The organism is Streptomyces sp. NPDC046465, assembly GCF_040646035.1.
Classification (GTDB): domain Bacteria; phylum Actinomycetota; class Actinomycetes; order Streptomycetales; family Streptomycetaceae; genus Streptomyces.
On sequence record NZ_JBEYZK010000014.1, the window covers coordinates 1 to 115343 of the forward strand.

Genomic DNA, 115343 nt, shown 5'->3' on the forward strand with positions numbered 1-115343 from the left:
ACGATCGTCAGACCCGGAACCAGGAACGCGGTCTGGCGGGCCCGCTGATGCAGGTTCTCCAGCGAGAGCCTCGCGTCCTTGAGGAAGATCTGCCGGTCCGCCCAGTACCGCACCCGCGTACCGGACCGGCTCTTCGGTGTTTTGGCGGTCTGACGCAGGCCACTGGCAGGGGTGAAGTCCGCCGTGGGACCGGCGCCGTCGTACGCGCCCGGTGTGCCGCGCCGGAAGCTGATCGCGTGGGTGCGCCCGCCGCGGTCCACCTCGATGTCGAGACGTGCGGAGAGAGCGTTCACCACGGACGCGCCCACACCGTGCAGGCCGCCGGAGGCCGCGTACGAGCCACCGCCGAACTTCCCGCCCGCGTGCAGCTTGGTGTAGGCGACCTCGACCCCCGCGAGCCCGGAGCGCGGCTCGATGTCGACGGGGATGCCGCGGCCGTTGTCCCGGACCTCGACCGAACCGTCGTCGTGGAGGATGACCTCGATGTGGTCGCAGTGCCCGCCGAGAGCCTCGTCGACGGAGTTGTCGATGATCTCCCACAGGCAGTGCGTCAGGCCCCGACTGTCCGTCGACCCGATGTACATGCCGGGCCGTTTACGGACGGCCTCCAGGCCCTCAAGGACCATCAAGTGCCGTGCGGTGTAGTCGGATCCGTCGGTGCCGGGCCCGGCCGGTGCGGTTGCGGATGCTGAGGTGGGGGACGCGCTCACGCGGTGGTTCCTCCGGGGTCTGCGAGCAGGGTGCGGGGTGGGTGGCCTGGTGGCCGAAGCCAGATGTCGAGGAAGTCGAGGAAGTCGAGGAAGTCGAGGAAACGGACGTCCTTGGTGTTGTGCTGGATGAACGAGCGGCGGGCCGCCACGTCTTCACCCATGGGGGCGGCGAACAGATCGTCGGCGACGGCCGCGTCAGCCGCGTCGGCCGATCAAGGGTCGCATGAACCGGATCAGGGACGCCTGCAGGCGGCGAGCGCGGCCCGCAGCGCCGCGTTGAAGCGGTCGGGGAATTCCTGGTGCGGCATGTGGCCGGAGCCGGTGATCGCGCCGAGCGTGGCGCCCGGAGTGAGCGCGGCGCAGGCGCGGGCCACCTCAACGGGGATCGCGGGGTCCAGCTCGCCGTGGATGTAGTGGACCGGCACCCGCAGTCCCGGCAGCGCGGGGCGCGGGTCGTACAGGTGGGCTGAGACCTGGTGCTCGTCGATGTGGACGCCGGATGCCAGGATCTGGCGGACGGTCCGGTCGACGAGGGCGGGCGCGGTGCCCGGCGCGAACCAGGTGGGCACCCAGTCGGCGACCGTACCGGCCCGGTCGCGACGGAGTGCGGCCACGAGCTCCGCCTGCGCCCGCGCCGACGGCCAGTACCCGGGTGCGCCCACCGGGACCACGCCCGCGACCAGGTCGGGCCGCCGCGCCCCCAGTTCGACGGCGAAGGTCCCCCCGATCGACGAGCCGACGACCACGGGCCGCTCAAGACGCAGCGCCCCGATCAGCGCCACCAGATCGTCGACCACGTCCGCGACGGTGTTACCCCGCGCGGGGTGGGCCGACCGCCCGCAGCCCCGCCAGTCGACGGTGACCACCCGGTGGCCCCGGGCGAACGCGGGCAGCTGAGCGTCCCAGGCCCGCCCGCTGGTGCCCCACCCGTGCAGGAACAGCAGCGCGGGTCCTGTCCCCTCGTCCTCGTAGTGCAGGGTCGTGTCATTGACGTCCAGACTGGGCACGGTTCTCCTCGGCCTCGTGGGCCCCGGCGGGCCGCTCGGTTGGTGATTTCTCCAGCCAACCGCGGCCGCTTCCACCCGCCAATGAGCACTCCGCGCGCGCAGCGATCACGCATGATGATCGTCGGTGTGGCTGAGCACGTCAGCCGACGCCGCACCAAATCCCTGACAGTCGGCCGCCCGCCGTGGGATCGTCCTCGGGTGACCGACGCTGCTGGTGGGGAAACGACGACCGGACGACCGGACGACCGCGCCGCGTCCGCCCTGCGCTTCACGACGGAACTCGTCGCGTGGGTGGCCACCCCCTGGGCCCTGGCCGGCCACTCATGGCTGCTCGCCGCCCTGTCCGTGGTGGTCCTGATCGGCCTTCCGACGGTCTTCTCCACCGTGGGCGACAAGGCCAACGTGATCATCCCCGTGCCGGGCTCGGTCACGATCCTGCTGGTGCTGCTCCAGCTTGCCGCGGCCGTGGTCTCCTCGTGGCTGGCCTGGCCCGTGTGGGCGGCGGTCCCCGTGACCCTGCTTGCCGCGGCCGCCCTTGTCACGGAGCGCCCGCGCTGGCGTTGGCTGATGTCCGCGGCCGCGAACCGACTCGCCGCCTGAAGCGCCCCGCGCCCCGCGCCCCCCCCGGACGACCAAGACCGAAGCACTCGGCCACAGCGGGCCTCGGCCCCCGCGAGGCAGCACATTGCATAAAACTGCGGCGAAACGTATAGTCATGCCATCCAAGAGGAGGGTTCCATGAGGGTACGCGCAGCAGTGGCAGGGGCGAGTGGGTACGCGGGCGGCGAGCTGCTGCGTCTGCTGCTCGGGCACCCCGGGATCGAGATCGGCGCCCTCACCGGCAACTCCAACGCGGGGCAGCGCCTCGGCGCGCTGCAGCCGCACCTGCTTCCGCTCGCCGACCGGACCCTCGAGCCGACCACCGGTGAAGTCCTCGCCGGGCACGACGTCGTCTTTCTCGCGCTGCCCCATGGACAGTCCGCCGCCGTCGCCGAGCAGCTCGGGCCCGACGTCCTCGTCGTCGACATGGGCGCCGACTTCCGGCTGACGGACGCGGGGGAGTGGGAGAAGTTCTACGGGAGCCCGCACGCCGGCACCTGGCCCTACGGCCTCCCCGAACTGCCGGGCGGCCGCGCCGCCCTTGACGGGACCAAGCGCATCGCCGTGCCCGGCTGCTACCCCACCGCGGTCTCCCTCGCCCTCTTTCCCGCGTACGCGGCGGACCTCGTCGAGCCCGAAGCGGTCATCGTCGCGGCGTCCGGCACCTCCGGCGCGGGCAAGGCGGCCAAGCCGCACCTCCTCGGCTCGGAGGTCATGGGGAGCATGTCCCCGTACGGCGTCGGGGGAGGGCACCGGCACACGCCCGAGATGATCCAGAACCTCTCCGCCGCCGCGGGCGCCCCCGTCACCGTCTCCTTCACGCCGACCCTGGCCCCGATGCCCCGCGGCATCCTCGCCACCTGCACCGCCAAGGCCAGGGCGGGCGTCACCGCGGAGTCCGTGCGGGCCGTGTACGCGAAGGCGTTCGCCGACGAGCCGTTTGTGCGGCTGCTCCCCGAGGGGCAGTGGCCCGCCACCGCGGCCGTGTACGGCTCGAACGCCGTGCAGATCCAGGTCGCGTACGACGAGGCGGCCGGGCGCGTGATCGTGATCTGCGCCATCGACAACCTGACCAAGGGCACCGCGGGCGGCGCCCTGCAGAGCATGAACATCGCCCTCGGCCTCGACGAGGCCACCGGGCTCACAACGATCGGAGTCGCGCCGTGAGTGTGACGGCAGCTAAGGGATTCACGGCCGCGGGCATCGCCGCCGGGATCAAGGAGAACGGCAACCCGGACCTGGCCCTCGTGGTCAACACCGGGCCCCGCCTGGCCGCCGCGGGCGTCTTCACCTCCAATCGCGTCAAGGCCGCCCCCGTCCTCTGGTCGGAGCAGGTCCTCAAGGGCGGCCTGGTCTCCGCCGTCGTCCTCAACTCCGGTGGCGCCAACTCCTGTACGGGTCCGCAGGGCTTCCAGGACACGCACGCCACCGCCGAGAAGGTGGCCGAGGCGCTCTCCGTGAACGCGGGCGAGGTCGCCGTCGCCTCGACCGGACTCATCGGCGTGACCCTCCCCATGGACAAGCTCCTGCCGGGCGTCGACAAGGCCGCCGGTGAACTCTCCGCGCACGGCGGCGAGAAGGCCGCCATCGCCATCAAGACCACCGACAGCGTGCACAAGACGTCCGTCGTCGCGAAGGACGGATGGACCGTCGGCGGCATGGCCAAGGGAGCGGGCATGCTCGCCCCCGGCCTCGCCACCATGCTGGTCGTCCTCACCACCGACGCCGACCTCGAAGCCGACGTCCTGGACCGGGCGCTGCGCGACGCCACCCGGCTCACCTTCGACCGCGTCGACTCCGACGGCTGCATGTCCACCAACGACACGGTCCTGCTGCTCGCCTCGGGCGCGTCCGAAGTCGCCCCGGAGTACGCCGAGTTCGCCGCCGCCGTACGTGAGGTCTGCGACGACCTCGGACGGCAGCTCATCGGTGACGCCGAGGGTGCGAGCAAGGACATCAAGGTCGAGGTCGTGAACGCCGCGAGCGAGGCCGACGCCGTCGAGGTCGGCCGCTCCATCGCCCGCAACAACCTCCTCAAGTGCGCCCTGCACGGCGAGGACCCCAACTGGGGCCGCGTGCTCTCCGCGATCGGCACGACGTCCGCCGCCTTCGACCCGGACCGGCTGAACGTGGCCATCAACGGCGTCTGGGTCTGCAGGAACGGCTGCGTGGGCGAGGACCGCGAGCTCGTCGACATGCGCTACCGGGAGATCGTCATCACCGCCGACCTGGCGGCGGGCGCCGAGACCGCGACGATCTGGACGAACGACCTCACCGCCGACTACGTCCACGAGAACAGCGCGTACTCCTCATGAGCGGCAATACGAGCAGCAATACGAGCGGCAATCCGACCGCGCGTAAGCACACCGCGCTCCCCAAGGCGCAGATCCTCATCGAGGCGCTGCCCTGGCTGACCCGGCACCGCGGCAAGACCGTCGTCATCAAGTTCGGTGGCAACGCCATGGTCGACGAGGAGCTGAAGGCCGCCTTCGCCCAGGACGTCGTCTTCCTGCACCACGCGGGCGTCAAACCCGTCGTCGTGCACGGTGGCGGCCCGCAGATCAACAGGGCTCTGGACCGGCACGGCATCGTCAGCGAGTTCAAGGCGGGCCTGCGGGTCACCACCGAGGACGCCATGGACGTCGTACGCATGGTGCTCGCCGGACAGGTGCAGCGCGAACTCGTCGGCCTGCTCAACCAGCACGGCCCGCTCGCCGTCGGCCTGACCGGCGAGGACGCGCACACCATCACCGCCACCAAGCATCAGCCCCGCATCGAGGGCGAACTGGTCGACATCGGCCGCGTCGGCGAGATCACCGAGATCGACACGGGCGCCATCGAAGCGCTGCTCGCCGACGGCCGCATCCCCGTCGTCTCCTCGATCGCCCGCTCCCAGGACGAAGGTGATTCGGGGCATGTCTACAACGTCAATGCTGATACGGCGGCTGCGGCACTCGCTGCGGCGCTTGATGCCGAGACCCTGATGGTCCTGACCGACGTCGAGGGCCTGTACGAGGACTGGCCCCACTCCGACGAGGTCATCAGCAGGCTCACCGCCACCGAGCTGGAGAAACTCCTGCCCGAGCTGGCCAGCGGGATGGTCCCGAAGATGGAGGGCTGCCTGCACGCCGTGCGCAACGGCGTCGAGACCGCCCGCGTGATCGACGGACGCGTCCAGCACTCGATCCTGCTGGAAATTTTCACGGATGAAGGAATCGGCACGATGGTCGTGCCCGACCAGGAGCCCGACCAAGAGCCCGACCAGGAGGGGGAGTCATGAGCAACCAGGAGCTGACCGCGCGCTGGCAGGGCGCGCTCATGGACAACTACGGCACGCCCAGGCTGCCTCTCGTGCGCGGCGCGGGCACCAAGGTGTGGGACGCGGACGGCAAGGAGTACCTCGACTTCGTCGGCGGCATCGCCGTCAACGCCCTCGGGCACGCGCATCCGGCGGTCGTCGAGGCCGTGAGCGCGCAGATCGGCGCGCTCGGCCACGTCTCGAACCTCTTCGTCGCCGAACCGCCCGTGGCGCTCGCCGAGAAGCTGCTGCAGCTCTTCGGGCGCGAGGGCCGCGTGTACTTCTGCAACTCCGGTGCCGAGGCGAACGAAGGCGCGTTCAAGATCGGTCGGCTGACCGGCCGTCCGCACATGGTCGCCACCGAGGGCGGCTTCCACGGCAGGACCATGGGCGCGCTCGCCCTCACCGGTCAGCCCGGCAAACAGGAGCCGTTCCAGCCGATGCCGGGCGACGTCACGCACGTACCGTACGGCGATGTCGAGGCGCTGCGCGCGGCGGTCACCACCGAGACCGCCCTCGTGATCATCGAGCCGATCCAGGGCGAGAACGGTGTCGTCGTGCCGCCCGCGGGTTATCTCAAGGCGGCCCGGGAGATCACGAAGGCCACCGGCACGCTCCTCGTCCTGGACGAGGTGCAGACCGGAATCGGCCGCACCGGGCACTGGTTCGAGTACTTCGCGCACGACGGCGTGGAGCCGGACGTCGTCACGCTCGCGAAGGGTCTGGGCGGCGGTCTTCCGCTCGGCGCCACCATCGCGTTCGGCGCCGCCGCCGAGCTCTTCAAGCCCGGTCACCACGGCACGACGTTCGGCGGCAATCCCGTCGCGTGCGCCGCTGGCCGCGCCGTCATCGACGCCGTCGAGGCCGAGGGGCTCCTTCAGAACACCAAGCGGGCGGGCGAGAAACTGCGCGACGCAATCGAGTCACCGGGGCACCCGCTCGTAGGTCATGTAAGGGGCTCGGGGCTGCTGCTGGGTATCGTGCTCACCGAGCCGCTCGCGCCGCGGGTGCAGCAGGCGGCTCAGGACGCCGGCTACCTCGTGAACGCGCCCGCCCCCGATGTCGTACGGCTGATGCCGCCGCTGAACGTGCGCGACGACGAGGTGGACGCGTTCCTCGGGGCCCTGCCCGCGATCCTGGACAAGGCCTTCGAGGCCCACGGGGACGGACGATCCGGAGAATGAGACAACGATGAGCCAGGCGCAAGGCAACGAGCACGGCGACCACGCGGGCCCCGCCGTGCCGCAGACCCGCACCGCACGCCACCGCCGGATCGTGGACATCCTCAACCGGCAGCCGGTGCGCTCACAGAGCCAGCTGGCGAAGCTGCTCGCCGACGACGGACTGACCGTCACGCAGGCGACGCTCTCCCGCGACCTCGACGAGCTGAACGCGGTGAAGATCCGCAACGCCGAGGGCGACCTCATCTACGCGGTGCCGAGCGAGGGCGGATTCCGCACCCCGCGCGCGCCGTTGGGGGAGTCGGCCAAGGAGGAGCGGATGCGGCGCCTCTCCGCGGAGCTGCTGATCTCCGCGGAGGCCTCGGCCAACCTCGTCGTCCTGCGCACCCCGCCGGGCGCCGCCCAGTTCCTGGCATCGGCCATCGACCAGGCCGAACTCCACGACATCCTCGGCACGATCGCGGGCGACGACACCTTGATGCTGATCAGCAGGGAACCGACGGGAGGCCAGGCGCTGGCGGACCATCTGCTGCGGCTGGCTTCGAACGAGCACTGAATTCTGGCCCCGGGGCCTTGGGCGCCGCTGATCACCGGCTCCGCCGGGTTCGTCCTCAATCGCCGGACGGGCTTGAATTCCGCCGCGCCAGCCACGCCGCCACCAACGCCCCCGACACGTTGTGCCACACGGAGAACACCGCCGAAGGCAGCGCAGCGAGAGGGCTGAAGTGGGCCGTGGCCAGTGATGCCGCGAGGCCCGAGTTCTGCATGCCGACCTCGAAGGCCATCGCCCGGGATGCGGGCGGGCCGAGCCGGGCCAGTCTGCCCGCGCCGTAACCGAGCGCGAGACCGAGCCCGTTGTGCAGGATCACCGCGAGGAACACCAGTGCCGCGGCCGACTTGATGGCCGCGGCGCTGCCCGCGACGACGATCGCCACGATGGCGGCGATGGTCAGCGCCGACAGCCACGGCAGCGCGCCGAGCACCCGGTCGACGTACCGCCCGAAGAGCAGCCGCACGGTGAGCCCGGCGAGGACCGGAAGCAGCACGGTCTTGAGGATGTCGGTGACCATCGAGCCCGCGTCCACCGGCAGGTACTCGCCCGCGAGCAGCAGCGTCAGCGGCGGCGTGACCAGCGGCGCGAGGACGGTCGAGACGGTGGCGACGGAGACGGAGAGCGCCACGTCACCGCGCGCGAGGTACGTGACCACGTTCGACGCCGTACCGCTCGGCGCGCAGCCCACCAGGATCACGCCGGCCGCGAGCTGCGGCGACAGGCCGAGCGCGTGGGCGATCAGCCAGCCGAGCCCCGGCATGATGACGTAGTGCGCGACCAGGCCCAACGCGACGGCCCAGGGCCGCTTGACCACGCCCTGGAAGTCGAGCGGGGTCATGGTCAGGCCCATGCAGAACATCACCACACCCAGGAGGTACGGGACGTTCGTGCCCCAGCCCTCGAAGGCGTCCGGCAGGGCGAGACCGAGCGCGCCCGCCGCGAGGACGAGCACGGGAAAGACGGTGACGGCGCGGCGGGCGGCCTTGTCGGCAGGGGGCTGTTCGGATTTCACGGCGTGATGCAACGCCCCGGCCGGGCGCACACGCAACCCCGTCTCGGTATGTGGTCGCTACACGGAGGTCTGCGGCCCGGGGACGCCGGGCGGCAGCGGCAAGGGCAGCCCCGGCAACCCGTCCATGCTCTGCGCGATGTGGTCCTTCTTGGCGAAGTATGCGCTGAGCGACTCGTCGTCCTCCCGAGAGAAGCGCCTGCCGTGCAGGTCGCGGTCCTTGTCGTAGGTCATGAAAGGCACCGCGTAACCGCAGCTGTCGCGGATGAGGTCGGCCGTCACGACGACGATGGCACGCAGGCCGTGCAGCGTCGGGTCGATGCCGGGAAAGTGGCCGAGAAGTTCCGGGAAGCGCGGGTCGTCACGGAAGACGGGCTCGCCCGCCCCGTGCACCCGCACGATGTTGGGCGGCCCCTGGAACGCGCACCACATGAGCGTGATGCGGCCGTTCTCCCGCAGGTGGGCGATGGTCTCGGCGGTGCTGCCCGCGAAGTCGAGGTACGCGACGCGCAGTTCGTCGAGGACCGCGAAGGAGCCCTGGAGGCCCTTGGGGGAGAGGTTGACGGTGCCGTCGCCGGCGAGCGGCGCGGTCGCCGTGAAGAACATCGGCTGTTCCTCGATGAAGGTGCGGAGCCTGCCGTCGATGCGTTCATAGGTCTTTCCCATGGGCAGTGATTATTGGCCATAAGTTCTTTGTTTGTCTAACGAAATGGGCCACCGCCTTACGGGTCGACTGGATTGACGAAACATACGGTGTACTGCATACTCATGCAGGACGGATGACGGTGCAAGCAGGGAACGGCCTTGAGGAGCACGTGCAGTGAGCAGCAACAACGGCGGTGACGTCCGGCTCTGGGGCGGAAGGTTCGCCGACGGGCCCGCGGAGGCCCTGGCGAAGCTTTCGGCATCGGTCCACTTCGACTGGCGCCTGGCGCCGTACGACATCGCCGGTTCCCGCGCCCACGCCCGCGTGCTCCACAAGGCGGGCCTGCTCACCGAGGACGAGCTGACCGGCATGCTGGACGGCCTCACCCGGCTGGAGGCCGACGTGGCCGACGGCTCCTTCGTCGGCACCATCGCCGACGAGGACGTCCACACCGCCCTGGAGCGGGGCCTGCTCGAGCGGCTCGGCCCCGACCTCGGCGGCAAGCTGCGGGCCGGCCGGTCCCGCAACGACCAGGTGGCGACGCTCTTCCGGATGTACCTGCGCGACCACGCCCGGATCATCGGCGGCCTGCTCGCCGAACTCCAGGGCGCGCTCGTCGGCCTCGCCGAGGCGCACCCCGACGTCGCCATGCCCGGACGGACGCATCTGCAACACGCCCAGCCGGTGCTCTTCGCCCACCACGTCCTCGCGCACGTCCAGTCGCTGTCCCGGGACGCGGAGCGGCTGCGGCAGTGGGACACCCGCACGGCCGTGTCGCCGTACGGCTCGGGCGCGCTGGCCGGCTCCTCGCTCGGCCTCGACCCCGAGGCCGTCGCGAGGGACCTCGGTTTCGAGCACGGCTCGTCCGCCAACTCCATCGACGGGACGGCATCGAGGGACTTCGTCGCGGAGTTCACGTTCATCACCGCGATGATCGGCGTGAACCTCTCCCGGATCGCCGAGGAAGTCATCATCTGGAACACGAAGGAGTTCTCCTTCGTCACCCTCCACGACGCCTTCTCGACCGGCTCCTCGATCATGCCGCAGAAGAAGAACCCGGACATCGCCGAGCTGGCGCGGGGCAAGTCCGGCCGCCTCATCGGCAACCTGACGGGCCTGATGGCGACGCTCAAGGCGCTCCCGCTCGCGTACAACCGCGACCTCCAGGAGGACAAGGAGCCGGTCTTCGACTCCTGCGACCAGCTGGAGGTCCTGCTCCCCGCCTTCACCGGCATGATGGCGACGCTCACCGTGCATCGCGAGCGCATGGAGGAGCTGGCCCCCGCCGGTTTCTCGCTCGCCACCGACATCGCCGAGTGGCTGGTCAAGCAGGGCGTGCCGTTCCGTGTCGCGCACGATGTCGCGGGCGCGTGCGTGAAGGTCGCCGAGGCCGAGGGCAAGGAGCTCGACGGCCTCACCGACGAGCAGTTCGCCGAGATCTCCGACCACCTCACCCCCGAGGTGCGGACCGTCCTGAACGTGCCCGGCGCCCTGGCCTCCCGCGACGGCCGCGGCGGCACCGCCCCCTCCGCCGTCGCCGTGCAACTCGCCGAGGTCAAGGCGGATCTGGCGGTGCAGCAGGAGTGGGCGGTAGCCCGTACCCGTAAGTGACGACGCTTGTGCGTGCGTGACGACGCTTGTGCGTGCGTGACGACGCTTGTACGTGCGTGACCCCGCGTGCACGTGAGTGACGACGGGGGTGCTTAGGTGACAAAAGGGCGTCGCGGGTTACGTTGACGGGGAACCCCCTACGACGAGGAGCCCGCGATGCCCTTCGCACGGCTGGCCGCAGCCACGACCCCGACCGCGCACCTGGGACTCGGCCTCGCCGCCGTCGGCAGGCCCGGCTACATCACGCTGGGCCGGGAGACCGACCTGCCGGCTTCCCGCAGCGTCGAGGACCTGCGCGAGCGCGCCCTCGAACTCCTCGACGCCGCTTACGCGTCGGGGGTCCGCTATGTCGACGTGGCACGGTCGTACGGCCGGTCCGAGGAGTTCCTCGGCGACTGGCTGCGCGCCAGGCCCGACATCGATGACGTCGTCATCGGCAGCAAGTGGGGCTATACGTACACGGCGGACTGGCGCACCGAGGTCGAGGGCCCGCACGAGGTCAAGGACCACAGCCTCGCCGCGTACACCCGTCAGCGCGCCGAGACCGCCGAACTGCTCGGCGACCGGCTCGACCTCTACCAGATCCACTCCGTGACCCCCGACAGCCCGGCGCTCACGGACAAGGAACTCCAGGGCCACCTGGCCGGGCTCGCCGCCGAGGGCGTCACGGTCGGCCTCTCCGTGAGCGGTCCCCACCAGGCGGCCGCGATCCGCGCCGCCCTCGCCGTGACCGTCGACGGGGAGCCGCTCTTCCGCACCGTCCAGGCCACGTACAACATCCTGGAGACCTCGGCGGGACCCGCGCTCGCCGAGGCGCACGACGCGGGCCTCACCGTGATCGTCAAGGAGGGCATGGCCAACGGCAGGCTGGCGGGGCCGTACGCGCCGCCCGCGCTGCGCGAGGTCGCCGAGGAGACGGGGCTCGGCTGCGACGCGGTCGCGCTCGCCGTCCTGCTGGCCGAACCGTGGACGGGCGTCGTGCTCTCCGGAGCGGCCACGCCGGTCCAGCTCGTCTCCAACCTGCACGCCGCCGCCGTCGATCTGGTTGCCGGGCAGCTGGAGCGGCTCGTGGGGCTGGTGCAGGACCCCGCCGCGTACTGGGAGGGCCGGGCGCGGCTGCCCTGGAACTGAGAGCCTGTGTCATTCCCGTGAGACATTAATGTCTCACGCGGCTTATGGTTGTTTCATGTCAGTCGATCGCGACCAGGTCCTGCGCAGCGCCGCGGCCCTGCTCACCCGCAAAGCCACTTCCACCATGGACGAGGTCGCCCGCGCCGCGGGCATCAGCAGGGCGACCCTCCACCGCCACTTCGCGGGCCGCGACGCGCTCGTACGCGCCCTCGAAGACCTCGGCCTGCAGGAGTGCGAGGCCGCCCTCGACCGGGCCCGCCTGCGCGAGGACAGCGCGAGCGACGCGCTGCGGCGCCTGGTGAAGGAGATCGAGCCGGCCGCCGGCCTGCTCGCCTTCCTCTACACGGAGAACCAGCTCTTCGAGGGCGACACGCAGAACGACGGCTGGTCCCGCATCGACGACCGGCTCGCCGCGCTCTTCCGGCGCGGCCAGGAGAGCGGTGAGTTCCGCATCGACATCACCCCCATCTGGCTGACCGAGGCGCTGTACGGCCTCATCGGCTCCGGCGCCTGGGCCGTGCAGGACGGCCGGGTGGCCGCAAACGACTTCTCGTACATGATCGCCGAGCTGCTGATCGGCGGCGCACAGCGGAGAGTGGACTCATGACCAGCACCCACCAGCAGACCGAGGCGCCCGAGGCGGAGCGCAGCCCCGGCCGCTGGCTCGCCCTCGCCGTGCTCGCCCTCGCGGTGCTCCTCGTCGCCGTCGACGCGACCGTGCTCGGCCTTGCGACGCCGTACATCAGCGAGGACCTCGCGCCGTCCGGCACCCAGCTGCTGTGGATCGGCGACGTCTACTCCTTCGTCATCGCAGGCCTGCTCGTCTCCATGGGCAGCCTCGGCGACCGCATCGGCCGCAAGAAGCTGCTGCTCACCGGAGCGGTGGCCTTCGGCGCGGTGTCGGTCCTGAACTCCTACGCGACCAGCCCCGAGCTGATGATCCTGGCCCGCGCGCTGCTCGGTGTCGCGGGCGCGACACTGATGCCGTCGACCCTGGCCCTGATCCGCAACATCTTCCACGACCCGCGCGAGCGCAGCCTCGCGGTCGGCATCTGGGGCGCCATGGCGTCCGCGGGCGCGGCCGTCGGGCCCGTCGTCGGCGGCTTCCTGCTCGAACACTTCTGGTGGGGCTCGGTCTTCCTCATCAACCTGCCCGTGATGGCCGTGCTCGTCCTGGTCGGCATCAAGTTCCTGCCCGAGTCGAAGAACCCGGCGCCGGGCCCCTGGGACCTGGTGAGCGTCGTACTCTCCCTCATCGGCATGATCGCCGTCGTGTACGCCATCAAGGAGGCGGCCGCGCACGGTCTGCGCTGGGACGCCGTCGCGGCCGCGGTCGTGGGTGTCGCCGCGCTCACCTGGTTCGTACGCCGCCAACTGACGCTCAGCGCGCCGCTCCTGGACATGCGGCTGTTCCGCAACCGCGGCTTCTCCGGAGCGGTCCTCGCCGACCTGCTCACCGTCCTCGGCCTCTCCGGCCTGGTCTTCTTCCTCTCCCAGTTCCTGCAACTCGTCCAGGGCCGACGGCCGTTCGAGGCGGGCCTCGCCGAACTGCCCGCGGCGGTCGGCGCGGTGGCGGCCGGGCTCATCGCGGGCATGGTGGCGCGGCGCTTCTCCGTACGGATCGTGGTCGCGGGCGGCCTCGCGGCGGTCGGGCTCTCCCTCGCCGCGCTCACGGGGCTCAGTCAGCACACCGGCTATCCGCTACTCGGCGCCTCGCTCCTGGTCGTCGGCATCGGTGCGGGCTTCTCGTTCACCGTGACCGCCGACGTCATCCTCTCCAGCGTCCCCAAGGAACAGGCGGGCGCGGCGTCCGCGGTCTCCGAGACGGCGTACGAACTGGGCGCCGCGCTCGGCATCGCCCTGCTCGGCTCCATCGTCACCGGCGTCTACCGCGACTTCACGGCGCCGCCCGGTACGCCGCCGGATGTCGCCGCTGCCGCGCACGAGTCGCTGGGCGGCGCGGTGGAGTCGACGGCGGGCCTGCCGGCGGGCCAGGCGGACGTTCTGCTCGCCTCCGCCCAGACGGCCTTCGTGGACGGCCTCCGCCTGGCGGCGGGCGTCGGAGCGGCGGTGCTTCTCGCGACGGCGGCGGCGGCGTGGTTCCTCCTGAAGGGTCAGGAGCTGGAGTCGGGCCTCGAACACTAGGCGCTCCCGCGGTGGGGCGGGTCTCTCACGCGCGGGCGACACGTGGTTGCTCGCGCAGTTCCCCGCGCCCCTGAAGCCCCTGCCGGGGCAGTCCCTCGCCGGTGCCGGGTGCGCCCCTAAGGGGCGCGGGGAACGGCGCGACCAGCCGAGGGCGGCCCGCAGACGACGACGAACCGGCATCTTTAAGGGGCGCGGGGAACTGCGCGACCAGCCGAAGGCGGCCCGCGGGTGACGGACTGGGCCCGCCGGGTATTTCTAAGGGGCGCGGGGAACGGCGCGACCAGCCGAAGGCGGCCCGCGGGTGACGGACTGGGCCCGCCGGGTATTTCTAAGGGGCGCGGGGAACGGCGCGAGCAACTGAAGGCGGCCCGCGGGTGACGGACTGGGTTCGCCGGGTATCCCTAGGGGGCGCGGGGAACTGCGCGATCGGCCACGCACAGCCCGCAGAGGGAACGAACCGGCGGCCCCGGCGGCACGGCGCAACGCAGAACGCCCGCCCCGGCGCCGGGGGAAGACCCCGCCCCCGGCGCGGGCGCGCCGATGAGAACCGTTACCCGGGCGGCTAGGCCGCCTTCGCCTTCGTGGCGTACATGTCCACATACTCCTGCCCCGACAGCAACATGACCTCCGTCATCACGGAGTCCGTCACCGCCCGCAGCACATACCGGTCACGGTCCATGCCGTCGTACCGCGAGAACTCCATCGGCTCGCCGAAGCGGACCGTCACCTTGCCGGGACGCGGCAGCCCCTTGCCGCCGGGCTGGAGCTTGTCCGTGCCGATCATCGCGAAGGGGACGACGGGCGCGTTGGTCATCAGGGTGAGGCGAGCGATGCCCGTACGGCCCCGGTAGAGACGCCCGTCGGGCGAACGCGTGCCCTCGGGGTAGATGCCGAAGACCTTGCCGTCGTCGAGAATGCGCCGACCGGTCATCAGCGCGGCCACCCCGCCGCGGCCACCGTCGCGGTCCACCGGGATCATGCCGACGCCCGTGAAGAACCAGGCCATGAGGCGCCCCTTGAGGCCCTTACCGGTGACGTACTCGTCCTTGCCGATGAAGAACACCGGGCGGTTGGCCACCAGCGGCATGATCATCGAGTCGATGAACGTGAGGTGGTTTCCGGCCAGGATGACGGGCCCGGTCCCCGGAATGTTCTCGGCGCCTTCTACCCGTGGGCGGAACATCAGGCGCAAGATCGGTCCGAGCACTGCCTTGATGAGCGCTAGACGGGACAACAGGCCCTCCGGTGTCAACGGGTCGACGACGAGTAAATGCAGGTGAGGACGATACTCGCGGGCAACCGCCCTTTGCACATCGGGTTCATGCACTCGATACGCAGTGTTGACCTGACTTTGCGGGATCTTGCCCTGAGCCGTCGCCTTTGTGACGACCGTATTCCCACGGGATCGTTGTGGCCCGAACCAGTGGTCCTTGTCACGCACACTCGTCGCTCTGCGTGGCGGGCCACCGGGCGCGGGCCGTCACCTCCACAGTGCGCCTCCATAGTCCGCCTCCATCGTCAGTCCGCCTCCATCGTCCGCCTCCATGGTGCGCCCACTCGCCACGCCACGTCATCCCGCCGTTCCGGCGGGGGTCTCCCACACGTCACTCGCGGCCACCTACGATCAGTCCCGCTTTGTCAGGTGCAAGGCGGCAGTACATCGGGAGGAGCGCCAATGGCGACGCAGGGATCGGGTCAGCAGCAGCCGGGGACGAGTCCGGGGCGGCGGGCGGTACTGGGGGCGGCGGTCCTCGGTGCGGGCACGGCCGTGGCAGGAGTGCCCGGCGTGGCAAGAGCCGACGAGCGCCACGGCGGCGGTCACGGGGAGCACGGCGGGCACGGTGGATACCGGAGCCTGCCCGTGCCGACGGTTGTCGCGCACCGGGGGACCAGTGGCTACCGCCCCGAGCACACGCTCGGCTCGTACCAGCTCGCCCTCGACATGGGCGCGCACGTGATCGAGCAGGACGTCGTGCCCACCAAGGACGGCCATCTCGTATGCCGTCACGAGAACGACATCACCGCGACGACGGACGTATCGGCGCACTCCGAGTTCGCGTCCCGCAAGACCACCAAGTCCGTGGACGGCGTCAAGCTCACCGGCTGGTTCACCGAGGACTTCACGCTCGCCGAGCTGAAGACGCTGCGCGCCAAGGAGCGCATCCCGGGCACCCGCCAGCACAACACCCTCTACGACGGCCGCTGGGAAATCCCCACCCTCGAAGAGGTCCTCCGCTGGGCGGAGAAGGAGGGGCGCCGTCGCGGCAGGCCGGTCTGGCTGCACATCGAGACCAAGCACCCCACGTACTTCCGCAAGCTGGGCCTCGGCCTGGAGGAGCCGCTCGCCAAGCTCCTGCGCCGCTACGGCCGGCACAAGAGGAACTCGCCGAACTTCCTGCAGTCCTTCGAGCCCTCCAGCATCCAGCGCCTGGCCAAGCTGGTCTCGGGACCCCGCGTCGTGCTGCTCTCCACCGCGAACTCCCGCCCCTGGGACTTCGTCGAGGCGGGCGACCCGCGCACCGTCGCCGACCTGATCACGCCCAAGGGCCTGCGGTGGATGGCGGGCTTCGCCCAGGGCATCGGCCCGACGCTCGACCTGGTCATCCCGAAGAAGGCGGACGGCAGCCTTGGCACCCCGACCACGCTCGTCGAGGACGCTCACGCGGCGGACCTGATCCTGCACCCGTACACGATGCGCAACGAGAACACCTTCCTGCCCGCGAACTTCAGGAAGGGCACCGACCCGAACGCCTACGGGGACGCCTTCGGCGCCTTCAAGGCCTACTTCGAGACGGGCATCGACGGGATCTTCTCCGACAACTGCGACACCGCGCTGCTCGCCGCCGCGGACTTCGCGCGGGACTGAGAGCCGGTTGACGCCCCCTCGGGCGCCGGGTGACTCGCGTCAACGGCTGACCGCCCGGCCCCGGTTGGGGTGAGAAGCGGCCGCTCCGGAAACCTCGTACCGGACCGGCCGCGTCCCGCCGGGCATGACCCACGACCTCATCCCCACCCTGCGGCCGCTGCTCGCCGCAGAGGTGTCCGCGGAGGCCCTCGCCTCGGGCGCGGACCCCGGCGACCTCGAACAGGCCGTCTGGCTGCGGCTGTTGGAGCGCATGAAGGAAGCGGGGCCGCCCGCCGACCCGGCCCTCTGGCTGCGCGGCGCCGTCCGGTCCGAGGCGCGTCGCACCCGGCACACTGGGCGGCGCGAGGCGGCCTACGCGAAGGAGCCCGCCGACGACGCCGAACACGGCCCCGAACAGCGCGCCCTCGCCGCCGACCGGTACCGCGCCCTGCACGCCGCGGTGCGCAGGCTGCCCGGCCGCTGCCCCCGCCTCATGGCTGCACTGCTGTCCCCCGAGGACCTCACCTACCGGGAAATCGCAGGGGAGTTGGGAATGTCACAGGGCAGTCTGGGGCCGGAACGTTCCCGATGCCTGGGATGCCTGCGCAGAATGCTGACAGCGGAGGTTGCGGCTCCTGCTCCGTGGGGAATGGAGCGGTAGACAACCGGTGGAGCAGGTGAGCGGGAGGCATGCACACATGGGCATGAGCGTGACCATCTCGGTGGCGGCGGCAGAGGACAAGGACGCCGTCGAGCAGATCCTCAAACTGCAGTACCTCTGCTACCAGAGCGAGGCCGAGATCTACGGCGACTACTCGATCGAACCCCTGACGCAGTCCCTCGACTCCATCAGGGCCGAAATGGCCGCGGGCACGGTCCTGGTGGCCCGCCTCGGCGACGAGGTGGTGGCCTCCGTCCGCGGCACGGTCGACGCGGACGGCACGGCACGCATCGGCAAGCTCATCGTCCACCCCCGCATGCAGCGGCACGGCCTGGGCGGCCGCCTGCTCGACGCGATAGAACAGCACCTCGGCGCGACCGGCACCGCCAAGTGCTTCCAGCTCTCCTCCGGCCACCGCAGCGAACAGAACCTCCAGCTGTACCGCAAGCACGGGTACGCGGCGGTGGACACCCAGCGCGTGAACGAGCGGCTCACCCGGGTCACGCTCGCCAAGGACGTACCGGCCGACGCGTTCGTGCCGAGCGCCTAGCGGATACGGCGGCCCCGCTCGGATCGCGGTCCGGCCGCGCGAGGGGCGATGCTGGAGGGGACATACCGCCCAGGGGCTTCACGGATTTCGCCCGGCTTTCACCTCGCGTTCCGTGATGCTCCTGGGCGCGGTACATCTAGGCGTGGCCGATTCTCGCCGCGTGGAGCCCTATCGGTGTTCGGCTGTTTCGGGCGCGAGTTGGCGCGGCAAGGCAGCCTGTGAGTTCGCTGTGAACCTCACATCCGCCCAAAAAGGGCTCTGGTCCCGCGTGTTGTCGGGAATTCGAAGCGTGGCCGGGAGTCGCCACCAGTCGCTACGGACAGTAAACCATCGTGGCCGTATGTTAATTGTGTGTGACGTGCGTCATGTTGACGGTCTATTGGGCCGGAGCATTAACTCGCCCCGCTGTGAACATCCGGTGGATGTTCCGTAACTCTGGGGTGGGGCTGTGGAGTTGATCAACAACCTGCGCGGAGGCGCGCGGGTGACCAAATGGGGAGCCGTGGCGGCCCTCGTGATGGCTGCCGCGGCGTCCTTCTCTCTGGGCGCGCCGCCCGCGAACGCCGTTTCGTGCACCGCCGGAGTGGGATCGGACTTCAACGGCGACGGCATTCGCGACATGGCCGTGGCCGATCCCGAAGCCACCGTCGACGGCAAGGCGAACGCGGGCCTGGTCCGCATCGTGCTCGGTGGCGACAAGGGCGTCACCGAGATCTCCCAAGCGCTGGGAGGCATGACAGCCAACCCGGAGACGGGCGACAAGTTCGGCGCGTCGATCGCCGTGTACGACGCGGACAAGGACGGCTGCGACGACTTGGCGGTGGGAGCGCCGTACGAGGACGTCAACACCACCGAAGGGGCGCAGGCGGACGCCGGGGCGGCCTACGTCATCCACGGTCGGCCCGCGGGCCTGGGCGAGGGGTCGACGGTCGAGAGTTACACCCAGGCGGGCCTCGACGGCGCCACCACCACCGAGTCCGGTGACCTCTTCGGCTACGCCCTCGCGGGCGGCGCCACGTCGGGCGGCAAGCCGTACCTCGCCATCGGCGTACCGGGGGAGGCCATCGGAGACCGCTCGGACGCAGGGTGCATCCACTACGTGCAGGGCACCACCAAGACCACGGTCAACCAGGACGACCCCGACGTGCCGGGTGTGGCCGAGGCCCACGACCGGTTCGGGCATTCTCTTGCCGCCACGAGTCGCTTCATCGCCGTGGGCGCGCCCGGAGAGGCCATCGGCGAGGAGTCGTTCGCCGGGGCCGTGACGCTGTTCAACCACGCTCTGGTGGCCGGACGTCCGACGGCACTGGACGGCGTGGACGAGGATCATCCCGCCCTGGTGTCCGGTGCGTCCGCCAAGGACGACCGATTCGGCACAGCGCTGTCGATGGTCCCGTACCGCCCGTCGGGCGCGGATTCCGAGACGGACGCCCTGCTGGCCGTCGGAACACCCAACGAGAACATCGGCACGGTTGCGGACGCGGGTGCCGTGACCGTCATCCGAGTCAAGCCCTCCGGTGCCGTAACCGAGGTCAACTTCATGGATCGCCTGTCCTCCGGCGGTGACGAGCGGCCGGCGACGGCGGACTTCTTCGGCCAGCGGGTCGCCCTCGCCAACACCGCTCCTGGTGACGTCGGTACCACCCAGACCATCAAGCTGGCCGTCAGTGTTCCCAACCAGGAAGTGGGAGTCGCGGAGAACGCCGGCGCCGTGCACATCCTGTCCGCACTCGACCGCTCCGGCGGAGGCGGCAAGGCGCTTACGCGGGGCAACGGCCTCCCGGGCACCGCGCAGGCGCGTGATTTCGCGGGTCTCGGGCTGTGGTCCTCGTACAGGGAGCTGTACGTCGGGGTGCCCTACAGCAAGACGCCGGCCGACCGTAAGGGCCTGGTGTACGCGATGTCGTGGAAGCACATCGACGACGGCACCGGCTCGGTGCGCACGCTCAAGCCGGGCGCCGACGGCATCCCGGACGAGGGCAAGGCCTTCGGTTCGGATGTGAGGTAGGCGAACACGGGCGTCGTGCAGCCAGCGGCGCCCGTAGCGGCTTCCCGGCCTGCGGCTCACCGCGGGTCCAGACGCAGGGGGATCAGGGGGAATGGTGAAGAGCAGGGCAGAACGGCGTGCGCGAAGAGCGGCCGTCGCGGTCGGCTTGATTACTTCCGTGCTGGTATCCGGAATCGGCGGGCTGCCTGGGGCCAGCGCGGCATCGTCCGAGCCGCCGAGTGAGCCTCAAAAGGCCACGTCGACCGCCGAGCTCACCGAAGACGCGGCAGTTCGGCGCGCGGACGAGGCGGGGAAACGGATCGAAGTCCTCGGGCGGCGCACCGAGCGCGGCCAGACGTTCGCGAACCCGGACGGCACTTTCACCGCCAAGGAGTACGCGCAGCCGGTCCGGACGCTCAAGGGCGACAAGTGGACCGACATCGACACCACACTGGTCAAACAGCCGAACGGCGCCCTCGCCCCCAAGGCCACCCCCACCGCTGTGACCCTCTCCGGCGGTGGTGACGGGCCGTTCGCCACGATGGTGCGCGACGGCAAGACGCTGTCCTTGTCCTGGCCGGGTCGGCTTCCGGCACCTGAGGTAGAGGGCGCAACGGCTACGTACCGCGCGGTCCTGCCGGACGTCGACCTGGTGGTGCGCGCGGAGCCCGAAGGATTCGCGCATCTGCTGGTCGTCAAGACCGCGGAGGCGGCTGCCAACCCGAAGCTGACCGGTATCGAGCTTCCTGTCGCCACTCGTGGCCTCGACGTACGCAAGGCGTCCGGCGGTGGCCTCGTGGCGAAGGACGCGGCTACCGGCGGCACAGTCTTCGAGGCACCGCAGCCCGTCATGTGGGATTCCAGCGGTGACAGCAGAACCACGGTGCGGCGGAAGGGGTCACCGGGGGTGGCGCAGGCCGCGCCCGCCGACGGCGCCCGAGTCTCGGACGTCGACCTTGGCCTGCGGCGTGACGTCATGACCCTGAAGCCCGATCTGCGCCTGCTCAGGGGGGAGAACACCCGCTATCCGGTGATCATCGACCCGGTGGCCAGGACGAAGAGCCGTACCGCATGGACTTGGGTGTCATCCGCGAAGCCGGGCCTGGAGGGCTGGAAGTTCCCCAACTCGGACGACGGCGTCGAGTCCGGCAAGGGTGTCGGCCGCTGTCCGGCGAACTACTCCGTGCGCTGCACCGGAAGCAACGACGTTCAGCGTCAGTACTACGCGCTGCCGACGGGGACTTTCGAGGGCAAGAGGATCCTCAAGGCAGAGTTCGCGATCACGCTGGTGCACACGTACAACAGCGAGGCCCGCTCGGTGCAGCTGCACCGGGTGAACAGTTCCGGCGGCAGCGCGATCAACTCGCGTACCAATTGGTCCAATCGCCCGTCGAGCAAGGACCACATCACTTCCGAGTCGCCGACCAATCCGACGGGGTCATGCTCGGCGACCAACCAGAACGTGCGCTTCGACGTCAAGGGCACCGTGCAGAAGGCATCGTCCAGCGGATGGGACACGACCACGTTCGGGCTACAGGCCGCCACTGAGGATTCGTACGTCTCGTGGAAGCGGTTCTGCAACAACGCGGCACTTGAAGTGACGTACAACCGGCCTCCCTACCAGCCGAAGATGGACGAGCTGTCCATGGACCCCGGAGGCAAGTGCGCCTACGGAGAAGCGTCCAAGCACTACACGAAGAAGGCGCCGACGCTCTCCGCGATCGTGTGGGACCCGGACCACGGCGACGTGAAGGGCAACACGGAGAAGGTCAGGGCGCAGTTCGAGGTCTTCTGGACGGATAAGAACGGCAACGAAAAGAAGTACGTCGTCACGACCGGCTACCAACAGACGAACACCGACCGGAGCCGCGACAGCGGATATGAGGAGTTCACCTACAAGGTGGGCGAAGACATCCGCGGTGACGGTACGGGTTCCTTCGCGCTTCCGCAGAACACCGTGATCGGCTGGTGGGTGCGCGGCGGTGACGACATCGGGGGATCCGGCGAATCCTGGGGGCCTTGGAGTCACGAAGGATCCGGTACCCGCTGCGAGTTCATTCTCGACTCGACCAAGCCCGACGCGCCGGAAGTGAAGTCCGAGAAGTACCCCAACGACGAGAAGTGGCACGCGGGCGTCGGCGAGTACGGCAGCTTCGAGCTGCACTCCGAAGGAACCGACGTGGTCAAGTACCGCTACCAGTTCACAGGTGAGGCGGAGCACACGATCACGCCGGACGCGCCCGGCAGGCCGGCCATCGTGCGCTGGATGCCGCAGCGGGAGCATCCGGTGACCCTGTACGTCGAAGCGGAGGACCGGGCGGGCAATAACCGGGAGATCACCAAGTCCTACCGCTTCCGGGTGGCCAAGGGGCGGTCCGCGAAATCCTCGTGGGCGCTGGCGGATCCCGAGGGTTCCGGGCAGGCAGCGGGGGGTGACGGTACGCAGGCGGCGACGGCGGGCCCCGGCGTGACCTTCGGCGAGGACGGCCCGCACGGCTCCGTGCGTACGGCGGCGACGCTCGACGGCAGCAGTGGCGCCTACCTCAACACAGGCCGGCATGTGGTCGACACGGACAAGACCTTCTCGGTGGCGGGCTGGGTGATGCTTCCCCAGCTGCCGACGAAGTCGATGAGCGTGATCAGCCAGGACGGATCAGCCCAGTCGGGCTTCTCGCTCGGGTACGACGCCGCGTCACACCGATGGTCCTTCCTGGCACCCGACAGTGAGATCGACTCGACGATCTCCTGGGAGGTGCAGGGGCCAAGGGCGGTCCCCGGCGAGTGGACGCATCTGGTCGGCGTCTACGACAAGGACGAGAAGAGGACCGGTTCCTCGGGCACGATGCGCATGTACGTCAACGGCACCCTCGTGCAAGGCGACATCCAGGAGCGCCCGACGACCTGGAACGCCACGGGTTCCCTGCAGATCGGGCGGGCTCTGGAACCCGCCGGCTACACGGCGAACCTGAAGGGGACCGTGGCGGACGTCCAGGTCTTCGACCGTGTCCTTTCCGCCGGTGAGACACAGAGTCTCGGCGGAATTCCTCCGCTGCAGCGTGCCTACTGGGATATGGACGAGTCCGAGGGCGGAGGGGTGCCGGACCGCTCCCAGGGCTCTGGAATGGTGTTGCGCGGTGGTGCTTCCGTCTATCAGGCGGACGACACCTGCGACATTCTCGACCCGAACTGCAAGCCCGCCGAAGAGCCTCTATGGGGCGACGGCCACCTGTCCCTGGACGGCAAGGACGGCTATGCGAGCCGCTCTGCGGGCCTGCTGAAAGCCAAGGCCAGTTTCACGGTCACGGCACGGGCCAGGCTCGGCTCGCCCGACGCGACGGCCACGCAGGCGGTGTTCTCGCTGCCGGGCACCCAGGGTTCGGTGGCCAGTGTCCGGTTCGACAAGGAAAGCAAGCACTGGAAGCTTCGGCTGACTGAGAAGGACATCGCCGACGCGACCGCGACGGAAACGGAAGCAGGCACTGTCCAGCCCAGCAGCGAAGGACGGGGCGACCACCTTGCTCTCTCCTACAACGCGTTGTTCGAGGAAGCCCGCTTGTACGTCAACGGCCAGTGGACGGGCCAGGTCGTGAGGTGGTCCAACGACTGGGACTTCTCCACGGCGGGCCTTCAGGTGGGACGCGCAGGCCTGACCTCGGGATCGCAGTATTTCTCCGGGGCGATCGACGAGGTGCGCGTCTTCGAGGGCGCACTGGACGAGCCGCTGGTGGCAGCCGTGGCGAATCTGAAGTCCGGCGTGAACCTGGACGGCACGGTGACCTAGCCGCCAGGACGTGGGGCGGGCCCCTCGGAGCCCGCCCCGCCCCACACCCCGCTGCCCCCATTTCGAGCCTCCCGGAGACGCAACGTGTCTACGCCACAACGATTCCGCCTGCCCTCAAAGTCCACACGCCCCCAGCTGCGACGCCACGTCGTCATCACCTTGGGCATATCGCTCGCCGTGGGGCTCCTGCCGCAGTACGTCCCGCAGGCGGCGGCCGATGACAAGGGCCGTACCCGCCCGGGTATTCAGAAGGACCTCGGTGCCCCCGTGCCCGGCACTGATCTGAAAGCCGGTAAGGACCGGCCCAACCCGGCGGAGAAGGCGCGGGTGAAGAGGGCAGCCGAGGTCTCCTGGCCCAGGGGCGCGAGCGACATCGTGACCCTCGGTAGTGCGCCGACCCGGTTGGTCAAGGCGAAAGGTTTACCCGTCAGAGTCGGTCCACCCGAGAAACGCACACGACACAGACCGGCGACTCCCGAATCCGTGAAGGTCGTAGTCGCCGGCCGGACCCAGACGGAGGCGGCTGGAGTCGACGGAGTGCTCCTCACGCTCGCTGACGTGGGGAAGGACGTACGGGCGGGCGGCACCACGCAGCGGACGGGGGAGCCAACCAAGCCCAGCACGACGCGTCTCACCCTCGACTACTCGAAGTTCGCCGATGCGTACGGAGCGGGTTACGGCTCACGTCTCCGTCTTGTGGAGCTCCCGCGGTGTGCTCTGAGCACTCCGGACAAGAAGAGCTGCACCACCTCGCGGGAGCTGCCTGCCACCAACGACACTGACGCCTCCACGCTGAGCGCTGATGTCCCGGTAAGGGCCCGTGGCGATCGGTCCTCGGGCCCTGCCACCGTCCTCGCCGCGACCGCCGCCGCCTCCGGTGATCAGGGCAGCTTCGGCTCGACCCCGCTCGCACCCTCCGCCGAGTGGAGCGTCTCCAACTCCTCCGGTGCGTTCAACTGGTCGTATCCGCTGCGCACGCCACCCGCCCCAGGCGGACTCGCGCCGTCGGTCGCGCTCTCCTACAACTCCCAGTCCGTGGACGGCCAGACCGCCGCCACCAACAACCAGGGCTCCTGGGTCGGCCAGGGCTTCGGCTATGAGCCCGGCTTCATCGAGCGGCGGTACAAGCCGTGCGCTGACGACGGTCATGCCAAGACCAACGGTGATCAGTGCTGGGCATACGACAACGCCACGATCCAGCTGGGCGGCGGCAGCTCCGGTGAGCTGATCAAGGATGACGACAGCGGCGAGTGGCGGATCAGCGGCGACGACAACAGCAAAGTCGAGAAGCTGACCGGTGCGAGCAACGGTGACGACAACGGAGAGCACTGGCGCGTCACCACGACCGACGGTACCCAGTATTACTTCGGCCTGGACAACCTCCCCGGCTACACCGCGGGCAAGGAGCAGACCGGCTCCACCTGGACGGTTCCCGTCTACGGCGACGACGCGGGCGAGCCCTGCTACGACGCCACGTTGGCCGATGCCCACTGCAAGCAGGCCTGGCGCTGGAACCTCGACTACGTCGTGGACCCGCACGACAACGCCATGGCGTACTACTACGGCAAGGAGACCAACTACTACACCCAGGGCCTCAAGACCGACGAGAACGGCAAGTCGTACACGCGCGGCGGTTACCTCCAGCGGATCGACTACGGCCAGCAGGACGGCAAGGTGTACAGCACACCCGCCGCGGGCCGCATGCTGTTCGACACCGACGAGCGGTGCCTGGCCACGGCGGCGGACTGCGAGCCCGGCGACCTCACGGACTCGACCGCGGGACGCTGGCCCGACGTCCCCTGGGACCTCAACTGCAAGTCCGGCACCAAGTGCAAGGGGCAGAACAGCCCCACGTTCTGGACCCGCAAGAAGCTGAGCAAGATCACGACACAGATCCGTTACGGCGACGGCTACGCGGATGTCGACTCATGGTCCCTGGGGCACGTCTTCACGGACAACGGCGACAGCTCCAAGTCGCTCTGGCTCAACACCATCAAGCAGACAGGGCATGCAGGGTCCGGCACGGTGAGCACGCCGGCCGTGGAACTCCTGGGCCAGCAGCTGCCCAACCGGGTCGACAAGCCCGGCGACCAGATCCAGGCGATGAATCGCTTTCGTCTCGCCGGCGTCGACAACGGTAGCGGCGGCAGGCTTGACGTCCTGTACCGCGACGCCGAATGCAAGGCAAGCGATCTACCTCCGGCCGACTCACCGAAGACGGCTTGTTATCCGGTCAAGTGGAACCCACCGGGGGCCGAGGAGCCGATCACTGACTGGTTCCACAAGTACCTTGTCGCCCGTGTGGTCGAGGACGATGTGACCACGGACGCGCCCAACAGCGTCAGCGACTACGACTACATGGGCAGCGCAGGCTGGAAGAAGGCCAAGTCCGACGGCATTACGAAGGACGAGTACCGCACGTACAGCGACTGGCGGGGTTACGGAAAGGTCCGCGTCACCAAGTCAGGCGGCACCGTCAGTGCAGCCGACCAGCGCACGGAGCACGTCTTCCTGCGTGGCCTCGGCGGTGAGGTCGAGGACTCGACCGGCGCCAAGCACGCCGATGACGAGGAGCTCTCCGGCCAGGAGCTGGAGACGATCACTTACGACGGCGGCTACTCAGCCGACAAGATCGTGTCGAAGAACGTCAGCACGAGCTGGTCGCGAGCCACGGCGACCCGCACCAAGGACTGGGGCACGCGCAAGGCGTACTACGTGCGACCCCAGACCACGAGGACGTACACGGCCCTGGAGGGCGGCAAGTGGCAGGAGGTCGCCGCGACCACTCGCTACGACTCCACGACCGGCCGCGCGGTGGAGACCGACGACTACGGCAAGATCGGGGACGCCTCCGACAACCAGTGCATCCGCACCGAGTTCGCGGACAGCAAGGCCAAGCACTTCTATGAGCTGGTCTCCCGGGTAGAGAAGGTCGCCGTCACCTGCGAGACCAAGCCGGACCGCAAGACCCAGGTCATCTCCGACGACCTGACGTTCTACGACGGCAAGGGCCTGGGCGAAGCACCGGTCAAGGGTGATGTGACCAAGGCGCAGAGGCTCTCGAAGCACGACGGGACCAAGGCCACATACCAGACGGTCACGGAGTCCGCGACGACAGACTTCGACCGGTTCGGGCGCCCGCTGAAGGTGAAGGACGCCAAGGGCACCGAGACGAAGTTCGCGTACACCGAGACGGACGGGCTGACCACCAAGCAGACAGAGACCAACCCGCTCGGCTGGCAGGTCTCCACCGAGTACGTCCGATCCTGGGGCAGCCCGGTCGCGCAGGTCGACATGAACGGCAAGCGCAGCGAGACCGCTCACGACGCGCTCGGCCGTGTCACTGACGTCTGGCTGCCCGACCGGTCGCGGACCGCGCCCGCATCGATCAGGTACACCTACCTGGTCCGTAAGAGCGCGCCGACCGTGGTCAAGACGGAGAAGAGCGAGAGGCACGGCACCTACGGAGTCGAATACACGCTCTACGACGGCTTGCTGCGGCCACGTCAGCAGCAGTCCGAAGGCCCGAACGGCGGTCGTATCGTCGCTGACACGCACTACGACGGCCTCGGCAATGTAGTGGAAACAGCTTCGGACTACTACGCCACCAAGCCTCCCACCGACGCCGTTTTCAAGCCGACGGGCGAGGTGGACGGCCAGACCGTCACGCGGTACGACGGCGCCGGGCGCAAGACAGCCGAGATCGTTCAGGTTGCCGACGAGGAGAAGTGGCGCACGACCTACTCCTACGGTGGCGATCGCGTCCACGTCGATCCGCCGGCCGGAACGCCGCCCACCACGACGATCACCGACGGACGTGACAGGACGACGGAGATCCGCCGTTACAAGGGCGACAAGCCTCTGCCCAACGGCCCGTCGGCGGAGTACGAGAGCACGTCGTACGGCTACACACCGGCGGGGCAGCTCAAGTCGGTCGAGGACACGGCCGGCAACTCCTGGTCGTACGGCTACGACCAGCGGGGCCGCAAGACCTCGTCCAACGACCCCGACACGGGCAAGTCGACATATACGTACGACACCTTGGACCGCCTCCTCTCCACGACGGACTCGCGGGGCAAGACGGTGGCCACGAAGTACGACGTACTCGGACGGCCGGCCTCCACCTGGGAGGGCGAGCCGGATACGGGCACGCAGCTGACTGCGACGACCTACGACCAGGTGGCCAAGGGGCAGTTGTACGGAACGTATCGGTACGCCGGTGGGAAGGTGCAGGCGGCGACAGTCAACGTCCACTTGGACGAGTTCTACCAACCGGAACTCACCAAGGTCGCGTTGGGCGGCGACGTGGCCGAAGAGCTCCAGGGCACCTACGAGTACAGCACCGAGTACAACTCGGACGGCACCGTGCAGTCGCAACAACTCCCGTCGGGGGGCGGCCTCGGCCCGGAGACCCTCACCTACACCTACGACGACCTGCAGCGTCCCACCCAGCTCTTTTCGAACCTGGACGGAAAGCAGCAAGGAGCTTACGTCGGGCTGGCGTCCTACGCCCCGACGTCCCAGCTCCAGCAGTTGGAACTGGGCACGGTAGGCGGCTCGGACGGTAAGAAGACGTGGCTCACCTATGAGCACGAGCGTGGCACCGACCGTCTGACGAACTCCACGGTGGATGTCTCGGGCGTGGACCCGGTGACATACGACGCCGACTACACCTACGACGCGTCCGGAAACGTCACCTCCGTCGCCGACACCCCGGCAGGCGGCCAGGCGGATGTCCAGTGCTTCCGCTACGACTGGCAGCGGCGCCTGAAGTCGGCCTGGGCCACGGCCAATGCCTCTGACGAGGCCAGGGGCACCGGCAAGCAGAACAAGGCGTGCGCGAACGACCCGAGCCCCTCGACTCTCGGTGGCCCGGGTGCCTACTGGCAGGACTTCGACTTCGATGCGTCAGGCAACCGGAGCAAGCAGGTCCTGCACGGGGTGGGCGGCAAGCCCGATGTGACGCGGACGTACACGTACGGCAAGGACGCCGAGGGTAACGGAGGCCCGCACACCCTCAACCAGGTCGTGACGGACACCCCGGCCAGCGGCAGCGGCCCGGCCGTCAAGTCCCAGGACACCTTCGCCTACGACGCCGCGGGCAACACGAAGCAGCGGGTGCTGAACGGGACCACACAAGACCTGGCCTGGAACGCCGAAGGCAGGCTGACGAGTTCCTCCAAGCCGGACACTGAGGCCACGTCCTTCCTGTACGACACAGCCGGCGAGCGTCTGCTGCGCAAGGAGCCCGGGAAGCAGACGCTGTATCTGCCGGGCATGGAACTCACCCTGAACACCGAGACGCGCGCGGTGGAGGCGACCCGTTACTACAGCTTCGCCGGCCAGACGGTGGCGATGCGTACGCCTAAGGGCGTGCAGTTCCTGGCGGGCGACCACCACGGGACGTCGCTGGCGGCGGTGGACGCGAAGTCGGGCGCGGTCACTCGGCGCCGCATGGACCCGTTCGGCAACGAACGCGGCACCGCTGTGACCGACCCCTGGGTCGACGACAAGGGCTTCCTCGGCAAGCCGGTGGACGCGTCGACCGGCCTGACGCATATGGGGGCCAGGGAGTACGACCCGGCGAATGGCCGCTTCATTTCCGCCGACCCGCTGATCGACTTCACTGATCCCCAGCAGATCAACGGGTACGCGTACGCCAACAACAGTCCGGTGACGTTGGCCGACCCGACGGGACGGATGCCGGACGACTGCAAGCTCATGGGCATGCAGTGCTGGATGAAGAGTAATGGAGGCTGGGAGACCAAGACCTCCAAGACCTATTACACGTACTACCAGTTGGACAAGACTCCAGCCCAGCGGAAGGCCGTGGCCGCACGGTCCAGAGCCAACGTCGAGCAGAGTTTCGCGGTCGCCGCCGCCAAGGAACTCGGCAAGATCATCTCGGATGAGCTTGGCATCACGGACGCCTTGGACTGTTTCAGTACGGGCAGCCTCGGTTCTTGCGGCGCAACGATCCTGAACGTCGTCGTGAGCGCGATCGGCGCGAAGATCGGCCAGCTGGCCAAGAAATACTTGTGGAACTGGAAGAAGGGCGCCGCACTCGCCAAACGAGTGTGGGGGCTGCTCGACAAACTCAAGGGCAGCTACAGCAAGTGGCGCACCCTGGACAAGAAGGCCGGCAAGCTGGAGGACATCGCCGCAAAGTGCGAAACGTCGAACAGCTTCACACCAGGCACCAGAGTCCTGATGGCGGACGGCAGTACGAAGTCCATCAGAGATGTCGACATAGGTGACAAGGTCCTAGCCACCGACCCGAAGACCGGAAAAACGAAGGTTCGCACGGTCACGGCGGAGATCAAGGGCAAGGGCGCCAAAAACCTGGTCAAGGTCACCATCGACGCGGATGGTAAGCGGGGTGGAGGGAAGGCGTCCGTCACGGCGACGGACGGACACCCGTTCTGGGTGCCGGAGCTGGGCGAGTGGATCGACGCGACGGATCTGCGATCGGGCCAGAAGCTGCGAACGAGTGCCGGCACGTATGTTCAGATCACGTCGGTAGAGCGCTGGACGCAGGCGGCGGCTGTGTACAACCTGACGGTTGCGGATCTGCATACGTACTATGTGGTGGCGGGGCAGACTCCGGTACTCGTGCACAACAGCAACTGCTCTCCATTCGCCGACGGAGATATCTGGGACGGTTCATTCGATGTTGGAGGGCAGACGGTTGAGACGATGGCGACCGTCAGAGCGGCCGGAGACACCGTGCATCTGGACGGATTGATGGTTTTCCCGAAGGGGACTCAGGGGCTTAGTCGCGCCCCGATTGGGCCCGACGCAATCCGGCAGATGAAGCGCTCCATCGCCGGGCAGGCGAGATCTCAGGGGTATAGCACCGTCGTGCTGAACTATGAGCGGCATATCCCGAAATCTGACGGAAGTATCTTCAAGCGCCCAGGGTCGATGAGCTTGGACGTTGCGAAGATCCTAGGAGATTAGAGTAATGGATCGATCTCGACTGGATGGGTTGGTATCGAGCATCGCGGGTCGAGGGCAAGTGGAGCGAGAACCGGTATTCCGGGAACTGCGAGAACTGGGCCTGTCGCCGATCGAAGCGATCTACGTAGCTTCTCGTGTACTTGACCTGCCTTTGCCCGAGGCGAAGACCGCGATCTATGTGAGCGCCGCCTGGCGTGATCAGCAGGAGGATTGGCAGCGGCTTCAGTCTGGCCTTGAGGAGTGAAGACGCTCGCCAATCTATAGTCGCAGTAGCAAATTCGAAGCCCCGTCAGGTGTACCCTGGCGGGGCTTCAGCGCGCTCTGACGGCAGTAGTTGACGGCAACATCAACGGACGGGGCCGCACACAATGGCGGGTCGTCGCCGTCGTCGGGCTGGCTGGTGGTCCCTGCGGAGTGACGGAGGGCGTGGCCGAGGAGTTCCTTGATGACGGCGAGTTCGACTCCTTGCTCAAGGAGCAGGGCGACGGCCGAGTGGCGGAGGTCGTGGAAGCGGTGCGGCGAAAGCCGGCCTTGCGCAGGAGTGCGGTGAAGGCACGGGTGAGGTTGGTCGGGTCGATCGGCCTGCCCTGCGGCGTCGTGAACACGTGCCCGTTGTGCTGCCACGTGGCGACTGTGGCTTCACGCTCGGGCTGCTGCTGTTCGTGGTGGTGCTTCAGCGACTGATGGCAGCGGGCGGGGAGGGCGATGCGGCGCTCGGAGGCCCGGGTCTTGGTGGGTAACGTGGTGAGTCCGCCCGTGCTCGTGCGCTGCAATGTGCGGCGGGATAACTGCGGTGCCCCCGGTCGAGATCGATGTCTTTGCAGTGAGGCCGAGGAGTTCGCCCTTGCGGAGTCCAGTGCGCAGGGCGAATTCGAACAGGGCGTGCAACCGGTGTCCGCGCGCGGCGGTGAGGACCTGGCGGGCTTCGTCGGCGGTGAGAGGTTCGAAGCGTCGGGGCCGTGGGGCGCCGGTGCGGACGTTGCGGGCGACGCTGCGCAGGATCTCCTCTCCCCGGACAGCCTGCTCCAAGGCGGACTTGAGTGCGGAATAGGCCGCGCTTCTGGTGCGCGGCGTTCCTTGGCGAAGGCCATCGGCAGCATGGCGTAGACGGCCCTCTGGTTAAGGCTGCGCTGGAACGGCGATCTCTTGGGATGCGACGACGGCGAAGGTGCGGAAGCAGCCCGGGCAGGCACTGCGGTTGCCGCACCGGGTGAGGCAGGCTGCCCAGGGGTACGGCGGAAGCGGTGTAGGAGCGCAGGACCTGGCCAGTCATGGTTCGACGGTGGTCCAGCCGATGGGCGCCTGCCTGCCAAACGGTGTCATGAATTGACGGCGGCGCATATGCCAAGTTCCAGGGCGGTAGGACGTCAGTGTGAGGTTGGCGGATCGCTCGATGGCTATGAGAAGTGACGTGGTCAGCGTGGACGCGGTCACCTCAACAGATTCCACCTGCTGGAGTGGATTTGTTCCTGCCTAAGGAACGGGCCTGCGCTCCGCGGCTGCGTCGACGGGTCGGTGTGCTCGGAAGCGTTCGGCGGCTTCGGCCTGGCCCCCACGTGGCGTGTCGAGCCAGACGAGAGCGTGGTCCCCGCTGTGTCGGGATGGGGGGGGGCGGCCCTCCGTTGGCGGTCAGAAGACATTGACGCCGCTGTGGCTGGACCCCGTTCCTCCAGCGGACAGTGCGTTGGGGGACAGCAGGCTTGTCGACCAGCACGTCCTCAGCGAACTTCGTCGCCCGCATCCGGAAACGACAGATGTTTAAGCTGGTTGTTCTCCCCGGGTGGAGCCACAGCCGGATCGAGGCCGCGGTCACCGTGCCCTGAGAGACAGACTCCCTCTTGGTTCGGGGAAGAGGACCAGGCCCTGCGGAGCATTCCCGCTACCGCGTGCCCCGCCGCGCCCGCCGCAGCCAGAAGATTGCCGTCACCGGCAGGATCACCGGGATGAAGAGGTAGCCCATCCCGAAGTCCGACCACACCGTGGCGTCGGGGAAGGCGGACGGGTCCGTCAGGGTCCAGGTGCCCACCACCAGTACGCCCACCAGCTCGGCGGCGCAGCAGACCAGTGCCGCTGAGCGGGCCGCGGCGCCGCCGCGTACCAGGGAGTACGTGATGAAGCCGTAGACGACGCCCGCCAGCGCGGACAGCGTGTACGCGAGCGGGGCCCTGTCGAAGTCCGTGGAGATCTGCACGGCCGAGCGGGACACGGCGGCGACGACCATCACGCCGTACAGCCACACCAGCAGGATGCCGGGGCCGGAGATCAGCTTCTGGCGCGCGGGGGAGTCGCCCCCGGCGTTCCGGGCGGCCTCTTCGTTCTTGCCGGGTTCGGTCACCGTCACCTCAGCCTCCCCAGATGTCGTAGAGCCGCACTTCGAGCACGGCGAGGACCACGCCGCCCGCGGCGACCGTCAGGGAACCCCAACGGCTGCGTTCGGCGAGGGACATGAAGCCCGCCGCGGGAACGCACGCGAACGCGCCGATCAGATAGGACACGAAGATCGTCGTGCCCTGGTCCGCCTCCTCGCCGCGCGCGAGCTGGACGATGCCGACGATCAGCTGCACCGTGGCCAGGAGGGTCACCACGGCCATTCCGATGAAGTGCCAGTCCTTGGTCGGCTGGTCGCGGTACGCGGCGAAACCGCACCAGGCGGCGAGGGCGAGCGCGGCCACGGAGACCGCGATCGTCAGGGCATCAACCATGCCCGTGACTTTATTACGGGCCCTTCGGCCCCCGGTCCACCGCCCCTCGACCCGATGCGCGTCCCCGGGGCGGGACCCGTACCCTCGGTCACCATGAAGATCCATGCTGACGCGCTCCTGTTCGACAACGACGGCACCCTCATCTCCTCCATGGAGTCGGTGTACCGCTGCTGGTCGCGGTGGGCTCGGGAGTACGGGATCACCGCCGAGGAATTCGGCGAGGTCGAGCTGCACGGGCGGCCCGCCGTCGAGATCGTCGCCGACCTGCTGCCGCCGGAGAAGATCGTCGAGGCCGTCGCCCGCATCGAGGAGCTGGAGGTCTCCGACGTGGCGGGCGGTGTCGTACTGCTGCCCGGCACCCGTGACCTCCTGGAGTCCCTGCCCGTCGACCGCTGGGCCGTGGTGACCTCCGCGACGCGCGCCCTGGGCGAGGCCCGCCTCGCCGAGGTCGGGATCAACCCCGGTCTCGTCATCGCCGCCGACGACATCACGCGCGGCAAGCCCGACCCCGAGCCCTTCCTGCTCGCGGCCGCCAAGCTCGGCGTCGACCCGGCGCGCTGCGTGGTCTTCGAGGACGCGCCCGCGGGGCTCCAGTCGGGCCGGGCCGCGGGCATGACCACCGTGGCGTTGACCACAACCCACCAGGCGTCCGAACTCTCCGCACTCTCCGCCGACGTCGTCGTCAAGGACCTCTCCGCCGTGTCCGCGCAGGTCACGGCCGGTGGCGTGGAGATTCTGCTCGCCGACTGACGCGCAGAATCCGAACGTCCGGCGCCGTCCCATCGCTGTCCGCTATACGGACAGGGATGGTGGACGGCGCCCCTACGCATGTTTTACTTGGGCCCATGACCACGACGAGCAGCCGCACCCTTGCGACCGAGGCGATCACGACGCCCGGTGCTCGTTGTATGTGTCGAATGTGCGCCTTCTGAGGGCCCCCGCACCACCCGAGAGCCTCGCGCCCCGAAGCGAAGCCGCTGTGCCACGCCCCTGCACGACGTACGCGACGAGATCCGTACGGACGCGGGAAGCGAGCCCGCCCCGCGCACACGTCCTCCGGTTCCACCGCCACACCACCGCGAGAACCGTGCCGCGTTCCGAACGAATGCCCCGTGCCCGGCCACACCCGCGCCGCGCACTCGACAGTGACGGAAACCCCTGTGATCACCACTTCCGGCCTCACCAAGGTCTACCGCTCACGCGGTCGTGAAGTAACCGCTCTCGACGGAGTCGACCTGCACGTCCGCGAGGGCGAGGTGTACGGCGTCATCGGCCAGTCCGGCGCCGGCAAGTCCTCCCTGATCCGCTGCGTCAACCTCCTGGAGCGCCCCACCTCTGGCACCGTGACCGTGGCGGGCCAGGACCTCACCGCCCTCGCGGGACGCGGCTCGCGCGCGAGCAGGGAACTGCGCCAGGCCCGCAACCGCATCGGCATGGTCTTCCAGCACTTCAACCTGCTGTCCTCGCGCACCGTGCAGGACAACGTCGAGCTGCCCCTGGAGATCCTCGGCCTGAGCGGCCAGGAGCGCTCCCGCAAGGCCCTCGAACTCCTCGACCTCGTCGGCCTCGCCGACAAGGCCAGGTCCTACCCGGCCCAGCTCTCCGGCGGTCAGAAGCAGCGCGTCGGCATCGCCCGCGCGCTGGCCGGCGACCCGAAGGTGCTGCTCTCCGACGAGGCCACCAGCGCCCTCGACCCCGAGACCACCCGCTCCATCCTGCAGCTCCTGCGCGACCTCAACCGGCAGCTCGGCCTCACCGTCCTGCTCATCACGCACGAGATGGACGTCGTCAAGAGCGTCTGCGACTCCGCGGCCCTCATGGAGCGCGGGCAGATCATCGAGTCCGGCACCGTCACCGAGCTGCTCGCGACGCCCGGCTCCGAGCTCGCCGCCGCGCTCTTCCCGGTCAGCGGCGAGGCCACCGGCGACGACCGCACCGTCGTCGACGTGACCTTCCACGGCGACGCCGCGACCCGGCCGGTCATCTCCCAGCTGTCGCGCACGTACAACATCGACATCTCGATCCTCGGCGCCGCGATGGACACCGTCGCGGGCCGCCAGGTCGGCCGCATGCGCATCGAACTGCCCGGCCGCTTCGAGGAGAACGTCGTCCCGATCGGCTTCCTGCGCGAGCAGGGCCTGCAGGTGGACATCGCGGGCGACGATCCCGCGGCCGCCCCCGGAAACTCCGGTGACTCCGGCAACTCCGGTAACGAGACGCTGCTGGTCAAGGAAGGTGCCAAGTGACCTGGTCGGAGATGCAGCCCCTGCTGGAGCAGGCCTGTTGGGACACCCTCTACATGGTGGGCTGGTCGACGCTGATAGCCGTCGTCGCCGGACTGCCGCTCGGCGTCCTGCTCGTCCTCACCGAGCGCGGCGGGCTGCTGCAGAACGCCTTCCTCAACAAGGTGATCGGGCAGATCGTGAACATCGCGCGGTCGATGCCCTTCATCATCCTCATGGTCGCCCTGATGGGCTTCACGCGCTGGATCACCGGCACCACGATCGGCCGTGAGGCCGCCCTCGTGCCGCTGGCCGTCGGCGCCATCCCGTTCTTCGCGCGCCTGGTGGAGACCTCGATCCGGGAGGTCGACGGCGGACTCGTCGAGGCCGTGCAGTCGATGGGCGGGTCCACCTGGACCGTCGTACGCAAGGTCCTCGTCCCGGAGTCGCTGCCCTCCCTGATCTCGGGCGCCACCACCACCATCGTCGCGCTCATCGGCTACTCCGCGATGGCGGGCACGGTCGGCGGCGGCGGCCTGGGCGACCTCGCCCTGCGCTACGGCTACCAGCGCTTCGAGACCGAACTGATGTGGATCACGGTGGCGATCCTCGCCGTGGTCATCTCGGTCATCCAGTTCGCGGGCGACTACGCGGCCCGCCGACTGCACAAGCGCGGCGGCGGCTCGGCGCCGCTGCTGCGCTTCCGGCCGCTGCGCGGCGTGCTGCCCGGCACCGCCGCCGCCGAGTCGGTCAGCAAGACCGGCTGACCGGAAGGTCAGCAAGACCGGCCGTACCGGAAGGTCAGCAAGACCGGCTGACCGGTACCGGCCGGTCAACGGCGGGACCGCAGCGTTCCGCCCGCACGCTTCCCCGCGCACCACCCCGCGGGGCTGCACCACTCATGGAGAAAGGCACTTTTCGTGCGTAACACCACCAAGATCACCACCGCTGTCCTGGCCGCCGGAGCCCTCACCCTCGGGCTCTCCGGCTGCGGCTCCGACAAGGGCGCAGGCGACAAGGACGGCCCGCTCATCGTCGCCGCGACGCCCACGCCGCAGGCCGAGATCCTGGACTACGTCCAGAAGCACCTGGCCAAGAAGGCCGGTCTCGACCTCCAGGTGAAGGAATTCACCGACTACATCACGCCGAACACCGCCGTCCAGCAGGGCGAGGTTTTCGCGAACTACTTCCAGCACAAGCCGTACCTGGACGACTTCAACAAGAAGCGCGGCACCGACATCGTGCCCGTCCCCGGGGCCACGGTGCACCTGGAGCCGCTCGGCGTGTACTCCAAGAGCGTCAAGAAGCTCGGTGACCTGAAGGACGGCGCCACCGTCGCCATCCCGAACGACACCACGAACGAGGCCCGCGCGCTCAAGCTCCTCGCGGACAACGACATCATCGAGCTCAAGAAGGGCGTGGGCTACGAGGCCACCCCCAAGGACATCGCGAAGAACCCGAAGAACATCAAGTTCAAGGAGCTGGAGGCCCCCACGGTGCCCCGCACCCTGGACGACGTCGACGCCGCGGTGATCAACGGCAACTACGCCCTCGAGGCCAAGCCCGCGCTCAGCCCCGCCAAGGACGCCATCGTCGCCGAGCCCGCCAAGGGCAACCCCTACGGCAACTTCCTCGCCGTGCAGAAGGGCGACGAGAACGACCCGCGCGTGAAGAAGCTCGCCAAGCTGCTCACCTCGCCCGAGGTCAAGAAGTTCATCGACGAGAAGTACGACGGCGCCGTCGTCGCCGCGTTCTGATCATGCGTACGCGCGTCATCACCGCCGTGGCGGGGGCCCTGGCCCTCGCCACCGGCCTCACCGCGTGCGGCGCGGACTCGGCGGGCGCCGACGGCGAGCTCGTCGTCGGCGCCACCCCGACCCCGGCCGGCGAAGTCCTCACGTACATACAGCAGCACCTGGCGAAGAAGGCCGGACTCGACCTCCGGATCACCGAGTTCACCGACTACAACACGCCGAACACCGCGCTCCAGGAAGGCTCGCTCGACGCCAACCTGTACCAGCACACCCCGTACCTCGAGAACTTCAACAAGGCCAAGGACACGGACCTGGTGCCGGTCACCGAGGTGTACCTGCCCCCGATGGGCGTGTACGCGAAGAAGACCGACGACGTCTCCCGGCTCCGCTCCGGTGCGACCGTCGGCGTTCCGAACGACACGACCAACGAGGGCCGGGCGCTCCAACTGCTCGCCTCCCGCGGCGTCATCGGGCTCAAGAAGGGCGTCGGCTCCACCGCGACCCCCGAGGACATCACGTCCAACCCGAAGAAGCTCACCGTCAAGCCGCTCGACCCGGCGCAACTGCCGCGCTCGCTCGACGACCTCGACGCGGCGGTCATCAACAACAACTACGCGCTCGACGCCGGGCTCAGCCCCAAGAAGGACGCCATCCTCCTGGAGTCCCCGAAGGGCAATCCCTACAACAACGTCCTCGCCGTCAAGAAGGGCGACAAGGACGACCCGCGCGTGAAGAAGCTCGCCGAGCTGCTCACCTCGCCCGAGGTGAAGAAGTTCATCGCAGAGAAGTACGAGGGGTCCGTCCTGCCCGTCGAGTCGGGCTGAACAACCTCTCGAGTCAGGCTGAACAACCTCTTGTGCGCGTGACACCCACGGGGTCCTCTTCCACATCGGGAGAGGACCCCGTGGTGCGTCTGGGCCCGTGCATGCTGCATGCTGGGCACCTCAGAAGACCGAAAGGTGAAGGTCCTTCAGGTCTATGAAGGTTTCAGGTCTATGAAGGTTATGGAGCGGCGCATGACTACAGCCTCCTCGGGCACATCGGGCACATCGGGGTTCCCCGACATCTCCATCAGCACGGAGCGGTTGGTGCTGCGCCCCCTCGAAGAGGCGGACGTCCCCGCGTACGCGGAGATGATGAACGACGAGAGCGTCACGGCCTGGACCTCCGTGCCCCAGCCCTACACCGAGGCCGACGCGCGCGACTGGATCACCCGCCTCGCCCCCGCCGAGCGCTCCGCGGGCCAGGGCATCGTCCTCGCCGTCACCGAGTTCCTCACCCAGCGCCTTGTCGGCATCATCCAACTCCGGGACACCGACTGGCGGGTGCGCTCCACCGAACTCAACTACGTCGTCGCCCCCTGGGCCCGCGGCGAGGGCTATGCCTCGGAGGCGGCGCTCGCCACCGCCCAATGGCTCTTCCACGACCAGCAGTTCGAGCGCATCGAACTGCGCACCGCCGCCGACAACACCGCCGCCCAGCAGGTCGCGCAGAAGATCGGCTCCATCAGCGAGGGCGTTCTGCGCGGCGCCTGGATAGCCCGCACGAGAAACGGCGGCGACCCGTTCGGCGGCTGGCTGGACGTGCGCACCGACCTCATCGTGTGGAGCCTGCTCCCCGAAGACCTCGAAGGGGTCTCGGAGAGCCTCGCCGACAGCGGGTTCTCTGCCTACTCCGACTGGAACTGACCCGGCCCCCGTCCCGTCGGCCGTACCCGGCCAGATCCGCCCCCCAGCAGGTACGCTCGCCCCTGGCCGCGTGCACGGTTGCTCCCGCACAGCCACCGCCCCCGCACTGACGACCCGCGAGAACCCAGGAGACACACGACGATGGCGGACCGTGTCACGGTGATCGGCTGGGACGGTACGCCGCTGACCGCCGCGGCACGCTCCGCGCTCGGCGCGGCGACGCTCGTGGCGGGCGCCGCCCACCACCTGGCGCTCGACGAGGTACCCGCCCGCGCCGAACGGATCCGCCTCGGCAGCGTGAGCCTCGCCGCCCGCCGCATCGCCGCCCACCGCGGCACCGCTGTCGTCCTCGCCGACGGCGACCCCGGCTTCTTCGGCGTCGTCCGTACCCTGCGCGTCCCGGAGTTCGGCCTCGAGGTCGAAGTGGTGCCCGCCGTCTCCTCCGTCGCCCAGGCCTTCGCCCGCGCGGGCATGCCCTGGGACGACGCCGAGGTCGTGGTCGCCCACCGCCGCACCCTGCGCCGCGCCGTGAACGTCTGCCGCGCCCACACCAAGGTCGCCGTCCTCACCTCGCCGGGCGCGGGCCCCGCCGAACTCGGCCTGCTGCTCCAGGACGTCCACCGCACCTTCGTGATCTGCGAGGAGCTCGGCACCGAACGCGAGCAGGTCTCCGTCGTCACCTCCGACAAGGCCGCCGACCACGCCTGGCGCGACCCGAACGTCGTCATCGTCATCGGCGGCACCGCGTCGTCCGCCGACACCGGCTGGATCATGGGGCGCGATCCGGGCAGGGGCCCGCGCGGCTGGGCGCTGCCCGCCGCCGAGTACGGCGGTGACATCTGGCTCGGCGAGGGCGAGACCGACCGGCTCCGCTCCGCCCAGCTCGCGCGCCTGGGGCCGCGCCAGGGCGACCTCGTCTGGGACATCGGCTGCGGCAGCGGCGCCTTCACCGCGGAGGCGGCCCGCTTCGGCGCCGCCGTGATCGCCGTCGACCGCGACGCCGACGCCCTCGGCCGCACCACGGCCGCCGTCCGCCGCTTCGGGGTGCAGGCGCAGACCGTGCACGGCGTCGCCCCGCACGTCCTCGAGGACCTGCCCGAACCCGATGTCGTACGGGTCGGGGGCGGGGGAGCCGCGGTGGTCTCCGCCGTCGCCGACCGGCGCCCGGAACGCATCGTGACGCACGCCGCGACACGCGACGAGGCCGAACTCATCGGCAGGGATCTGAGCGAGCACGGGTACGTCGTCGAGTGCGCCCTCCTGCAGTCCGTGGAGCTCGATACACGCGCCTGGCGCGAAGAGAAGCGGACCGTGGTGTTCCTGCTCTCCGGGCGTCTCCCCGACCGCTCCCCGTGACCCTTCGGGCACACAGCGCGGGGTAGGCTGGCCGATCGTTGTACTGCACCCGGGTGCCGAGGAAATCGTTGGCCGATGTCCGGAAAGCCCGCCCGTTTCGGGGGGCTGTGTGGTACGGCATGAACGGAGGACGCGCAACGTGGCGCAGTCCACAGCGGGCCGTGGCCGATCAACCCGCCACGGCGGCGGACGGACAGGGAGAATGCCTGTGGTCCGGTGCGCGGTTCGTGCCGCGGGGCGCGCACGCTCGTTGAGGATGACGGGCGGTCGGTGCGCCGCTCCGGGCGATGGGGCCTCCCCGGCCGAAGGCCGAGGGGCGGTCGAAGAAGCACTAACCGATGGGCGAGGGGTTACGCATGACCGACACCGGCCAGGTCCCGGGTGAGGGAGTGCCGGAGGGCGCAGGCAACGGTGTACCTTCCGGGCCCGCGCAGGGCATGGGGGCGCAGCAGCCGGGCGTTCCCGCACCGGGTGCGTACACCTTCGCCGACCCGACCGACCCGACCGACCCCTCCGAGAACCCCGCCGATGACGACGACCTGCTCCTGATGCCGGGCGCCCAGGGGGCGTGGACCGAGGCGCAGATCGCGACGGCCCGGGCCCAGCAGGCCGCCCAGGCCCAGCAGGCTGCCCAGGCTCATCAGGGTCAGGTCCCGGGTCAGCAGGGTCAGGTCGCGGGCCACGGACAGGTGTCCGGTCAGGGCCGCTTCCCGGGGCACACCGCGGACGGCCAAGCCGTCCAGCCCGCTGTCGGCCAGGCCGTGCACCAGCCGGGACCGCACGAGACCTCCGGCCGTGACAGTGGCTCGATCGACCTGAACGGCATCCGCATGCCCGGTGGCACCCCCGCCCCGTCCCACCCGGGACCCGCCCGCCGCCCGCTCCACCACGGCCCGTCGGGTCCTGCCGTGCCGGACGGCTCGGCGAGCCCCGTGCGGTCGCTCGCCGACCGGGGGCCCGCGGGCGCGGCCCCGGTGGCCCAGCAGCCCGCCGCACCGGCCCGGCACGCGGGTCCGCCCACGATGCCCGAGTACCTCGATATCCCGCGCGATGCGGCGGGGCTGCCCGGACCGCAGCTCGGTGAGATCCCGCCGCAGGGCGCCGCGCCGTGGGGAGCGCCGGAGGGGCAGGAGTTGGAGTCGGCGGCGCGGGAGTCCGCGGCTGCGGCCCTGCCCGCCGAAGCTGCTTACGCCGCACCAGCAGAAACGGTCGTCCCAGGAGTCTCGGACACCCCAGTAGCCTCGGAAACCCCGGAAGTTCCAGAAGCCTCAGGCGTCACATCGGCACCGCAGGTTCCGGAGGCCTTGGCCCCGCACACTCCGGAGGCCACCGCGTTCCCGAACGCCGCGGAGTCCGGCCAGGCGCCCGTGGAGGAGCAGCAGTTCCCGGTCGAGGAGCAGCCGTTCGCGACGGGGGAGTACCAGTTCTGGACGGGGGAGCACCGGTTCCCGCAGCCGAATCAGCCGGATCAGCTGGCGCAGCCGGAGCCGCCGGTTCAACAAGCACCGGCCGCCGAGCAGCCCGCGTTCGCCCACGCCGCGCCCGCCGCCGCTCAGCCCGCCTTCGCCGTCGCCTCCGCCCAGCCGTGGCACGGCGCGCAGGTCCCGCACGCCGAGGCGCGGCACGCCGCGCCAGGACCGCAGCACCAGCTGCAGCACCCCGAGCCGCAGGGCCCGCCCGCGCCCATGGGCCAGTTCGTGCCGGTCGACGGCTCGGTCCCGACCACGCCCCACCTGGCCCCGACGCCGCCGCACCCCGTGATCGTCCCGCAGGAGGACCCGGCCGCCGAGGACGCCCCCGAGGATGTCCCCGAGGCCGTCGCACCGGCCGCGCCCGCGGACCCGGCGAACGGCGCCCCCGTATTCGTACCTCCCACCGAGGCGATGGACCCCGAGGCCGCGGCTCCCGAAGCCGTGCTGCCCGAAGCGGTGCTGCCCGAAGCGGTGACTCCTGTGCCCTCTACGCCGGGGACCGGCATCGAGACAGAGACCGCGAACGGCGCGGGTCCGGCGGCCCCCGAGGCGATGCCGGAAGCGGTGCGGCAGTCCGCCACCGTGCCCGCCCCGCGTGACGGCGCCGAGCCCACGGCGGCACCCGTCGCCGAGCCGACTCCCGCGCCGGACGCGGCGGTTCAGGAGAGCGGTGCGGGCTTCACGGCCGAGGGCTGCGAGCCGGTCACGGCGGCGGAAGAGGCTGCGGCCGAGGCCGGTGAGACCCCCCAGGGCCCGACCGTCTCCGCTGTGCCCCGTATTGTCTCCTCTGTGGCGGCTCCGGCCGAGTTCCCGGCCGCCCCGGAGACGGCCGACCAGGCCGACGACTTGGACGAGGCCGACGAAGTCATCTCGTTCGAACCGATCGAAGCGAACGAAGTGACCGAAGTGGCCGAAGCACCCGAGATGGCCGAAGCGCCTGAAGCCTCCGTACCCGCGCCCGTCGCCGGGCCGACCGAGGCTCCTGAAGCCCCCCTCGCCCTCGCCCCCGCCGCCGCGCCGGAAGCCCCCGTGGCGGCCGAGTTTCTGGTGGCGCCGGAAGCGGGCGCCGAACTCCCCGAGCCCGTGGCGTCCTCAGGGACCGCCGCGCCGGGGTACGCCGACGCCGAGCGCGAGGCCGTCCTGCGCGTCATGCGCGAGCGCCGGGACATCCGCAACGGCTTCCGCTCCGACGCCATCCCGCACGAGGTGCTGCTCCGCGTCCTGGAGGCCGCGCACACCGCCCCGTCGGTCGGCCACTCCCAGCCCTGGGACTTCGTCGTCATCAAGTCCGCCGAGACCCGGCGCACCATGCACGAACTGGCCGTGCGCCAGCGCGACGCGTACGCCAAGTCCCTGCCCAAGGGCCGCGCGAAGCAGTTCAAGGAACTGAAGATCGAGGCCATCCTCGACACCCCGGTGAACATCGTCGTCACCGCCGACCCCACCCGCGGCGGCCGCCACACCCTCGGCCGGCACACCCAGCCGCAGATGGCCCCGTACTCCTCGGCCCTCGCCGTCGAGAACCTCTGGCTCGCCGCGCGCGCCGAGGGCCTCGGCGTCGGCTGGGTCAGCTTCTTCGACGAGCGCGAGATGGTCCGCGCCCTCGGCCTGCCCGAGCACCTCGAAGTCGTCGCCTACCTCTGCGTGGGATACGTCGACGAGTTCCCCGCCGAGCCCGAGCTGATGCAGGCCGGCTGGTCCAAGCGCCGCCCGCTCTCCTGGGTCGTCCACGAGGAGACGTACGGCCGCCGCGCGCTGCCCGGCGAGGACCCGCACGACCTGCTCGCCGAGACCGTCTCCAACATCCGCCCGCTGGACGCCAAGGCGCTCGGCGAGGCGTGGGAGCGGCAGAAGCGCATGACCAAGCCGCCGGGCGCCCTCGGCATGCTGGAGATCATCTCCGCGCAGCTCTCCGGCCTGTCCCGGATGTGCCCGCCGCCGATCCCGGAACCCGCGGCCGTCGCGATCTTCGCGGGCGACCACGGCGTGCACGCCCAGGGCGTCACCGCCTGGCCCCAGGAGGTGACCGCGCAGATGGTCGCCAACTTCCTCGGCGGCGGCGCGGTCTGCAACGCCTTCGCCAACCAGGTGGGCGCCGAGGTCTGCGTCATCGACGTGGGCGTGGCGAGCGAACTCCCGGCCACGCCGGGCCTGCTGCCCCGCAAGGTGCGCGCCGGTACCGCCGACATGACGACCGGCCCCGCCCTGACCAGGGAAGAGGTCAAGGCGGCCATCGAGGTCGGCATCGAGACCGCCCGCGACCTGGTGGCGGCCGGCAACAAGGCGCTGCTCACCGGCGAGATGGGCATCGCCAACACCACCGCGTCCGCGGCCCTCATCTCCGTCTACACGGACGTGGACCCCGCCGAGGTCACCGGCCGCGGCACGGGCATCAACGACGAGATGCACACCCGCAAGGTCGACGTCGTCCGCCGCGCCCTTGACCTCCACCGGCCCGACCCGGCGGACCCGATCGGCGTTCTCGCGGCGATCGGCGGCCTGGAGCACGCGGCCATGGTGGGCCTGCTCCTCGGCGGCGCCTCCCTGCGCACGCCGGTGATCCTGGACGGCGTCAGCGCCGGAGCGGCCGCCCTGGTCGCCCGCGCCATCGCCCCCGAGGTCCTCGCGGCCTGCATCGCCGGGCACCGCAGCGCGGAGCCGGGCCACGTGGCGGCGCTCAACAAGCTGGGCCTGCGCCCCCTGATCGACCTGGACCTCCGCCTCGGCGAGGGCACGGGCGCGCTCCTGGCGCTGCCGGTCGTTCAGAGCGCGGCCCGCGCCATGCACGAGGTGGCCACGTTCGACTCGGCGGGCGTCACCGAGAAGTAGCCGCCGGGGGGCGAAGCCCCCGTTTTCGGCACCGGGGCGGGGCTGGGGGAGACCTCCGGCCCCGCCCCCGCCATACTGAACCCGCACGTCAAGCAGCCGCTCCAGCGCAGCAGCGGTAGCGCACCACGAAGACTCCGCCCGCACGAGGAGCCCGAGAGCCATGGCCGAAAACCCCGCCTACCCCGTAGGTCTCCGCCTCGTAGGACGCCGCGTCGTCGTCCTCGGCGGCGGCCAGGTGGCCCAGCGCCGCCTCCCGGCACTGATCAAGGCAGGCGCCGACGTCCTCCTCGTATCGCCATCGGCGACCCCGTCCGTCGAGGCCATGGCGGACGCGGGCGAGATCACCTGGACCCGGCGCGGGTACGAGGACGGCGACCTCCAGGGCGCCTGGTACGCCCTGATCGCCACCAGCGACGACGAGGCGAACACCCGCGCTTCGGCGGAGGCCGAGGCGCACCGCGTCTGGTGCGTGCGCTCCGACGACGCCGAGGCCGCCACCGCCTGGACCCCGGCCACCGGCCGCTCCGAGGGCGTCACCGTCGCGGTCCTCTCCAGCGACATCCACGACCGTGACCCCCGCCGCACCGCCGCCATCCGCGACGCGGTGGTGGAGGGCCTGCGCGACGGCAGCCTCGTCGCCCCGCACCTGCGCACCCGCACCCCGGGCGTCGCCCTCGTCGGCGGCGGTCCCGGCGACCCCGACCTGATCACGGTCCGCGGCCGACGCCTGCTCGCCGCCGCGGACGTCGTCATCGCCGACCGCCTCGGCCCCCGCGACCTCCTCGACGAGCTCCCGGCACACGTCGAGGTCATCGACGCCGCGAAGATCCCGTACGGCCGGTTCATGGCCCAGGAGGCCATCAACAACGCCCTGATCGAGCACGCCAAGCAGGGCAAGGCCGTCGTCCGCCTGAAGGGCGGCGACCCCTACGTCTACGGCCGCGGCATGGAGGAACTCCAGGCGCTCGCCGATGCGGGCATCGCCTGCACGGTCGTCCCCGGCATCTCCAGCTCGATCTCCGTCCCCTCGGCCGCCGGTATCCCGGTCACCCACCGCGGCGTCGCCCACGAGTTCACGGTGGTCAGCGGCCACGTGGCACCGGACGACGAGCGCTCGCTCGTCGACTGGGCGGCCCTGGCCAAGCTGCGCGGCACCCTCGTGATCCTGATGGGCGTCGACAAGATCGGCAGGATCGCCGAGGCCCTGATCGCCCACGGAAAGGCGGCCGACACCCCGCTCGCCCTGATCCAGGAGGGTACGACGGCTGCCCAGCGCCGCGTCGACGCGACCCTCGGCACGGTCGCCGACGCGGTCCGCACCCACGAGGTGAAGCCCCCGGCCGTCATCGTCATCGGCGACGTGGTGAAGGTGGGCCCCGGGCCCCTCGCGTAACCCGCCCGCCCACCCTCAAGTAACCAGCGGTAACGGAACCAGTCCGGAGCCGTTGGCACCGCACCCAGGACAAGGCAGTATCACCCTGTGGCTGATCTCATCACCGTCGACGACCCCGACGACCCCCGCCTGCGCGACTACACGGGCCTGACCGACGTCGAGCTGCGCCGCAGGCGCGAACCGGCCGAGGGCCTGTTCATCGCGGAGGGCGAGAAGGTCATCAGACGGGCCAAGGACGCCGGTTACGAGATGCGCTCGATGCTGCTCTCGGCCAAGTGGGTCGACGTCATGCGCGACGTCATCGACGAGCTCCCGGCCCCGGTGTACGCGGTCAGCCCCGACCTCGCCGAACGCGTCACCGGCTACCACGTGCACCGCGGCGCCCTCGCGTCCATGCAGCGCAAGCCGCTGCCCACCGCCGACGAACTCCTCGCGACCACCCGCCGCGTGGTCGTCATGGAGGCGGTGAACGACCACACCAACATCGGCGCCATCTTCCGCTCCGCCGCGGCCCTCGGCATGGACGCGGTCCTGCTCTCGCCGGACTGCGCGGATCCGCTGTACCGGCGCTCGGTGAAGGTCTCGATGGGTGCGGTCTTCTCGGTCCCGTACGCCCGTCTGGAATCCTGGCCCAAGGGCCTGGAGGGCGTGCGCGAGGCGGGCTTCAACCTCCTGGCCCTCACCCCGGACGAGAAGGCCAAGTCCCTCGACGAGGCGGCACCGCACCGCATGGACCGCGTCGCGCTGATGCTCGGCGCGGAGGGCGACGGCCTCTCCACCCAGGCGCTTGTCGCCGCCGACGAATGGGTCCGCATCCCGATGGCCCACGGCGTGGACTCGCTCAATGTGGGCGCGGCGGCAGCGGTCGCGTTCTACGCGGTGGCGACGGGGCGCCCGCAGCTCTGAGGCGCGGGCGGGCGCGCCCCGGGGCGCCCCTAGTCGTTTCGCGTGATCTTCGAGTCGTAGTGCACGGCCATGCGCTCTCCGTCCAGCGGGGAGAACGAGGGGTTGGGCCGCGTGTGCTGCTTCGTGTCGCGACCGCGGTCGTCCCCGAGGCCCTGAGCGGGGCCCTGGCACCCCTGCGCCGCCGCGATACCGAGCGCTACGAGCAGCGTCACGACCACGAAGACGAAGAGCCGCTGCCGCAGCAGCCGCGGATTGGCGGGACCGCGCCGGCCCGTGCCCGTGGTGCGCGGCCCCGTACGCCCGGCGCCGCTGCGCGGAGCGGGCCTGCCGCCCGAGCGCGAGGTGTTGCGGGGCCCCGACGGCCGGGAGCCGGAGCGCGATACGCCCGGCCTGGATGAGCCCGTACGGGACGACCCTGTGCGGGACGAACCCGTGCGGGACGACCCCGTGCGGGACGGTCCTGAGCGCGGCGGGGGAGTGGCGCCCGGGGCGGGGCGCCGCTGAGTGCGCTCGTCCACATAGCTCTCGGCGAGGCGACCCGTCGGCCGGTCGAGGTCCTTGCGGGGTGCGGGCGGACGCACGTCGCCGATCCCCTGCGCCTCGCGGGCGGCGATCTCCTTCAGCCTGAGCGAGAGTTGCAGCGTGCTGGGCCGCTCCTCCGGGTCCTTGGCGAGACAGGCCCTGATCAGCGGCGCGAGCGCGTCGGGCACGCCGTGCAGCTGCGCCTCCTCGTGCACCACCCGGTAGAGCATGACCTCGGAACTGCCGTGTCCGAAGGGCGAGTCCGCCATGCCCGCGTACGCGAGGGTGGCGCCCAGCGCGAAGACGTCGGTCGCGGGAGTGACCGTGGCGCCGCGCACCTGCTCGGGGGCGAGGAAGCCGGGCGAACCCACGGCCGTGCCCACGTGCGTCAGCGTCGAGGCGCCGGTGGCCCACGCGATGCCGAAGTCGATGATCCGCGGGCCCTTGGGGGACAGCAGGATGTTCGACGGTTTGAGGTCGCGGTGGACGACTCCCGCCTCGTGCACGGCCACCAGCCCCTCGGCCAGCGCCGATCCGACCACGGCGACGTCGGCCGCGGAGAGCGGGCCCTCGGCGGCGACCTTGTCGTGCAGGGAGGGCCCGGGAACGTACTGAGTGGCGAACCACGGGCGGTCCGCGTCGAGGTCGGCGGCGACGAGCCGCGCCGTGCAGCCGCCCCGGATGCGCCGGGCCGCGGACACCTCACGGGCGAACCGCGACCGGAACTCCTGATCCTCCGCCAGGTCGGGCCGGATCACCTTCAGGGCGACGCGCTGCCCCCTCCGGTCCGACCCCAGATAGACGACCCCCATGCCGCCGGCGCCCAGGCGCCTGTGCAGCCTGAACGAGCCGACGACACGCGGGTCCTCGCGCCGGAGCCGCATCATCGCCATGTCCATCCCCGCTACCCGGTCCGTTTGACGAGCCACAGCTTACGTTTCCGCGGCCGGGCACGTGCAGAGGCCGCGCCCTCGCGGGGCGATCGATTGTCAGTGCCGGGTGGGAAACTTGAAGAGTGGTCAGGGGGCGGGGCACATGGGGGCTTTGACGCCGACCCGATTCCCAACCATCCATCGCTGAAGGGGGATTGATCCCATGAAGGGTGACCGTGTGGAGATAGTCGTGGATGCCGGTGACACGACTCGAACGTACGAAGTGGTGGCGAGCCGGGCGGGTCGCCGGGTGGAGACGGCGGTCCGCAGAGGAGTGGTGGAAGTGAGCGAAGTCACCCGTAGCGGCTCCGTGGTGCGTACGGCGCGGTTCATGGCCACGCGCGTCCTCGCCCTGGTGGAACAGCCGATTCCGAGGGAGGACAGCTCCGAGGCGGCCCGTCCCCTCCGGGAAGACCCCGAGTCCTAGGACCTCTTCTCCACCCACGGGAGTACGTGGGGCCGGGCCGGTCATCCTCCGGGAGGCCAGGCAATCGGTACGAAGGCATGACGCCCGGGTCCGTCCGCACACCTAGATTTGAGGTCAAGCGGCGGGTGTAGCACTCGTCCCCCGAGGTCAGACACTCGCCGCTGCCAACACCACATCGAAGCGGTCAGGAGAGGAATCATGGCGGACACGGCACCGCGGACCATGATCCGCACGCAAGGGCGCAGGTTCTCCGCGTTCGGCGTCCGCCCGTCCGGCACGCGCCATCCTTTGGTGGCGACGGCCATGGTCCTCCCCCTGGCAGCCCTGCTCGTAGTCGTCTTCGGCGGCTGGGAGGCAGTGGTCACACAAGCGTCGTCCGTGGGCGTGATGCTGGGGCGCTGAGCGGCGCCCCAGGCCCGGAAGAGCGGTCCGGGCGGGGACATCCGGCCATGAAACCCCGTGGGGACGGGGGTGCGGCGGACGGCAGAATGCCCGCGCAGCTGGGGAGCTGCGCGGGCATTGCCATGCGCTGCCCCGGAGGCCGCGTTCTGCCCCGGGCGGCGCCGGGGCGCGAAGCCTGCCGGTCAGCTCGGGGGTTCCTCCGGGCGGACCGTCCCGTCACTGGCAGGTCCGCTGCGCGACGGCTCCGGACGCCACGTCACGCTCCGCCACGGTTCGTGCCGCTCGACGCGGTCGAGAATTCCCCCCCGGCATCCAGGGCACCGGCAGGTGCCCCCGCACGGCCGGTCCAAGGCGAGCGGAGCAGGGCAGGCCCGGCCCGGTCGGGGCCGCCCCGTCAAGACCCGGCCAGCAGCCGTACGCTTCGGCGACGCATACGGCCCCCTCGACGTACGGAAGCCCCGTGACCTCCGCGATTCTCCCCGCCCTCACCGCCAAGGTCCGCGCCGCGGTCCACCCGACGTCCGCGGGGCCCTGCGCCTGCGGGGGCGGCGACGCGCTTCTCGCGGACCGGGCCGACGCCACTGTCGTACGCCACGGCGACGTCGTCGCGAAGGCGCACGCCCCCGATACGGACCCCGCGGAGCTGGCGGTCCGCCTCGACGTGGCGGTCCGCCTCCCGGGCACCCTCCTCGGGCCGCTGCACTCCGCCGCCACGGACCTCCACGGCCGCCTCGTCACCCTCTGGCCGCACGGCGTCCCGGTCGACCGGGACGACCCCGACGCCGCCCCCTGGGAGGCCGTCGCCACCCTCCTCGCCCGCCTGCACGCCACACCCCGGGCCGCGCTCCCGCGCACTCTCCCGCCCATGCGCGGCCCGGCGAAGGCCGCCCGCGCCGTCGACCGCCTCCGCGCGACCGGCCCGCACCCCGCTGCGCCCCCCGTCCTGCGGGCCTGGGCGGACCTGCCGCCCTGGGCCCGCGCCGAGGCCCCCTCGCCGGGACCGCGGCGCCTCTGCCACGGAGACCTCCACCTGGGCCAGCTCGTCCGCGCCCCCGAGGGGAACTGGCTGCTCATCGACGTGGACGACCTGGGCGAGGGCGACCCCGCGTGGGACCTCGCGCGCCCCGCCGCCTGGTTCGCGTGCGGCCTGCTCGCCCCCGAGGAGTGGACCCGCTTCCTGGACGCCTACCGGGGAGCGGGCGGCCCGGCGGTGCCGGTGGACGGCGCCGATCCCTGGCCCGCCCTTGACGTGCCCGCCCGCGCCCTGACCGTGCAGACCGCGGCCCTGGCAATCGCCAAGTCGGTCGCCGCGGACCGCCCTCTGGACGAGGTCGAGCAGGCTCTGGTCGAGGCGTGCGCCCGGATGGCCGAAGTGGCGGTCCGACCGGCGGAGTTCACCCCGGACGCCACGAAGTAGGGTGCAACGCACCGAAGCCGGGCAGTGTCCCGGCGAAGCAGTCACCATCGGCGAGGAGTTGAGCCGTCCATGCAGTGCCCCAAGTGTCACGCACCGATGCACACGTACAACCGCAATGGCGTCCAGATCGAGCAGTGCAACAACTGCCGAGGGATATTCCTGGACTACGGCGAGCTGGAGTCCCTGACCCGCCTGGAGGCCCAGTGGGGCGGCCAGCAGCAGGTCCCGCCGCCGCCCGCGCCGCCGGCCCCGCAGGCCTACCCCGCGGCGCCCGCTCCGGCCTGGGGCGCCCCGCACGGCGGCCACGGCGGTCACGGGGGCCACGGCGGTCACTACGGCCACAACCGCCACAAGAGCTTCGGGCACATGCTCTTCTCGTCCTGAGTCACTCCGGGAACGACGAAGCCCCCGGCCGTGGAGACGGCCGGGGGCTTCGTGTGGTGGTGCGCGATACTGGGATTGAACCAGTGACCTCTTCCGTGTCAGGGAAGCGCTCTCCCGCTGAGCTAATCGCGCGGGTGACTGCGTGTGCTGCGTACTGCGTGTGCCGCATACAGCATGTACTGCGTACTGCGTGCGCGATACTGGGATTGAACCAGTGACCTCTTCCGTGTCAGGGAAGCGCTCTCCCGCTGAGCTAATCGCGCGGGATGGATCGAATACGAACCGGAGTCCGAAGATCCAGTGCGCGATACTGGGATTGAACCAGTGACCTCTTCCGTGTCAGGGAAGCGCTCTCCCGCTGAGCTAATCGCGCATGGAGGTGGAGACGGGATTTGAACCCGTGTAGACGGCTTTGCAGGCCGTTGCCTCGCCTCTCGGCCACTCCACCAGGAGTGCGGGGGTTCGGGAAGATCCCCCACTTCCTGCGAGCGGACGACCAGGTTCGAACTGGCGACCTCAACCTTGGCAAGGTTGCGCTCTACCAACTGAGCTACGTCCGCTTGTCTTTCCCGGCCCGCTTGCGCGTCCCGGCGACGTGTTGAACTCTAGCGGATTCCTGGGCCAGTACAAAAACGCGTTTGCGCAGCGTGCTGCGCTGTCGCTGGCCAGGGCACCGCCGATACACCGGTCATAGACTCACAGCCGTGCACAACCCCCCTCTGACACCACCTGCCGCGCTCCCTCCCATGGCGCGCTTCGGCCGTCGCGTGGCCACCGGTCTGCGCGATGTGACCAGCGATCCCGCGGCCCTGGACTCCACCGGCTTCTGGGCGGTGTCCGCGGACTTCGAGGGGGGTCTGGTCTGCGCCCGCTTCGACGACGTGCGGGAGGAGGCCGTGCCCGCCCCCGTCCCGGGCCGGTGGCGCGGTCCGGCCGTCGACGTCTGGACGTCCTCCCTCGACCGCGCCGCGTACATGGAGGGCGTGCGGCGGGTACGGGCGTACATAGCCACCGGCGAGGTCTACCAGGCCAACCTCTGCCGCGTACTGTCCGCGCCCGTGCCCGCCGACGCCGACGTGGACGCCCTGACCGCTCTGCTCGCGCGCGGGAACCCCGCCCCCTACGCCGGGACGATCCGGCTCCCCGGGCACGGCGTGGAGATCGCCACCGCGTCCCCCGAGCTCTTCCTGCGCCGCGTCGGGCGCACGGTGGAGTCGGGCCCCATCAAGGGCACCGGGCGCACCGAGGCGGACCTCCTGGAGAAGGACTACGCCGAGAACGTCATGATCGTGGACCTCGTCCGCAACGACCTCGGCCGCGTCTGCGCCACCGGCACGGTGACCGTCCCCGACCTCTGTGTGGTCGAGAAGCACCCCGGCCTCGTCCACCTCGTCTCCACCGTCGGCGGCGAGCTGAGCCCCGGAGCGGGCTGGCCCGAGCTGTTCGGCGCCGCCTTCCCGCCCGGCTCCGTCACCGGCGCCCCGAAGTCCAGCGCACTGCGGATCATCGACGAACTGGAGACCGCGCCCCGCGGCCCGTACTGCGGCGGCATCGGCTGGGTGGACGCCGACCGGGGCACCGGAGAGCTCGCCGTCGGCATCCGCACCTTCTGGATCGACCGGGCCGATGGCATGCTGCGCTTCGGCACCGGAGCGGGCATCACCTGGGGCTCGGACCCGGCGGGGGAGTGGCGGGAGACCGAGCTGAAGGCCGCGCGGCTGCTGGCGGTAGCGTCGGGGGCGTACGCAGCGAGTGGAGGAACCCCAACGTGAAGATATGGCTCAATGGCGGGCTGCAGGACCTCGATTCTGCCCGCGTCTCCGTGCTCGACCACGGGCTTACGGTGGGCGACGGCATCTTCGAGACGGTGAAATCGGTCGAGGGCAGGCCGTTCGCCCTGACCCGCCACCTGGCCCGGCTCGCGCGCTCGGCGCGCGGCCTCGGCCTGCCCGAGCCGGACCTGGACGAGGTGCGCCGCGCCTGCGAGGCCGTCCTGGAGGCCAACCCCCTCCCGCTCGGCCGGCTGCGGATCACCTACACCGGAGGCCTCTCGCCGCTCGGCTCGGACCGCGGAGACCAGGGCACCACGCTCGTCGTCGCGCTCGGCGAGGCCCCGCGGCGCCCCGACGCCACCGCGGTGATCACGGTGCCGTGGACGCGCAACGAACGCGGCGCGCTGACCGGCCTGAAGACCACCTCGTACGCGGAGAACGTCGTCGCCCTGGCCCGCGCCCACGAACAGGGCGCTTCGGAGGCGCTGTTCGCGAACACCGTCGGACAGCTCTGCGAGGGGACAGGATCCAACGTCTTCGTCGTGCTCGACGGCGAGATCCACACTCCGCCGGTCGCCTCCGGCTGCCTCGCGGGCATCACGCGCGAGCTGGCCGTGGAGTGGACGGGCGCCCGCGAGAGCGACCTGCCCCTGGACGTCCTCGACCGGGCTGACGAGATCTTCCTGACGTCGACGCTGCGGGACGTCCAGGCCGTGCACCGCGTCGACGGACGCCAACTCCCGGACGCACCGGGCCCGGTGACCAGCAAGGCGATGCGGGTGTTCGACGAGCGGGTCGCGGACGACCTGGATCCGTAATGCCGCCGATCCGGTCTGGCGGTCCGCCGAAACCCCAAGTCCCCGTTCTCCGGTGACGATGCGGGGCCGGGGCGGGTAGAACGTCAGTGATGACCACGACCCTGCGGCCGACCGGGCCGCTTCAGCAGGGCGCCGACGGCGCCAAGGCGCGCACGTACGACGTCTGCGTGAACAGCCGCCCTGTGGGGGCGATAGGCCTCGCCACGCATGACGTGTTCGGGCCCGAGGTGTGCCGCGTGACCGACCTGCGGATCGCCGGACCCGACCGCAGGCGCGGGCGCGGCACCGTGGCCGCGCTGGCCGCCGAGGAGGTGGCGCGCGGCTGGGGCTGCCGCCGCATCGAGGCCGAGGTCCCGGCCGCCGCGGGGGCGGCCCTGCACCTGGCCACGGCTCTCGGGTACGTCGAGCGGAACCGCCGGATGGCGAAGCCGCTCGCCGAGGTGCCCCCGCTGCTCGACGGCATCGAGTGGCGGGCGATGACGGAGGACGACTATGGGCCGTGGCAGGCGCACGCGTGGGAGGAGTACGCGCGCTCCTGGACCGAGCGCGGCGTGCCCGAGGCGCAGGCCTATGAGATGGCCCGGACCGACCGGGAGCGCCTTCTCCCGCAGGGCCTGGGGACGCCGGACGCCCGGCTGAGCGTCCTGACGTGGCGGGGCGACAAGGTCGGCATCCTGTGGATCGCCCTCGAGGCCGACGCGGCGCTCATCCACAAGGTCGAGGTCGACGCGGAGCACCGCGGGCAGGGGCACGGCCGCTCCCTGATGCTCGTCGCGGAGGCACAGGGCATCGCGGCGGGCCGAGGCCGTATCGGCCTCAACGTCTTCGCGGGCAACACCCCAGCCCTGCGTCTGTACGAGTCCCTCGGCTACGAACCGACCTCGTTCTGCCTCTACAAGCCGCTGCTCTAGCGCACGCGCGCGTGTCGTCGCCGACGTCCCGCCGGAGACGGTGGCGTGCTCGCAGGGGTCGTACAACTCGCAGGGGTTGTGCAAGGAGCCGTCCCCGTGGGCCATGCGGGAGTACCTTGGGGACCGTTCGGGTGGAGAGCGGGTGCTGCCCCGTTACCCGGCCCCGCTGCCGCGGCAGGTGACAGAGCGACAGTATCTGTGTATTCCAGGAGGAATATTCTCATGCGCGTTCGCTCGACCATCCTCGCCGCCGCTCTCACCGTCTCCGTCCTGGCCGTGGGGGCAGGCGCGGCCGTCGCCGACGACGACTACAACGGCCCGCACCACGAGACGGGCTACCACCACAAGGGGTTCGCCGGTACGTACGACAGCGTGGGCGGCCCGCTCGGCATCGTCTGGTCCCAGGCCGCGGGCTACAGCCACGAGGGTTCGGGTTACCAGCCCGACGACCGTCACTGACGCACGCGCTCGGTACCCACGGACGGCGCGGTGGTGAGGAGGGCCTCAGCCCTTGTCGCCACCGCGCCGTCTTGCGCCGGTCGGGCATGACGGCGAACGGTCCGAAGGAAACGGCCTAACCGGCGTCCGCCGCCAGCAGGCGGTCGGCGATCTCCTCGACGCGCTCGCGCAGCCCTTCCTGGCTCTTGCCGCCGTCCAGTCGTTGGCCGTCGATGACGTACGTCGGCGTGCCGGTGACACCGATCGCCTTGCCCTCGGCCTGGTCGGCGTCGACGATCAGGATGTGCCGTCCGTCGATCAGGGCGGTGTCGAACTCCTCGGCGTCGAGGCCGAGTTCGCGGGCGGTGTCCACCAGGTGCCGCTCGCCCTTGCGGTCGAGCTCCTCGACCCCGGCGAGCACCGCCTCGACGTACGCCCAGCCCTTGCCCTGCTCGAAGGCCTCCTCGGCGGCCTGGGCGGCGGCGAAGGAGTGCTTGTGCTTTTCGAGGGGGAAGTGCCGCAGGCGCAGCTCGACGCGGTCGCCGTAGCGGGCGCGCAGGGCGCGCACGTCGTCGAGGGCGGTACGGCAGTCGGGGCACTGCAGCTCGCACCAGACGTCGAGCTCGGGGCGGCCGGCGGGGCGGGCGGGGGTGGAGTCGCTCATGGGCACAGTCTTCCAGCCCGCCCGGCCGCTTCCCAACCGGGCCGGAGCGCCGCGGACCGGCACCTGGGGAGGAGGCCGGACCCCGAGATGACCCGGAAATGTCCCTGAGGTCCGACCGGGACATGGCTCCTCGGCGCCCACCCGGTGCAGGATGGAAGGGACGACAGCGTCATATTCCGACGCAAGCCTGTATGCCTGGAGGACCGGATGATTGCCGAGACCGTCTGTTCCGCCGTATCAGCGGCCGGGCTGGGCATCGCCGCGGTCACGGCCTACCGCAAGCGTTTCCTCTCCGCGGCCCGCCTCGCCGCGTACTCCCTCGTGCCGGTGGGCCTGGTGATGACCGGCATCGTGGGCTGGGCCGCCGACACGGCGTTCAGCCTCAAGGCGTGGGTCGGCTTCGGTGTGCTGGGCGTGGCCTGGCTCGTGTTCCTGGGCACGCGTGCGGTCGAGCGCCGCACGGGCGGCACCCGCAAGGAGCGCAAGGCCGCCAGGGCCGCCCAGCGCGAGGCGGTGGCCCCCGCGGCGTCGGCGCCCTCGCTCGGTGCGAGCGCCCGGCCGGCTGCGGGGCGGCCCGCGGCCAAGCCGCAGAAGTCCGCCGCGCCCGCGGAGGACTTCAGCGACATCGAGGCGATCCTGAAGAAGCACGGGATCTGAAGAAGCACGGGATCTGACGGCGGCGGGGCGCGGTCCGGGCGGGGGCCCGGTGAAGCGGTGAGTCCCTCGTTCGAGTGCGGGCGGTGTCACCGGGGCCCGGGCGGGGGCATGCCGGTGGGCCGGGCGCGGAACGCCCGGGGCGCTGGACTTTCTCCTGTTCACGGGATCCGGCGAACTCCCGCCTTGACCGGGCGTGTTGGTACGCGCACCTCCCGATGCTGCGTCATCATCACCGCGAGATGCTGGACACCACCACAGAGGGCGATGCCGCCCCGCCGGACGACGGCAGCCGAGCGGCACCGGCCCATGAGCGACGACCTGCCGACATCGAGCGGCACGGCCCCGACGGCGAAGCGGAGCGGCCTCCCGGCGCCGAGGAGCCGCCCCACGGCCTCGAGGAGCGACAGGGCTGCCTTTTCGCCCTCTCACAGCCACCCTTGATGATCTTTCTGGCGGTGATCGGCACCTTGATCCTGCTGGCTTCGCTGCACGACCTGCTGCTGCTCTAGGAGCGTCGCCCGGGCCTAGCCCGCGGCCTCCCGGCGGCGGGCGCGGTACGCGGCGACGTGCAGGCGGTTGCCGCAGGTGCGGCTGTCGCAGTAGCGGCGCGAGCGGTTCCTGGAGAGGTCGACGAAGGCGTGCCGGCAGTCCGGGGCCTCGCAGCGGCGCAGTCGTTCCTGCTCCCCGGCGACCACGAAGAAGGCCAGCGCCATCCCGCAGTCGGCCGCGAGATGGTCCGCGACGGACGCCCCGGGCGCGAAGTAGTGGATGTGCCAGTCGTAGCCGTCGTGGTCGGTGAGCCGGGGCGTGGTGCCCGCCGCCGCGATCAGGTCGTTGAGGATCGTGGAGGCGGTCCGCGGCTCGGGGTGCGCGAAGACCTCCCCGAAGCGGTCGCGGATGCGGCGGACGTCGGCGAGGTCCCCCTCCGAGAGTGCCCCGACATCGCTCACGTCGTGCGTTCGTACGAACTCACCGAGTGCCGACACGTCCGCGAGCCCGTCCGTGCCGTTCGTTTCCGGTGCGGTGTTCACCAGATCGACCACGGAGTCGAGAGAACACCGGGTGTCGTGGGTGATCAGCACGATTCGCTCCCAGGCCTGGAGGTCGGGCCGGTGCCCGCCGATGCTGGCCGATGCTAGCGGCTTACCCACGGGACGCACCGGCGCCGTCGTCGCGGAAAGTCCGCGGCGACGGCGCCGGTGTCTGCATCTGTTCGCCTTGTGCCGTTGTGTCGTGACTGCCCGCGCCGTCGCCCCGAGTCGGACGGCGTCTGTGGTTCTCGACGCGCCGTGCGGCGGTTAGCTCTCGGCCAAGATGTGTGAGAGCTCCGTGTCGAGATCGAAATGGCGGTGTTCCGTACCGGGTGGCACGGCTGCATCCGTTCGCTTCAGGAAGGACTCCAGGGCCCGCGCCGGGGCCTCGAGCAGAGCCTCGCCCTCCGGCGAGCTCAGGGCGATGCAGACAACGCCCTGACCGTGGCTCCGGGACGGCCAGACTCGGACGTCGCCGGTTCCGGTGGGCCGGTGCAGGCCCTCGGCGAGGAGGTCGCGGGCGAACACCCACTCGACGGTTTCCTCGGCTCCGGTGTGGAAGGTGGCGTGCACGGCATAGGGATCGGCCGTGTCATACCGCAGTCCTGCGGGTACAGGCAGTGAGGACTCGCTCGACACAACGAGGCGCAGGTGCAGCTCGCAGCTGACCGTGGTGTTCATAAGCGCCAGGGCCTTTCGCTCAGTGTGCGCTCGGGGATTCGCACGTCGGCGAAATCGACATGCCACCTACGGTGCCGTTGTAAACCCCTCTGAGGGATTTGCGTGTCTTTATCCGCCTCGTTTGGCGGATTGTCCACTCCGGTCATGCGCCCATTCCGGTGACGGGTTTCCGTCCGGTAGGGTTTGGCCGTATGAATACGGGGAGTAACGAGCCGGCGGAGGCCACGGATCCGGTCGCCGGAGTCAAGCCCGAACAGCCGCTCGGCTCGCGGGCGCCGGAGTTCATACAGGCCCGCAGGGCGCTGCACCTCAGCTGGCAGGTCGGCGTCTTCGTCGTGGGGCTCGCGGTGGTCGTGGCGGGCATCATCATGCTGCCCCTGCCGGGGCCGGGCTGGCTGGTGATCTTCGGCGGCATGGCGATCTGGGCGACCGAGTTCGTCTGGGCCCAGCTGGTGCTCCGCTGGACGAAACGCAAGGTCACCGAGGCCGCACAGCGTGCACTCGATCCCAAGGTGCGGCGCAGGAACATCATCCTCACGACCATCGGCCTCGTGATCATCGCGGTGCTCGTCGGTGTCTACGTGTGGAAGTTCGGCATCACGATGCCGTGGAAGATCAAGGAGTGACCGCCGGGTGACTCCGAGGCGGTCCGGAGCACCCGCTGACATGCGGTAATGTTCTCCGTGCGCCCGGGGCGATTAGCTCAGTGGGAGAGCGCTTCGTTCACACCGAAGAGGTCACTGGTTCGAACCCAGTATCGCCCACCCCGGATTGCGGCCCGGAGGCTTTAGAGCCTCCGGGCCGTTCTCGTATTCCCGTGCCATTTAAGGGAATTGACGGGTCCACATGTTCCGGCGGGCCCTGGAATCAGCGCATTCGGTCGAGTGCATTCCGGAACCGGCGTGCCTCGCGCAGCCGTTGCTCGTACGTGGCGCCCACGGCGAGGAGCAGCAGGCCCGCGAGTGCGGGCGGCAGCCAGCGGGGCAGCGCGCCCATCGCCTGAACGATGTACGGGGCCAGTTCGTGCAGCGCGTCCAGGGCGAGGACCGTGCCGCCGAGGACGAGCGGGGCGCGCAGCCGGTGGTGGGCGCCCAGCAGGGTCAGCGCGAGGGCCGCGGTGCCGAGCAGCAGCGGACGCGGCCAGTGCGGGTCGCTCCAGGCGGCCGCGAGGCTCGGCAGCAGCGTCACCGCGAGGCCAGGGCCGTACGCCGTCCAGGAGGAGGCCGCCGGGTCGCGGCGCCGCCGCAGCGCCCCGATGAACAGCGCAGGCACCGTCACCGGCAGCGTGTACGCCTCCGGGACCGTCACCTCCCACGACACCAGGCGCACCCAGCCGGCAAGGACGAACAGCGCCCCGGCCGCATACCCGACGGCGCGGCGCTCCGGCCGCAGCGCGGTGCCGGAGGCGATGAGCCCGCCGAGCGAAAGGGCGAGCGCCAGCGCGGGTCCCTCGCCCGACGCGAGGACGAGAGCGACGGCCCCGGAAGCCGCCGCCATCACCTCGGCGGGCAGCGCCAGGGGATGCCGGGCGACGCGCGGCACGACCAACGCGACCAGCGCGGCCGACGCGGGCACCACGAGCACGAGCAGCCCGATGTGTTCCGGGCGCAGCTCCCACGCGGCGCCCGCGGCACAGGCCAGCGCGGTGGCGTACGCGAGGGACGCACAGGCCGGGAGCGCCGCCGCGCCCGGAGCGGGCGCCGCGCCGCGCGCCATGCGCACGCAGGCCGCGGCGCAGACCGCCGTGAGCAGGCCGAGCGTGGTGAGGGTGGCCGCTGTGGTGGCCAGCGAGAGGAACGCGGTGCTCACCGAGGACACGAGGGCCGACGTCGCGGCGGTCACGGTTGGGGTCGCAGACACGGCGCGTGCCGCGACGACGAGCAGGACCGCGGTCACCAGGATCTGCGCCGAAAGGCCCGCGGCGTACGGAAGCCGGAGCGCGGACGGCAGCGACACAGCCGCGGCCCACCCGAGCACCGGCGCGCCGAACCGCGCCGCGCGCCCCACCTCTCCGCCCAGTCGGCCGGACACCACGAGCAGCATGGCGGCGACGGCCACGAGTACCGGCGGGGCCATGAACGCGTGCGGCAGCGGCAGTTCGCGCAGCAGTGCGTCCCGGGAATCCGCCGGAGCACCCGACCAGACGCGGGTGGCGCCGCCGAGCGGCCCGAACAGGGCGACCGCGGCGACGGGCAGCGCCCACAGCACGGCGAGCCCCTGCACCGCGGCCGACGCCCCGCCGATCCCGCGCCGCAGCGGACGCGGCAGCGCGGTGCCGACGAGCGCCAACAGCGCGATACCGCACGCCAGATGGGCCGGGACCGTCCATGCCGCGGGCAGCGCGGTCCGCAGCACTCCGCCCACCGCGGCCACCGCCAGCAGGCCACCGGCGCACGCCGCGCCGGTCGCGACGTCCGGCCCCTTGGCCCACCACGCCACCGCCAGCGCGACGGTGGCCGCGAGCAGCAGCAGGGCGCCCGCGCGGGCCGCCCCGGCCGGGCCGGTGGCCTGCACGGACAGCCAGCTCGCGCTCGCCGCGCCCCACCCGCCCAGCAGACCGGCACAGGCCGCGGCGACGGTCCGTACGGAACGGACCCCCGCCCGCAGCGCGAGCACGGTGTCGAAAGCGGCCGTCACCAGGAGCGCGGCCGTCATCACGTGATCACCGGCGTGCGCGGCGCCCGCCCACAGGATCAGCGGCAGTTGAGCCGTCGCCACAGCGGTCGGGAGCGGCAGACGCAGCGTGCCGAGGAGCAGGCCGTACCCCGCCCACAGCGCGACGAGCACCGCGGAAGCCCCTGCCGCGTAGCCGAGGGTGCCGGTGCCGGGGAGCGCCAGATGACGTACCGCGTACGTGTCGAGCACCGTCAGCGCGAGCGCGAGACCCGCCACCGCCTCCGCCGTCGAACGCAGCGAGCGGCGCAGCAGGACCGCGGGCGTGCCGAGAGCCGCAAACGTCACCAGGCCGAGGACCGCGCTGCGGCCACCGAGGCCCAAGTGGCCCCAGCTCACCACCGTGAAGGCGATGGCCGCGATGGTCAGGAGCACTCCGCCCAGCGTGAGCAGGACGTTCTGCGCGCTCAGCGGCGCGGCTGCGGGGGCCGGCGGCCCGGCCGGACGAGGGGGCGGCCCGGCCGGGCCCGCCGCGCGCAGGACACCGAGCAGCCAGGCCCGGCGCCGCAGCAACTGCGCTCTGCGCGCCTCCAGTTGGCGCAACTCCCCGTCGAGGATGCGGAGCTCCTCGGCCGGGGGTGGAATGGTCGTCATGCCTCGGAGTGTGGTCCGCGGCACACCGCACGGCATCGGTGCGGATACTCAGGGCGTACTCAGATCCGGCGCCGGGCCCGGCCCGCCCGCCCCGACGGGCCCGGCCCCTTTGGCAGACTGCCCTCATGGACTGGTGTCACTACCGCTTCCGCAGCGTCTGGGCCCTGCCCGGCGCGCCCGTCGACGCGTACGCCGCCCTGGAGCGGGTGGAGGACTACCCGCTCTGGTGGCCGCAGGTGCGCGAGGTGACGCCGCTCGACGAGTTCACCGGAATCGCCCGCTTCCGGTCCTTCCTGCCGTACGACCTGGTCGTCACCGCGCGGGAGCAGCGCCGCGACCCCGCCGCCGGGGTCCTGGAGATCACCATGGCGGGCGATCTGGAGGGGTGGGCGCGCTGGACCGTCAGGGCCGTGCCCGGCGGCACCCGGGCCCGCTACGACCAGGAGGTCGTCGTGCGCAGACGCCTGATGCGCCGCCTCGCCGTCCCCGGACGCCCGCTGTTCCTGCTGAACCACGCGCTGATGATGCGCGCCGGGCAGCGAGGTCTCGCGGACCGCCTGACAGCGGTTTGAAGGAAAGGCGCCCGGACCTGTATTGTTCAGTCCGTTCCCGGGCGATTAGCTCAGTGGGAGAGCGCTTCGTTCACACCGAAGAGGTCACTGGTTCGAACCCAGTATCGCCCACCCGGAGAATGCCGGTCCGTCAGCAGGCGGACCGGTTTTTTCATGTCCCGTGCGGCCCGCGCGACCCTGCGCCAGGTGCGCGCCCCGTCGACGCTCAGGCAGCCGCGGAGAGTTCCGGACGCAGCGGCCACGCGGGATCCACCACCTCCGGAGTGCCGCTCTTGGCGAACCACGCCTGCAAACCGCGCGCCTGCGCCGCGTGCCACACCGCCTGCAGTGTGTGCAGCTCGGCCGGTGAAAGCCGCTCAAGGCGCCCCGCGAAGCGGCGCCCCACCGCGCGGACGACATCGAGGGCGGCCTGCGCGTCCGCCGCCGCGTCGTGCGCCTCCGCCAGCTCCACCTCGTACTGCGCACACAGGTCGGTGAGCGTGCGACGGCCCTTGCGGTAGCGGTCCAGCTGTTTGTCCAGGACCCGAGGGTCGATCACGCACAGCGACGAACCCTCCAGGTAGCGGCTCAGGGACGAGGCGCGGTGCCTGCGCAACTCCCGGTCCAGGATGGTCAGATCGAACGGTGCGTTCATCACCACGATCGGTCGGCCCGCCGCGCTCTGCTCGGCCAGATCGCGCGCGATCTCCTCCATCACCGGCGACGGCCAGCGGCCGGTGCGCTGCAGATGGTCCTCCGTCAGTCCGTGGATCGCCGTGGCGCCCTCGGGCACCGGAACGCCCGGATTCACCAGCCAGCGGGTGATGCGCGGCCGGGTGCCCGCGCCCTGCTGGACGACGACGGCGGCCGACACGATGCGGTCGGTCTCGACGTCCACGCCCGTGGTCTCTGTGTCGAATGCGGCCAAGGGGCCCTCGTACCAGCACGTCATAGTGACGCAACTCCTCGTTCAGTCCCGGCAGATGACGTTCGGTCCCCTGCCCACGCTGGTGATACCCGGGCCGTTTGCGCTGTACGCAGCCCGGAGACAACAGAGGTACGGGACCTGAAAACCGACGGCCCGAGCGGGTAACCACCAGGTTCGGAAGGCTTGTTGACCATGGCGCTCGCGCAGCCCGAACAGGGTGGGCTGCTGCCCGAGCGGATCGCACCGCCGCGCGGCACTCTCGCCACCACCGCCTGTATGGAGACGCTTCAGGTGGGCTACCTGCACGCCGTCGCGGCGGCGGCCGGATGCTCGCTCTCGCAGCCCTTCCCCGACAACGGCATCGACTGGCACGTCAGCCACAGCGCCCCCGGGCACACGGTCGACGACGAGGTCACCATCAAGGTCCAGCTGAAGTGCACGTACCAACTGCCGCCGAACCCGGCGGGGCCCGCCTTCTCCTTCACGCTCGACAACGCGCACCTGGTGAAGCTCGCCCGCACGCCGGTCTCGGTCCACAAGATCCTCGTCGTGATGATCGTGCCCCGGTCCCGGGACGACTGGCTGCGCGCCGGGCACGACCGGCTCGACCTGCGGCACTGCTGCTACTGGACCAATCTCGCCGGACAGCCGGTGACCGGCCGGCGCAGGACCACCGTGCGCGTCCCGACCTCGCGGATCTTCGACGACCGAGCACTCTGCGAGATCATGACGCGCGTCGGGACGGGAGGAAGACCCTGATGCACCGCCCCTTCGAGCACGACGAGCCGGCGCCTCCCGTCCGCCCGCACCCGGCCCCGGCCGCGGGCCAGTGGTCGCAGCCGCCCGAACCCGCCCTGGTGGACCCCGCGGTGCTCGGCGCACTCCTTGCCCGGCACGGCTGGCAGCGGCGCGGCGGCACCCCCGGCCGGTATGCCCGGTGGACGCCACCCGGCCCCGGCGGCGCGGGCACCAGCCTCCTCGTGCCCGAGAGCCGGGCCTTCCCCGACTGCGAGGACCTGCTCGGCGAGGCACTCGTCGCGCTCTCCCGCAGCGCCTCGCCCGCCGCGCGCGGGGTGCTCGTCGGGCTCGCCGTGCCCAGCGACGAGATCCACTGGTGGCGGGATGTGCCGGTGGGGCCCGCGGACACCGCGACCTGGCCCGCGGAGGAGCGACTGCGCGCCGCGGCACGGCAGATGCTGCTCGCCGGGGCGCTCGCCGCGCGCGGCCGCGCCGGGTACTACGGCGCGCGGCACCGCGGCTCTGCCGCGGCGTCCCTGGAGAACGTCCTGGTCGGGCCCGCGACGGGCGGGCGGAAGCTCACCGCCTTCGTGCCCGTGCCGGCCGGCCGGCCGCTCGCGGTCCGGCTGCACCAAGCGCTGTACGCGGCCCGGGAGGCCGTCGACTACCAGCGCGCAACCGGCGGCATGGACGCCTTCGACGGCGCGGTCGAGGCGGGCGTCAGCCACGAGCTGACCGAGGCGCTCGTCGCGCTGGTGCGCGGTACGGAGGGGGCGCGCGTCGCCGTGGAGTGGGCGCCGGGCGCCGGGGTGCCCGAGGGGTGCGCGGCCCGCGCCGAGCCCGTCGAGTTCTCGCCCGGCGATCTGGCGGTGCTCCGGGAGGCGGGTGCCCGGTATCTGCGCGACGAGCCGTCGGTGCCGGTGCGGCTCACCGGGACCGTGGTGCGGATGCGGCGCTCGGCGGCGCGCGGGGACGGGGCGGTGCGGGTCCGGGTGATCGCGGGCGCCGACGTCCCGCACGTACGGATGACGCTGGACGAGGAGTCGTACCGTGTCGCGGGCCACGCGCATCTGGTCGGGCTGCCGATCCGGGTGCACGGCAGGCTGGAGAGCCGCGGCGGCTTCCGCAGGCTCACCGGGGCGAGCGGGGTGGTGCCGGTGCAGGTGGACGACGAGGAGCGCGACCGGCTCATGAAGTCGCTCCAGGAGAACCTGGACTTTTTCGGTACGGAGTGACGGAGGGGATATCCGTTTCGCGGCGGGGGGCCGCGGCTCGGTACGATTCCCCTTGCGCACGCGTGACAGAGAGCGGCGCAGCCCCCTTCAGGTAGGAGAGACCGGTGTCAGACGTCCGTGTGATCATCCATCGCGATTCCGAGCGGGAAGAGCGCGTGGTGACGACGGGCACTACGGCCGCGGAGCTCTTCCCCGGTGAGCGCACCGTCGTCGCCGCCCGCGTGGCCGGCGAGCTGAAGGACCTGGCGTACGCCGTGGCCGACGGTGACGAGATCGAGCCCGTCGAGATCTCCTCCGAGGACGGCCTGAACATCCTGCGCCACTCGACCGCGCACGTCATGGCGCAGGCCGTGCAGGAGCTCTTCCCCGACGCCAAGCTGGGCATCGGCCCGCCGGTCAAGGACGGCTTCTACTACGACTTCGACGTCGAGAAGCCGTTCACGCCCGAGGACCTCAAGGCCGTCGAGAAGAAGATGCAGGAGATCCAGAAGCGCGGCCAGCGCTTCTCGCGCCGCGTCGTCACCGACGACGCCGCCCGCGAGGAGCTCGCCGACGAGCCGTACAAGCTGGAGCTCATCGGCATCAAGGGCTCCGCGTCCAGCGACGACGGCGCGGACGTCGAGGTGGGCGGCGGCGAGCTGACCATCTACGACAACCTCGACCCCAAGACCGGGGACCTGTGCTGGAAGGACCTCTGCCGCGGTCCCCACCTGCCCACCACCCGCAACATCCCGGCGTTCAAGCTCATGCGCAACGCCGCCGCCTACTGGCGCGGCAGCGAGAAGAACCCGATGCTCCAGCGCATCTACGGCACCGCCTGGCCCTCCAAGGACGAGCTGAAGGCGCACCTGGAGTTCCTCGCCGAGGCCGAGAAGCGCGACCACAGGAAGCTCGGCAGCGAGCTCGACCTCTTCTCCATCCCCGAGCAGATCGGCTCGGGCCTCGCCGTCTTCCACCCCAAGGGCGGCATCATCCGCCGGGTCATGGAGGACTACTCGCGCCGTCGGCACGAGGAGGAGGGGTACGAGTTCGTCTACACCCCGCACGCCACGAAGGGGAAGCTCTTCGAGACCTCCGGGCACCTGGACTGGTACGCCGACGGCATGTACCCGCCCATGCAGCTCGACGAGGGCGTGGACTACTACCTCAAGCCGATGAACTGTCCGATGCACAACCTGATCTTCGATGCGCGCGGGCGTTCCTACCGTGAACTGCCGCTGCGCCTCTTCGAGTTCGGCACCGTGTACCGGTACGAGAAGTCGGGCGTCGTGCACGGACTGACCCGTGCCCGCGGCTTCACCCAGGACGACGCGCACATCTACTGCACCAAGGAGCAGATGGCGCAGGAGCTCGACCGTACGCTCACCTTCGTTCTGAACCTCCTTCGCGACTACGGCCTGACCGACTTCTACCTGGAGCTGTCCACCAAGGACCCGGAGAAGTACGTCGGCTCCGACGAGGTCTGGGAAGAGGCCACCGAGACGCTGCGCCAGGTCGCCGAGGCGCAGGGCCTTCCGCTGGTCCCCGACCCGGGCGGCGCCGCGTTCTACGGCCCGAAGATCTCCGTGCAGTGCAAGGACGCCATCGGCAGGACCTGGCAGATGTCGACCGTCCAGCTCGACTTCAACCTGCCGGAGCGCTTCAACCTGGAGTACACGGGCCCCGACGGCAACAAGCAGCGCCCGGTCATGATCCACCGCGCGCTGTTCGGTTCCATCGAGCGGTTCTTCGCGGTGCTCCTCGAGCACTACGCGGGCGCGTTCCCGGCGTGGCTGGCTCCCGTGCAGGCCGTCGGCATCCCGATCGGCGACGCGCACGTGCCCTACCTGGAGGAGTTCGCCGCGGAGGCGAAGAAGCGGGGGCTGCGGGTCGAGGTGGACGCGTCGTCGGACCGCATGCAGAAGAAGATCCGCAACGCGCAGCGGAGCAAGGTGCCGTTCATGATCATCGTCGGTGACGACGACATGGCCGCGGGCACGGTGTCGTTCCGCTACCGCGACGGCTCGCAGGAGAACGGGGTCCCCCGTGATCAGGCGATCGCGAAGCTCGTCGACGTGGTGGAGCGTCGCGTACAGGTGTGACGTGGTCCCCGCGCGAGCGGGGGTTCAGGGGCGGCCCTCTCGGGGGTCGCCCCTCGTCGTGTCGCTCATGGAGAATATGCTGAGCACTATGACGACTGAGCCGGAGCAGCAGATCGGAGTCGGGACGCAGGACGCGTTCCAGCGCCTGTGGACGCCCCATCGGATGGCGTACATCCAGGGCGAGAACAAGCCCACGGGCCCAGGGGCCGACGACGGCTGTCCGTTCTGCTCCATCCCGGCCAAGTCCGACGAGGACGGCCTGGTGATCGCGCGCGGCGAGCAGGTGTACGCGGTGCTCAACCTGTACCCGTACAACGGCGGCCACCTGATGGTCGTGCCCTACCGGCACGTCGCCGACTACACCGAACTGACCGTGGCCGAGACCGCCGAGCTGGGCGAGCTCACCAAGCAGGCGATGACGGCGCTGCGCACCGCGTCCGGCGCGCACGGCTTCAACATCGGGATGAACCAGGGGACCGTGGCGGGCGCGGGCATCGCCGCCCACCTGCACCAGCACATCGTCCCGCGCTGGGGCGGCGACACGAACTTCATGCCGGTGGTCGGGCACACGAAGGTGCTGCCGCAGCTGCTCGGCGACACCCGCAAGATGCTCGCGGACGCCTGGCCCACGCCGACGGGCCAGTAGCGAGGCTGTTGCATATCGTCAACCCCCCTGTGCAGCAGGAGGGTTGGGCGGACCAGCCCCACCTGTCACTCTGCCTTCAGGGAGAGCGGGGCAGGGAGGGGTCATGTCCGTCGGCGTGTCGGAGGCGGTCGAACCGGGGTGGGCCGAGTTCGGGCGGCAGTTGCGTTTCCACCGTCGGCGGGCCGGGCTGACCCAGCTGCAGCTCGGCAGGAGCGTGGGCTACCACCACAGCTTCATCAGCAGGCTCGAGGGCGGGGTGCGGGAGCCTCCCTTCGATCTGGTGAACCGGCTCGACGCCGTCCTGGAGACGGGTGGTCGGCTCGCCGTCGCCATCGCCTTACGGGCCCCGTCGCCGGGCGGGCCGGGGCTGCGCCTGACGGCGCCCACGCTGTTCTCCCCGATCCCCGGGGCGGACACCCCCGGTGATGAGGCGCCGCTGGCCGCGCAGCCGTGGCCGGAGCGGCTTCCCGCCGAGGGTCTGGCCTGCCCGCTGCACGGCAGGGTGGGCTGCGCGACGCCCTCCCGGAGTTCCGTGACGGAGCTGCTGACCGGGCTGACCGGGCCGTACGACCGTGCCGGGGAGCCGGCCGGGGCGGAAGCGGAGCTGCTGCACGGGCTGACCGCCGTGCTCGCCTGTCTGATCCGTGCGGCGTTCGCCGATGTCACCGACGCGTGTGCGAACACCGTGGAGCGGCTGCTGCGCGGTGTGGCCCGCTGGGCCGAGGCGTTCAACTCCACGGGCCGGCTGCCGTACGGCCAGTTGCGGCTCGCCGCCCAGTACGCCCAGGTCGCCGGGCGGCTGCGGATGGAGCGCGGGCAGGGCGGCGTCGCCATGGCCTGGTTCGGGCACGGTCTGCGGTGGGCGGACGCCGCCCGGGACGCCGAGGCCCGGGCGACCCTCCTCAGCGACATGTCCACCCTCGCCCGGCTCGACGGGGACGCCGCGTCGACGCTCGGATACGCGGAGGCCATCGGGGCGGTGGACGCCAGACGGCGCTGGATGGCGACCCTCGCCGATCTGTACCAGGCGCGGGCGTACGCGCTGTGCCACGACGCCGCCGCGTGCCGGCAGCACATCTCCATGGCGCGGCGCAGGTTCGCGCGCCTCGACGACCGGGACCGTCTCGAAGCGCCCTGGCTCTCGGGCGCGGAGGGCGTGCTGCGGCTCGAGTCGGCGATCGGCGGGGCGCTGCGCGACCTGGCGGTGGCGACGGAGGACCGTGCGGTGGCCCGGCGTGCGATCGAGGCCACCGCCCGGTCGTACGCGCTGCTGCCGCCCGTGATGCGCTCCGCGCGGCTGCTGCTCACCCTGCGCCTCGCGGACAGCTGGGCGTGCGCCGGTGATCCGGTCGCTGCGGTGACCCTGGCGCAGCCCGTCCTCGCCGAGGCCGCGAGCGCGCGCGAGTTGATGGTCACCGTCGAGCTGCGCGGGCTGCACAGCCGGCTTGCCGGGCGCTGGGGGGATGTGCCGGAGGTCCGGGAGTACCGGGAGCGGCTGCGGGGCGTGTCGGAGTGAGGTGTGCGGGCTCTGGCACGCTTGCCAATTCTTGACAGGGCGTGCCGGAGGCCCGGAATCCATTGACCGCGGGCCGGGCCGGTGTGAGGGTTCCGCCAGCCACGAGGATGTCATGTCACCGCCAGACCGAGAGTGGAGCAGCGGGCACGACCGCAAGGCCTGACGCACACGTGCTCCCCCTGGCCCAGCAGAGCTGCAACACCTCTCACAAGGAGCCGTGATGCTACGAAGATCCGCAGCGGCCGGGATAACCCTGGCCCTGGCACTCGCGGGGGTGACGGTGCCGGTCTCCCTCGCCTCGGCGGCGCAGACCGCACCCTCCGCGGGCAAGCCCGACCCCCTCGCGAAGGCCGTCGCCGCCGCCGACAAGGCCGTGCGCAGCGGCCTCGACTCGCTGGCCGCGGGGCCCGCGGAGCAGTACGACCGACACCAGGTCACCCCCTGGGCCAAGGGCCTGTACTCGGTCGCGTACGAACGCACCTACCGCGGCCTTCCGGTGGTGGGCGGTGACGCGGTGGTCCTCGCCGACGGCGAGGGGAAGGTCCGCTCCGTCCAGTCCGCGACCGACGCGAGGATCTCGGTCACCACCGAGGCGGAGGTGACGGCCGCCCAGGCGGTCAGGACGAGCCGCACGAAGCTGGCGTCGGTCAAGAAGGTCGACTCCAAGCGCCTGGTGGTCCGGGTCAAAAAGGACACGCCCACGCTCGCCTGGGAGACCCGGCTGACCGGCCGGACCAAGGCGGGCGACCCCAGCAAGCTGCACGTCTTCGTCGACGCGCGCACCGGCAAGGTCATCGACACCTACGACGACGTGCGCGCGGGAACCGGCCACAGCAAGTGGAACGGCCCCGACCCGCTGACCATCGACACCTCACGGTCCGGCAACAACTACGTGCTGCGCGACACCACCCGCCCCGGTCTGCAGTGTTCGAGCTACCAGGGCAGCGTGTTCTCCAAGGCGACCGACGACTGGGGCACCGGCAACCCCACCAGCCGGGAGACCGGCTGCGTCGACGTGATGTTCGCCGCGCAGAAGCAGTCGAACATGCTCAAGGAGTGGTTCGGCCGCAACGGACACAACGGCAACGGCGGCAGCTGGCCGGTGAGCGTGGGCCTCAACGAGCTCAACGCCTACTGGGACGGCTCGGCCGTCACCATCGGCCACAACAGCGCCAACGAGTGGATCGCCGGAGTCGACGTCGTCGCCCACGAGTTCGGCCACGGCCTGGACTCCAACACGCCCGGCGGCGCGAACCACGAGAGCGGCCTGGGCGAGGCGACCGGCGACATCATGGGCGCCCTGACCGAGGCGTACATCAACGAACCCGCCCCCTACGACACCCCCGACTACACCGTCGGGGAAATGATCAACCTCCAGGGACGCGGCCCGATCCGGAACATGTACGACCCGAGCCGGGTCAACAACGACCCCAACTGCTACTCCGCCTCGATCCCCAACACGGAGGAGCACAAGGCGGCCGGGCCCATGAACCACTGGTTCTACCTCCTCGCCGAGGGTTCAAGCCCCGGCGGCGGCAAGCCCTCCAGCCCCACCTGCAACAACCAACAGGTGACCGGCGTGGGCAACAAGAACGCCGGCAAGATCTTCTACGGTGCCATGCTGCTCAAGACCAGCGGCATGACGTACAAGCGCTACCGCAGCGCCACGCTCACCTCGGCGAAGAACCTGGACGCGAGCTGCGACCTGTTCAACGCCACCAAGGCGGCCTGGGACGCCATCAGCATCCCGGCGCAGAGCGGTGACCCGACCTGTTCCGGGCAGCAGAACGACTTCTCCCTCGGGCTCGACCCCGCCTCGGGCCAGGTCGACGCGGGCTCCTCGGCCACCGCCACGGTCAACACCACGACCGTCACCGGCAGCGCCCAGCAGATCTCGCTGACCGCCGCGGGCGCGCCGACGGGCGTGGGCGTCACGTTCGACCCGGGGACCGTCACGTCCGGCTCCAACGCCACCATGAAGATCACCACCTCGGCGTCCACCACGCCCGGCACCTATCCGATCACCGTCACGGGCACCGCGGGCACCAAGACGCACACCGCCCGGTACACGCTGACCGTGGGCGGCGGCGGCAACCCGACGCTCCCGCCGGACATCGACGTGGAGAAGGTGCGGGCGCACCTGACGCAGTTCAACACCATCGCCTCGCAGAACGGCGGCAACCGCCGGTCCACCGGCGCCGGCTACCGGGCCTCTCTCACCTACGTCAAGGGCAAGCTGGAGGCCGCCGGATACAAGGTCACCGAGCAGACCTGCGCCTCCGGCTGCTCCGCGGGCGCGGGCAACAACCTGATCGCCGAGTGGCCGCAGGGCGACGCGGACAACGTCTACATGTTCGGCGCGCACCTCGACGGCGTGGCGGCGGGGCCCGGGATCAACGACAACGGCTCCGGATCCGCCGCGATCCTGGAGGCCGCCCTGACCCTGGCGCAGAACAACCCCGCCATGAAGAACCGCGTCCGCTTCGCCTGGTGGACCGACGAGGAGCAGGGCCTGAACGGCTCGGACTACTACGCCGGATCGCTCTCGGGCACGGAACGCGCCAAGATCAAGGCGTACTACAACTTCGACATGGTGGGCTCGTCGAACGCCGGGTACTTCATCAACAACCTGAACTCCGCGGCCTCGGTCCCGTTGCGCGACTACTGGTCCTCCCTCAACCTCGCACCCCAGGAGAACGTCGAGGGCCAGGGACGCTCGGACGACGCCTCCTTCCAGCGCGTGGGCATCGCGACCTCCGGCTACGCCACCGGCGCCTCGGCGACGAAGTCCGCCTCCGAGGCCGCGAAGTGGGGCGGCACCGCGGGCCGTGCGTACGACTCGTGCTACCACTCCGCCTGTGACACCACCGCCAACGTCAGCGCCACCTCGCTGGACCGCAGCTCGGACGGCGTCGCGTACGCGCTGTGGAAGACATCCGTCGGCGACAAGCCCGCCCCGACGGACGACTTCTCCCTCTCCGCCGACCCGGCATCGGGCACGGTCCAGCCGGGTTCCTCGGCGAAGGTCACCCTCGCCACCACCACGACCAGTGGTACGGCGCAGAAGGTGGGGCTCACGGCCTCGGGCGCCCCGTCCGGAGTGAGCGTCTCCATCAGCCCGGAGTCGGTGCTCTCCGGTGAGTCCGCGACGGCCACCGTCGAGGTCGCGGCGGGCACGGCCGCAGGCACGTACACGCTGACCTTCACGGGCAACGGGCAGGTCAGCCACCGCACCACCTACACCCTCACCGTGCCGGGCGGCGGCGAGACCACCTGGCGGCTGGGCGGGACCTACGCGGCAGGGGACGTGGTGACCTACAACGGCGTCCGCTACCGCTGCATCCAGGGCCACACCGCCTATCCGGGCTGGGAGCCGCCGAACGTCCCCGCCCTGTGGCAGCCCATCTGACCGATCTCGCCGGCAGTCCCCGCCGGGGCTGCCGGTGAGGTCCAAGGGGGCGGTGGGGTGCGTGCTTGCGCCCCGCCGCCCCCGTCTCACGCGTCGTACACGTCCGCCTTCCTCGGCATCGGGTCCTGGATCGCACCGCTGAGGAAGCCGGAACGGGCGCCGAACTTCTCGGTGTTCACGCCGTTCTCGTCGAGGACCTTGATCGCGGCCGAGTGGACCACGCGCAGCACGGGCGTGGCGGCGCGCAGCGCGTCGTCCGCCATGAACCGGTGCCGCCACGGCTTGTCCGCCCAGGCGTGCCGCAGGCCGAACGGCTCGGGCAGCACCAGCTTGCCGCCGAGGTGGTCGAGGATCGGCGGATACCAGGTGAAGGGGGCACGGACCGCGAGGCGCACGACCTCGTCCGCGTCGATCAGCGGCAGGTTGCGGGTGGTGGTCTCCCAGAACCTGATCGGCTTGGCGACCGTCTTCGTCTTCGGCGAGGGTTTCGTGGTGAACAGCGGGTGCACGGGGCCCAGGGCATGGCCGGTGACCTCGATGCGCAGCGTCTCGTGCAGCACGGTCACGGTGATCAGCATCGTGATGACCAGCTGACCGTCCCAGAGCGTGAACTGCACGCCCAGGTAGTGCCGGTTGCCGCTGCCGAACTGCTGCTCGTTGCAGATGCGCTGTATCTCGTGGCCGCGGATCTGGAAGGCCTCGACGTCCGTGCCTGTGGGGCGCGCCACCGCCTTGGCGTTCTCCCCGATGGGGGAGACGATCCAGTGCTTTATGTCCGGCGTGGGGAAGCCGCCCGTGTGCAGGGGGCCGCGCTCCAGCATGCGCAGCTGGTCGTGGACCGCGCGTATGACATCCCAGCTGCGGAAGGGGTGGATCTCCTTGCCCGGGTCGGCGGGCACCAGCTCCTCGGCCAGCTGCCAGCTGCCCCAGCGGGTGCCCATGCCCAATATGCCCTTGGGCCCGGCGTAGAAGACGGAGTTGCTCTGCTGTTCCGCGGAGAGCCTGGCCAGGCCCTGCCGGAGCCGCTCGGCGGCCGTCTCGCCGGGGCTGCCGGGCACCGCCTCGGGGATCTTGGCGCCGATGCCGCCGCCCGCGAGCAGGCTCGACCAGCGCTCGCGCAGGTCCCTCGCGGTGCGCTCGGCGATCTGCTTGGCCCAGAACCAGCCCACTACGGGCAGCACGATCGCCGCCCGCAGATACCAGGCCCAGAAGCCGCCGAAGGGCAGCTTGAGGAGGGCGAGGGCGGCCAGCACGCCCACCGCGACCAGGACCGCCGTGGCGAGCGCGCCCGCGCGCTTGTCCTCGCTCTTGGCGACCTGCCGCCTGATGGTGAAGACGAGCAGCCAGACGAACAGTCCCGGCAGGAAGAGCACACCGCACAGGACCGTCACGGCGGTCAGCCAGCTGTCGCGCTCCTTGCGGATGCGGCTCGCCGCGAGGCAGTGCTCGACGACCGACTGCGGCTCGGTCCCGAAGGACTGGATGAGGGGGCTGCGGCCGCCGCCCAGCATCCGCACCTGCACGGTCCGCGCGAACGCCTCGCCCAGGTTCGGCTTGAACAGCGACCAGATCCCGGACTTCACCTCGGACTTGTGCCATTCGTTGTTGGCCGCGAGGATGCCGTCGATATCACCGTCGCGGTACGCCGCCGAGGCCAGGGCGTGCGTCGCCGCGGTCTGTCCCGCGGCACCCGAGAGCGGAACCTGGGCCCCGGGCCTGAAGTCGAATACATCGTCCGCCACTGCCGCCCCCATCGCCGCGACGCCTTCGCTGCTGCGGCTCTTCCCGACTTCCCTGTCCGGCACACCTGTTGCCGACCGGCGCGTCTGCTGATCAGGTCATCAGCGTATCCGTGCGCACCGACATCCGTCAGGGGGCACCCGAAGGCCGCCCGCCCGCAGGCGCGCGAGCGGGCGGACGGCGCGGGGGCGGCTCAACTACGCGGTGTCCTGCGCCTGTTCGCGGATCCTCTCGGAGAGCTGCGGGGGCATCGGCTCGTGGCGTGCGTACGTACGGCTGAACCGGGCGGTGCCCTGCGAGAGGGACCGCAGGTCCACCGCGTACCGGCCGATCTCGATCTCGGGGACCTCGGCCCGTACGAGGGTCCGCCCGCCGGGAGCCTGCTCGGTGCCGACGACCCGGCCGCGGCGCCCCGACAAGTCGCTCATCACCGCCCCGACGTGGTCGTCGCCGACCAGCACCTGCACCTCGGCGACCGGTTCGAGCAGATGGATCCTGGCCCCGGACGCGGCCTCGCGCAGCGCGAGCGCGCCCGCCGTCTGGAACGCGGCGTCGGAGGAGTCCACCGAGTGCGCCTTGCCGTCGAGGAGCGTGATGCGGACGTCGATCAGCGCGTACCCGGCGGCGACGCCCCTGGCCGCCTGGGCGCGCACGCCCTTCTCGACGGACGGGATGAACTGCCGCGGGACGGCGCCGCCTACGACCTTGTCGACGAACTGGATGCCGCTGCCGCCGGGCAGCGGCTCGACCTCTATCTCGCAGATCGCGTACTGGCCGTGCCCGCCGGACTGCTTCACATGGCGGCCCCGGCCCCCCGACCTGCCCGCGAACGTCTCCCGGAGGGAGACCTTGTACGCGATCACGTCGACCTGGACGCCGTACCGGCTGCGCAGCCGCTCCAGGGCGACATCGGCGTGCGCCTCGCCCAGGCACCACAGGACCACCTGGTGGGTGTCCTGGTTCTGTTCGAGCCGCATCGTCGGATCCTCGGCGACCAGCCGCGAAAGACCCTGGGACAGCTTGTCCTCGTCGGCCTTGCTGTGCGCCTGGATGGCGAGCGGCAGGAGCGGGTCGGGCATGTCCCAGGGCTCCATCAAAAGCGGGTTGTCCCTGGCGGAGAGGGTGTCGCCGGTCTCCGCGCGGTTCAGCTTGGCCACGCACGCCAAGTCGCCCGCGACGCACCGGGTGAGCGTGCGCTGCTGCTTGCCGAAGGGGGAGGAGAGCGCGCCGACGCGCTCCTCGACGTCGTGGTCCTCGTGGCCGCGGTCGGCCAGGCCGTGCCCGGAGACGTGCACGGTCTCGTCGGGCCGCAGGGTGCCGGAGAAGACGCGTACGAGCGAGATCCGGCCCACATAGGGGTCGGACGCCGTCTTCACGACCTCGGCCGCCAGGGGGCCCTGCGGGTCGCAGGCGAGGGCGGGGCGGGCCGCGCCGCCCGGCGTGGTCACGGCGGGCGCCGGGTGTTCGAGCGGGGTGGGGAAGCCGCCCGTGATCAGCTCCAGGAGCTCGACCGTCCCGATGCCCTGGCGTGAGCCCTCGGCGGCGGGCGCCGCGGCGAGCACCGGATGGAAGATGCCGCGTGCGACGGCCCGTTCCAGGTCGTCCACGAGTGTCTTGAAGTCGATGTCCTCGCCGCCGAGATAGCGGTCCATGAGGGACTCGTCCTCGCTCTCGGCGATGATCCCCTCGATCAGTTTGTTGCGTGCGCCCTCGATGAGCGGCAGCTGGTCGTCGCCCGGTTCGGACTCCTTGCGTTCGCCGGACGCGTAGTCGAAGATCCGCTGCGAGAGCAGCCCGATCAGGCCGGTCACCGGGGCGTGGCCGTCCGGTCCCTGCTCGCCGTGGAGCGGCAGGTAGAGCGGCAGCACGGCGTCGGGGTCGTCGGCGCCGAACGCCTGCGCGCAGGTGCGGGTCATCTCGGTGAAGTCGGCGCGGGCCGACTCCAGATGGGTGATCACGATGGCCCGCGGCATGCCGACCGCCGCGCACTCCTCCCACACCATGCGGGTCGAACCGTCCACGCCGTCCGCCGCCGAGACGACGAAAAGGGCCGCGTCCGCGGCGCGCAGACCGGCCCTCAGCTCCCCGACGAAGTCGGCGTACCCGGGGGTGTCCAGTAGGTTGATCTTGAAGCCGCCCCATTCGACGGGGACCAGGGACAGCTGCACCGAGCGCTGTTGCCGGTGCTCTATCTCGTCGTAGTCGGAGACGGCGGTGCCGTCCTCCACCCGGCCGGCCCGGTTCACCGCCCCCGCGGTCAGCGCGAGGGCCTCCACCAGAGTCGTCTTGCCCGATCCGCTGTGGCCGACCAGCACCACATTCCGTACGGACGCGGGGTGGTCGGCCGCTGTAGCCCTGCCGGCGGCTCCGGGGTGTGCATTCGCCTTGTCGCCCATGCCTTGGCCTCCCGGTCACGAACACGGTGAGGAGGCACAGCCCCCTCGGGGATGCTGGCTGCTCGCGGACACGCGGGGCCGCGTGCGGGTCGGCTCGTGCGACGCCCGCGGTGCTTTCGAGCTTTCCACTCGGGTCACTGTGCGTCCATACGTCGTACGCGATCGTGAGGGGGCGAGCCGGTCGGTCAACCGCGTGACTACGATGGGCCAGCCGGTGGCCAACGGGGCCACGCGGCGCACCGAACCCTCGGGAAGGCCATGCTGAACAAGTACGCGCGTGCATTCTTCACGCGTGTCCTCACGCCGTTCGCCGCGTTTCTCATCCGCCGGGGGGTGAGCCCCGACGCCGTCACCTTCATCGGCACGGCCGGTGTGATGGCGGGAGCGCTGGTCTTCTTCCCCAGGGGAGAGTTCTTCTGGGGCACGATCGTCATCACGCTGTTCGTGTTCTCGGACCTCGTCGACGGCAACATGGCACGCCAGCTCGGCCGCTCCAGCCGCTGGGGCGCCTTCCTGGACTCCACGCTCGACCGGGTGGCCGACGGCGCGATCTTCGGAGGCCTCGCCCTCTGGTACGCCGGGTCCGGCGACGACAACATCCTGTGCGCCGTCTCCATCTTCTGTCTGGCGAGCGGTCAGGTGGTCTCGTACACCAAGGCCCGCGGTGAGGCCATCGGCCTGCCCGTCGCCGTCAACGGCCTGGTGGAGCGCGCCGAGCGCCTGGTGATCTCGCTGGTCGCCGCGGGCCTCGCGGGCCTGCACAAGTTCGGTGTCCCCGGCATCCAGGTCCTGCTGCCCATCGCCCTGTGGATCGTCGCCGCAGGCAGCATGGTGACCCTCGTCCAGCGCGTCGTGACCGTGCGCCGGGAGTCCGCGGAGGCGGACGCCGCCGCGGACTCCGGGGCGCAGGAGAGTGAGGCCGCGCAGTGAAGGACCGATTCACCGACGCGCTGTACGGACTCGGCTGGAGCACCGTCAAGAAGCTCCCCGAACCGGTCGCCGCACGGCTCGGCCGCACCATCGCCGACACGGTCTGGAAGCGCCGCGGCAAGGGCGTCCTTCGCCTGGAGGCCAACCTCGCGCGCGTGGTGCCCGACGCGAGCCCGCAGCGGCTCGCCGAGCTCTCCAAGGCGGGCATGCGCTCCTACCTGCGGTACTGGATGGAGTCCTTCCGGCTCCCGTCCTGGAGCAGGGAGCGCATCAAGGGCGGCTTCGACGTCCAGGACGTCCACCACCTCACCGGCGGGCTCGCCGCGGGCAAGGGCGTGATCATCGCGCTGCCGCACCTGGGCAACTGGGACCTCGCGGGCGCCTGGGTCACCACCAAGCTGGAGACCCCCTTCACGACGGTCGCCGAGCGCCTCAAGCCCGAGACGCTGTACGACCGCTTCGTCGCCTACCGCGAGAGCCTCGGCATGGAGGTCCTGCCGCACACGGGGGGCTCCGCCTTCGGCACGCTGGCCCGGCGGCTGCGCGCGGGCGGGCTCATCTGCCTCGTCGCGGACCGCGATCTGTCGGCCTCCGGCGTCGAGGTGAAGTTCTTCGGAGACACCGCCCGTATGCCCGCGGGCCCGGCGATGCTGGCCCAGCAGACCGGCGCGCTCCTGCTGCCCGTCACGCTCTGGTATGACGGTACGTCCGTCATGAAGGGCCGGATCCACCCACCCGTCGACGTCCCCGAGACAGGTACCCGGACCGAGAAGACGTCTGTCATGACGCAGGCGCTGGCCGACGCCTTCGCCACCGGTATCGCCGACCACCCGGAGGACTGGCACATGCTGCAGCGTCTGTGGCTCGACGACCTGGAACCCCGCCCCGACACGGCCCGTCCCGACACGGCCCGTCCCGACACGGACCGTCCCGACACGGCAGGACCGGGGGAGCCCTCGTGAAGGTCGGCATCGTCTGCCCGTACTCGTGGGACGTGCCGGGCGGCGTCCAGTTCCACATCCGCGATCTGGCGGAGCACCTCATCCGCCTCGGGCACGAGGTCTCCGTCCTCGCCCCGGCCGACGACGAGACACCCCTTCCGCCGTACGTCGTGTCGGCGGGACGAGCCGTCCCCGTCCCGTACAACGGCTCCGTGGCCCGGCTCAACTTCGGCTTCCTGTCGGCCGCGCGGGTGCGCCGTTGGCTGAGCGAGGGCAGCTTCGACGTCATCCACATCCACGAGCCCACGTCGCCCTCGCTGGGGCTGCTCACCTGCTGGGCGGCACAAGGGCCGATCGTCGCGACGTTCCACACGTCGAACCCGCGCTCCCGGGCGATGATCGCCGCGTACCCGATCCTGCAGCCCGCCCTGGAGAAGATCAGCGCGCGCATCGCGGTGAGCGAGTACGCCCGGCGCACGCTCGTCGAGCACCTCGGCGGCGACGCGGTCGTCATCCCGAACGGCGTCGACGTCGACTTCTTCGCCGAGGCCGAGCCCAGGCCCGAGTGGCAGGGCGAGACCATCGGCTTCATCGGACGCATCGACGAGCCCCGCAAGGGCCTGCCCGTCCTGATGAAGGCGCTCCCGCAGATCTTCGCCGAGCGCCCGGACGCCCGCCTTCTTGTCGCGGGCCGCGGCGACGAGGAGGAGGCGGTCGCCTCGCTCCCCGCCGAACTCCGCTCCCGCGTGGAGTTCCTCGGCATGATCAGCGACGAGGACAAGGCGCGGCTGCTGCGCAGCGTCGACCTGTACGTGGCGCCGAACACCGGCGGCGAGAGCTTCGGAATCATCCTGGTCGAGGCGATGTCCGCGGGCGCGCCCGTCCTCGCCAGCGACCTGGACGCCTTCGCCCAGGTCCTCGACCAGGGCGCGGCGGGCGACCTCTTCACCAACGAGGACGCGGACTCCCTGGCGAAGTCGGCAGTACGCCTCCTCGCCGACCCGGCCCGCCGCAAGGGCCTGCACGACCGCGGCAGCGCGCACGTACGACGCTTCGACTGGTCGACGGTGGGAGCGGACATCCTCGCGGTCTACGAAACGGTGACGGACGGCGCGGCATCGGTGGCGGAGGACGAGAGGGTGGGCTTGCGGGCGAGACTGGGGTTGGCGCAGAAGGGCTGAGCATTCCAGCCCGTCCGGCGTTTGAGGACCGGGGGCGCGAGGCCAGCATTTCAGCCCGTCCGGCGTTTGAGGACCGGGGGCGCGAGGCCAGCATTTCAGCCCGTCCGGCGTTTGAGGACCGGGGGTACGGGGGCAGCGCCCCCGAATCACCTCGGCAAGGCGCCACAACCCACAGGAACCCGGCCCAAGGCGCCCCCGCCCGAAGGTAGCCTTGCGGCCCGTGACCTCCACTTTGATCTGGATCGCGGTAGCCCTCTTCGCGATCGGCCTCTACCTGAGCTGGACCGCGGGACGACTCGACAGGCTGCACGCACGTATCGACGCGGCCCGCGCCGCCCTCGACGCGCAACTGCTGCGCCGCGCCTCCGTGGCCCAGGAGCTGGCCACCTCCGGAGTCCTTGACCCCGCCGCCTCGATCGTGCTCTACGAGGCGGCCCACGCGGCACGCCAGGCGGAGGAGGAACAGCGCGAGGTCGCCGAGAGCGAGCTCAGCCAGGCGCTGCGGGCGATCTTCGGCGAGGTCCAGCAGGTCGAGGCGGTACGCGAGGCCCCGGGCGGCGACGAGGCGGCCACGGAGCTGGCCGCGGCCGTACGCAGGGTGCCGATGGCCCGGCGCTTCCACAACGACGCGGTGCGCGCCGCCCGCGCGCTGCGCCGCCACCGCACGGTCCGCTGGTTCCGGCTGGCCGGTCACGCACCCTTCCCGTTGGCTTTCGAGATGGACGACGAGCCGCCGGTCGCCCTGGCCGACCGGGCAACCGCGTAGCGCCGTGCCCCGGGTCAGCCGGGTCAGTACACCCGTACGCTCCTGACCTGCCACATCACGAAAAAATGAGCCACCGGTAACCCATTGGCCCTTGCTGTGGCCTGGTGGCCGGGAGTTTCCTCGTAGACGCAGCAGCCGTCTCCCTCGAGTGAGGTCAACTCCGTGTCCAGCACCCCCTCCAGCAGCAACCAGACGCCCGAGACCGGCACCGCGCGCGTGAAGCGCGGCATGGCCGAGCAGCTCAAGGGCGGCGTGATCATGGACGTCGTCAACGCCGAGCAGGCGAAGATAGCCGAGGACGCCGGCGCCGTCGCCGTCATGGCGCTGGAGCGCGTGCCCGCCGACATCCGCAAGGACGGCGGCGTGGCCCGGATGTCCGACCCGAACATGATCGAAGAGATCATCGAGGCCGTCTCGATCCCGGTCATGGCCAAGTCCCGCATCGGCCACTTCGTCGAGGCCCAGGTCCTGCAGTCCCTCGGCGTCGACTACATCGACGAGTCCGAGGTCCTGACCCCGGCGGACGAGGTCAACCACAGCGACAAGTTCGCGTTCACGACCCCGTTCGTGTGCGGCGCCACCAACCTGGGCGAGGCCCTGCGCCGTATCGCCGAGGGCGCGGCCATGATCCGCTCCAAGGGCGAGGCCGGCACCGGCAACGTCGTCGAGGCCGTCCGTCACCTGCGCCAGATCAAGAACGAGATCGCCAGGCTGCGCGGCTTCGACAACAACGAGCTGTACGCCGCCGCCAAGGATCTGCGCGCCCCGTACGAGCTGGTCAAGGAGACCGCCGAGCTCGGCAAGCTGCCGGTCGTCCTCTTCTCCGCCGGTGGCGTCGCCACCCCCGCCGACGCCGCCCTGATGCGCCAGCTCGGCGCCGAGGGCGTCTTCGTCGGCTCCGGCATCTTCAAGTCGGGCGACCCGGCCGCGCGCGCCGCCGCCATCGTGAAGGCCACCACCTTCTACGACGACCCGAAGGTCATCGCCGACGCCTCCCGCAACCTCGGTGAGGCCATGGTCGGCATCAACTGCGACACCCTGCCGGAGACCGAGCGCTACGCGAACCGAGGCTGGTGATGACCACTCCCGTAGTAGGCGTCCTCGCCCTTCAGGGGGACGTACGGGAGCACTTGATCGCCCTGGCCTCGGCGGACGCCGTGGCCAGGCCGGTCCGGCGCCCCGAAGAGCTCGCCGAGGTCGACGGTCTGGTCATCCCCGGGGGTGAGTCCACCACCATCTCCAAACTGGCCACCCTCTTCGGCCTGATGGAGCCCCTTCGCGCGCGCGTGCGTGCGGGGCTGCCGGTCTACGGCAGCTGCGCGGGCATGATCATGCTCGCCGACAAGATCCTCGACCCGCGCTCGGGCCAGGAGACGGTGGGCGGCATCGACATGATTGTGCGCCGCAACGCCTTCGGCCGGCAGAACGAGTCCTTCGAGGCGGCCGTCGACGTCAAGGGCGTCGAGGGCACCCCCGTGGAGGGCGTCTTCATCCGGGCGCCCTGGGTCGAGTCGGTCGGCGCCCAGGTCGAGGTGCTCGCCGAACACGGGGGACACATCGTCGCCGTGCGCCAGGGCAACGCGCTCGCCACGTCGTTCCACCCCGAACTGACGGGGGACCATCGCGTCCACGCGCTGTTCGTGGAGATGGCGAGGGCGGCGACGGCGAGGGGCAACCCGCGAGCGGGATCCTAGTAGGATCTCCGGGGACCGCCCCGGGGCCCAAGAGCCACACGCTCCAGGGTCTGGGAGAGTTCTTACTGGTTGTTGGGTAACGCGAAGGAGACAGGCAGATGTCCGGCCACTCTAAATGGGCTACGACGAAGCACAAGAAGGCCGTGATCGACGCCAAGCGCGGCAAGCTCTTCGCGAAGATGATCAAGAATATCGAGGTCGCGGCCCGCACGGGCGGCGCCGATATCTCGGGTAACCCGACCCTCTTCGACGCCATTCAGAAGGCCAAGAAGAGCTCGGTCCCGAACAAGAACATCGACTCCGCGGTCAAGCGCGGCGCCGGTCTCGAAGCCGGTGGCGCCGACTACGAGACGATCATGTACGAGGGTTACGGCCCCAACGGCGTCGCGGTGCTCATCGAGTGCCTCACCGACAACCGCAACCGCGCCGCCTCCGACGTGCGCGTCGCCATGACCCGCAACGGCGGCTCGATGGCCGACCCGGGCTCCGTCTCGTACCTCTTCAACCGCAAGGGCGTCGTGATCGTCCCCAAGGGCGAGCTGGGCGAGGACGACGTCCTCACCGCCGTCCTCGACGCGGGCGCCGAGGAGGTCAACGACCTCGGTGAGTCCTTCGAGGTGCTCAGCGAGGCCACCGACATGGTCGCGGTCCGCACCGCGCTCCAGGAAGCCGGCATCGAGTACGACTCGGCCGACGCCAACTTCGTCCCGACCATGCAGGTCGAGCTCGACGAGGACGGCGCCCGGAAGATCTTCAAGCTGATCGACGCCCTCGAGGACAGCGACGACGTGCAGAACGTCTTCGCCAACTTCGACGTCTCCGACGAGGTCATGGCGCAGGTCGACGCGTAGGCGCCCCGCTGTGTGAACGGGCCGACGGGACACACCCCCGTCGGCCCGTCGCGCTGTCAGAGGGACCCGATAGCCTGCACAGACAGGCGATGGGAGGGGCTACGTGCGCGTGCTGGGAGTTGACCCGGGATTGACCCGGTGCGGTGTCGGCGTCGTCGAAGGTGTGGCCGGACGGCCGCTGGCCATGCGGGGCGTCGGGGTCGTCCGCACCCCGGCCGACGCGGAGTTGGGCCACCGCCTCGTCGCCATCGAGCAGGGCATCGAGCAGTGGCTCGACGAGTACGGCCCCGAAGTCGTCGCCGTGGAACGGGTGTTCAGCCAGCACAACGTACGCACGGTCATGGGCACCGCCCAGGCCAGCGCCGTCGCCATGCTCTGCGCGTCGCGTCGCGGCATCCCCGTCGCCCTGCACACCCCCAGCGAGGTCAAGGCCGCCGTCACCGGCAGCGGACGCGCCGACAAGGCGCAGGTCGGTGCCATGGTCACCCGGCTCCTGCGGCTCGACGCACCGCCCAGGCCCGCCGACGCGGCGGATGCCCTGGCCCTCGCCATCTGCCACATCTGGCGCGCTCCCGCGCAGAACCGCCTGCAGCAGGCCGTCGCACAGAACCGTCTCCAGCAGGCCGTGGCCCAGCACGCCACGCGAACCCCCGCAGCACAGAAAGGCCGTACCGCATGATCGCCTTCGTCAGCGGCCCCGTCGCCGCCCTCGCCCCCGATGCGGCGGTGCTCGAAGTGGGCGGCATCGGCATGGCCGTCCAGTGCACGCCGAACACGCTCTCCACGCTCCGCATCGGCCAGCAGGCCAAGCTCGCCACGTCCCTGGTCGTACGGGAGGACTCCCTCACCCTGTACGGCTTCGCGGACGACGACGAGCGCCAGACCTTCGAGCTCCTGCAGACCGCGAGCGGCGTGGGCCCGCGCCTCGCCCAGGCCATGCTTGCCGTGCACAGCCCGGACGCCCTGCGCCGCGCGGTCTCCACCAGCGACGAGAAGGCCCTCACCGCCGTCCCCGGCATCGGCAAGAAGGGCGCCCAGAAGCTCCTCCTCGAGTACAAGGACCGCCTCGGCGAGCCTCTCGGCACCGGCGGCCCCGCGATCGGCACCGCCGTCACCTCCGGCTGGCGCGAGCAGCTGCACGCCGCGCTGATCGGCCTCGGGTACGCCACCCGTGAGGCCGACGAGGCCGTCACCGCCGTCGCCCCGCAGGCCGAGGCCACCAAGGGCACCCCGCAGGTCGGCCAACTCCTCAAGGCCGCACTCCAGACCCTGAACCGCACCCGCTAGCCACTTCCGTACGCACCCGCCGGCCACCCCCCCCTTGAACCGCATCGCGAGGCACACCGCATGAACTGGGACGACACGACCGACGAAGCGGCCGCCGCGGCCGAGCGGCTCGTGGGGCCCGCCGCGGAGCGGCTGGTGGACTCGGTCGCCGACGGCGAGGACCAGGCGGTCGAGGCCGCCCTGCGCCCCAAGGACCTGGACGAGTTCATCGGTCAGGAGAAGGTCCGCGAGCAGCTCGACCTCGTCCTGCGGGCGGCACGCGCGCGTGGCGCCACCGCCGACCACGTGCTGCTCTCCGGCGCCCCCGGCCTCGGCAAGACCACCCTCTCGATGATCATCGCTGCCGAGATGGGCGCCCCGATCCGCATCACCAGCGGCCCCGCCATCCAGCACGCGGGCGACCTCGCCGCGATCCTGTCCTCCCTCCAGGAGGGCGAGGTCCTCTTCCTCGACGAGATCCACCGGATGTCGCGGCCCGCCGAGGAGATGCTCTACATGGCGATGGAGGACTTCCGCGTCGACGTCATCGTCGGCAAGGGCCCCGGCGCCACCGCCATCCCCCTCGAACTGCCGCCCTTCACCCTCGTCGGCGCCACCACGCGCGCGGGCCTGCTGCCCCCGCCGCTGCGCGACCGCTTCGGCTTCACCGCCCACATGGAGTTCTACGAACCCCACGAACTGGAGCGGGTGGTCCACCGCTCAGCGCAGCTGCTCGACGTGGAGATCGACTCCGACGGCGCCGCCGAGATCGCGGGCCGCTCCCGCGGCACGCCCCGTATCGCCAACCGCCTGCTGCGCCGCGTCCGGGACTATGCCCAGGTCAAGGCCGACGGCTCGATCACCAAGGACATCGCGGGCGTGGCCCTCGCGGTCTATGAAGTGGACGAGCGCGGCCTGGACCGCCTCGACCGTGCCGTCCTGGAAGCCCTGCTCAAGCTGTTCGGCGGCGGGCCCGTCGGCCTGTCGACGCTCGCGGTCGCCGTGGGGGAGGAGCGCGAGACCGTCGAAGAGGTGGCGGAGCCCTTCCTCGTACGGGAGGGACTGCTGGCCCGCACCCCGCGCGGCCGCGTCGCGACGCCCGCGGCCTGGGCGCACCTCGGCCTCGTACCCCCGCGCCAGGCGGGCGGAAAGGGACAACAGGACCTGTTCGGGGCGTGAGGTCCGTGAGACGGCGCCGTGCCCGAAGGGGAACGGCGCGGAGAGTCGACCGCTCAGGAACTGCGGTGCCATGCTGAGCGTTGTTCCTTAGGTGCGGACTCGCTTAGACTCCGCCGATGCCGCCCTTGCGGGTGGCGTACCCACCCCCATCCCAATGGCCGCTTACCTGCGCGGTCGTGCGAAGGAAACTCCGTCCCGTGAATATCGTGACCCTCCTCCCCTTCATCGTGCTCATCGGGGCCATGTTCCTGATGACCCGGTCTGCCAAGAAGAAGCAGCAGGCCGCCGCGACGATGCGTAACGAGATGCATCCCGGCACCGGCATCCGCACGATCGGGGGCATGTACGCCACCGTCAAGGAGGTCCACGACGAAGCCGTCCTCCTTGAGGTGGCCCCCGGTGTCCACGCGGTTTACGCGAAGAACTCGATCGGCGCCGTCCTCGACGACGACGAGTACAACCGCATCGTGCACGGCACCGAGGACGACCTGAAAGAGGACACCCCCGTCGTTCCGGACGACGCCTCTTCCCTGACCGAGACCGACGAGCCCGCCGACGCTTCCGACGACTCGCGCATCGACCTCGGCAAGAAGGACGAGCCCGCCGGGGCCGACGACGCGGAGCCGAAGAAGACCGACGGCGAGTCCGACGCGAAGTAGTCACGACCGGGGTCGGTGGGGGCGCGCCGCTCGCGCGCCACGGGCCCCGGATCACGTGCATTTCGCGCCGAATCTCGACACCACTTCATGGCCGCCCGCCCGGGCCTCCCCGCACGGTACGGGGGCAGACCGGCTGCCGGGCGGTTGGACAGGGAGAACGAGAAGGTGGCAGCACCGAAGAAGGGCCGAAGGCAGAGTGCCCCGGGCAAGCCGGGACGCTCTCTGGTCTTCATCCTGATCGCCCTCGTGGCGCTCACGGGGGGAATGTTCCTTTCCGGGCACACCACGCCGCGTCTGGGCATCGACCTCGCAGGCGGCACGAGCATCACGCTCGAGGCCAAGAACGAGCCGGGCCAGAAGAACGCGATCAACCAGACCAACATGAACACCGCGGTTGACATCATCAACAACCGCGTCAACGGCCTGGGTGTCTCCGAGGCCGAGGTTCAGACCCAGGGCGACAAGAACATCATTGTCAACATTCCCAAGGGGTCGAACGAGAAGCAGGCGCGCGAGCAGGTCGGCACGACCGCTCAGCTCTTCTTCCGCCCGGTGCTCACGCAGGCCGCAGGACAGCCCATGCCCGACCCGTCCGCCAGCCCCTCGTCCGGTACGGACAAGGAGAAGGGCAAGGACAAGGGCAAGGACAAGGCGACGGACAACGCCACCGACAAGGCGAAGTCCCCGACCGGCACGGCATCGCCCCAGGGCCGCGCCGTCAGCGAGGCGCTGAAGGACGACCCGACGCCGTCGGACAAGGCCAAGGACCCGAAGGACGGCAAGCAGGAGAAGGCGCCGACCCCGGACCCGGCCACCGCCAAGCTGCAGGAGCAGTTCACCAAGCTCGACTGCACCGACAAGAAGGCCCGCGCGGGGGCCGGCCGGGGTATCAAGCCCTCCGATCCCACTATTGCCTGCGGCAAGAGCCCTGATGGCAAGACGTGGGACAAATTCATCCTTGCCCCGGCCGAGCTGAACGGTAAGGACGTCGACGACGCCAAGGCGACCATCAGGCAGGAAACGGGCGCCTGGGTCGTCAACATGGAGTTCACCAAGGGGGGCGCGAAGAAGTTCTCGAAGATCACGAGCAAGCTCTCGCAGCAGCAGTCTCCGCAGAACCAGTTCGCGATCGTCCTCGACGGTGAAGTGGCCTCGGCCCCTAGCGTCGGTACGACCCTGAGCACCAACGCCGAGATCTCCGGCAGCTTCAACCAGGAGTCCGCCAAGGACCTGGCGAACATTCTTTCGTACGGTGCCCTGCCGCTCACCTTCCACGAGCAGAGCGTCACCACGGTCAGCCCGGCCCTCGGTGGTGAGCAGCTCAAGGCGGGTCTGATCGCCGGTGCCATCGGCCTCGCGCTCGTCATCGTCTACCTCGTGGCCTACTACCGCGGCCTCTCGCTCATCGCCATCGCGAGCCTCCTGGTCTCCGCCGCGCTGACGTACACGATCATGACGCTGCTCGGCCCGACCATTAAGTTCGCGCTCAACCTGCCCGCGGTGTGTGGTGCGATCGTTGCGATCGGCATCACCGCGGACTCGTTCATCGTGTTCTTCGAACGCGTACGGGACGAGATCCGCGAGGGCCGCACGCTGCGTCCCGCCGTCGAGCGTGGCTGGCCGCGCGCCCGGCGCACCATCCTGGTCTCCGACTTCGTGTCGTTCCTCGCCGCGGCCGTGCTCTTCATCGTCACGGTCGGCAAGGTGCAGGGCTTCGCGTTCACGCTCGGCCTGACCACGCTGCTCGACGTCGTCGTCGTGTTCTTCTTCACCAAGCCGCTGATGACGCTCATGGCGCGCAAGAAGTTCTTCGCGAACGGCCACAAGTGGTCCGGCCTCGACCCGCAGCGGCTCGGCGCCAAGCCCCCGCTGCGCCGGTCCCGCCGCGCCCCCGCTCCCCCCGCCGGCCCTGTCGACCCGAAGGAGGCGTGAGATGTCGAAACTGGGCAATCTCGGCGCCAGGCTCTACCGCGGTGAGGTCGGCTACGACTTCGTCGGCAAGCGCAAGATCTGGTACGGCATCTCGATACTGATCACCATCACGGCCATCGTCGGCCTGGCGGTGCGCGGCCTGAACATGGGCATCGAGTTCGAGGGCGGTGCCGTCTTCAACACCCCGAAGACCAGCGCTTCGGTCTCGCGCGCCGAAGAGGCCGCGGAGAAGGCCTCCGGCCACGACGCGATCGTCCAGAAGCTGGGTGACGACAAGCTCCGCATCCAGATCGCGGGCGTCGACATCAAGAAGTCCGACCAGATCAAGAAGTCGCTGGCCGAGGACCTGGACGTCAAGGCCGACGCCATCGACGCCGACCTCGTCGGCCCCAGCTGGGGCGACCAGATCGCGAACAAGGCCTGGCAGGGCCTGGCGATCTTCATGGTCCTCGTGGTGATCTATCTGGCCATCGCCTTCGAGTGGCGCATGGCCCTGGCCGCACTGATCGCGCTGATCCACGACATCACGATCACCGTGGGTGTGTACGCACTGGTCGGCTTCGAGGTCACTCCGGGCACGGTGATCGGTCTGCTGACCATTCTCGGTTACTCGCTGTACGACACGGTGGTGGTCTTCGACAGCTTGAAGGAGCAGTCGAAGGACATCACCAAGCAGACCAGGTACACCTACAGCGAACTCGCCAACCGCAGCATCAACGGCACCCTGGTGCGCTCGATCAACACCACGATCGTCGCGCTGCTCCCGGTGGCGGGCCTGCTGTTCATCGGTGGCGGCGCCCTGGGCGCGGGCATGCTCAACGACATCTCGCTGTCGCTGTTCGTCGGCCTCGCGGCCGGTGCGTACTCCTCGATCTTCATCGCCACGCCGCTCGTCGCCGACTTCAAGGAGCTCGAGCCGCAGATGAAGGCGCTCAAGAAGCGGGTGCTCGCCAAGCGCGCGGCGGCCGCGGCGAAGGGCGAGTCCGCGGAGGCGCCGGTGTCCGCCGATGCCGATGACCCGCAGGACGACGACCTGGCCGATGACGCCGCACCGGCCGTCGTCGGTCCCCGCACGCAGCCCGCGTCCCGCAGCCGCGGCAAGGGACGCCCGTCGGGGAAGCGCCGATGACCGAGCTCGCAGGCGTCACGGAGCTGCTGCTCAGCCGCATCCGTGACGTCCCGGACTACCCGGTGCCGGGCGTGATGTTCAAGGACATCACCCCGCTCCTGGCCGATCCGGCCGCGTTCTCGGCGCTCACGGACACCCTGGCCGAGCTCAGCGTGCGGCACGGCGCCACGAAGATCGTCGGCCTGGAGGCCCGCGGCTTCATCCTCGGCGCCCCCGTCGCGCTCCGCGCCGGGCTCGGCTTCATCCCCGTACGCAAGGCGGGCAAGCTCCCCGGGGCGACGCTGAAGCAGAGCTACGACCTGGAGTACGGCAGCGCCGAGATCGAGGTGCACGCCGAGGACCTGGCCGCGGGCGACCGCGTCATGGTCATCGACGACGTCTTGGCCACTGGAGGTACCGCCGAAGCGGCGCTGCGGCTTATTCGGCGAGCCGGCGCAGAGGCCGCCGGCGTTGCCGTACTCATGGAGTTGGCGGCTCTGGGCGGTCGTCAGCGACTTCGGGCCCCGCTGGATGGGGCGGCATTGGAGGCATTGATCGTCGTCTGATCAATTGTGAAACGGCCTTAAGGGTGCTCCGAGGTTCTCTCGGAGCACCCTTCTCTTTTCCCTGACGCCGTTTCGAACTCGGTGCTGGCTCAAATGTTGCTCAAGTTACTTGTGGTGCCAAGGGGTTCACTGACAGGATCGATATCGACCACCCCGCAAGGGGGAATAAGTGAGTGAATCCAAACGGAGGGGACCAAGTGTCGATCTCGCGTAAGTTCGCCACAGGAGCGGTGGCCGTAGCGTCTGTCGCCGCGATGTCGGCGGCAGCTGCCCCGGTGAACGCGGCGCCGTCGCAGGCAAAGACGTCGGCGTCCGGCAGCATAGTCATAAAGGGCGCTGAAGGGCGCGCATCGGACACTATCAGTGTTCGCTGCTCAAACCCTTGGAAGAATGCAGTCGGCATTCCGGGCCGGTGGACTAAGATTACGGACCGCACATGCGCCGTCTTCGGCTACCCGGGCTTTAAGACCGGATACCAGTGGACTGCTGAGCGTGGTAGGCCCTGTATCAAGGTAAAGGGCTTCAAGAATGGCCGGGAGAAGTGGTACAACGCAGGCTGCGGGAAGACCGGCTTCATTAAGAATGTCCCGTGGGGGAACGTGGCTGCCAATAAGGCTATCAAGGTAAAGGGTGCCGCCCTTTTCAAGTGGCGCTAACAGCCAGTCGCGATACGACCGGCGGTCCGTGTCGGTCAGGTGCTGTGCCTGACCGACACGCTCGGTGACCTGGAGGGCCCGGAGCGATCCGGGCCCTCCAGCAAAGACTCCTGGCGCAGTGATTTGGTGCGCCGAGCGTCAACCACAAGCGGTTTTCCCTGTTCACAGCCGTCTCGCCAACCGCAGGAGAGACTAACCCTCAGAATCGATACCATGGGTTCTTCGGGGCCTGACCGGGGGACCCCGATCGCGCACAGGGAGCGCTCTTGCCAGACGAGTCCCAGCCACTCACCGCCGCCGCGGCCGCCCAGAAGGCCAAGCAGGCCTCGGCGGGCTCCGCCGCGCCCGCGCAGAAGGCAGACGGCGCGCAGGGCGGCACGTCCGCGCAGCGCGCCCAGGGAGAGGTCTCTCGGGGCGACAAACCGGCCGAGCAGCCCCGCCCGAAGCCGCCCGCGGACCACCATCCGACGGCCCCCGCGATCCGGCCCGCCACGGGGCAGCCGGGGCGTTCCGGTTCCTCCAATCGGGTGCGGGCCAGGCTCGCCCGGCTCGGCGTCCAGCGCTCCAACCCGTACAACCCGGTTCTGGAGCCGTTGCTGCGCATAGTGCGCAGCAACGATCCCAAGATCGAGACGGCCACGCTGCGCCAGATCGAGCGGGCCTACCAGGTCGCCGAGCGCTGGCACCGCGGTCAGAAGCGCAAGAGCGGCGACCCGTACATCACGCACCCGCTCGCCGTGACGACCATCCTCGCCGAGCTGGGCATGGACCCGGCCACGCTGATGGCCGGGCTCCTGCACGACACCGTCGAGGACACCGAGTACGGCCTGGACACCCTCAAGCGCGACTTCGGCGACCAGGTCGCCCTGCTCGTCGACGGCGTCACCAAGCTGGACAAGGTCAAGTTCGGCGAGGCCGCGCAGGCCGAGACCGTGCGCAAGATGGTCGTCGCCATGGCCAAGGACCCGCGCGTCCTGGTCATCAAGCTCGCCGACCGCCTGCACAACATGCGCACCATGCGGTACCTCAAGCGCGAGAAGCAGGAGAAGAAGGCCCGCGAGACCCTGGAGATCTACGCTCCGCTGGCGCACCGCCTGGGCATGAACACCATCAAGTGGGAGCTGGAGGACCTCGCCTTCGCGATCCTCTACCCCAAGATGTACGACGAGATCGTGCGCCTGGTCGCCGAGCGTGCCCCCAAGCGCGACGAGTACCTCGCCATAGTGACCGACGAGGTCCAGTCCGACCTGCGCGCGGCCCGTATCAAGGCGACCGTCACAGGCCGTCCGAAGCACTATTACTCCGTCTACCAGAAGATGATCGTCCGCGGCCGTGATTTCGCGGAGATCTACGACCTGGTGGGCATCCGCGTCCTCGTCGACACGGTCCGCGACTGCTACGCGGCACTGGGCACCGTCCACGCCCGCTGGAACCCGGTTCCGGGGCGGTTCAAGGACTACATCGCGATGCCCAAGTTCAACATGTACCAGTCGCTGCACACGACGGTCATCGGCCCCAACGGCAAGCCCGTCGAACTGCAGATTCGTACCTTCGACATGCACCGCCGCGCCGAGTACGGCATCGCGGCGCACTGGAAGTACAAGCAGGAGGCCGTCGCCGGTGCCTCCAAGGTGCGCACCGACGTGCCGCGCAAGGCCGGTGGCAAGGACGACCACCTCAACGACATGGCGTGGCTGCGCCAGTTGCTCGACTGGCAGAAGGAGACGGAGGACCCCAGCGAGTTCCTGGAGTCGCTCCGCTTCGACCTCTCCCGCAACGAGGTCTTCGTCTTCACGCCGAAGGGCGACGTCATAGCGCTCCCGGCGGGTGCCACGCCGGTCGACTTCTCGTACGCGGTCCACACCGAGGTCGGCCACCGCACCATAGGGGCGCGGGTCAACGGCCGCCTCGTGCCGCTCGAATCGACCCTGGACAACGGCGACCTGGTGGAGGTCTTCACCTCCAAGGCCGCGGGCGCGGGCCCGTCGCGCGACTGGCTCGGCTTCGTCAAGTCGCCGCGGGCACGCAACAAGATCCGTGCGTGGTTCTCCAAGGAGCGCCGCGACGAGGCGATCGAGCAGGGCAAGGACGCCATCGCGCGCGCCATGCGCAAGCAGAACCTGCCGATCCAGCGGATCCTCACCGGTGACTCGCTGGTCACGCTCGCGCACGAGATGCGCTATCCCGACATCTCCTCCCTCTACGCGGCCATCGGCGAAGGCCACGTCACCGCGCAGTCCGTCGTCCAGAAGCTCGTCCAGGCCCTCGGCGGCGAAGAGGCGGCCAACGAGGACATCGCCGAGAGCGCGCCGCCCTCGCGCGGGCGCAGCAAGCGGCGTTCCAACGCCGACCCGGGCGTCGTGGTCAAGGGCGTCGAGGACGTGTGGGTCAAGCTGGCCCGCTGCTGCACGCCCGTCCCCGGCGACCCCATCATCGGCTTCGTCACCCGCGGCAGCGGCGTATCGGTCCACCGCAGCGACTGCGTCAACGTGGACTCGCTCTCGCGCGAGCCCGAGCGCATCCTCGAAGTCGAGTGGGCCCCCACCCAGTCCTCGGTCTTCCTGGTCGCCATCCAGGTCGAGGCACTGGACCGCTCGCGTCTCCTCTCCGACGTCACGCGCATCCTCTCGGACCAGCACGTGAACATCCTGTCGGCAGCCGTGCAGACCTCACGCGACCGCGTGGCCACCTCCCGCTTCACCTTCGAGATGGGCGACCCCAAGCACCTGGGGCACGTCCTCAAGGCGGTCAGGGGAGTGGAGGGTGTGTACGACGTGTACCGGGTGACGTCGACACGCAGGCCGTAGGACCGCACTACGTAGAGGGGCTCCCGTACGCGATGTACGGGAGCCCCTCTACGTAGACAGCAGAAAACTCAACTCAGCCGCTCAACCGCTCAGCCGCCGAACTCGTGCAGCCCCTTCACCGCTTGGTCGAGCAGCGCCTGGCGGCCGTCCAGCTCCCTCTGGAGCTTGTCGGCCTTCGCGTTGTTGCCCGCGGAGCGCGCCGTCTCGATCTGACCGTGCAGCTTGTCCACGGCCGCCTGCAGCTGGCCGGTGAGCCCCGCGGCACGCGCGCGTGCCTCCGGGTTCGTCCGGCGCCACTCGGCCTCCTCGGACTCCTGCAGCACCCGCTCCACGGCGTGCATCCGGCCCTCGACCTTCGGGCGGGCGTCACGCGGGACGTGGCCGATGGCCTCCCAGCGCTCGTTGATGGATCGGAACGCGGCTCGGGCCGCCTTCAGATCCGTCACCGGGACGAGCTTCTCGGCCTCGTCGGCCAGTTCCTCCTTGAGCTTGAGGTTCTCGCCCTGCTCCGCGTCGCGCTCCGCGAAGACCGCGCTGCGCGCCGCGAAGAAGACGTCCTGGGCGCCGCGGAAGCGGTTCCACAGGTCGTCCTCGTGCTCGCGCTGGGCGCGGCCCGCGGCCTTCCAGTCGGCCATCAGCTCGCGGTAGCGCGCGGCCGTCGGGCCCCAGTCCGCCGAACTCGACAGCGCCTCGGCCTCGCCGACCAGCTTCTCCTTGGCCTTACGGGCCTCTTCGCGCTGGGCGTCGAGCGACGCGAAGTGCGCCTTGCGCCGCTTGGAGAACGCCGAGCGGGCGTGCGAGAAGCGGTGCCAGAGTTCGTCATCCGACTTGCGGTCCAGGCGCGGCAGACCCTTCCAGGTGTCCACCAGGGCCCGCAGCCGCTCACCCGCCGCCCGCCACTGCTCGCTCCGGGCCAGCTCCTCGGCCTCGGTGACCAGGGCCTCCTTGGCGTGCCGTGCCTCGTCGGACTGCTTGGCCTTCTGGACCTTGCGCTCCTCGCGGCGCGACTCGACGCTCTCCACGAGCTTGTCGAGCCGCTTGCCCAGGGCGTCCAGATCGCCGACGGCATGCGCCTCGTCCACCTGCTGGCGCAGGTGGTCGACGGCGGTCATGGCGTCCTTGGCCGACAGGTCGGTTGTCTTCACCCGGCGCTCGAGAAGTCCGATCTCGACGACCAGACCGTCGTACTTGCGCTCGAAGTAAGCGAGGGCCTCGTCCGGAGATCCTGCCTGCCACGATCCGACCACTCGCTCGCCGCCGTCGGCCGTACGCACGTACACGGTCCCCGTCTCGTCGACGCGGCCCCACGGGTCGCTGCTCACAGCGCCTCCTCCACATGATGCCTGCGCAGGGCCTTGGGGCCCCCGGCATCGTCCACAGTTTCGTCACCGCCAACATAGGCGACCGGCGGGGCGGCTGTCCGCATCCCGCGCGACCGAAGTTTGCCCACCGGCAGTCAGGATTTCGTGACGGTGGCCTTGTCGATGACGACCGTCGCGTTCGGTGCGCCGTCGCCCCGCCCGCTGCTCTCACCGGCGGCCGCGATCTTCTTCAGAACCTTCATCCCGGAATCGGAAATGGTCCCGAACGGTGTGTAGTCGGGCGGCAGCTGACTGTCCTGATAGACGAGGAAGAACTGGCTGCCGCCGGAGTTCCTGCCCTGCTTCTTCGACGCGTTGTACTGGTTCGCCATGGCGACCGTCCCGGCCGGATACACCTTCCCCTTCAGGCGCTTGTCCTTCAGGTTCTCGTCCGGGATCGAATAGCCCGGACCGCCCTGCCCGTTGCCGCGGGGGTCGCCGCACTGCAGGACGTAGATGCCGCCGGTGGTGAGGCGGTGGCACTTGGTGTGGTCGAGATAGCCCTTGTTCACCAGGAAGTTGAAGGAGTTGACGGTGTGCGGGGCCTTCGCCGCGTCCAGTTGGAGACCGATGTCGCCGCACGTCGTCTTGAGGTCCATCGTGTAGTCGGCGGACCTGTCGATGGTGAGCGCCGGCTCCTTCTTGAAGCTCAGGGGCTTCACCTTGCCCGGCGCCGCCTTCGCGCACGGGTCCTTGGGCGTACTGGTGGGCCGCGCGGCCGCATCGTCCTTCGACGACCCGTCGCCGTCGAAGGCGCCCGCCGCGTACGACACCGCACCGCCCGCCACCACCACCGCGAGCGCCCCTGCCACGACCGCGTTGCGCATCCGGGACCTGCGCCGCGCGGTCTCCCGCCGCTCCTGCTGGCGCGCGAACTTCTCCCGGGCGAGCTGCCGCCGCCGCTGCTCGTTGCTGACCACCGGGTCTCTCCCCTTTGCCTGGGGCCCCTTTCCGGGGCCGCCTGAGTGTGCCCCGTACCGTATATGGGTTACCTGTGGAATCGGCAGCGCCGGTAGGCTCTGATCTGCCGCGTTCTCCCGCCGGGGGCCGCGGTCACCTGCCGCCGGACGACGAACGAAGGACGATCGTGCTCATTGCCGGGTTTCCCGCCGGGGCCTGGGGCACCAACTGCTACCTGGTCGCCCCCGCCGCAGGCGAGGAGTGCGTGATCATCGACCCGGGCCACCAGGCCGCCCAGGGAGTCGAGGACGCGCTCAAGAAGCATCGGCTCAAGCCCGTCGCGGTCATTCTCACCCACGGCCACATCGACCACGTCGCCTCGGTCGTCCCGGTGTGCGGAGCGCACGACGTTCCCGCATGGATCCACCCCTCCGACCGGTACATGATGAGCGACCCCGAGAAGGCGCTCGGCCGCTCCATCGGGATGCCGCTGATGGGCGAGCTGACGGTGGGGGAGCCCGACGACATGCGGGAGCTGACCGACGGCGCCGAGCTGAGCCTTGCGGGCCTCGACTTCTCCGTCGCGCACGCGCCGGGCCATACGAAGGGGTCGGTGACCTTCCAGATGCCCGAGACTGAGGAGATTCCCTCGGTGTTCTTCTCGGGTGATCTGCTCTTCGCCGGCTCCATCGGACGCACGGACCTGCCCGGCGGCAGCCACACCGAGATCCTCGAATCGCTGGGCCGCGTGTGCCTGCCGCTCGACGACTCGACCGTGGTGCTTTCCGGCCACGGCCCCCAGACATCCATCGGCCAGGAGCGCGCCACCAACCCGTATCTGCGGCAGGTGGCCGCCGGCTTGGGCGCGGACGAGACGTCCGCCCCGCGACGAGGAATGTGACGAGAGAAATTCCGTGAGCACCTTCAAGGCCCCCAAGGGCACGTACGACCTGCTTCCGCCGGACTCCGCGAAGTTCCTGGCGGTGCGCGAGGCGATCGCCGCGCCGCTGCGCAACTCCGGATACGGCTACATCGAGACGCCCGGGTTCGAGAACGTCGAGCTGTTCGCGCGCGGAGTCGGTGAGTCCACCGACATCGTCACCAAGGAGATGTACGCCTTCACCACCAAGGGCGGCGACGAACTCGCGCTGCGCCCCGAAGGCACCGCCTCCGTGCTGCGCGCCGCCCTGGAGGGCAACCTCCACAAGGCCGGAAACCTCCCGGTCAAGCTCTGGTACTCGGGCTCCTACTACCGCTACGAGCGCCCCCAGAAGGGCCGCTACAGGCACTTCTCCCAGGTCGGCGCCGAGGCGATCGGCGCCGAGGACCCGGCGCTCGACGCCGAGCTGATCATCCTGGCCGACCAGGCGTACCGCGCCCTCGGCCTGCGGAACTTCCGCATCCTGCTCAACTCCCTCGGCGACAAGGAGTGCCGTCCCGTCTACCGGGCCGCGCTGCAGGACTTCCTGCGCGAGCTCGACCTGGACGAGGAGACACGTCGACGTGTCGACATCAACCCGCTGCGCGTCCTCGACGACAAGCGGCCCGACGTGCAGAAGCAGCTCGTGGGCGCGCCCTCGCTCCGCGACCACCTGTGCGAGGCGTGCAAGGAGTACCACGAGCAGGTCCGCGAGCTGATCACCGCGGCGGGCGTCGCCTTCGAGGACGACGAGAAGCTGGTCCGCGGCCTGGACTACTACACCCGCACGACCTTCGAGTTCGTCCACGACGGCCTCGGCTCGCAGTCCGCGGTGGGCGGCGGCGGCCGCTACGACGGCCTGTCCGAGATGATCGGCGGCCCCTCGCTGCCCTCGGTCGGCTGGGCGCTCGGCGTGGACCGCACGGTGCTGGCCCTGGAGGCGGAGGGCGTCGAGCTCGCCATCCCCGCGGCCACCAGCGTCTTCGCGGTGCCGCTCGGAGACGAGGCACGCCGGGTCCTGTTCGCCAAGGTGACGGAGCTGCGCAGGGCCGGGATCGCGGCGGACTTCTCGTTCGGGGGCAAGGGGCTCAAGGGCGCGATGAAGAACGCCAACCGCAGCGGTGCGCGCTTCACCGTCGTCGCCGGTGAGCGTGACCTCGCCGAGGGCGTCGTCCAGCTCAAGGACATGGAGTCCGGTGAGCAGGAGGCGGTAGCGGTGGACGAGATCGTGGCGGCCCTGACAGCCAAGCTGAGTCGCTGAGCCCGCAGCTGAGCCCCTCCGGCGCTTGAGGAGCGGGGTCCGGGGCAGCGCCCCGAGGCCTCGCCCCTCCCGGGAGGGGCGCTCAGTCCAGCAAACCCAAGCGCAGAGCAGTCGTCACCGCGGCGGTGCGGTCGTCGACGTCCAGCTTCCCGAAGATCCGCAGCAGATGCGTCTTCACCGTCGACTCGGCGACGTACAGCCGACGCCCTATCTCCGCATTCGTGCAGCCCTCGGCGACGAGCCGGAGCACCGCCGTCTCACGCTCGGAGAGCCGCGGCCGCGCGGGCCGGTTGCGCAGCTGGTCCACGAGGCGCGCCGCGACGGACGGCGCGAGCACGGTCTCGCCCCGCGCGGCCGCCCGTACCGCGTCGGCGAGCTCACTGCGGGCCAGGTCCTTGAGCAGATAGCCCGCCGCGCCCGCCTCCACGGCGCGCAGGATGTCGCGGTCCGTCTCGTACGTCGTGAGGACGATCACCCGGCACGCCAGCCCCGTGGCGGCCATGCGCTCGATCGATTCGACGCCGGACCCGCCGGGCATCCGCAGGTCCATCAGGACGATGTCGGGGCGCAGTTCGGCCGCGAGGGCCTCCGCGCGCGGACCACTCGACGCCTCCGCGACGACCTCCAGGTCGGGCTCGGCACCGATCATGGCGCGCAGCCCCTCGCGTACGACGGGGTGGTCGTCGGCGAGCACGATGCGGATCACCGGGTGCTCCTCTCGGGGACGGGGAGCAGGACGGTGACGGTGGCGCCCTCGCCGTGGCCGCTGACCACGTCGGCGGTGCCGCGGACCTCGGCGGCCCGCGTCCGCAGTCCCCGCAGGCCGTACCCCTGGTGGGACGCGCGGGGATCGAAGCCGCACCCGGTGTCGCGCACCGAGAGGCCGATCGTGCCGGGTGCGTACGTCAGGGTGACGGAGGCCGAGGCGCCGGGTCCGGCGTGTCTGCGTACGTTGGTGAGCGCTTCCTGGCAGGAGCGCAGGGCGACCACCTCCAGGCCGGGCGGCAGCGGCCGCACCTCACCGGTGACCGTGACGTCGGCGTCGTGGCGGGCGGCGAGGCGGCGTACCGCGTCCGGCAGCGGTCCGGAGTCCAGGTCCGCCGGGACGCCACCGGCGACCAGGGCCCGCGCTTCGGCGAGGTTCTGCCGTGCGGTGGCCTCCATCAGTGCGAGGTGGCGGCGGGCCGCGGGCACGTCGCGGGCCAGCTCGGCGTCGACGGCCTGGACGAGCATCAGGACGCTGGTGAAGCCCTGTGCGAGGGTGTCGTGGATCTCCCGGGACATCCGTTCCCGTTCGGCGAGGGCGCCGCGCTCGGCGAAGAGCCGGGCGAGTTCCTCGCGGCTGGCCTCCAGTTGGGCGATGAGCCGGGCCCGCTCCGTGCTCTGTTCGATGACCCGCAAGGTCCAGACACCGACGGCCACCGAGAAGACCAGGGTGACCGTGGCGAACACCGAGTTGTAGAAGACGTCCTGCGCGGACGGGCGCCACAGCACCGCCCAGCCCGCCACCGGCACGACGTTGAGAACGACGACGGCGACCAGCGCGGGCCGCGTCCGCAGCGCGATGAAGCACATCGGGATGAGGGCGAAGGTCATCAGCCGGGTCTCGCCGACCAGCACCCCCGGCGGCAGAAAGAGCAGGATCGTGCCCGCGACGTAGCGGCGGGCCCCCGTACGTGCCTCCTTATGTCCATCGAACGGTGGACACCCGTCCGGGTGCGGCACAATGTGCGTGCCCGCGGCCCCACAAGCGACGGAACGGCATGATGAGCAAAACGATGTCAGCGAAGGACGACGCCCTGGATGACCGGGGCCGTGCGGACGCTCCCGGTGCCGTCGGCGGCAGCCGCGCGCTTGCCCTGCTTCTGGTGATCACGGGTGCGGGCGGTCTGCTCGCGTCCTGGATCATCACGCTCGACAAGTTCGAGCTCCTGAAGGACCCGAACTTCCAGCCGGGCTGCAGCATCAACCCCGTCGTCGCCTGCGGCAGCATCATGAAGAGCGAGCAGGCGGAGGCGTTCGGCTTCCCGAACCCGATGCTGGGCCTGGTCGCCTACGCCATCGTGATCTGCGTCGGCGTGAGCCTGCTCGGCCGGGCCCGTTTCCCGCGCTGGTACTGGCTGACGTTCAACGCGGGCGCGCTCTTCGGCGTCGCGTTCTGCACCTGGCTCATGATCCAGTCGCTCTACCACATCAACGCGCTCTGCCTCTGGTGCTGCCTGGCCTGGACCGTCACGCTCCTGATCTTCTGGTACGTCACGTCCTTCAACGTCCGGGCCGGTTTCCTGCCCGCGCCGGGCTGGGCCAAGAGCTTCCTGGCCGACTTCACCTGGGCCCTGCCCGTGATGCACATCGGCGTCATCGCGATGCTGATCCTCACGCGCTGGGGCGCCGACCTCTGGGCCTGACCGGGCCCCGGAGGGATTGTCAGTGGGGTGACATAGGGTTCTTGACGTGGAGCCCGACCTGTTCACCGCCGCAGCCGAAGACCGCCAGGAAAAGGACCCGTCCAGCAGTCCCCTGGCCGTCCGGATGCGCCCGCGCACCCTCGACGAAGTCGTCGGCCAGCAGCATCTGCTGAAGCGGGGATCACCCCTGCGCCGCCTGGTGGGCGAGGGCGCGGGAGGACCCGCGGGGCCCTCCTCGGTCTTCCTGTGGGGCCCGCCCGGCATCGGCAAGACCACCCTTGCGTACGTCGTCTCCAAGGCCACGAACAAGCGCTTCGTCGAGCTCTCCGCGATCACCGCGGGCGTGAAGGAAGTGCGCGCCGTCATCGACGGGGCCCGCAGGGCGATGGGCGGTCACGGCAAGGAGACCGTCCTCTTCCTCGACGAGATCCACCGCTTCAGCAAGGCCCAGCAGGACTCCCTGCTGCCCGCCGTGGAGAACCGCTGGGTCACGCTGATCGCGGCGACCACGGAGAACCCGTACTTCTCGATCATCTCTCCGCTCCTGTCCCGCTCCCTGCTGCTCACCCTCGAACCGCTCACCGATGACGACCTGCGCGGCCTGCTGCGCCGGGCGCTCATCGACGAGCGTGGCCTCGGGGGCGCGGTCGAGCTGCCCGAGGAGGCCGAGGAGCATCTGCTGCGCATCGCGGGCGGTGACGCCCGGCGCGCGCTCACGGCCCTGGAGGCGGGCGCGGGCTCGGCCCTCGCCCAGGGCGAGAAGGAGATCACCCTCCAGACCCTGGAGGAATCGGTCGACCGGGCCGCCGTGAAGTACGACCGGGACGGCGACCAGCACTACGACGTGGCGAGCGCCCTCATCAAGTCCATCCGCGGCTCGGACGTGGACGCGGCCCTGCACTATCTGGCCCGCATGATCGAGGCGGGCGAGGACCCCCGCTTCATCGCCAGGCGCCTGATGATCTCCGCCAGCGAGGACATCGGCCTCGCCGATCCGACCGCCCTGCCCACCGCGGTCGCCGCCGCCCAGGCCGTTGCCATGATCGGCTTCCCCGAGGCCGCGCTCACCCTCAGCCACGCCACGATCGCCCTCGCCCTGGCCCCGAAGTCGAACGCCGCGACGATCGCCATCCAGCAGGCCCAGGCCGACGTCCGCGGCGGCCTCGCCGGCCCCGTCCCGCCCCACCTGCGTGACGGTCACTACAAGGGCGCGGCCAAGCTCGGCCACGCCCAGGGGTACGTGTACCCCCACGATGTCCCCGGCGGCATCGCCGCCCAGCAGTACGCCCCGGACACCGTCGAGGGCAAGCGCTACTACCGACCCACGAGATACGGCGCCGAGGCGCGGTATGCCGACGTGGTCGACCGCGTCCGCGCCCGCCTCAAGGGCGATCAGCCCGAGAGCTAGCCGGACCGGGCCGGGCCGGAGAGGCCCCGGGCTGAGGCACCCCGCCACACCCGGTACACTTGCCCGGAGTGCTGCGTCCCGTGCCGGTCTCGTACCGGCGCCACCAGAACGGGACATCCAGCCGGAACCCCACCGCCGCGAGGCACCGGGGATCCAGGAGCGTCGCGCACCGTCGAAGGTGTCGCGGGCAGCCCACCACCATCTCGTACTCCGGGAATCGGTCGGTGGGCCACTCGCGTGCTGCACATAGTGCCCAGACCAGGGAGCGGCTGCCTCACGGCCCATGGCTTTCGAGCCCGGGGTTCCTGAGGTTTCCCAGGCTGCGGATGCGACCTCCCCTAACCACTGGTGAAGCCGATTTCACAATGAACAGAGAGGTTGGTTCATGCCGAACCAGTCCCGCCCCAAGGTCAAGAAGTCGCGTGCCCTCGGCATCGCGCTGACCCCGAAGGCCGTCAAGTACTTCGAGGCCCGCCCCTACCCGCCGGGCGAGCACGGCCGTGGGCGCAAGCAGAACTCGGACTACAAGGTCCGTCTGCTCGAGAAGCAGCGCCTGCGTGCGCAGTACGACCTCTCCGAGCGCCAGCTCGTCCGTGCCTACGAGCGTGCGTCCAAGACGCAGCTCAAGACCGGTGAGGCCCTGGTCATCGAGCTGGAGCGTCGTCTCGACGCCCTGGTCCTGCGTTCGGGCATCGCCCGCACGATCTACCAGGCCCGCCAGATGGTCGTGCACGGCCACATCGAGGTCAACGGCGGCAAGGTCGACAAGCCGTCGTACCGCGTCCGTCCCGACGACGTCGTGATGGTCCGCGAGCGCAGCCGCGAGAAGCCGCTGTTCCAGGTCGCGCGTGAGGGTGGCTTCGCCCCCGACGGCGAGACCCCGCGCTACCTCCAGGTGAACCTGAAGGCCCTGGCCTTCCGCCTGGACCGCGACCCGAACCGCAAGGAGATCCCCGTGATCTGCGACGAGCAGCTCGTCGTCGAGTACTACGCCCGCTGACCCGGACGTAGCTCACCCTGCTTCAGCCCGTCGCCTCCCCGCCCTTCCCGGCGGGGCAGGCGGCGGGTTCGGTCGTTTCCGGGGCCCGTGCGCAGCGCCCTCGCCACCGCCGCGTCCAGGTCGAGCCCCGCGCCGACCCGCACGCACTCCTCGTACCGCTCGTCGCCGAGCGCCTCGCGGGCCCGCTCCTCGCACAGTGCGCGCGCCCCGCCGAAGTGCACCGAACCGAACAGCGGAAGACCCACCGAGGGCCAGATGCCGTCCGCGGCGCCCTGCAGCACCGCGGCCTCCGCGGGATCGCCCTCCGTCGCCGTGAACAGCGCGAGCAGCTCGATGGAGAGCACCGTGCCGAGCAGGTCGTGGAAGCGGTGGTCGAGATCCAGTGACTCGGCGACCAGCTCCCGCGCCCTCTCCGCCTCGCCGCGGGTCCAGGCCGCGTAGCCGAGCACATAGAGGGCGTACGCGAGGGCCCAGCGCTCGCCGTGGTCCTCGCAGACAAGGCGCACGTGCTCGCAGAGTTCCACCGCGTCGGCGAGCTCGCCGCGGAAGGCCAGCGCCATGGCCAGCTCGGTCTGCCCCATCAGGACGTTGCTGTTCAGCTCGCCGATCGTCCGGTACTGCTCCAGGGCGGAGCGCAGCAGTGTCTCCGCGCGCGGCAGGTCGCCCGTGACCAGGGCGAGACAGCCGATGCGGTGCTCCGCGTACGCCGCGGCGACGGCGCTGCCCGCGCGCTCGGCCCCGTCGCGGCACTCGTGCAGGGCGGCGAGCGCGGCGATCGTGTCGCCCTGCAGCACGGCCACGTAGCCGAGCACCCACAGCGCCTTGAGCCGCGAGTCCTCGTGGCCGCCTTCGAGCTCCAGGGCGCGGTCGAGCCAGTGCCTGCCCTCCGCGAGCCGCCCGCACCCGACCCAGTAGAACCAGAGCGTCCCGGCCAGGTACTGCCCCAGGTGGGCCTCGTCCGGCTCGGTCAGACAGAACTCCAACGCGGCCCGCAGGTTGGGGAGTTCGACCTCGACGAGGGCCGCGACCTGCGGCTGGCGCGGCGAGAACCAGTCCAGCTCGCACCAGGTGGCGAGCCCCATGTACCAGTCGCGGTGCCTGCGCCGCAGCCGCGCGGTCTCACCCGCCGCCTCCAGCCAGTCGCCACCGTAGGCCCTGACTGTGTCGAGCATGCGATAGCGCACGCCCGCGGGCCACTCCTCACGGGTCACGACGGACTGGGCGAGGAGTTCGTCGAGCACATCGAGCACGTCCTCGGCGTGCAGACCGTCCCCGGCGCAGATGTACTCGGCCGCCTCCAGGTCGAACTGTCCGGCGAACACCGAGAGGCGCGCCCACAGCAGCCGCTCCCGCGGCGTGCACAGCTCGTGGCTCCAGCCGATGGCCGTCCGCAGCGTCTGGTGGCGCGGCAGCGCATCGCGCCGGGCCCCGGTCAGGAGCCGGAACCGGTCGTCGAGCCGGGCGAGCAACTGCGCGGGGGAGAGGGCCCGCAGCCGGCCCGCGGCCAGCTCCACGGCGAGCGGAAGCCCTTCGAGGCGGCGGCACAGCTCCATGACGTCCGAGCGGTTTCCGTCGTCGACGGCGAAACCGGGCAGTCCGGCCGTCGCCCGGTCGGTGAAGAGCGCCGCCGCGTCCGGTCCCGGCAGCGGCGCGAGCGGGAAGAGCCGCTCGCCCCCGGTCTCCAGGGGCCTGCGGCCCACCGCGAGCACCCGCAGCCCGGGGGAGTGTGTAAGGAGGTCGCGCACCAGCGAGGCGCAGGCGTCGACCAGGTGCTCGAAACCGTCGACGACCAGGAGCAGTTCCGGCTCCGCGAGGTGCCCGAGCAGGACCTGGCGCGGCGGCCGCTTCGTGTGGTCCGTCAGCTCCAGGGCCTCGGCGACCGCGTGCTCGAGCAGGTCCGGGTCCCGCAGCGCCGTGAGATCGGCCAGCCAGGCGCCGTCGGGCAGTGTGCTCCGGGCCGCGGCCCGCGCGGCGAGGCGCGATTTCCCGACTCCGCCCACCCCGGTCACGGTGACGAGCCGCCCGGCCTCCAACGCCGTCGCCAGCTCGGCGAGTTCGGTGCCGCGCCCGACGAAGGCGTTCAGTTCCAGGGGGAGATTGCCGGACGGAATGGGTCGCATGGGGTACGGAGCGTACTCAGCCGTAAGCGTTCCGTACAATCACTTCGCACAACTCCTGCGGCGGTCAAGGGGAATGCGGTACGGAGCGGCGCCCCCGGCGCGATAGGGTCGGAGAACGACTTTTTTGATGTTCGGGTACGAAGTTCGGGTGCGAAGTTCGAGCGCGAAGTCCAGGACGAGATTCAGGGAGCGGTGCCAAGTGTCGGGTGGAGAGGTTGCCGGAATCCTGGTGGCCGTCTTCTGGGCGATCCTGGTCTCCTTCCTCGCGGTGGCACTGGCGAGGCTGGCCCAGACGCTCAGGGCGACCACGAAGCTCGTCGCGGACGTGACCGAGCAGGCCGTCCCCCTCCTGGCCGACGCCTCCACCGCGGTGCGCTCCGCGCAGACCCAGATCGACCGGGTCGACGCCATTGCCTCCGACGTCCAGGAAGTCACGTCGAACGCGTCGGCGCTGTCCACGACGGTCGCCTCGACCTTCGGCGGCCCCCTCGTGAAGGTGGCCGCGTTCGGCTACGGCGTGCGCAGGGCCATCAGCCGCAAGCCCGGCCCCGAAGCAAACGACATGCCCGCCAAGCCGTCCCGTCGTACGGTGATCGTGGGTCGCACCGTCCCGTCCGCGCGGCGGACCAAGCGGGCCAACCGGAGTAAGAGGGACTGACGCAGCGATGTTCCGCCGTACGTTCTGGTTCACCGCGGGCGCAGCCGCCGGCGTATGGGCCACCACCAAGGTCAACCGCAAGCTCAAGCAGCTGACCCCCGAGAGCCTCGCCGCGCAGGCCGCGAACAAGGCGATCGAGACGGGTCACCGCCTGAAGGACTTCGCGCTCGACATCCGCGACGGCATGGCCGAGCGCGAGGCGGAGCTGGGCGAGGCGCTGGGCCTGCGGAACCACCCCGACACGGAGCTCCCCGTGCACCGCCGCTTCGCGGTCATCGAGAACCACAGCAGCAACAAGAGCACCAACAAGAGCACCAACGAGTACGACAAGAAGAAGACGCAGTCCGTCGAGAACACGGCGCACTCGTACAACCGGAATGAGGACCACTGATGGAGTCGGCTGAAATCCGCCGCCGCTGGCTGAGCTTCTTCGAGGAGCGCGGGCACGCCGTCGTCCCTTCGGCGTCGCTCATCGCGGACGACCCGACTCTGCTGCTCGTCCCCGCCGGCATGGTGCCCTTCAAGCCCTACTTCCTGGGTGAGGTCAAGCCGCCCGCGCCGCGCGTCACCAGCGTGCAGAAGTGCGTGCGCACACCCGACATCGAAGAGGTCGGCAAGACCACGCGCCACGGCACGTTCTTCCAGATGTGCGGCAACTTCTCCTTCGGCGACTACTTCAAGGAGGGCGCCATCACGCTCGCCTGGGAGCTGCTCACCAGCCCGGTCGACAAGGGCGGCTTCGGTCTCGACCCCGAGCGCCTGTGGATCACCGTCTACCTCGACGACGACGAGGCCGAGCAGATCTGGCGCGAGAAGGTCGGCGTACCGGCCGAGCGCATCCAGCGCCTGGGCAAGAAGGACAACTTCTGGTCCATGGGCGTGCCCGGACCCTGCGGCCCGTGCTCCGAGATCAACTACGACCGCGGCCCGGAGTTCGGCGAAGAGGGCGGCCCCGCCGTCAACGACGAGCGCTACGTGGAGATCTGGAACCTGGTCTTCATGCAGTTCGAGCGCGGCGCGGGCGACGGGAAGGAAGACTTCCCGATCCTCGGCGAGCTCCCCTCGAAGAACATCGACACGGGTCTCGGCCTCGAACGCCTCGCGATGATCCTGCAGGGCGTACAGAACATGTACGAGACGGACACCCTGCGCGTCGTCATGGACAAGGCCACCGAGCTCACCGGCGTGCGGTACGGCGCCGAGCACGGCTCGGACGTCTCCCTGCGCGTGGTCGCCGACCACATCCGTACGTCGACCATGCTCATCGGCGACGGCGTCTCGCCCGGCAACGAAGGCCGCGGGTACGTCCTGCGCCGCATCATGCGCCGCGCCATCCGCAACATGCGTCTGACGGGCGCCACCGGACCGGTCGTCAAGGACCTCGTCGACGTCGTGATCGACACGATGGGGCAGCAATACCCCGAGCTCATCACCGACCGCAAGCGCATCGAGACCGTCGCCCTCGCCGAAGAGGCCGCCTTCCTCAAGGCACTCAAGGGCGGCACGAACATCCTCGACACCGCTGTCACCGAGACCAAGGCCGCCGGCGGTCAGGTCCTCTCCGGCGACAAGGCGTTCCTGCTGCACGACACGTGGGGCTTCCCCATCGACCTCACCCTGGAGATGGCCGCAGAACAGGGCCTCTCCGTGGACGAGAACGGCTTCCGCCGCCTGATGAAGGAGCAGCGGGACCGCGCCAAGGCCGACGCCAGGGCCAAGAAGACCGGCCACGCCGACCTGCACGCCTACCGTGAGATCGCCGACGCCTCGGGCGCCACCGACTTCACGGGCTACTCCCTCACGGAGAACGAGGCCCAGATCGTCGGCCTCCTCGTCAACGGCGTCTCCTCGCCCGCGGCCACCGAGGGCGACGAGGTCGAGATCGTCCTCGACCGCACCCCCTTCTACGCGGAGGGCGGCGGCCAGATCGGCGACACCGGCCGCATCCGTCTGGACAGCGGTGCCGTCGTCGAGATCCGCGACGTGCAGAAGCCGGTGCCCGGCGTGCACGTCCACAAGGGTGTCGTCCAGGTCGGCGAGATCACCGTCGGCGCCCCGGTCTGGGCGTCGATCGATGCCCACCGCCGCCGCGCCATCGCCCGCGCCCACTCCGCCACGCACCTCACGCACCAGGCGCTGCGCGACGCGCTCGGCCCGACGGCCGCCCAGGCCGGTTCCGAGAACCAGCCCGGCCGCTTCCGCTTCGACTTCGGTTCGCCGTCCGCCGTGCCCACGGCCGTGATGACGGACGTCGAGCAGAAGATCAACGAGGTCCTCGCCCACGAGCTGGACGTCCAGGCCGAGGTCATGTCGATCGACGAGGCGAAGAAGCAGGGCGCCATCGCCGAGTTCGGCGAGAAGTACGGCGAGCGCGTGCGCGTCGTCACCATCGGCGACTTCTCCAAGGAGCTGTGCGGCGGCACGCACGTCCACAACACCGCCCAGCTGGGTCTGGTGAAGCTGCTCGGCGAGTCCTCCATCGGCTCCGGCGTGCGCCGCATCGAGGCGCTGGTCGGCGTCGACGCGTACAGCTACCTCGCCAAGGAGCACACGGTCGTCGCCCAGCTCCAGGAGCTGGTCAAGGGCCGCTCCGAGGAGCTTCCCGAGAAGATCTCCGGCATGCTCGCCAAGCTGAAGGACGCCGAGAAGGAGATCGAGAAGTTCCGCGCGGAGAAGGTCCTCCAGGCCGCCGCCGGTCTCGTCGAGTCCGCTCGGGACGTACGCGGTGTCGCCCTCGTCACCGGCCAGGTGCCGGACGGCACGGGCGCCGACGACCTGCGCAAGCTGGTCCTGGACGTGCGCGGCCGCATCCAGGGCGACCGCCCGGCCGTGGTCGCCCTGTTCACCACGGCCAACGGCCGCCCGCTGACGGTCATCGCCACCAACGAAGCCGCGCGTGAGCGTGGTCTCAAGGCCGGTGACCTGGTGCGCACCGCCGCCAAGACGCTCGGTGGCGGTGGCGGCGGCAAGCCGGACGTCGCCCAGGGCGGCGGCCAGAACGCGGCCGCCGTGCCCGACGCGATCGCCGCCGTCGAGCGCCTCGTCACCGAGACGGCCTGATGACCGAGCCTGCCCAGGGCATGCGCCGGGGTCGACGCCTCGCGATCGACGTCGGTGACGCCCGGATCGGGGTCGCCTCGTGCGACCCCGACGGGATCCTCGCCACGCCGGTCGAGACGGTGCCGGGGCGCGATGTCCCGGCCGCGCAGCGCCGGTTGAAGCAGCTCGCCGACGAGTACGAGCCGATCGAGATCGTCGTCGGCCTCCCTCGCTCCCTCAACGGGGGCGAGGGCCCGGCGGCCGCCAAGATCCGCGTATTCACCAACGACCTCGCCCGCATGGTCGCCCCCATTTCGGTGAGGCTCGTGGACGAGAGGATGACCACAGTGACGGCCAGTCAGGGCCTGCGCGCCTCCGGCGTGAAGTCGAAAAAGGGCAGGTCCGTGATCGATCAGGCGGCCGCGGTCATCATTCTTCAGCAGGCCCTGGAGTCCGAACGGGCGTCAGGTAAAGCTCCCGGCGAGGGCGTCGAAGTGGTCATCTGATCGCGATACGGTAACGTTCCGCGCGATGCGGCGGTGTTCGAACAACTGCCGCACAGCATCAAGAGGCGGAACGGTTGCCCGGCCATCCCGACGGCGGCCCCGCCTCGCGGCATGTAGGGGATCGATGACTGAGTATGGCCGGGGCCCAGGCTCCGAACCGTGGCATCCGGAGGACCCGTTGTACGGGGACAGCGGATGGGGAGGACAGGCGCCCGCGAGCGGCACGTCCACCTACGGCGGCCAGGGGCAGTACCACCCGCAGCAGCCGCACCAGCATCAGCAGCCGCACCAGTCGCAGTACGGCGGCGACTGGAGCACCGGTCAGCAGCAGTCCTACGACCAGCAGCAGTACAACGGCCAGCAGTCCTACGGCGGTCAGCAGCAGTTCAACGGCGATCCCGGACAGCAGTACAACGGTGATCCCGGCCAGGGGTACGGTGCGGGCGCCGGTCAGGGATACGGCGGCGGGCCCGACCACGGCTACAACGGCGGCTGGGACACCGGCGGACAGGGCCAGGTCCCGTATGGCGGCGATCCGATGGACCCCTACGGCGGCCAGCAGGGTGGCTACGGCGCGGAGAACCACGACTACTACGCCACCCCCGATGCCTACGCACCGCCGGAGCCGCCGGCCCGTCGCTCCCCGACGCCCGAGCCCGGCTCCGAGAAGACCGACTGGGACCCGGGCCCCGACCAGGGCGAACACGCGTTCTTCGCGGGTAGCGAGGACGACGAGCACGACGATGACGACGAGCCCGGCCGCCGGGGTGGCCGAGGCGACCGGCGCGGCGGACGTGGCGGCAAGAAGAGCAAGAAGCGCCGCAGCGGCTGCGCCTGTCTGGTCGTCACGATCGTCTTCGCGGGCGGTCTCGGCGGGGTCGGCTACTTCGGCTACCAGTTCTATCAGGATCGTTTCGGCACGGCGCCGGACTACGCGGGCGAGGGCTCGGGGACGGTCACCGTCGACATTCCCAAGGATGCCGGTGGTTACGAGATCGGCGGAAAGCTCAAGGCAGCCGGAGTCGTCAAGAGCGTCGACGCCTTCGTGTCCGCGCAGGGCAAGCATTCGCGGGGCCAGTCGATTCAGTCCGGCGTCTACACGCTGAAAAAGGGAATGTCGGCCGCGAGCGCGGTCGAGCTGATGCTCAACCCGAAGAGCCGCAGCAACCTCATCATTCCCGAGGGTCGGCGGAACGCATGGGTTTACGCCGAGATCGACAAACGCCTGAAGGTCGACAACGGCACCACGGAAAAGGTCGCCAAGAAGGACTGGAAGAGCCTCGGACTTCCTTCCTGGGCGAATAGCAACAAGGACATCAAGGACCCCCTGGAAGGCTTCCTCTACCCCTCCAGCTATCCGGTCGCGAAGGGCCAGAAGCCTGCGGACGTCCTCAAGAAAATGGTCGCCGAGGCCAGCGCGAAGTACGACGAACTGGGCCTCCAGTCGAAGGCCAAGGAACTCAACCTCAAGGACCCGCTGCAGGTTCTCACCGTGGCGAGCCTCGTCCAGGCCGAAGGAAAGTTCAAGCACGACTTCGAAAAGGTCTCCACGGTCGTCTACAACCGTCTGAAGCCCAACAACACCGAGACATATGGTCTGTTGGACTTCGACTCGACGGTGAACTACTTGCGCGGCGAGTCCAAGCTCGGCACCGGCACGGTCGACGCGCTCCGCAAGCTCGAGGACCCGTACAACACGTACAAGATCAAGGGTCTGCCGCCGGGACCGATCAGCAACCCGGGTGAGGTCGCGCTGAATGCGGCGCTCCATCCCGCCAAGGGCAACTGGTACTACTTCGTCTCCGTCAGCGAGGACAAGACGCTCTTCGCGGAGACGAACGAAGAGCAGAACCGGAACCGCGAGAAATACCTGAAGGGGCAATGAGCGCGCAGCAGCGACGAGCCGCAGTCCTTGGCTCCCCGATCGCCCATTCCCTCTCCCCGGTGCTGCATCGCGCGGCATACGAGGAGCTGGGTCTGAGCGAATGGTCCTATGACCGTTTCGAGATCGATGAGGCGGCGCTGCCCGGGTTCATCGGGGAGCTCGGCCCCGAATGGGCGGGACTTTCGCTGACGATGCCGTTGAAGCGGGCGATCATTCCGCTGCTCGACGAGATCAGCGGGACCGCCGCGTCCGTCGAGGCCGTGAACACGGTGGTGTTCACGGAGGACGGCCGGAAGGTCGGCGACAACACCGACGTGCCCGGCATGGTCGCCGCGCTCCGCGAACGCGGCATCGAACAGGTCGACTCCGCCGCGATCCTCGGCGCGGGCGCCACCGCGTCGTCGGCGCTCGCCGCCCTGGCCCGCATCTGCACCGGCGAGGTCACCGCGTACGTGCGCAGCGACGCCCGCGCCGCCGAGATGCGGCAGTGGGGCGAGCGGCTCGACGTGGAGGTCAGGACCGAGGCCTGGGAGGACGCCAGGGAGGCGCTGACCGCCCCCCTGGTGATCGCCACGACCCCGGCGGGCACCACGGATGCCCTGTCCGGTCTCGTGCCCGAGCGTCCCGCCACCCTCTTCGACGTCCTGTACGACCCGTGGCCCACCGCTCTCGCGGCCCGCTGGTCGGCGTACGGCGGAGCGGTCGTCAGCGGGCTCGACCTGCTCGTGCACCAGGCGGTGCTGCAGGCCGAGCAGATGACGGGGCGCACCCCCGCGCCGCTGGACGCCATGCGCAAGGCCGGGGAGCACGCACTCGCCGCACGGTAGGCCCCTGGTCGGGCCCGGCCCGCGCCCCGGTCGCGCCCTGGTCGAGGCCCGTCCGCCAGATGGACCGGGCGCCGGTTCCCGGCTCAGGTCGTGGGAGGATCAGGGGTGGCGGGCCAGGGCCGCGCACCCGGCCGCGCCGTCGAAGACCGCAGTTCGAGGCGCGAGCATGAGGAGCATCCGTTGAGCAGGTTGCGTTGGCTGACCGCGGGGGAGTCGCACGGACCCGCGCTTGTCGCGACGTTGGAGGGGCTTCCCGCCGGCGTGCCGATCACCACGGAGATGGTGGCGGATCATCTGGCCCGGCGGCGCCTTGGGTATGGGCGTGGTGCGCGGATGAAGTTCGAGCGTGATGAGGTCACGTTCCTGGGTGGTGTGCGGCACGGGTTGTCGATGGGTTCGCCGATCGCGGTGATGGTCGGGAACACGGAGTGGCCCAAGTGGGAGCAGGTCATGTCGGCCGATCCGGTCGATCCGGCGGTGTTGGCGGATCTGGCGCGTAATGCGCCGTTGACGCGGCCGCGTCCGGGGCATGCGGATCTGGCGGGGATGCAGAAGTACGGTTTTGAGGAGGCCCGGCCGGTCCTGGAGCGTGCGTCGGCGCGGGAGACCGCGGCGCGGGTCGCGCTGGGTGCGGTGGCGCGTTCTTTCCTGAAGGAGACGGCCGGGATCGAGATCGTTTCCCACGTCACGGAGCTGGCGGCGGCGAAGGCGCCGTACGGGGTGTACCCGACGCCTGCTGATGTCGAGAAGCTGGACGCGGATCCGGTGCGGTGCCTGGACGCGGATGCGTCGAAGGCGATGGTCGCGGAGATCGATCAGGCGCACAAGGACGGCGACACGCTGGGTGGTGTCGTCGAGGTCCTCGCTTACGGGGTGCCGGTGGGGCTGGGGTCGCATGTGCACTGGGACCGGCGGCTTGATGCACGGCTGGCGGCGGCGTTGATGGGTATTCAGGCGATCAAGGGTGTTGAGGTCGGGGACGGGTTCGAGCTGGCCCGGGTGCCGGGGTCGCGGGCGCATGACGAGATCGTGGCCACGGAGGAGGGGATCAGGCGTACGTCGGGGCGTTCCGGTGGTACGGAGGGTGGTCTGACCACGGGTGAGTTGTTGCGGGTGCGGGCGGCGATGAAGCCGATCGCGACGGTGCCGCGGGCGTTGGCGACGGTTGATGTGGCGACGGGTGAGGCGACCAAGGCGCATCATCAGCGTTCTGATGTGTGTGCTGTGCCTGCGGCGGGCATTGTCGCGGAGGCGATGGTGGCGCTGGTCCTGGCGGATGCGGTGGCGGAGAAGTTCGGTGGGGACAGTGTTCCCGAGACCCGCCGCAACGTGCGGTCCTACCTCGACAACCTGCAGATCCGGTGACCGGGCCGCAGGTCGTTCTCGTCGGCCCCATGGGCGTGGGCAAGACCACGGTCGGCGAGCTGCTCGCCGACCGGCTCGGCAGCACGTTCCGGGACACCGACGCCGACATCGTGGCCGCACAGGGCCGGGAGGTCTCGGACATCTTCGTCGACGAGGGTGAGCCGTACTTCCGTGCCCTTGAGCGGGCCGCCGTGGCGACCGCGCTCACGGAGCACGCAGGGGTCCTCGCCCTCGGCGGCGGCGCCGTCATCGACGAGTCGACCCGCGCACTGCTCGGCGAGCACCCCGTGGTCTGCCTCTCGATGGAGGTCGAGGAGGCCGTCCAGCGCACCGGGCTCAACCAGGCCCGCCCGCTGCTCGCGGTCAACCCCCGCAAGCAGTGGCGCGAGCTGATGGACGCCCGCCGTCCGCTGTACGCCGAAGTCGCCCGCGCGGTCGTCGCCACCGACGGCCGCACCCCCGATGAGGTCGCCCAAGCGGTCCTCGACGCACTGGAGTTGAAGGAAGCATGACGACGGAGCAGACCCCCACCCGTATCCACGTCGGCGGCACCGCCGGTTCGGATCCGTACGAGGTCCTGGTCGGTCGGCAGCTCCTCGGCGAGCTGCCCGGCCTCATCGGCGACCAGGCCAAGCGGGTCGCCGTGATCCACCCCGAGGCGCTCGCCGACACCGGCGACGCGCTCCGTCAGGACCTCGCCGACCAGGGGTACGAGGCGGTCGCCATCCAGGTGCCGAACGCCGAGGAGGCCAAGACCGCCGAGGTCGCCGCGTACTGCTGGAAGGCCCTCGGTCAGTCCGGCTTCACGCGCAGCGACGTCATCGTCGGCGTCGGCGGCGGGTCCTCCACCGACCTCGCCGGGTTCGTGGCGGCGACCTGGCTGCGCGGCGTCCGGTGGATCGCCGTGCCGACCACGGTGCTCGGCATGGTGGACGCGGCGGTCGGCGGCAAGACGGGCATCAACACCGCCGAGGGCAAGAACCTCGTCGGTTCGTTCCACCCGCCGGCCGGAGTCCTCTGTGACCTCGCGGCGCTCGACTCGCTGCCGGTGAACGACTACGTCTCCGGGCTCGCGGAGATCATCAAGGCCGGTTTCATCGCCGACCCGGCGATCCTGGAGCTCATCGAGGCGGACCCCGAGGCGGCTCGTACGCCTGCGGGCCCGCACACCGCCGAGCTCATCGAGCGCTCCATCAAGGTCAAGGCCGAGGTCGTCTCCGGTGACCTGAAGGAGGCGGGCCTGCGCGAGATCCTCAACTACGGGCACACCCTCGCGCACGCCATCGAGAAGAACGAGCGCTACAAGTGGCGGCACGGCGCCGCGGTCTCCGTCGGCATGCTCTTCGCGGCCGAACTCGGCCGCCTGGCGGGCCGCCTCGACGACGCCACGGCCGACCGGCACCGCACGATCCTCGAATCGGTCGGTCTGCCGCTGACCTACCGCTACGACCAGTGGCCCAAGCTCCTGGAAACCATGAAGGTCGACAAGAAGTCCCGCGGTGACCTGCTGCGCTTCATCGTCCTCGACGGCCTCGGCAAGCCGACCGTCCTGGAGGGCCCCGACCCGGCCGTGCTGCTCGCCGCCTATGGCGAAGTGGGCCAGTAGGACCAGCAGCACACGCTTCACGTGGCCGCGTAATCCGGCCACGGGCACGTCTTGGCCTCCCCGGCCGTTCACACAACGGCGGCCGGGAACGGTACCGTTCGGTAACGGGCGGCCGGCTGCCGCCCGACCAGCGTCAGTCGCACGAGACGGAGTGGCACCGGATGCAGCACGCAGTGGGATCTCCGCTGCCGCCGCCCCACCAGCCGGGGCACGGACCGGCCACCGGCTGGTCGCCGGCCGCACACCACCCGAGCGCTCCGCCTCCCGGAGTGTCGGCGCATGCGGCGGTGCCTCCCGGATTCACGGGCGGCCCCGCCCCGCACGCCCCGGGACAGGCCCCGCACACCGCTCAGGCGCAGGGTCAGCCCCCGATGCCGCACGCTCCTGCGGCGCCCCAGCCCCCTCAGCACGGCCCCGCCCCGGTGCCGCCGCCCCCGGACACCACCGGGCACGTCCAGTTGCCGCCGGGCGGCCCCGTCGCGATGCCGAGCCCGCCGCAGGGCACGGCGCCGACCGACACCGGCGCCACGACGCTCGCCGTGCTGCTCATCGGCCCGGCGGGCGCGGGCAAGACGAGCGTCGCCAAGTACTGGGCCGAGCACCGGCGCGTGCCGACCGCGCACATCAGCCTCGACGACGTACGGGAATGGGTGCGCTCGGGGTTCGCCGACCCCCAGTCGGGCTGGAACGACCACTCCGAGGCCCAGTACCGCCTGGCCCGCCGCACCTGCGGCTTCGCCGCGCGCAACTTCCTGGCCAACGGCATCTCCTGCATCCTCGACGACGCCGTCTTCCCCGACCGGCCGGTCGTCGGCCTCGGTGGCTGGAAGCGTCATGTGGGCCCCGGCCTGCTGCCGGTGGTCCTGCTGCCCGGCCTGGAGATCGTCCTGGAGCGCAACGCCGAGCGCTGCGGCAACCGCCGTCTGACGGACGAGGAAGTGGCCCGCATCCACGGCCGCATGGCCGGCTGGTACGGCTCGGGCC

The 115343-nt window shown here is 70.4% G+C and carries 96 protein-coding genes, 7 tRNA genes and 2 pseudogenes (1 of these 105 running past the window's edge); 78 read left to right on the forward strand and 27 right to left on the reverse strand.

The annotated features are described in order from the left end of the window. The 3 genes from ABZ953_RS22170 to ABZ953_RS22180 form a co-directional block, all read right to left on the reverse strand. Positions 1–710, reverse strand: a 710-nt coding sequence (locus ABZ953_RS22170; RefSeq protein WP_361726527.1) for an ATP-binding protein, incomplete at its 3' end; no start/stop codon positions are given. Further along, the gene (locus ABZ953_RS22175; RefSeq protein ID WP_361726529.1) at positions 707–871 is read right to left on the reverse strand and encodes a hypothetical protein; all 165 of its coding nucleotides are present in this window, start codon (positions 869–871) and stop codon (positions 707–709) included. The genes ABZ953_RS22170 and ABZ953_RS22175, both read right to left, overlap by 4 nt. 72 nt (positions 872–943) lie before the next feature. Further along, positions 944–1717, reverse strand: a complete 774-nt coding sequence (locus ABZ953_RS22180; protein WP_361726531.1) for an alpha/beta hydrolase — start codon at positions 1715–1717, stop codon at positions 944–946. A 198-nt stretch (positions 1718–1915) separates the two neighbouring features. On the opposite strand from ABZ953_RS22180, the gene ABZ953_RS22185 reads away from it, so the two are divergent. The 6 genes from ABZ953_RS22185 (at position 1916) to ABZ953_RS22210 (ending at position 7352) form a co-directional block, all read left to right on the forward strand. Further along, complete coding sequence (locus ABZ953_RS22185; RefSeq protein WP_361726533.1) at positions 1916–2317, forward strand: hypothetical protein; 402 nt, start codon at positions 1916–1918, stop codon at positions 2315–2317. 138 nt (positions 2318–2455) lie between these two features. Next, a complete protein-coding gene (gene argC / locus ABZ953_RS22190) occupies positions 2456–3484 on the forward strand; it encodes an N-acetyl-gamma-glutamyl-phosphate reductase (RefSeq protein WP_361726535.1) in 1029 nt (342 codons plus the stop codon). Further along, the gene (gene argJ / locus ABZ953_RS22195) at positions 3481–4632 is read left to right on the forward strand and encodes a bifunctional glutamate N-acetyltransferase/amino-acid acetyltransferase ArgJ (protein WP_361726537.1); all 1152 of its coding nucleotides are present in this window, start codon (positions 3481–3483) and stop codon (positions 4630–4632) included. Before argC ends, argJ begins: the two co-directional genes overlap by 4 nt. After that, entirely contained in the window at positions 4629–5597 is a 969-nt protein-coding gene (gene argB, locus ABZ953_RS22200) for an acetylglutamate kinase (RefSeq protein ID WP_361726539.1), read from the forward strand. The genes argJ and argB overlap by 4 nt, the downstream gene beginning before the upstream one ends. Then, complete coding sequence (locus tag ABZ953_RS22205; RefSeq protein WP_361726543.1) at positions 5594–6799, forward strand: acetylornithine transaminase; 1206 nt, start codon at positions 5594–5596, stop codon at positions 6797–6799. Before argB ends, ABZ953_RS22205 begins: the two co-directional genes overlap by 4 nt. Before the next feature lie 7 nt (positions 6800–6806). Beyond that, positions 6807–7352 (forward strand): arginine repressor, encoded by a 546-nt coding sequence (locus ABZ953_RS22210; protein WP_361726545.1) that lies wholly within the window; start codon positions 6807–6809, stop codon positions 7350–7352. Between the two features lie 55 nt (positions 7353–7407). Here the strand turns inward: ABZ953_RS22210 and ABZ953_RS22215 are convergent, their stop codons facing one another. Beyond that, a complete protein-coding gene (locus tag ABZ953_RS22215) occupies positions 7408–8361 on the reverse strand; it encodes a bile acid:sodium symporter family protein (RefSeq protein WP_361726547.1) in 954 nt (317 codons plus the stop codon). Between the two features lie 57 nt (positions 8362–8418). Continuing rightward, positions 8419–9024 carry a pyridoxamine 5'-phosphate oxidase family protein gene (locus tag ABZ953_RS22220; RefSeq protein WP_361726549.1) on the reverse strand — a complete coding sequence of 202 codons (606 nt, stop codon included), beginning with the start codon at positions 9022–9024 and terminating at the stop codon, positions 8419–8421. A gap of 154 nt (positions 9025–9178) precedes the next feature. On the opposite strand from ABZ953_RS22220, the gene argH reads away from it, so the two are divergent. The 4 genes from argH (at position 9179) to ABZ953_RS22240 (ending at position 13891) form a co-directional block, all read left to right on the forward strand. After that, positions 9179–10615, forward strand: coding sequence for an argininosuccinate lyase (argH, locus tag ABZ953_RS22225; RefSeq protein ID WP_361726551.1), 1437 nt, complete (start codon positions 9179–9181; stop codon positions 10613–10615). Between the two features lie 156 nt (positions 10616–10771). Further along, on the forward strand, positions 10772–11746 hold the full coding sequence (locus ABZ953_RS22230; RefSeq protein ID WP_361726553.1) for an aldo/keto reductase: 975 nt from the start codon (positions 10772–10774) through the stop codon (positions 11744–11746). A gap of 55 nt (positions 11747–11801) precedes the next feature. Beyond that, entirely contained in the window at positions 11802–12353 is a 552-nt protein-coding gene (locus ABZ953_RS22235) for a helix-turn-helix domain-containing protein (protein ID WP_361726555.1), read from the forward strand. Then, positions 12350–13891, forward strand: coding sequence for an MFS transporter (locus tag ABZ953_RS22240; RefSeq protein ID WP_361726557.1), 1542 nt, complete (start codon positions 12350–12352; stop codon positions 13889–13891). The genes ABZ953_RS22235 and ABZ953_RS22240 overlap by 4 nt, the downstream gene beginning before the upstream one ends. A gap of 562 nt (positions 13892–14453) precedes the next feature. Here the strand turns inward: ABZ953_RS22240 and ABZ953_RS22245 are convergent. Further along, a complete protein-coding gene (locus tag ABZ953_RS22245; protein WP_361726559.1) occupies positions 14454–15074 on the reverse strand; it encodes a lysophospholipid acyltransferase family protein in 621 nt (206 codons plus the stop codon). 492 nt (positions 15075–15566) lie between these two features. Between ABZ953_RS22245 and ABZ953_RS22250 the strand changes: the two genes are divergently transcribed. From ABZ953_RS22250 to ABZ953_RS22280, 7 genes are all read left to right on the forward strand, one after another. Continuing rightward, positions 15567–16757 carry a glycerophosphodiester phosphodiesterase gene (locus tag ABZ953_RS22250; protein ID WP_361726561.1) on the forward strand — a complete coding sequence of 397 codons (1191 nt, stop codon included), beginning with the start codon at positions 15567–15569 and terminating at the stop codon, positions 16755–16757. A 124-nt stretch (positions 16758–16881) separates the two neighbouring features. Then, the gene (locus tag ABZ953_RS22255) at positions 16882–17397 is read left to right on the forward strand and encodes a sigma-70 family RNA polymerase sigma factor (protein WP_361726563.1); all 516 of its coding nucleotides are present in this window, start codon (positions 16882–16884) and stop codon (positions 17395–17397) included. A 37-nt stretch (positions 17398–17434) separates the two neighbouring features. Then, positions 17435–17947: a GNAT family N-acetyltransferase gene (locus ABZ953_RS22260; protein ID WP_361726565.1), complete on the forward strand. Its 513-nt coding sequence runs from the start codon at positions 17435–17437 to the stop codon at positions 17945–17947. 448 nt (positions 17948–18395) lie between these two features. Next, positions 18396–19955, forward strand: a complete 1560-nt coding sequence (locus ABZ953_RS22265) for a VCBS repeat-containing protein (RefSeq protein ID WP_361726566.1) — start codon at positions 18396–18398, stop codon at positions 19953–19955. 157 nt (positions 19956–20112) lie between these two features. Beyond that, complete coding sequence (locus ABZ953_RS22270; protein WP_361726568.1) at positions 20113–23715, forward strand: LamG-like jellyroll fold domain-containing protein; 3603 nt, start codon at positions 20113–20115, stop codon at positions 23713–23715. Between the two features lie 483 nt (positions 23716–24198). Beyond that, positions 24199–30675 (forward strand): polymorphic toxin-type HINT domain-containing protein, encoded by a 6477-nt coding sequence (locus ABZ953_RS22275; RefSeq protein ID WP_361726570.1) that lies wholly within the window; start codon positions 24199–24201, stop codon positions 30673–30675. Positions 30676–30679: 4 nt separating this feature from the next. Beyond that, complete coding sequence (locus ABZ953_RS22280; protein WP_361726572.1) at positions 30680–30919, forward strand: hypothetical protein; 240 nt, start codon at positions 30680–30682, stop codon at positions 30917–30919. A gap of 14 nt (positions 30920–30933) precedes the next feature. On the opposite strand, the pseudogene ABZ953_RS22285 reads toward ABZ953_RS22280, so the two are convergent. From ABZ953_RS22285 to ABZ953_RS22295, 3 genes and pseudogenes are all read right to left on the reverse strand, one after another. Next, positions 30934–31749, reverse strand: a pseudogene (locus ABZ953_RS22285) (site-specific integrase); the annotation flags it as partial. Between the two features lie 805 nt (positions 31750–32554). Continuing rightward, a complete protein-coding gene (locus tag ABZ953_RS22290; protein WP_361726903.1) occupies positions 32555–32941 on the reverse strand; it encodes a hypothetical protein in 387 nt (128 codons plus the stop codon). A gap of 76 nt (positions 32942–33017) precedes the next feature. After that, positions 33018–33377, reverse strand: a complete 360-nt coding sequence (locus ABZ953_RS22295) for a hypothetical protein (RefSeq protein WP_361726574.1) — start codon at positions 33375–33377, stop codon at positions 33018–33020. A gap of 93 nt (positions 33378–33470) precedes the next feature. Between ABZ953_RS22295 and ABZ953_RS22300 the strand changes: the two genes are divergently transcribed. The 10 genes from ABZ953_RS22300 (at position 33471) to ABZ953_RS22345 (ending at position 46997) form a co-directional block, all read left to right on the forward strand. Then, a complete protein-coding gene (locus ABZ953_RS22300) occupies positions 33471–34127 on the forward strand; it encodes an HAD family hydrolase (RefSeq protein WP_361726576.1) in 657 nt (218 codons plus the stop codon). 410 nt (positions 34128–34537) lie between these two features. Further along, positions 34538–35623 (forward strand): ATP-binding cassette domain-containing protein, encoded by a 1086-nt coding sequence (locus ABZ953_RS22305; RefSeq protein WP_361726578.1) that lies wholly within the window; start codon positions 34538–34540, stop codon positions 35621–35623. Further along, a complete protein-coding gene (locus tag ABZ953_RS22310; protein ID WP_361726580.1) occupies positions 35620–36366 on the forward strand; it encodes a methionine ABC transporter permease in 747 nt (248 codons plus the stop codon). Before ABZ953_RS22305 ends, ABZ953_RS22310 begins: the two co-directional genes overlap by 4 nt. A gap of 153 nt (positions 36367–36519) precedes the next feature. After that, on the forward strand, positions 36520–37356 hold the full coding sequence (locus ABZ953_RS22315; protein WP_361726582.1) for a MetQ/NlpA family ABC transporter substrate-binding protein: 837 nt from the start codon (positions 36520–36522) through the stop codon (positions 37354–37356). 2 nt (positions 37357–37358) lie between these two features. Next, on the forward strand, positions 37359–38177 hold the full coding sequence (locus ABZ953_RS22320) for a MetQ/NlpA family ABC transporter substrate-binding protein (protein WP_361726584.1): 819 nt from the start codon (positions 37359–37361) through the stop codon (positions 38175–38177). A gap of 192 nt (positions 38178–38369) precedes the next feature. Then, positions 38370–39041, forward strand: coding sequence for a GNAT family N-acetyltransferase (locus tag ABZ953_RS22325; RefSeq protein ID WP_361726586.1), 672 nt, complete (start codon positions 38370–38372; stop codon positions 39039–39041). A gap of 141 nt (positions 39042–39182) precedes the next feature. Beyond that, a complete protein-coding gene (gene cbiE / locus ABZ953_RS22330; RefSeq protein ID WP_361726588.1) occupies positions 39183–40397 on the forward strand; it encodes a precorrin-6y C5,15-methyltransferase (decarboxylating) subunit CbiE in 1215 nt (404 codons plus the stop codon). 356 nt (positions 40398–40753) lie between these two features. Beyond that, complete coding sequence (gene cobT, locus ABZ953_RS22335; protein ID WP_361726590.1) at positions 40754–44698, forward strand: nicotinate-nucleotide--dimethylbenzimidazole phosphoribosyltransferase; 3945 nt, start codon at positions 40754–40756, stop codon at positions 44696–44698. A 160-nt stretch (positions 44699–44858) separates the two neighbouring features. After that, positions 44859–46091, forward strand: coding sequence for a uroporphyrinogen-III C-methyltransferase (gene cobA, locus ABZ953_RS22340; RefSeq protein ID WP_361726592.1), 1233 nt, complete (start codon positions 44859–44861; stop codon positions 46089–46091). An 87-nt stretch (positions 46092–46178) separates the two neighbouring features. Next, on the forward strand, positions 46179–46997 hold the full coding sequence (locus ABZ953_RS22345) for an RNA methyltransferase (protein WP_361726594.1): 819 nt from the start codon (positions 46179–46181) through the stop codon (positions 46995–46997). A gap of 29 nt (positions 46998–47026) precedes the next feature. On the opposite strand, the gene ABZ953_RS22350 is transcribed toward ABZ953_RS22345, so the two are convergent. Beyond that, positions 47027–48418, reverse strand: coding sequence for a protein kinase (locus tag ABZ953_RS22350; protein WP_361726905.1), 1392 nt, complete (start codon positions 48416–48418; stop codon positions 47027–47029). A gap of 196 nt (positions 48419–48614) precedes the next feature. On the opposite strand from ABZ953_RS22350, the gene ABZ953_RS22355 reads away from it, so the two are divergent. From ABZ953_RS22355 to ABZ953_RS22370, 4 genes are all read left to right on the forward strand, one after another. Next, positions 48615–48878: a hypothetical protein gene (locus ABZ953_RS22355; RefSeq protein ID WP_361726596.1), complete on the forward strand. Its 264-nt coding sequence runs from the start codon at positions 48615–48617 to the stop codon at positions 48876–48878. 198 nt (positions 48879–49076) lie between these two features. Beyond that, a complete protein-coding gene (locus ABZ953_RS22360) occupies positions 49077–49280 on the forward strand; it encodes a hypothetical protein (protein WP_055569527.1) in 204 nt (67 codons plus the stop codon). A gap of 460 nt (positions 49281–49740) precedes the next feature. Continuing rightward, complete coding sequence (locus tag ABZ953_RS22365) at positions 49741–50697, forward strand: aminoglycoside phosphotransferase family protein (RefSeq protein WP_361726598.1); 957 nt, start codon at positions 49741–49743, stop codon at positions 50695–50697. Between the two features lie 69 nt (positions 50698–50766). Further along, complete coding sequence (locus ABZ953_RS22370; RefSeq protein WP_361726600.1) at positions 50767–51081, forward strand: zf-TFIIB domain-containing protein; 315 nt, start codon at positions 50767–50769, stop codon at positions 51079–51081. 57 nt (positions 51082–51138) lie between these two features. On the opposite strand, the gene ABZ953_RS22375 is transcribed toward ABZ953_RS22370, so the two are convergent. From ABZ953_RS22375 to ABZ953_RS22395, 5 genes are all read right to left on the reverse strand, one after another. Next, positions 51139–51213: transfer RNA gene (locus ABZ953_RS22375), tRNA-Val, on the reverse strand. 59 nt (positions 51214–51272) lie between these two features. Next, a tRNA-Val gene (locus ABZ953_RS22380) sits at positions 51273–51344 on the reverse strand. A gap of 38 nt (positions 51345–51382) precedes the next feature. After that, positions 51383–51454 (reverse strand) — tRNA-Val (locus ABZ953_RS22385). Position 51455: 1 nt separating this feature from the next. After that, positions 51456–51529 (reverse strand) — tRNA-Cys (locus ABZ953_RS22390). Between the two features lie 39 nt (positions 51530–51568). Further along, positions 51569–51641 (reverse strand) — tRNA-Gly (locus ABZ953_RS22395). A 186-nt stretch (positions 51642–51827) separates the two neighbouring features. Here ABZ953_RS22395 and ABZ953_RS22400 point away from each other — a divergent pair. From ABZ953_RS22400 to ABZ953_RS22415, 4 genes are all read left to right on the forward strand, one after another. Then, complete coding sequence (locus tag ABZ953_RS22400; protein ID WP_361726907.1) at positions 51828–52853, forward strand: chorismate-binding protein; 1026 nt, start codon at positions 51828–51830, stop codon at positions 52851–52853. Next, positions 52850–53671 (forward strand): aminodeoxychorismate lyase, encoded by an 822-nt coding sequence (locus ABZ953_RS22405; protein WP_361726602.1) that lies wholly within the window; start codon positions 52850–52852, stop codon positions 53669–53671. The genes ABZ953_RS22400 and ABZ953_RS22405 overlap by 4 nt, the downstream gene beginning before the upstream one ends. Before the next feature lie 89 nt (positions 53672–53760). After that, entirely contained in the window at positions 53761–54582 is an 822-nt protein-coding gene (locus ABZ953_RS22410) for a GNAT family N-acetyltransferase (protein ID WP_361726604.1), read from the forward strand. A gap of 222 nt (positions 54583–54804) precedes the next feature. Beyond that, positions 54805–55041, forward strand: a complete 237-nt coding sequence (locus tag ABZ953_RS22415; protein ID WP_361726606.1) for a hypothetical protein — start codon at positions 54805–54807, stop codon at positions 55039–55041. A gap of 115 nt (positions 55042–55156) precedes the next feature. On the opposite strand, the gene ABZ953_RS22420 is transcribed toward ABZ953_RS22415, so the two are convergent. Beyond that, positions 55157–55684 carry a DsbA family protein gene (locus ABZ953_RS22420; RefSeq protein WP_361726608.1) on the reverse strand — a complete coding sequence of 176 codons (528 nt, stop codon included), beginning with the start codon at positions 55682–55684 and terminating at the stop codon, positions 55157–55159. Positions 55685–55891: 207 nt separating this feature from the next. Here ABZ953_RS22420 and ABZ953_RS22425 point away from each other — a divergent pair, with 207 nt between their 5' ends. Together ABZ953_RS22425 and ABZ953_RS22430 are read left to right on the forward strand one after the other, a co-directional pair. Beyond that, on the forward strand, positions 55892–56341 hold the full coding sequence (locus ABZ953_RS22425; RefSeq protein ID WP_361726610.1) for a hypothetical protein: 450 nt from the start codon (positions 55892–55894) through the stop codon (positions 56339–56341). Positions 56342–56580: 239 nt separating this feature from the next. After that, a complete protein-coding gene (locus ABZ953_RS22430; RefSeq protein WP_361726931.1) occupies positions 56581–56850 on the forward strand; it encodes a hypothetical protein in 270 nt (89 codons plus the stop codon). A gap of 15 nt (positions 56851–56865) precedes the next feature. On the opposite strand, the gene ABZ953_RS22435 is transcribed toward ABZ953_RS22430, so the two are convergent. Both ABZ953_RS22435 and ABZ953_RS22440 read right to left on the reverse strand, forming a co-directional pair. After that, on the reverse strand, positions 56866–57423 hold the full coding sequence (locus ABZ953_RS22435) for a CGNR zinc finger domain-containing protein (protein WP_361726909.1): 558 nt from the start codon (positions 57421–57423) through the stop codon (positions 56866–56868). Positions 57424–57639: 216 nt separating this feature from the next. Continuing rightward, complete coding sequence (locus tag ABZ953_RS22440; RefSeq protein ID WP_003959770.1) at positions 57640–58053, reverse strand: SsgA family sporulation/cell division regulator; 414 nt, start codon at positions 58051–58053, stop codon at positions 57640–57642. A gap of 191 nt (positions 58054–58244) precedes the next feature. Between ABZ953_RS22440 and ABZ953_RS22445 the strand changes: the two genes are divergently transcribed. Both ABZ953_RS22445 and ABZ953_RS22450 read left to right on the forward strand, forming a co-directional pair. Continuing rightward, positions 58245–58679 carry a TIGR02611 family protein gene (locus ABZ953_RS22445; protein WP_361726612.1) on the forward strand — a complete coding sequence of 145 codons (435 nt, stop codon included), beginning with the start codon at positions 58245–58247 and terminating at the stop codon, positions 58677–58679. Positions 58680–58745: 66 nt separating this feature from the next. Beyond that, positions 58746–58817: transfer RNA gene (locus tag ABZ953_RS22450), tRNA-Val, on the forward strand. Positions 58818–58920: 103 nt separating this feature from the next. Here ABZ953_RS22450 and ABZ953_RS22455 read toward each other — a convergent pair. Then, positions 58921–61320: a hypothetical protein gene (locus tag ABZ953_RS22455; protein WP_361726614.1), complete on the reverse strand. Its 2400-nt coding sequence runs from the start codon at positions 61318–61320 to the stop codon at positions 58921–58923. A gap of 125 nt (positions 61321–61445) precedes the next feature. Here ABZ953_RS22455 and ABZ953_RS22460 point away from each other — a divergent pair, with 125 nt between their 5' ends. Together ABZ953_RS22460 and ABZ953_RS22465 are read left to right on the forward strand one after the other, a co-directional pair. After that, positions 61446–61892 (forward strand): SRPBCC family protein, encoded by a 447-nt coding sequence (locus tag ABZ953_RS22460; RefSeq protein ID WP_361726616.1) that lies wholly within the window; start codon positions 61446–61448, stop codon positions 61890–61892. Positions 61893–61931: 39 nt separating this feature from the next. Beyond that, a tRNA-Val gene (locus ABZ953_RS22465) sits at positions 61932–62003 on the forward strand. A gap of 94 nt (positions 62004–62097) precedes the next feature. Here the strand turns inward: ABZ953_RS22465 and ABZ953_RS22470 are convergent. Further along, on the reverse strand, positions 62098–62823 hold the full coding sequence (locus tag ABZ953_RS22470) for a 3'-5' exonuclease (RefSeq protein ID WP_361726618.1): 726 nt from the start codon (positions 62821–62823) through the stop codon (positions 62098–62100). A gap of 168 nt (positions 62824–62991) precedes the next feature. Between ABZ953_RS22470 and ABZ953_RS22475 the strand changes: the two genes are divergently transcribed. From ABZ953_RS22475 to ABZ953_RS22500, 6 genes are all read left to right on the forward strand, one after another. Next, positions 62992–63558, forward strand: a complete 567-nt coding sequence (locus ABZ953_RS22475; RefSeq protein WP_361726619.1) for a DUF4365 domain-containing protein — start codon at positions 62992–62994, stop codon at positions 63556–63558. Continuing rightward, positions 63555–64772 carry a hypothetical protein gene (locus ABZ953_RS22480; RefSeq protein ID WP_361726911.1) on the forward strand — a complete coding sequence of 406 codons (1218 nt, stop codon included), beginning with the start codon at positions 63555–63557 and terminating at the stop codon, positions 64770–64772. Before ABZ953_RS22475 ends, ABZ953_RS22480 begins: the two co-directional genes overlap by 4 nt. Before the next feature lie 104 nt (positions 64773–64876). Then, positions 64877–66853 carry a threonine--tRNA ligase gene (thrS, locus tag ABZ953_RS22485; RefSeq protein ID WP_361726621.1) on the forward strand — a complete coding sequence of 659 codons (1977 nt, stop codon included), beginning with the start codon at positions 64877–64879 and terminating at the stop codon, positions 66851–66853. 76 nt (positions 66854–66929) lie between these two features. Beyond that, entirely contained in the window at positions 66930–67499 is a 570-nt protein-coding gene (locus ABZ953_RS22490; protein ID WP_361726623.1) for an HIT domain-containing protein, read from the forward strand. 103 nt (positions 67500–67602) lie between these two features. After that, positions 67603–69015 (forward strand): helix-turn-helix transcriptional regulator, encoded by a 1413-nt coding sequence (locus ABZ953_RS22495; protein ID WP_361726625.1) that lies wholly within the window; start codon positions 67603–67605, stop codon positions 69013–69015. Positions 69016–69235: 220 nt separating this feature from the next. After that, positions 69236–72424: a M20/M25/M40 family metallo-hydrolase gene (locus ABZ953_RS22500; RefSeq protein WP_361726627.1), complete on the forward strand. Its 3189-nt coding sequence runs from the start codon at positions 69236–69238 to the stop codon at positions 72422–72424. Positions 72425–72510: 86 nt separating this feature from the next. Here ABZ953_RS22500 and ABZ953_RS22505 read toward each other — a convergent pair whose 3' ends face one another. Both ABZ953_RS22505 and ABZ953_RS22510 read right to left on the reverse strand, forming a co-directional pair. After that, entirely contained in the window at positions 72511–74178 is a 1668-nt protein-coding gene (locus tag ABZ953_RS22505) for a hypothetical protein (protein WP_361726629.1), read from the reverse strand. Between the two features lie 183 nt (positions 74179–74361). Next, the gene (locus ABZ953_RS22510; protein ID WP_361726631.1) at positions 74362–76560 is read right to left on the reverse strand and encodes an elongation factor G-like protein EF-G2; all 2199 of its coding nucleotides are present in this window, start codon (positions 76558–76560) and stop codon (positions 74362–74364) included. A gap of 258 nt (positions 76561–76818) precedes the next feature. Between ABZ953_RS22510 and pgsA the strand changes: the two genes are divergently transcribed. The 16 genes from pgsA to ABZ953_RS22590 all read left to right on the forward strand — a co-directional run bounded on the left by pgsA (position 76819) and on the right by ABZ953_RS22590 (position 93096). Next, on the forward strand, positions 76819–77490 hold the full coding sequence (pgsA, locus tag ABZ953_RS22515) for a phosphatidylinositol phosphate synthase (protein ID WP_361726633.1): 672 nt from the start codon (positions 76819–76821) through the stop codon (positions 77488–77490). Further along, positions 77487–78452 (forward strand): phosphatidylinositol mannoside acyltransferase, encoded by a 966-nt coding sequence (locus ABZ953_RS22520; protein ID WP_361726635.1) that lies wholly within the window; start codon positions 77487–77489, stop codon positions 78450–78452. Before pgsA ends, ABZ953_RS22520 begins: the two co-directional genes overlap by 4 nt. Then, positions 78449–79612: a glycosyltransferase family 4 protein gene (locus ABZ953_RS22525; protein WP_361726637.1), complete on the forward strand. Its 1164-nt coding sequence runs from the start codon at positions 78449–78451 to the stop codon at positions 79610–79612. Before ABZ953_RS22520 ends, ABZ953_RS22525 begins: the two co-directional genes overlap by 4 nt. A 220-nt stretch (positions 79613–79832) precedes the next feature. Then, positions 79833–80378, forward strand: a complete 546-nt coding sequence (locus tag ABZ953_RS22530) for a hypothetical protein (protein ID WP_361726639.1) — start codon at positions 79833–79835, stop codon at positions 80376–80378. A gap of 162 nt (positions 80379–80540) precedes the next feature. Further along, positions 80541–81455 (forward strand): pyridoxal 5'-phosphate synthase lyase subunit PdxS, encoded by a 915-nt coding sequence (gene pdxS, locus ABZ953_RS22535; RefSeq protein WP_361726640.1) that lies wholly within the window; start codon positions 80541–80543, stop codon positions 81453–81455. After that, complete coding sequence (gene pdxT / locus ABZ953_RS22540) at positions 81455–82072, forward strand: pyridoxal 5'-phosphate synthase glutaminase subunit PdxT (protein WP_361726642.1); 618 nt, start codon at positions 81455–81457, stop codon at positions 82070–82072. The genes pdxS and pdxT overlap by 1 nt, the downstream gene beginning before the upstream one ends. 98 nt (positions 82073–82170) lie before the next feature. Next, entirely contained in the window at positions 82171–82923 is a 753-nt protein-coding gene (locus ABZ953_RS22545) for a YebC/PmpR family DNA-binding transcriptional regulator (RefSeq protein ID WP_361726644.1), read from the forward strand. A gap of 103 nt (positions 82924–83026) precedes the next feature. Next, entirely contained in the window at positions 83027–83602 is a 576-nt protein-coding gene (gene ruvC / locus ABZ953_RS22550) for a crossover junction endodeoxyribonuclease RuvC (protein WP_361726646.1), read from the forward strand. Next, positions 83599–84210, forward strand: coding sequence for a Holliday junction branch migration protein RuvA (gene ruvA, locus ABZ953_RS22555; RefSeq protein ID WP_361726648.1), 612 nt, complete (start codon positions 83599–83601; stop codon positions 84208–84210). The genes ruvC and ruvA overlap by 4 nt, the downstream gene beginning before the upstream one ends. Before the next feature lie 60 nt (positions 84211–84270). Further along, positions 84271–85368 (forward strand): Holliday junction branch migration DNA helicase RuvB, encoded by a 1098-nt coding sequence (gene ruvB, locus ABZ953_RS22560; RefSeq protein ID WP_361726650.1) that lies wholly within the window; start codon positions 84271–84273, stop codon positions 85366–85368. A 197-nt stretch (positions 85369–85565) separates the two neighbouring features. Continuing rightward, the gene (yajC, locus tag ABZ953_RS22565) at positions 85566–86027 is read left to right on the forward strand and encodes a preprotein translocase subunit YajC (RefSeq protein WP_361726652.1); all 462 of its coding nucleotides are present in this window, start codon (positions 85566–85568) and stop codon (positions 86025–86027) included. A 165-nt stretch (positions 86028–86192) separates the two neighbouring features. After that, positions 86193–87959 (forward strand): protein translocase subunit SecD, encoded by a 1767-nt coding sequence (gene secD / locus ABZ953_RS22570; protein ID WP_361726654.1) that lies wholly within the window; start codon positions 86193–86195, stop codon positions 87957–87959. Between the two features lies 1 nt (position 87960). Then, the gene (gene secF / locus ABZ953_RS22575) at positions 87961–89088 is read left to right on the forward strand and encodes a protein translocase subunit SecF (protein ID WP_361726655.1); all 1128 of its coding nucleotides are present in this window, start codon (positions 87961–87963) and stop codon (positions 89086–89088) included. Beyond that, positions 89085–89633 carry an adenine phosphoribosyltransferase gene (locus ABZ953_RS22580; RefSeq protein ID WP_361726657.1) on the forward strand — a complete coding sequence of 183 codons (549 nt, stop codon included), beginning with the start codon at positions 89085–89087 and terminating at the stop codon, positions 89631–89633. Before secF ends, ABZ953_RS22580 begins: the two co-directional genes overlap by 4 nt. 197 nt (positions 89634–89830) lie before the next feature. Then, positions 89831–90289: a hypothetical protein gene (locus ABZ953_RS22585; protein WP_361726659.1), complete on the forward strand. Its 459-nt coding sequence runs from the start codon at positions 89831–89833 to the stop codon at positions 90287–90289. Between the two features lie 266 nt (positions 90290–90555). Then, positions 90556–93096, forward strand: a complete 2541-nt coding sequence (locus ABZ953_RS22590; protein ID WP_361726661.1) for a RelA/SpoT family protein — start codon at positions 90556–90558, stop codon at positions 93094–93096. An 89-nt stretch (positions 93097–93185) separates the two neighbouring features. On the opposite strand, the gene ABZ953_RS22595 is transcribed toward ABZ953_RS22590, so the two are convergent. Both ABZ953_RS22595 and ABZ953_RS22600 read right to left on the reverse strand, forming a co-directional pair. Beyond that, a complete protein-coding gene (locus ABZ953_RS22595; RefSeq protein ID WP_361726663.1) occupies positions 93186–94418 on the reverse strand; it encodes a DUF349 domain-containing protein in 1233 nt (410 codons plus the stop codon). A gap of 134 nt (positions 94419–94552) precedes the next feature. Further along, positions 94553–95377 carry a peptidylprolyl isomerase gene (locus ABZ953_RS22600; RefSeq protein WP_361726665.1) on the reverse strand — a complete coding sequence of 275 codons (825 nt, stop codon included), beginning with the start codon at positions 95375–95377 and terminating at the stop codon, positions 94553–94555. Positions 95378–95544: 167 nt separating this feature from the next. On the opposite strand from ABZ953_RS22600, the gene ABZ953_RS22605 reads away from it, so the two are divergent. Next, positions 95545–96258, forward strand: a complete 714-nt coding sequence (locus ABZ953_RS22605) for an MBL fold metallo-hydrolase (protein ID WP_361726667.1) — start codon at positions 95545–95547, stop codon at positions 96256–96258. A gap of 13 nt (positions 96259–96271) precedes the next feature. Beyond that, the gene (hisS, locus tag ABZ953_RS22610) at positions 96272–97537 is read left to right on the forward strand and encodes a histidine--tRNA ligase (RefSeq protein WP_361726669.1); all 1266 of its coding nucleotides are present in this window, start codon (positions 96272–96274) and stop codon (positions 97535–97537) included. An 82-nt stretch (positions 97538–97619) separates the two neighbouring features. Here hisS and ABZ953_RS22615 read toward each other — a convergent pair whose 3' ends face one another. Further along, positions 97620–98243, reverse strand: coding sequence for a response regulator transcription factor (locus ABZ953_RS22615; protein WP_361726671.1), 624 nt, complete (start codon positions 98241–98243; stop codon positions 97620–97622). Continuing rightward, a pseudogene (locus ABZ953_RS22620) lies at positions 98240–99181 on the reverse strand (sensor histidine kinase); the annotation flags it as partial. The pseudogene ABZ953_RS22620 and the gene ABZ953_RS22615, both read right to left, overlap by 4 nt. A gap of 134 nt (positions 99182–99315) precedes the next feature. Between ABZ953_RS22620 and ABZ953_RS22625 the strand changes: the two are divergent. The 3 genes from ABZ953_RS22625 to rpsD all read left to right on the forward strand — a co-directional run bounded on the left by ABZ953_RS22625 (position 99316) and on the right by rpsD (position 102353). Then, complete coding sequence (locus tag ABZ953_RS22625) at positions 99316–99945, forward strand: vitamin K epoxide reductase family protein (RefSeq protein ID WP_361726673.1); 630 nt, start codon at positions 99316–99318, stop codon at positions 99943–99945. 46 nt (positions 99946–99991) lie between these two features. Next, positions 99992–101353 (forward strand): replication-associated recombination protein A, encoded by a 1362-nt coding sequence (locus ABZ953_RS22630; protein WP_361726675.1) that lies wholly within the window; start codon positions 99992–99994, stop codon positions 101351–101353. A 385-nt stretch (positions 101354–101738) separates the two neighbouring features. Beyond that, positions 101739–102353: a 30S ribosomal protein S4 gene (rpsD, locus tag ABZ953_RS22635; protein ID WP_055563995.1), complete on the forward strand. Its 615-nt coding sequence runs from the start codon at positions 101739–101741 to the stop codon at positions 102351–102353. Here rpsD and ABZ953_RS22640 read toward each other — a convergent pair. Further along, on the reverse strand, positions 102341–104473 hold the full coding sequence (locus tag ABZ953_RS22640; RefSeq protein ID WP_361726677.1) for an AAA family ATPase: 2133 nt from the start codon (positions 104471–104473) through the stop codon (positions 102341–102343). The genes rpsD and ABZ953_RS22640 overlap by 13 nt on opposite strands. A 199-nt stretch (positions 104474–104672) precedes the next feature. Between ABZ953_RS22640 and ABZ953_RS22645 the strand changes: the two genes are divergently transcribed. The 10 genes from ABZ953_RS22645 to ABZ953_RS22690 all read left to right on the forward strand — a co-directional run. Further along, entirely contained in the window at positions 104673–105131 is a 459-nt protein-coding gene (locus ABZ953_RS22645) for a DUF948 domain-containing protein (protein WP_361726679.1), read from the forward strand. Between the two features lie 7 nt (positions 105132–105138). Continuing rightward, a complete protein-coding gene (locus ABZ953_RS22650) occupies positions 105139–105522 on the forward strand; it encodes a DUF6167 family protein (protein WP_361726681.1) in 384 nt (127 codons plus the stop codon). Continuing rightward, positions 105522–108191 (forward strand): alanine--tRNA ligase, encoded by a 2670-nt coding sequence (gene alaS / locus ABZ953_RS22655; protein WP_361726683.1) that lies wholly within the window; start codon positions 105522–105524, stop codon positions 108189–108191. Before ABZ953_RS22650 ends, alaS begins: the two co-directional genes overlap by 1 nt. Further along, positions 108191–108676 carry a Holliday junction resolvase RuvX gene (ruvX, locus tag ABZ953_RS22660; protein ID WP_361726685.1) on the forward strand — a complete coding sequence of 162 codons (486 nt, stop codon included), beginning with the start codon at positions 108191–108193 and terminating at the stop codon, positions 108674–108676. Before alaS ends, ruvX begins: the two co-directional genes overlap by 1 nt. 124 nt (positions 108677–108800) lie before the next feature. Continuing rightward, complete coding sequence (gene mltG, locus ABZ953_RS22665) at positions 108801–110561, forward strand: endolytic transglycosylase MltG (RefSeq protein WP_361726687.1); 1761 nt, start codon at positions 108801–108803, stop codon at positions 110559–110561. Then, positions 110558–111388: a shikimate dehydrogenase gene (locus ABZ953_RS22670; protein WP_361726689.1), complete on the forward strand. Its 831-nt coding sequence runs from the start codon at positions 110558–110560 to the stop codon at positions 111386–111388. Before mltG ends, ABZ953_RS22670 begins: the two co-directional genes overlap by 4 nt. A 180-nt stretch (positions 111389–111568) precedes the next feature. Continuing rightward, positions 111569–112753, forward strand: a complete 1185-nt coding sequence (gene aroC, locus ABZ953_RS22675; RefSeq protein WP_361726690.1) for a chorismate synthase — start codon at positions 111569–111571, stop codon at positions 112751–112753. Next, positions 112750–113265, forward strand: coding sequence for a shikimate kinase (locus ABZ953_RS22680; RefSeq protein ID WP_361726692.1), 516 nt, complete (start codon positions 112750–112752; stop codon positions 113263–113265). The genes aroC and ABZ953_RS22680 overlap by 4 nt, the downstream gene beginning before the upstream one ends. Continuing rightward, a complete protein-coding gene (gene aroB, locus ABZ953_RS22685; RefSeq protein WP_361726694.1) occupies positions 113262–114359 on the forward strand; it encodes a 3-dehydroquinate synthase in 1098 nt (365 codons plus the stop codon). The genes ABZ953_RS22680 and aroB overlap by 4 nt, the downstream gene beginning before the upstream one ends. Before the next feature lie 161 nt (positions 114360–114520). After that, positions 114521–115343, forward strand: the 5' portion of a protein-coding gene (locus ABZ953_RS22690) for a Pro-rich N-terminal domain-containing protein (RefSeq protein WP_361726696.1). 98 nt of this gene lie beyond the right edge of the window; 823 of the gene's 921 nt are visible here — the first part of the coding sequence; it begins with the start codon at positions 114521–114523; the stop codon falls past the right edge of the window.

Coding starts and splice junctions, on each gene's coding strand:
- ABZ953_RS22230 (WP_361726553.1), top strand. CDS start 10,772: ATGCCCTTCGCACGGCTGGCCGCAGCCACGACCCCGACCGCGCACCTG.
- ABZ953_RS22420 (WP_361726608.1), bottom strand. CDS start 55,684: ATGAGCGACTCCACCCCCGCCCGCCCCGCCGGCCGCCCCGAGCTCGAC.
- argB (WP_361726539.1), top strand. CDS start 4,629: ATGAGCGGCAATACGAGCAGCAATACGAGCGGCAATCCGACCGCGCGT.
- ABZ953_RS22320 (WP_361726584.1), top strand. CDS start 37,359: ATGCGTACGCGCGTCATCACCGCCGTGGCGGGGGCCCTGGCCCTCGCC.
- ABZ953_RS22370 (WP_361726600.1), top strand. CDS start 50,767: ATGCAGTGCCCCAAGTGTCACGCACCGATGCACACGTACAACCGCAAT.
- ABZ953_RS22210 (WP_361726545.1), top strand. CDS start 6,807: ATGAGCCAGGCGCAAGGCAACGAGCACGGCGACCACGCGGGCCCCGCC.
- ABZ953_RS22255 (WP_361726563.1), top strand. CDS start 16,882: ATGACCCACGACCTCATCCCCACCCTGCGGCCGCTGCTCGCCGCAGAG.
- ABZ953_RS22490 (WP_361726623.1), top strand. CDS start 66,930: ATGCTGAGCACTATGACGACTGAGCCGGAGCAGCAGATCGGAGTCGGG.
- ABZ953_RS22460 (WP_361726616.1), top strand. CDS start 61,446: ATGGACTGGTGTCACTACCGCTTCCGCAGCGTCTGGGCCCTGCCCGGC.
- ABZ953_RS22355 (WP_361726596.1), top strand. CDS start 48,615: ATGAAGGGTGACCGTGTGGAGATAGTCGTGGATGCCGGTGACACGACT.
- cbiE (WP_361726588.1), top strand. CDS start 39,183: ATGGCGGACCGTGTCACGGTGATCGGCTGGGACGGTACGCCGCTGACC.
- ABZ953_RS22280 (WP_361726572.1), top strand. CDS start 30,680: ATGGATCGATCTCGACTGGATGGGTTGGTATCGAGCATCGCGGGTCGA.
- ABZ953_RS22175 (WP_361726529.1), bottom strand. CDS start 871: ATGGGTGAAGACGTGGCGGCCCGCCGCTCGTTCATCCAGCACAACACC.
- ABZ953_RS22360 (WP_055569527.1), top strand. CDS start 49,077: ATGGCGGACACGGCACCGCGGACCATGATCCGCACGCAAGGGCGCAGG.
- ruvX (WP_361726685.1), top strand. CDS start 108,191: ATGACCGAGCCTGCCCAGGGCATGCGCCGGGGTCGACGCCTCGCGATC.
- ABZ953_RS22245 (WP_361726559.1), bottom strand. CDS start 15,074: ATGTTCCGCCCACGGGTAGAAGGCGCCGAGAACATTCCGGGGACCGGG.
- argC (WP_361726535.1), top strand. CDS start 2,456: ATGAGGGTACGCGCAGCAGTGGCAGGGGCGAGTGGGTACGCGGGCGGC.
- secF (WP_361726655.1), top strand. CDS start 87,961: ATGTCGAAACTGGGCAATCTCGGCGCCAGGCTCTACCGCGGTGAGGTC.
- ABZ953_RS22300 (WP_361726576.1), top strand. CDS start 33,471: ATGAAGATCCATGCTGACGCGCTCCTGTTCGACAACGACGGCACCCTC.
- ABZ953_RS22500 (WP_361726627.1), top strand. CDS start 69,236: ATGCTACGAAGATCCGCAGCGGCCGGGATAACCCTGGCCCTGGCACTC.
- ABZ953_RS22425 (WP_361726610.1), top strand. CDS start 55,892: ATGATTGCCGAGACCGTCTGTTCCGCCGTATCAGCGGCCGGGCTGGGC.
- pgsA (WP_361726633.1), top strand. CDS start 76,819: ATGCTGAACAAGTACGCGCGTGCATTCTTCACGCGTGTCCTCACGCCG.
- ruvB (WP_361726650.1), top strand. CDS start 84,271: ATGAACTGGGACGACACGACCGACGAAGCGGCCGCCGCGGCCGAGCGG.
- aroB (WP_361726694.1), top strand. CDS start 113,262: ATGACGACGGAGCAGACCCCCACCCGTATCCACGTCGGCGGCACCGCC.
- ABZ953_RS22650 (WP_361726681.1), top strand. CDS start 105,139: ATGTTCCGCCGTACGTTCTGGTTCACCGCGGGCGCAGCCGCCGGCGTA.
- alaS (WP_361726683.1), top strand. CDS start 105,522: ATGGAGTCGGCTGAAATCCGCCGCCGCTGGCTGAGCTTCTTCGAGGAG.
- ABZ953_RS22220 (WP_361726549.1), bottom strand. CDS start 9,024: ATGGGAAAGACCTATGAACGCATCGACGGCAGGCTCCGCACCTTCATC.
- mltG (WP_361726687.1), top strand. CDS start 108,801: ATGACTGAGTATGGCCGGGGCCCAGGCTCCGAACCGTGGCATCCGGAG.
- ABZ953_RS22475 (WP_361726619.1), top strand. CDS start 62,992: ATGGCGCTCGCGCAGCCCGAACAGGGTGGGCTGCTGCCCGAGCGGATC.
- ABZ953_RS22455 (WP_361726614.1), bottom strand. CDS start 61,320: ATGACGACCATTCCACCCCCGGCCGAGGAGCTCCGCATCCTCGACGGG.
- ABZ953_RS22505 (WP_361726629.1), bottom strand. CDS start 74,178: ATGGGGGCGGCAGTGGCGGACGATGTATTCGACTTCAGGCCCGGGGCC.
- ruvA (WP_361726648.1), top strand. CDS start 83,599: ATGATCGCCTTCGTCAGCGGCCCCGTCGCCGCCCTCGCCCCCGATGCG.
- ABZ953_RS22295 (WP_361726574.1), bottom strand. CDS start 33,377: ATGGTTGATGCCCTGACGATCGCGGTCTCCGTGGCCGCGCTCGCCCTC.
- ABZ953_RS22670 (WP_361726689.1), top strand. CDS start 110,558: ATGAGCGCGCAGCAGCGACGAGCCGCAGTCCTTGGCTCCCCGATCGCC.
- cobT (WP_361726590.1), top strand. CDS start 40,754: ATGACCGACACCGGCCAGGTCCCGGGTGAGGGAGTGCCGGAGGGCGCA.
- ABZ953_RS22445 (WP_361726612.1), top strand. CDS start 58,245: ATGAATACGGGGAGTAACGAGCCGGCGGAGGCCACGGATCCGGTCGCC.
- ABZ953_RS22430 (WP_361726931.1), top strand. CDS start 56,581: ATGCTGGACACCACCACAGAGGGCGATGCCGCCCCGCCGGACGACGGC.
- ABZ953_RS22260 (WP_361726565.1), top strand. CDS start 17,435: ATGGGCATGAGCGTGACCATCTCGGTGGCGGCGGCAGAGGACAAGGAC.
- ABZ953_RS22545 (WP_361726644.1), top strand. CDS start 82,171: ATGTCCGGCCACTCTAAATGGGCTACGACGAAGCACAAGAAGGCCGTG.
- ABZ953_RS22410 (WP_361726604.1), top strand. CDS start 53,761: ATGACCACGACCCTGCGGCCGACCGGGCCGCTTCAGCAGGGCGCCGAC.
- ABZ953_RS22580 (WP_361726657.1), top strand. CDS start 89,085: ATGACCGAGCTCGCAGGCGTCACGGAGCTGCTGCTCAGCCGCATCCGT.
- ABZ953_RS22640 (WP_361726677.1), bottom strand. CDS start 104,473: ATGCGACCCATTCCGTCCGGCAATCTCCCCCTGGAACTGAACGCCTTC.
- ABZ953_RS22510 (WP_361726631.1), bottom strand. CDS start 76,560: ATGGGCGACAAGGCGAATGCACACCCCGGAGCCGCCGGCAGGGCTACA.
- ABZ953_RS22250 (WP_361726561.1), top strand. CDS start 15,567: ATGGCGACGCAGGGATCGGGTCAGCAGCAGCCGGGGACGAGTCCGGGG.
- cobA (WP_361726592.1), top strand. CDS start 44,859: ATGGCCGAAAACCCCGCCTACCCCGTAGGTCTCCGCCTCGTAGGACGC.
- ABZ953_RS22240 (WP_361726557.1), top strand. CDS start 12,350: ATGACCAGCACCCACCAGCAGACCGAGGCGCCCGAGGCGGAGCGCAGC.
- ABZ953_RS22625 (WP_361726673.1), top strand. CDS start 99,316: ATGTCAGCGAAGGACGACGCCCTGGATGACCGGGGCCGTGCGGACGCT.
- ABZ953_RS22325 (WP_361726586.1), top strand. CDS start 38,370: ATGACTACAGCCTCCTCGGGCACATCGGGCACATCGGGGTTCCCCGAC.
- ABZ953_RS22235 (WP_361726555.1), top strand. CDS start 11,802: ATGTCAGTCGATCGCGACCAGGTCCTGCGCAGCGCCGCGGCCCTGCTC.
- pdxT (WP_361726642.1), top strand. CDS start 81,455: ATGACCACTCCCGTAGTAGGCGTCCTCGCCCTTCAGGGGGACGTACGG.
- ABZ953_RS22400 (WP_361726907.1), top strand. CDS start 51,828: ATGGCGCGCTTCGGCCGTCGCGTGGCCACCGGTCTGCGCGATGTGACC.
- rpsD (WP_055563995.1), top strand. CDS start 101,739: ATGCCGAACCAGTCCCGCCCCAAGGTCAAGAAGTCGCGTGCCCTCGGC.
- ABZ953_RS22470 (WP_361726618.1), bottom strand. CDS start 62,823: ATGACGTGCTGGTACGAGGGCCCCTTGGCCGCATTCGACACAGAGACC.
- ABZ953_RS22495 (WP_361726625.1), top strand. CDS start 67,603: ATGTCCGTCGGCGTGTCGGAGGCGGTCGAACCGGGGTGGGCCGAGTTC.
- ABZ953_RS22205 (WP_361726543.1), top strand. CDS start 5,594: ATGAGCAACCAGGAGCTGACCGCGCGCTGGCAGGGCGCGCTCATGGAC.
- ABZ953_RS22440 (WP_003959770.1), bottom strand. CDS start 58,053: ATGAACACCACGGTCAGCTGCGAGCTGCACCTGCGCCTCGTTGTGTCG.
- ABZ953_RS22350 (WP_361726905.1), bottom strand. CDS start 48,418: ATGGACATGGCGATGATGCGGCTCCGGCGCGAGGACCCGCGTGTCGTC.
- ABZ953_RS22415 (WP_361726606.1), top strand. CDS start 54,805: ATGCGCGTTCGCTCGACCATCCTCGCCGCCGCTCTCACCGTCTCCGTC.